Below are 113,828 nucleotides of genomic sequence, written 5' to 3'. Positions count from 1 at the left end.
ATGGGGATGCTGCATATCTGGGAAGGAGCGGACCACTTGCTGTTTATTCTGGCGCTGATGTTAATTCCGGTGACAATCAAGCGTCTGGCCTGGTGGGTGAGCCTGTTTACCCTGGCGCATTCCATTACCCTGGGACTGGCCTACTTCGGACTTTTTAGTGTATCACCCGCAATCACAGAGCCATTGGTGGCGCTGACCGTCGCCGCCATTGGTGTTGAGAGCCTGATACTGCTGCGCCAGGCCAAACCCAACTTACGTTGGCGGGCATGGGTGATCTTTTTGTTCGGACTCATCCATGGTGTCGGCCTGAGTTACCTGCTCAGCGCCACGTCAAATGGTGTGCCGTCATTGGGGCGTTTGCTGTATTTCAATCTTGGCGTAGAGCTTGGGCAACTGGCGGTGTTGTTGCTGCTAGCTGTACCTTTTATGTTATTACGCAGGGGAGGTTATGCCGCCAGAACCTCCATGGCGTTGTCTGTTGCCCTGACGGGTACCGGCTTGATATGGCTGGTGGAACGTACCTTGTTTTAGGTTAATTCCCCTTTGGCTTGGCAGCCTTCAGGCAGTCAAGCCAACTGCTTCGGTCAAAGTACACTTCGTTGCGTTGGATCAGCCCGTCCGTGTTGATCTGAACCAGGCATACGCCTTTAATTTCCAGGAGCTGGTAGCCTACCGGAATGCGTGCCAGCCATTTGTTAACAAAGCCCATTTCCATCGGAATGGCCTCCAGTTGCTGCCAGGTCCATTCCGGATTGCGCGCCAGTAATTTAACAAAGTGCGCCATGATGGCCTCCCGCCCTTTTAAGCCTTGCGGCTCAGCCGGATCCAGATAAAACGCATCGCTGGCGTAAAAGCTGATAAGCAGTTCCGGATGATTGCCGGTCCAGGCAGGTAACCAGCTGGCGGCGAAAATTCTGGCTTCATCTCTTGTCATCGTTTTTCCCTTCCCGACAGATTGCAAAGCTAACAGACACAGGGCAGGCCATATTGGCCCTGACATTAGTTATAGCCTGTGGCTGGCCTGGTACAAGGTGGCAAATGTAAATGAATGATAAAAAATAAGTAAAATATATTGTATGCAATATATCGTATGCTATTTTAAATAAGCCAGCAGAGTAGTGGGCACAAATAACTAAAAAGCAATCAGCAACAAACGAGGAAGCAAAGATGAAAGCTCCACTTCTGTGCTGGATGGCGTTAGCCCTGGGGGCAACGAGTCAGGCGCAAGCCGGGCAGGACCATCCGCAAGACCCGGGCCAAAACCCGCTTAGCAGACAATCTGTTCTGACGATAGAACATGGCGTGGATACTGGTGAACAGCATCCGCCCCGACCACCACGCACCTTATCGCCGTTGGAATTTCAGCAGCGTCTGATGCAATCCGAGCGTCTGCCGGTGCTGAAAAGCAAAAAAGCCGCCAGTCAGGCGCTGAATAAACAATCTGCCAGCCTTAATGCGGTTGCCAGCAGTTGCAGCAGTGCCAGTGAATTACAGGGTCTGACCGGCAGTGCGCTGGTGGACGCGGTAAAACAGGGGCAACTGACCAGTTGCCTGTATGGTTTGTACAATGTGTCCTGGGTTGGCAGCGGCATGTTCAGTGACGCTAATTTACTGAGTATTGTCGGAGCTATTAACGATGTGCTGGCGGGCTACGATGGCAGCACCGCCACTGGCGCTACCGAGCTGGAAAAGCTGGTGACTTTCCTGCGTGCCATGCACTGGGCCGAGACGTCTGCCGGCAGTACCCGCCAGTTCCAGGCAGCCTATAAACAACAACTTCAGCAGGCCTTCGACAGTTACTTTGGCGGCGCGCATTTTGTGCAGTTTAACGGCAGTGCATCGCGGGATTTTATGACCCGCTACGAGATGCTGATCCTGGTTAACAGTTCTGGCACCAATCGCTTACCTTATATGGCCAGATTCAGCCAGGCGTTGTTGGGTTATGCCAATACGGTGGACCGCACTGACAACTGGGGAATTGGCTATGAGGAAAGTGGTGTCACGCAACTGCTGACCCATTACTACAACGCCATGCAACAACAGCAGCAGGACTATGCCCAGGTGCTGGCGACGCATCCGGAAATTATCACCAACCTGCAGAGCTTTGTGATGCAGCAGGGCCTGTGGCTGGTCAGTCATACCCGCGAATATCAATGGTCTGACGCGGTATCTGAACTGGGACGCTTCCTGCAAATGGGCGGGCAGATAGCCGATACCGTGCGCCCCAGTATGCAAAGCATTCTGGCCACGTACAGTTATGACGGTGTGGGAGCCAATGGCTGGATTAATGCCCAGGGCATGGTCAGCTTCTACGACAGTGCTAATTGTGACCTGTATGGCAATGCCTGTGATTTTGATTTAGAAGCCGTGGTGCTGTCTGGCAATCATGTCTGTGGCAGTACCCTGAAAGTACGCTTCCAGGAGCCTATCAGCAGCGAAAACCTCGGGCAGATCTGTGCCTCCCTGGCCGGTCAGGAACAACTTTTCCATCAAACCTTTGGCACCAATCCTGCCACCCCGGTGGCCGACGATTTAAACGAAGATCTGGAGGTCGTGATCTTCCAGTCGTCGTCTGATTATCAGAATTATGCCGGTACTTTCTTTGGCATCAACACTGATAACGGCGGTATGTATCTGGAAGGTGATCCGGCTGTTAGCGGCAATCAGGCCCGTTTTATTGCCTTCCAGGCCACCTGGCTGCAACCCGACTTTGTGGTGTGGAATCTGGAGCACGAATACATTCACTATCTGGATGGGCGTTTTAACAAATGGGGCGGTTTTGGTGACCAGCCCGCCAATTCTGTGTGGTGGGGTGAAGGCGTGGCCGAATATCTGTCGCAGCCCAACACCAATCCTAACGCACTGGCCGTAGCGGCGCAGGGCACTTATGACCTGAGCCAGCTGTTTCAGACCACTTACGCTAACGGTGATACCGCCCGAGTGTATTACTGGGGGTATTTGGCTGTGCGCTACATGATGGAAAATCAGCGGGTCGAGATTGACCAGCAACTTCTGCCCAGTATGCGCGCTGCTAAGTATGCAGCAGGCAATGAAGGCTGTTTATTTGACTGGCAGTGGAAAGCCAAGCCCGAGGCGCAGGCCAACGGTTGGTACTGGCTGTACGACGACAGTGAAAATGGCTACACAGGTTCCGGCTACTGGGTGTGGACCTGTGGGCAAAGCGAAGCGGATAACGGTGGCGAACTGCCGGAATTCACCCCTTATGAGGATATCATCAGTGACTGGGGCAGCCGTTTTGATCAACCATTTGACCAGTGGCTGGTGTGCCTGGTAGCCGGTGCCGGTGAGTGTGCAGGCAATACCAACCCTGCCGATCTGGACGGCAACAACAGTATCGACAGCCGTGACGTGCAGTTATTTATGCAGCGTTTACGCAACCCCACCACCCTTGGCGCTGAATTTGATTTTAACGGTGACGGCCGGGTAGATCAGCGTGATATCCGTGCCCTTTCCGGCCAGTGTGATTTACCACGCTGCGCCATTGCATCCTGAGGAAGTAACAGATGAAAGCACTATTGATGACTATATTGCTGGCCTTTAGTTCTGCTGGCCAGGCGGCTTTGTTGACATGGCAAAGCGACCAGAACCCGGTGCAGGTCGGGGACAGCCTGAATGTACAACTACGGGTAAGCGACTTTAACGAGTTACTCGGTGGCTTTTCCGGCCAGGTCAGCTATGCGCTGGCCGGGCTGGAACTGACCGGCTGGCAGTTCGGCGACGGCTTTGACGATGGTCTTGGCTCGTTGCAGATGGACAACCACAATGCCCTGGCCGGTACCCTGACGCTGGATGACTATGCGGATCTGTTTGCCGACGCCTTAGTGATAGGGGCAAAGCAAGGCACAGATTTTGTGCTGGCCACGTTGAGCTTTCGCGCCATCAGCGCGGGTTTGCACAGCATTGGCCTGGACAGCCTGAGCCTGGTGAGTTTTGATAACCAGGATCTGCTGATGCCGCAGCTCTCTGCCCTGACCATTCAGGTGCAGGACGCTGCCCAGGTACCGGTGCCCGCCACTCTACTGTTGTTGGCGAGCGGCTTATTGCTGCTAAGAAGACGCCTGTAAGCACGGTTGGCATGGCCTTCGGGCCATGCCAGTTACGGCAGAAACGTGGGGTAGTCGGTGCGCCGATACGGCACCAATTGATATTGCGGTTGTAAAAAGGCTACCAAGTCGACCAGTTCGCTAACCGTCATCAGATCATTGTAATTACGCATCTTAGAATGCCCCTGGTCATCCGATACCGCGGATGGCATATAATTCTGGGCTATCTTGTGTGACGGGTTGATTACCGATGTCACCAGCTCTGCATAGGTTTTAATCTGGCTGACATTGCCGCCTAATCTTACCGGTGTGGGTAACTGCTTTTCAGTGCTGTCGTCCTCAAAGCCTTTTAAGCTGTGGCAGGCCAGACATTGGTACTTTCTGAACACTAATTCCCCTTTGGCTTGATTGCCTTCGGGCAGACTGAAACCTCTTGGTGAGTCAGCGCCCTGACTGCAACTTAGCAGTAGCAACGCCAGACCGGCAGGAAGTAGGAATTTCATAGAACACCCATGGAAGCTTTTAGCGGTATGTTTAGCTTAGGCAATCCGGGGTGGTGATATTTTGACCAGGATCAAGTCAGGCTCAAAGATCTTTCCAGGCTTTGTGATGATTGGCATCTTTACTTAGCACCAGCATTTCGGTGTGCGCCAGCCGGTCCTGCAGAGATTGTTTGTGTTTCACGTCAAACAGTACCAGCAGGGTACCCAGGCCGCCTAACGAACACAGCAGGCGCCACAATGCCCGGCCATAGCCCAGTGGTTGCTCGTTGGTGCTGAACAGGCGCAGCCGCCAGGCGCGCATGCCAATCGTCTGGCCGCCGTTACGCCAGAACCATAAAAAGAAGCCTAAGGTCCACAGCATGGCCCAGGTAAATATCAGCCGCGACAGCCATGGCGAATGGCCGATGGCTTCCATACTGTGCTGATAGCCCTGTTTATCCAATACACCGTTTTCCAGCAGAATAATCAGCAGTACGGTAATCAGAATACCTGCCACCATAAACACCGCCAGGGCCACCAAACTGTCGTACACTATGGCGGCCAGGCGGCGGAAAAACCCGGCGCGGGGGAAAGTGGCTTGTTCGGTCATGGCGGCTTCCGGCTGGTCAAAACAGTGCGGAGTCTACCAGCCTGTGCGCTGCCGGGGTAGTCAATCCTTACGGGGCCGGTTGGTGGCTAAACTGTTGCTGCAGCATATGGGCGCGGCCGGGGTGTTCTACCCTGAAGGTTTCAATGGCGCCGCGTTGCTGCATTGTCACAAATAAGGTTTTGCCGTCATCACCGCCAAAGGCAACATTGGTAGGGTGCTGCCCCTTCAATCGATATTCGCGCAGTAGCTCGCCGGTGGGCGACAACACCGCTACCGTGCCGGAACCATAACGGGCAATATACAAATTGCCCTGGGTGTCACTGCGCATGCCATCCAGGCCGTGGTCGTCAAACTGGTGAAACAGGGTTTTGTCTTTGGGCATCCCCTCGGCGTCCAGCTTGTAACGCCAGACTTTACGCTGCACCGATTCATTCACATACAAATACTGCTCGTCTGTACTGACTTCCACCCCGTTGGTGGTGCCCATATCTTTTTCCACCAATGTGACCTGCCCCTGTGGACTGATAACCCAAAGCTGACCGCTGCTGTCAGCCCAGTTCGGATCGCTGGCATACACAACGTCCGTGGCGCTGATAGCAATATCATTGGGCTGATGCATGGCGGGCTCGTGGGCAAATACACTAATTTGCAGGCTGTGCATATCTATCGCCAGCACGTTGTGATTAACATAGTCGGCCACCAGTAATTGCCCGTTGCTGTTAAAACGCAGGCCATTTCCCACCGAATCACCGGGCAGTTTAACCAGTAGCTCGGCCTGGCCTGCTGCGGTTACTTTGCCAATAGTGCCCTGCTCGGCATAATTCACCGCATACAGCACGCCGTTATTGTCTACCACCGGGCCTTCCACGCCTTTGGTAAATACACCATCAGTGATGTAATCAAGGCTATCAATAGCCTGTTGCTGGGCACAGAGTGAAAAGGGCATCAGGGCCAGGGCAATACGAATAAGTGAATGCATTCAGTCTGGCCCTCCTGCGGCCTGCGGTGTTTTTGTTTGGTTGCTTGGTAAAAATCCGAGCGCATGGTTATCAATTAACCATTGTGGTTTTACAGGATGTTAAATAAAAACATGCCAATCAACAACGAGATAACGCATTGATTTGTCGCTACCGCAACAACAAGGCTGGCGCAGGTACTAGCTGCGGCTTAAAAACAGTGCCTGACCGGTTAGGGTCGGGAACAGCAACAATTGCCGCCAGAACGCCTAAGTGACGGTTTATTAAACAGTTGCAAGGGCAATTATGACAAAATACTTGCATGGCCAAAGCCAGTCGCTATAATGCCTGCCACTCTGACAGCCAAGCCCTTGGCATCATTGTCGGGTGTAAGACCTCCCTTAACTGAGAGGCATAATGGTAGACGACGTGCAGGAAGCACTAGTGTCGCGATAGGCAGGAGGCCGGTAGCGACCGCAGCGAGAGTGCAAAGCACTCTTAGAAGCTGAAAACCATAATTTGTTTGAAAGACCTCCCTTGCCTGGGTGGCGACAAATTTGCCGGGAGCAAATTTGAACAGTTTTAGCTGGCCTGCACAGCAGGTGAGTCACAGGACGTGACGAATAAATTGGTAGACGCAAGAGTGCAAGGCACTCTCAATCTACCGATAACACTATAATCTGAGTAAATGTCCCCCTTGCCTGGGTGGCGAAATTGGTAGACGCAGCGGATTCAAAATCCGCCGATGGCAACATTGTGTCGGTTCGAGTCCGACCCCAGGCACCATATTCAAGTTCTACACTGTCCAATACCATCCAGTAAATCACCGAAATCCCTATTTCTATGCGGTTTATAGTTCATATTGGTCTAGGGCTGTCCATTGTCATCCGTCAGAAAGTGGTGCTACATTTGCTGCTACCTCGATATGAACACTACTCTCAGATCTGTCTCCCTACTTTCGTTGTGACGAACAGTCTATAAAACTAATCTATTTTGCGCGCTCTCCATTGAGAAGGAGAACAGCCAATTATCCGGCTAAATGCAGCGGAAAATTTACTGGGATTATTATAACCAACTAACCCGGCTACCTGAGTAATACAATATCCCTGTTCAAGATAACGCTTTGCCTCACTCATCCGGTTTTTTAAAATGTATTTGTAAGGCGTGATGCCGGTTGATGTCTCTAATGCACGGGAGAATTGCTTTGGTTTCATTCCCACGAGATCTGCTAGAGCATTGGTTTTAATATCCTGATCCATATGCGTTTTTATGTACTCAGTGACGCAACTTATCTGTCGATAACTTAACCCAATACCGTGAACATGCTTGTGCTCTACATCCGACAACGCAGCGATTCGGCCTAGCAATACAGATATCCCTTCATGAATAAACAGCGGGCAGTCACCGTGGTACTCTGCGCATGTCCACATGGCGGTAATCACAGACGCTATCACCTCGTCCTCAACTACTACCGATAGATATTGCGCCTTATCAGACTGACAGGATTTACAGAACGTTGCGGTATCAATAGCTATTCCCAACATCGACACATCGGGGGAGTCAAAACTGCCATTTTCATGCGGGGCGGTAATCAGCACACTGCCTCGTTTCCAATGCCATGAGCGATTATCGTATCTAACCAGCCCACCTGCCGACAGGCATACGCCTATTTTTAAATGCGAACCGGCATACAGCTGACCACTCATCGCTGGAAGATGTGTACGCAACAGAATGATACTGTTCTGTTCATAACCAATAACAGAGGTTGAGCCAAAATTATCGGCCAGATTTTCGACTATTTGACTTCCGGAGTACATGGCATCTCTTAATAACATGATTTTGTTATAATATATCATCCAAAATGGAGTGGTTGGGCATTTTGGAGCGGTATTTATTTCATGAGTTTCTACACTACTGCTTTCTACGTGAGCAGGAGTATTCTTCACAATGACTGAACAGTCACAACTAACGCTTTTTATGCATTGCCTAACCGTTCTGGGGATATCGACGGCCTGTTCTGTGGCCTCGGCCAATCCGCTTGAGTATACCTCAGGAAAGCTACTCACTGACCAACATAAGCAAACTGGTAAGCAGTTGTCACACGAATCAGAGACACTCGAAAAGGTCATTGTGAAGGGTTCAAAACGCAATACCGAGTTAATGAAATCTGACCTTTCAGTCACACTGATCGATTCAGCACTAATTAATGAAGCGCGATTACGAGATTTCTCGCGCATTGATGATCTCGCGCCCAATGTACAATTTAATGAGTCAGGCCAACGAGGTAGTATTTACATTACCATTCGAGGTGTTGAGTCAAACCCATTTATTGTTAATCGTGCCGCAGTATATATAGACGGGATCCCTTTCAGAGAACTCAGTAATTCGGTGCTCAATCAAGTAGACTCAATAGAAGTGCTGCGCGGACCACAAGGCACTCTCTATGGCGCAAACTCTGAGTCAGGACTCATTATTGTCAATACCAAAACGCCCTCAGATGTTTTTGAACAGAATTACCGAATCGCCGCATCAGACTACCACTCTGGACAAGGTTACGAAGCGACCGGCTTTATTTCAGGCCCATTAATCAACAAAGAACTAAGTGGTTCTGTTTCATTTAGTTCTGCTTATGAAGATGCCTTTGTTAAAAATATCGGTACTTCAACCGGAGATACGGGCAATATCAAAGAAAATTACATTCAAGGCCGACTTCACTGGACACCATCCGACTCGCTTAGCATCAATGCGACGACCTATTGGCTTGATATGGATGCTCCAGGTCTGTTTGATCAGCAATATGTACCTTTAAATATCAACCTTTATAATCAGCTTTATGCTGACAACTATAATCAGGGGCAACAGATTGATGACTGGACGGTGCTTGAGGATGCGCCTAAGTATACCAACGAAGAAGAGTTTGTAGCTGGTATCAGCGCTACTTATAAGGCTGACTATGGAGATATCGACCTGGCGGCGTCCTATCGTTCACTGGAAGAAGATGCCAAAGGCCTTGATCTGGACCTCACGGCAGCACCAATAGTCGCTGGTCGGGAGGCAGAAAGTGAAGACTACAAAAACATTGAATTGCGCTTTACTTCCCCCACTGGTAATCACTTTGATTATATCGTTGGTCTATCCTATTACTCAGAATCAGAGGAAAACACAAAATCTACGTTCTTAGGAGCTGGCACGCTCAATAGCTATTTGGCTGCGCCTATGCAATACAAAGAGGGCAAGGATAAAAGTGTTTTTGGCTCGATAAACTGGTACCTAACAGAGAAGTTTAAAATTGGCGCAGGACTACGCTACGACAACGCTAAGCGATCGGCCATTCAAACCGAAGGGGAACTCAATTTAGGGTTCGGCACTGTTACCCGTTATCAGGATGCCCATTTGTCTGAGACGTTTAGTGCCTGGCTACCCAAAGTATCAGCGCTATATCAGTACGCCAACAATTTATCCTTTCATGCTTCGTTATCCAAAGGCTATATCCCTGGCGGCTTTAACCTTACCGCAGTGCAGGATGATAAAGTTGACGACAACGTTTTTACTTATGACAGCGAAACACTGGTTAGCCGGGAATTAGGGTATAAATGGTTCTCTACCGATAAAAAATGGCGTTCGTCCGGCGCAATTTTTTATATCCAATCAGATAACTGGCAAGAAATTCAAATCGCTACAGACGCTAATGGCCGCCCTATAAGCTCAGATTACATTAGTTCTGATGCATCAATTATTAGCAAAGGGATTGAAATGGAATTAACCTGGCGCCCGGTAAAACAATTCTCAGTGAGCGGTCATATTGGTTATGTAAATGCTGAATATGATAACTTACAGTTAAGTGAATCACTCAACGTAAAGGGCCAGCCCATTCAATTTGTGCCCGAATATGATGCTGGTCTGGCGGCACGTTATCAGTGGGATGATGACTTTTATTTCAGAGTAGAAGCGAACTTTACTGGAAAAACAGCGCTCAGATCTCGAGGTGATATTTTTCAGAAAGCCACTGCCATGCTAGGACTACAACTAGGTTATGACTCAGGAGAATTTGCTATTCGCATATTTGGTGAAAACCTCACCAACGAACGTCGTGCCAGTGGATTGGCAGTGGAAAACATGGCATTTGGTACCGACGGATTATTTTATAGCCCGTTAGATGCACCTCGAGTGATTGGTCTGGAAGCCGAAGTATGGCTCTAATTCACAGAGGTAAAAGTCTGCAGGCGGCGGTTCAATTACGACATAAACACGTGTGAAAATCGCAGACAAAAACTGCCATTCGGGTGTGAGTCCGAGTGGCAATTTATATCTCCAGTAAACCTTCAGTTTAGGTGGCTTCATAACCAGCTTATGCAAAGAATTTGCAAAGTGTCTTGTTATATTTTTAAGTCTCTGAAAATAAATGATAAATATAAGCACGAACTTTTCAAAATCCGCCGATGGCAACATTGTGTCGGTTCGAGTCCGACCCCAGGCACCATATTCAAAACATTTTCCTTAGTATACCTTCCAGCCATAGTCGCTGGATTTAACTGTTTCTATTGGGCCGACCTCGAGCCAGTGCTACCGAGCGCGGTTAGAGTGTTCATTTCATCCATAAGATTCACCAGCTTTGCAGGCCAGCCTTCGGCTGTCATACTTTGTTCCAGATAAAGTGTTCCGACCCCCAGGCACCAACTGTTTGAATTATAGGGATATTATCAAGATCTCTGACCCTTGATCGAAGGAATCACCAGCGGTTCAAGGGTACTGCTGGGGATGGTAGACAATGACACTGCCGTTTGCGTTATACCTATGCCAGATGGCTTAAGCGATGCGGAGCAATCAGCCTGGTTGGAACAAGCCAAATGTTCTGATTAGAACGGCAAATGGTTCAGCCTAAGAAGCACTAAACCAAGGGCATCCCATAGCCCAGTTTTCGCAGGGCACCTCGAAAGGCTTTTTCCGTGCTGGTTAATACCAAATGTTTTTCGCCGGCGAGCATGCATAGGTGTTTCGTATGGTCATGGTTAGCCACTTTTCGTGCGGTTTCTGCGTCTATGCATTCAATCAGAATGGTGGTGCTTTTTATCTTAAGGGCACAGGCTTGTCGTTGTACTTTTCTGATTAATGCCTCGACCGATTCGGGAAGGGGTTGTTCATCGCTCTGTGACAGAAACTTTTCCAGTTCCTGTATGTCATGACCTCTTTCTGCAGCTGCAAGCATCTTTTCGGGGTTGAATCGCCACTGTGTGCCGGAGATTTTATCTGTATAAAGTTCTAACAGTTGTGATTGACCAAACTCCATTACACCGACTGATTGGATATGTAAGTTGGGCAGCACTGAGAGTCTGGCTTTTGAGGGCTGCTCTTTTGGCACATAGCCATCTGTTAAATCAAGACAGTACTCACCTAAGGCAGTTATTCTAAAATAGACAAGACCATCATAACGGCTTAGATAGAGCAGGTCGTCAGCCCCCCAAAGTTCGGCATAGTCGCAGTCGGCATGTTCCGGATGCACATAAGCCACATCAATTAGCCCCAGGGTGGCCGCGTACTCAAACAGTAAACAAGCAATGTAGCGTTTCTGAAGAATGTTCCAGTCATGAGAGCCGCCGTATCCCAGGCTGCCATAATGCGGATCGCCAATATAAAGCTCCCATGGGTCCGTGGTGATTTCGAAGAGATGATTTTCTGATTGCATAAACCTTGAGAATTCTTCCAATGCTATCCATTCGCCCACAGGGCATTTGGACAGCATCCTGGATATAACCGGGCGGCGGTCACTGGCGGCACTTATCGCACTCCGGGTCTTTCTCTTCTGGCCTTTTATGTTGTCGATTCGGCTAAATTCATCAATGAGTTTGGTTTTAAGCCATCGGTGCCAGATCAACTTAATGGTTTCAGCAGGCGGCGCCGACAATGCCTTTACTCCTGTCTTGGTGAGGGCTAACTTACCGCCTTTTGCCTCTGCCAGCTTGGCAGCCTGAATCAACAAAGGCCAGGCAAAGGCCTTAATTGGCTCGATGCTTTCGCCAAAAGAATCGGTGTCGTCCGCAGTGTAGTAATCGCCGTTTCTAAGGATGGTTGATAGGGTGTTCATGGTCGTCTTTGAAGGCAAAAGCGTCTTGTTGCTGACGGAAATCTTGTTTTGCGAGGTTAAACTCATAATGGTGAGCAGGTCTTGCAGCGCGGAAACTTCCGTATCGCGGCTGTTAATGGAGTGCCCATCAAAAGCGTCCGGCAGACAGTTCACTGTCTTCAACGTGTCTGTTAAGGGGGTTGGTACAAAGGCTTGAAGTTTATGCAGCAGATCTGACGGTATAACCAGATCGCTCCGATTATACCGATCTCCATGATACATCAGCACACGGAGTAATCCGGGCTTTGCTGAGTAACTATATCGGGCATTTGATTCTTCATCAGTGAAGTCCGGCAGTAGCCCATATTTTGCCTGGAAACGAACAGGGTTAAATGTCCCGCCATAGGAATATAGGGTCTCGCTCACAGCAAACTTTTGAGTGTTGTCGAGCCTGTCCCAAAGTTTGTAAAGGTTTCCTCCCAACAGAGACTCTTTAATCGCCTTCGCTAATTCGCTTTTCCTGGATGGTTTTTTCTCTACTGGTAGCAGCTTTAAAAGGCTTTTCAGGTCATCTACTGTCAGTAGTTCAAGATAGCCTGCTAAAGAACCAACGTTGTTACTGTCTGTTTGGCTGAGTCCGGATACGAACATAGTGTCGTGCTATTCCTCGTTGTTGGGGTTGGCATTATACTGCAGTGTCACGTAACACTTTATAACCAAGAGCCAAATATCCCTTTTCCCGTTTTTGATACATACGGCTCAGCATAGGGGCATTCACCTCGACATAGTCGTAAATCTGAACTTCATTCTTATCTTCAAAAGACCGGTGTATACGTCCTGCATATTGAGCCAACGTACCTCTCCAGGATATGGGCAGTGTGATAAACAGGGTATCTAGTCTGGGCAGATCAAAACCTTCGCCGACGTACTTACCTGTTGCGATAATGACCTGTGCCGTGGCGAGATGGTCATTAGCGGCCCTTTTTTCCTTGGTTTTCATACCGCCCGTTAATAAAACGCAGTCAACATTGTTTAGGGTTAACATTTCCAGAAGCTTGTCCGCATGGCCTCGTCTTTCATTTTAAATCGCTTTGAGTTGCTCGTTAATTGGCCTCATTCGAACTTTCGATCTTAATTCGGTAGTAAAGTGGCAGAGATCTTGTTGCCCCGCAGCATACAATGCATCATGTCAGTAAGATTCCGGGGCCGTTTCTATGGGATCAGAAGAATCAGCTATTCTCCAACGGCTGTTGGCCAGAGAAAGTGCACCCGATTTATCTCTCACAATCCTGACTGCTATCACCTGGCCTTTGTTTGGTACAGGCAGTTCAAGCTGCTTACAAATTTCAGGATGATTATTCTGGTGGCCCAGAATGATGATACCTTCCTTGCTCAAATAGGTTCTGGCACCTCCGTTAGCTCTGACACGCTTCATAGGATCATCTTTTGCCTGTGCCACAGTGGCTATTGTCTGTCGGTCGATTAATTCACCTTGTTTAAGACGGAATAATTCATTCAACCGTTGCTGTCCTGATCCTTTGGCCCATATTTGAGAAATTACCTGTTCCGACCAAAGGTGCAGTTGATTTATTTGCATTTGACCATCAGCTACCAGCCACAAAATGGTGTCTCTACCCACTTTACTTAGAGTGCCCTTCTTATCTTGGTTTCTACCAGGGTTCAATATTTCTTCGGAAATCCGCACAAGGCCAGCACTGGCTGTACCGGCTTCATCGTCAGCCCGAACGAGAAGACAGATGTGACCCATTGCTTCTTTAGGTATATTCCAGGCCCACTTGTTACCGGTGTACTTGCAATCGACTTCAATACCATCAACCCGGTAGTCCATAACTTCGCCTTTATCTAAAGCGAATTCTGCTCGAAGGAGGATTTCTACTTTAGTGCCAAGGTATGTCTTTTCAGTTTTCTCTAACTGACTATAAGTAAACCGGCCTGTTCGGGGACCATCAATGACTTCATCAATGGCTTTTCTTATAGCCTGGATTAGACGGCTCTGAAAGTGTGTCTGGCTTTTAAACCAAGCAAAAACGGACCCCAGATCTGCGTCATTATTGTTTTTTTTTGAATCCATGTTACTAACATCAATTAAAAAGTTGCTGTCAGTCTCGGGCTTTATTGTGTTGAAGTCAAAACTCGGGAGGGAAGAGAGGCAATGGTCCCAGCAGCATGGCTACTATTCAAATAAGTTCTAACTGCCTTGCAGGTGGAGCGGTCTTCACATCATGTAAAAAAGCATTGGAACTGAAACTCAATGCATTAATTATTGACGAACCAACTGCATAAGCAACCGGGGGCGGGAAGGCATTACCTATCTGTCTGTAGGAATGAGTTTTTTTACCGAAAAACTCCCATTCGTCTGGGAACCCTTGAATACGGGCAGCCATTCTTAGCGATAGATAAGGCATGCGTTCAAAGCCCTCCTTTCCAATAAAGTCTTTTGCAGGTGAGTCATACTGAACCAAATGCCCATTCACATTTAATTCTTTCCAAGCCTTTTTGGCACGGGTCGGTCCTAAGTCTGGTCCACCGTGCTTTTTGGAACCGCCAACCAGTGTAGGAGCAATTTTGTTTGCCTTTAACATCCACTCTTCTGCATGAGGCCAACCATTCTTCGCTACAAGATCGTATAATGCTTCACCGACAGTCGGAGCTGAATCTGGTTCTTCCTGTGGCCAGCTAAAATTCGGAAAATACTCTGCTTTTAAGGCAACCAATATCACTCTTGGACGTAACTGAGGAACACCAAAGTCAGAGGCATTTAATAACTTCCACTCGGAACGGTAGCCAAGTTCCTGCAGTTTCTGAACAATAGAGTCTCTATAGGCTTCAAACTTTTCGTCCAGTAATCCTCTGACGTTTTCCAGCATAACTGCTTTAGGCGACGCTTGTTCTACGATTCTGAGAGCTTCATCAAATAGGTTTCTTTCATCATCAGCGCCAAGTTGTTTGCCCGCGGCTGAAAACGGTGGGCAGGGAACCCCTCCTGCAACCAGGTCCACCCCATGAAATCTTCTGGCATCGAAGCCTCTTAAATCCTGCTCAAGCACTTGCCAGTGACTTCTATTCATGCGCAAGGTCTCACAGGCATGATGATCATTCTCTACCAGGCACAAGTGTTCAAACCCAGCCATCTCGAGTCCTAAAGCTTGCCCTCCGGCACCTGCGCAAAGTTCAATAGATGTGAACATATTTACCCTCTCCAAACATATGATCAAATATACAGCATCATATGATTTTCTTAAAGGACGAGGTGTTAAATTGTTGCGATATTTAGACCGTCATTTACCCTGGTTTTCTCGGTGGCAAACATAAAGCGTGTTCCCCTCTATGCTCAGCGGGCCATGCATCGTGCACATATGATTGACCTTAGGGGCGCGTAATCACTTTTGCAGCTTGAACTGAATATTGATTTTCCTCAGCGATTAAAAAGCGGATGCGGCGGGTCGATTGAGCTCCTTCGAACGCTACCAGTATGCCCACGCGTAGATGCGGTATTCTTGTAAGTTTTGATAGCTCATTCTTTGCCATCCAGCTCTTTGCTCACTTCGGCAAAAATGTCCAACGCTGATTTATCCGATGTTTTACCTTGGGACAATTGCTGAAAGCCTTTGCCTACCTCGTTTCTAAGGATATCCAGTTGCTGTTGTTTCGATATGTCTTTCTCAAACAACAGCCTTAGCCCATCCCTGATGACTTCGCTGGCAGAGGTATAAAGGCCTGAAGCGACTTTTTCGTTGATACGTTTTTCGAACTCGGCACCTAAAGTAATATTCATAAACACCTCCACGTACTATGGTCGTATTATGCGCATATTATGCTTGCTTTTCTAACCAAAATTGCATTGGTTCGACTTGTGCTTAAGTGTAATGATCATGATCTTTGGCTTAAACACAGCAGGCACGACCTGCAAAGTGTATTTGGTGTAATAGAATGAAAACAAATGGACTTTATCTGTTTATGCTTTTTGCCGCGGTATTTGGAGTGAATGCAATGTCGTTTTTTAATATGGATATCAATATTAACTGGGAATGGCCTGCCGGCAGAAAACTAGAGCATAGGGTGGTGTCACAAGTGCTTGAGCTGAAAACAGCCAAGAAAATGCTGCAGTCTCCTTCTATTGTCGGCAATTTACCTGAGCCTATGTCTCTGCGCGTAAAGGTTTTACAGGAAGGCCATTTCAACGAGGGAGTGACAATAACGTTAATACTGCCCAAAGCAGAACTAGAAGGAATCACCAGCGGCTCAAGGGTACTGCTGGGAATGGTAGACAATGACACTGCCGTTTGCGTTATACCTATGCCAGATGGCTTAAGCGATGCGGAGCAATCAGCCTGGTTGGAACAAGCCGAATGCTCTGATTAGAACGGCAAATAGTTCAGCGTAAAAGCACTAAACAAACGCTCCCCATAGTCCTGTTTGTATAGGCGAGTGCATAACCATTTATATCTTGCTGTGAAAACACAACCCGCCTTCCCATCGCAAAGTCAGGGGGTTAAACAAATAGATAAAGGGTAGGGAAGGTGGGATGCCAGTAGCTGCTCGTTAATCATTTTTATTGCCCCGTTTGGGTTGATGCTGAACAACCCGTCAAACAATGAATCGCCATAACAGACTAATGCCCGAACCTGGTAGTTGCCGTTCTGTGCTTGTTCGGTGACCTCAGGAGTGAAGTAATATTGCTCAATGCCGGTATCGAAGTGCAGTTCCCTGTCTTTTTCCTTGCTTAATACTTCCGGCAGCGCGCATTGTTCAGGACGGGTGACAATAAAGAAACTGCCCTGTTCACCCTGGCTGAAAAAGCTGAAGAAGCTCAGATAATCAAGCGCTTGCGAAGGACGCAAGCGTAGTGACACTTTACGGTTAACTGCAATAATGGGGGCGGCCAAGCCATTCAATATATAGACGTCGCCCTGACAGGCCAAAACGTAGCGCCAACTGTTACTGCCAGGGTGGGATTTTTTAGCTATGGCGAGCAAGGTCACTGCATCATAAAAGGCTAGCGGAAGTTGCATCGCTAAATATTCATTAGCAGCCAGACCAAGCTGTTGGAGCAGATTGGCCACCAGGCTGTCTGTTGGCGACTGCCAGTTATCTGTGCTGGTGCAAAATAGCGGTGGAGCATGGCTAAATCGTGCTGGCAGGGCGTTAAGCATGCTTATTTTAGCAAGCTGCGCTTGGATTAACTGTGTTATGGCCGCTGACTTGTTTTGCTGATTTTCTGCCAGGCAGTGCTGATACTCGTCAAACTGGATGGTAAATCTGAAGAAGCGGCCGTCAGGACTGAGTTTTACCCTGCCACTGTAGCTATGCTCACAAATCATACAACCGAACCGGCTGACGTCCGGTGCACTTTGCAGTATGTCGAAGAAGCGTTGCGACGTTTCGCGGTCAAAAATGCGGCGCATATCCCTTTCATTGTGGGTATGTCTGTGAACGTCTGAGCGTTGTTGGTGCCCGGTCTCAGTTAAATGTTGGGCCAGGCATCTATAACACAGCGAGCGGCCACACTCGCAGTCCAGCAGATTTTCCAACAAAAAGCTGTCATGGCAAGTATCACATAGCGCACGGAACATGCTTATCTCTCAATAAGAGCGCAGAACTCACTTACTTCTTTTATAAATATCATAGTCTTAACTGACAAGTAAGAAAAAATAGGTTAATAATTGTGCTCCGTGTTTTATGAGCAACAAGCTTCGTTAATAAGAGAAACAGGCCATGGCAGCTACTACCGGCACCAACCCAAGTTATGACGTGTTTATCAGTTATTCGAGTAAAGACGAACGCAGAGCCAGGGAATTAGTCAGTGAACTGGAAGCCAAGGGCTACCGTTGCTGGATCGCGGTCCGGGATTTATTTCACTCGGGGAATGATTACAGCCTGACCATTCCGCGGGTGATTGCCCAGTCCCGTTGTGTATTGTTGTTACTTACCGCTGATGCCAATCAGAGTCGTCATGTGCGTAATGAACTGGATATTGCCTTTGAAAAGCAGATCCCAATCTTCCCCATGAAACTGGATGCCACCGATGGTGCACAGCTTGAATGGTTTCTGCGCAGCTCGCAATGGTTTGACGCAGTGGATGCCAGATTAGACGAGATGGTAGATGCCATCGTTGCCAAACTGGAAAACAAAGAACTGCATGTTTCATTAAAACCTAAGCGCTTCCCTTTTAAAAAGAACATGGTGGGCATGGTTGCGGCGCTGGCCGTGCTGGCTTTTGTGCTGTTCTCAGTGTGGGAATGGTTCTATAAGGCAGGAATGCCAACCCCCATCGCCGACATTCGGGAACTGCAGGCCGACGATTTTGCTGCAACGGTCGAGGAAAGTTACAGCAATGGCCCCGTACTGCTTAGATTGCGGGCAACAGGTATGGGGCTGATGTCCAGCGCTACTGTTGCCAACAAACAATATGAATTTATTTACGAGTTTGACAGCGGGCAGCGAACCGAATCTGTTCAGATGCTGGTATTGGCGCAAACCGAAGTGGACATGGCGTATCCCATACCCAGTGAAGTTACCGTAACCGTACGTGACTTAAATGGCTCCCTCAGCAGTGAACCCATGACCTTTGCTTTACCGCAAATGCAGAAAATGCTGGGGGCAAAGCAGGCCGAAAAAATAGCCAAACGTAAACAGCAATTAGAAGGGCGTTTATCCTGCTATAAGGCACTCGCCTATGCGGCAGGTTTTCCTCTCTGTCAGTTTGGTTCGCTTGGTCAGGGTGAGTCGCTCAAGGCGCTGCAACCTATTATAGAGCGTATTAGTTTTGGCACGAACAAAGACCAATTAACCGACATCCTATATTTAAACCCGTTAAAGACCGAGGGAGAACTGTTGGCGCGGGTTAATGACAAACAGGAACTGCTGGTTCTGCTGCCCAGACAAGCAGAGGAGATTTACTACCGCTTGCATTTTAATGATGGCGAACAAGGCAATATTCATACTTTGAAACCGCAGGGCGCCGCAGTTAAGGTGGTACGCCTGACCAGCCGTGACCCTTCAGCACCAGCGCTGTTTTTATCCAGTGATTTCAATATGCTGAATTATATGCTGGTGCCATTGAGTGGTGCTGATATCAACCACATCAGCTGGAGTGTCTACGCTGGGGTGAACAATGCCATGCAACAAAGTGATGGCTTGTTTTACGCCGACAAGATCACTAAAACGATGCTGGAAGATGTTTCTGAATTAGACCTTATCTATGTGGACGAAAGTGGCAAGTCGAGTCGCTATAGTTACCAGTTGAATCTGGCTCAAACGCAGCAGACTGCGCGAATTGACGCACTGAAGAATAACCCCCAGTCGTTGATTGAATGCCAGCCGAATGAGTGTCACTTCAAGTGGATGAGCGCAGGGCAGAAGGAAATCGATGGTATAGACGATATCTTCATCGGCCTGGATGCGCGTGAGATGTTCTCTATTAGCCATGATGATCTTTCGCCATTGACTGCCCAGATGGAGTCCCGGCGCCAACCTTTGTATGCAGAAGCGCAAGCCAGTGCGGCGGCTAAACCCAGAAGCAGCTTGTCTTTTGGCACCCCGGTGAATACCGGCACTGTTTCGCTGCTGGACCGTTTAGCAAAACCCTCGGCATTCACGGTCAATCCTAACTGGAAAAAGCGAGAGGCAACGCGAACATCACCGATCGTGAAGTTTTCTTGGCCAGTAGGGCCTTTGTTTATTCAGTTGAAATGGATAGATGGATCTCTGTCTGACACTGTCGTTTATAAGGTTCCTTACCAGTAATGAAGCATCGTATGCCCTTGTTGATTGGTGTTAGCGGCCACCGCAATGCCCTGCTGCGGGATAGCAATGGCAATGCCGATGAAAGTCTGATCGTTCAGGCTATTATAACTGCACTAAAGCACTGGCGGGCACAGGTTGGGGAGCAGACCCCCATCTGGCTGCTGACCGGCATGGCGAGCGGACCGGATTTACTCGCCATTGATGCTGTCGAAGCCTTGATGGAAGGGGAGCCTGACTGGTATACCGGTAACTGCGATGTGATCCCGGTTCTGCCTATGCCCGAGGAGTACTTTAGGGCCGATTTCGCAGGTACTGAACCGGCCTGGCAAACCAAGTTTGATTATTACCTGAACAAATACCAGCACAATCTGATCGTTACCACGGCAAATATGTCTGATGAGGAACGGCTTAGTGCCTATACCGACCTTAACTATGGCGAAAGCCGCAGTCAGCTATACCTTAACCAGGGCGCATTTTTAAGCCGTTACAGCAATGTATTGCTGACGCTGTGGGATGGCCAAGATAGCGATAGCGTTGGCGGCACTGCTGATGTGGTTAAGTTTAAGTGCGGCATGCCCGGCGTTTGCACCGACAAGGTTCACCCTGGTTTGCAACCCGTTGGCTATTTTGATGGCCTGCAGGGTGGGGTGCTGCAACATATTCTGGTGGAGCGCACAGCAGAAAACTCTGCTGAGCATCTGACTGCTGGTTTTCAACGCCTCGCCCCGGATGCCCCAGAGCAGGCAACGGTTTACCTCTGTCATAGTCACCCGTCTGCGCAATCGTCACCGTTATCTTCGAGCCTGAGTGAGGAGTTTGTGGCGCTGGTGCGACAACTGAAGCAGTTTAATGCTGAACCAATGCAAGGCGATTGTAGCGACGACGCGCTGCTCGGTGAGGGGCTGGCCGGGCGCTGTGCTATTTTCTCCAAGGCCGATAAGGTGGCGCTCAAGGCGCAAAGCCGCTATAGAGCGCAGCTGTTGCTCTTTATGGTGTTTGCCTTCTTAGGTCTGCTGGCCTACGAAACCGTGTCTAACCTGCTCAATACCCTTAGCGGGCTCATTATCATAGGCGCAGTACTAGTGGTGGTAGGCGTGACGTTTTTTATTATCCTTGGGGCCAAAATGGCCAGGCTGAAATGGCGCTATCAGCTCAATCGTATGGTGGCCGAATCCCTGCGCTTACGCGGCTACCTGAATCTTGCTGATGTGCCACCGTCTTTACCGCCCATGCTGCCGCGGCGCTATCGCAGCAGTTTTCCGCTGGTTAGTCAGGCCAATGCACTGGGCGAGATGGTCTGGTGGCAAGATCGCCAGACATTCCAGAACGGCTACCAGGGCAACCTTGAACGGGTGAAAGAGCAGTGGATAGGGGGGCAAATTCGCTATCTGGACAGCAAACTGAAAACCACTCGTGAAAGCAAAATACGCTGGATTAACAAACAGCCGAAATTGGCGATGCAGACCTTCAATCGCATGTCTTACCAATTGCTTATCGCTGCGGTAATGCTGGGTGTAATGATGTGGCTGGTGCATGGCTGGCTGTTGTGGCAGTACCCGCTGGATAACTTTGCCGGCAACGTTAACCGCTGTGAGCTTAATCAACTGTCTAACGGCTTTTTGCCCTGGTTATGGTGCGAATGGGACACCGGGGTGATGTTGGCCGTGCAGTTTTTAGTGATGCTGGGTGGTGTTATTGCCCTGTGGGTGGAACTGGCCAACTACCGTTTCGCCAGCGCGGGGTTCGCGCATATGCAGGTATTTTATAAGCGGGCGCAGTTTTTATTGGCCCAAAGCCTGACTAAAGCACAAACCGATAAACTGCTGACGGAACTCGCCAACGAAGCCATGCAGGAGCATGCGGAGTGGAATTTGTCGGAGGCCGAAAGCGATTTGGCAAGACGTTAGCGGTGACTTAGGGCTGTTTATCTTTCGTTTAAAGCGGGCTCATCTTTCTGACGAGCCCATAGGCGCTCAGAAGTACTTTAACCAGCGAATATCTCTGCGCCTTTGTTTCAGACGACCAAACCAGCGCGTGGCAAAGTAAAGTGGAAAGATCAGGGCAAAAAACATCATCCACAGCTGCCACAGGTGCTCAAACCCGTATTGATTACCGTAGTTACGGCCAAATATGCGAATGCACAACAAGTAACTGATACCGATGCAGTAAAGATGGAGGATATAGAAAAACATTGGCGCACTGCCAAAGTCTACCAATGGCTGGAGGATACGCCTGTCCTGCCAACGTTCTAAACAGGCCAGAACGATCAGGCCGACCCCCAGGGTGAAGGCGATGAAAAGCAGTGAGGGTGGGTATTTTGTCAGGGCCAGAAAGCTCATTATCGTGATGCTGGCATGTTCACCCGTAAACCAGGGGGCGTCGCCATAGACATTGAGCGCGCGAATCATCGCAAAGGCGGCAAGTAACGCCAGCCCTAGTTTGATTAGCCGTGTTTGGCGATCTGATGGGATGACCTCTGGCTTAAACCAGCCGCCGAGGAGATAACCCAGCAGCATGACCGACGGCCAGGGCAGGAGAGGGTAACTGGTGCGCGCGCTCAGGGTATCGGTGATCTGCAACCAATCCCGCTGATGTAAGATAGCCCATAAGGTATGCATGCCGTGGTCCGGAGTAAGAACGATAGCATCCAGCAGGTTGTGGCCCGTGATCCCGGCTATCACCACCAACCATTGTGCGGGGCTAGGCAGATAAATCAGGCCGGCCATGATGACCATACTCAGGCCAATAACCCAGATAACCTGTAAATAAAGCTTGCTGGGTGGAACAGAACCCGTCCAGGCAATACTGATTAGGGTGATTTCCAGGAGTATAAGTAGCAGTCCGCGTTTGAAGAGGAAATGGGCCACCTGCTGTTTGTTGTGATTAAGGCCGTACAGATAAGCCGATATACCGGTTAGCAATACAAACACCGGGGCGCACAGTGAACTGAGCAGGCGCAGAATGAATTGTTCTGGCTCTGTCGTCAATGCATCGACAGGATCGCTGATGTTGAGGTGATTAAAGAAAATGTCACGGATGTGGTCAATCAACATTATCACTATCACCAGACCACGCAGGGCGTCAATGCTGGCCAATCGTCTTTTAGCCTGATGTTGAACGGCGATATTACTGGTTGTTTGCCCGAAGGGCACAGACGTCGTTGTCATGCTCAATCCTCAACCGTGGCGGCAGTGACGCCACGGTTTTAGTCTGGTTATAAATAGTAGGATACTGATACCTGGATCCGGCGAGGCTCGCCCGGTTGTACCCACATCTGTGTGTATGAATTGGTAAAGTGTTTGCGATCAAACAAGTTGTGGATCTGGGCTTTAACCTGCCAACGATCTGTTATGTCATACTCTGCAAACAGATTGGCAATGACATAAGATGGCAGATAGAAATCAGACCCACGTTGGCCCAGGCGCTCGTCAACGTATTGCAGACCGGTGCCCACCGTCAGCGGGCGCCCTGAAACTCTGTAATATTGACTCAGTTGCAAACTGGCTGCGTGGTCGGGAATATTCAGAAGGTCGTCACCCGCTTTTATCCCAACATACAGGCCGGTATCGATGGAGTCCTTTTCTACCTGTGCATCCAGATAGGTGTATGAGAACCAGACATTAATGTCGGCGGGGAGTTGACCTGCGATATCCAGCTCAACCCCTTTACTGCTGGCTTTACCAATGGCAGAGTCAAAGCCAGGATGTTCGATATCTGCAACAATGATATTAGTTTGTTCACTGTCAAAATACGCCAGCGTCACCTCAAGGTCATTGTCGAACAATGACCACTTACTGCCGATCTCGCTTGATTCGCTCTGGTTCGGCTCAAACCCTTGGCCCTGATGATCGGTGCCAAAGTTCAAACGGTAACCTTCACCGTAAGTGGAATAAACAGACCAGTTATCAGAAACCATATAGACCAGACCTAACTGTGGGCTGAAGTGTTGTTCTGATTGTTTGGCGGATTGCTGACTCAGCCTGTCGTCTGTGGTTTGTCGCAGCCAATCAAATCGACCGCCAACACGCAGTTGCAGCTTATCTGTCAGCGTTATCTGATCCTGCAGATATATCCCCGTTGCCCATTGATTCTGCTGGCGCACAGTGACTGGAGAGGGCGTTGGCGGAGTAAACTGACCGTAAACCGGGTTGTGGATGTTCAGAGCATATAACTGCTCGTCGCTTGGCATGGTAGATAAACTGGGTGCTCGGGCCACCCGATAATCGCGGTCGAATTCGAATCTGTCGTAATCAATACCCAACATGATGTTGTGAACTACAGAGCCTGTGCTGAGTTCACCGCTCAATTCCACCCGCCCTACATATTGATCGGTATCGTAGGCCCGCTGACGATGCTGACGGGTTAGTGTCTTACCGTCGTAGTAAAGTTTTTGACGACTGGGAGAAACGTCGGCGTCACTGGACAAACTGTCAAGCTCAGTCTGCCTGAAGGCAAGTCCGGAGCTTAACCGCCAGTTATCATTGAACGCATATTGCCATTGAATCTGATGCCCATGAACCTCAGTGGTGGTTGGCCCGTCGCCGGGTTCACCAAGGAAACGTTCAATCGGCATAAAATCAAAGTTGCCCTGTAATGCGATAATTCCGCGATCAAAGGGAATTTCCTGTTTGGCGTATTCCAGTTCGTAGCTCCATGTGGAGCGGTCACTGTGATCATAGCGAAATGCAGCTAAAACGCCGTGCTTCTCTATTTCCAGCGTATCCCGGAAACTGTCTTCTTCCTGATAAAAGCCGACAAGGCGTCCAGCAATCTGCTCCGACAAAGCGCCATTTACATCGCCTTCAACGCGTCTTTGCTGACGACTGCCGAGCGTCAGGGTCAGTTCACTGGCAGACTCATAAGACGGCTTTTTGGTGATCAGGTTAATGGAGCCGCCTGGCTCACCGCGGCCGAACAGCGCAGCCTTTGGGCCTTTGAGAACTTCTACCCGCTCTATACCTGAAACATCTCTTGGACCTGAAAAGCCGCGCCCCGCATTGAAGCCGTTTACCAGATAACCACTGGGGACATCTTCATCGCCAAAAAAGCCACGGATCGCAAAACTATCCCAAAGTCCACCCAGACTGTTTTGTCTGGTAACAGACGAAGACAGATCCAGTACCTGAGTTAATCCCTGGGCACCAGTGCTGTCGATAAGTTGTGAATTGATTTCAAAAATCGCTTCGGGAGACTTCAGATAGTCAAAGTCGCCCCGGTAGGCTTCCCTTTGCCCCCGGACTTCCAGGGTTTCAACAGCTGACAGGGAGTCTGCTTGTGCGGTAAATGTTGAGAAAATGGCCAACGAAAGCACACTTAAACGGCAAGCGTGAATGGTTTTCGGCATGTTTAGTCCTTTGGGTGTGTGATGTTATAACATATTTGCGGCGCACTATACTACCAACGCTTGGTCCTGTTAAGGGGAATCAGGCAAACAGGGTAATCAAAATTTTAAACGCAGAAGGATGCGCTTGAATTCGATAAGACTAAGTCATAACTTTTTGATTTTACGATCTGTTGTCGCAGAAATTCACAACGGCTGGTTTTAGGGGCCGCTCAGCATGAACTGTGGCCTTAATGCGCAGTCCCTGTTACCCCGGCAATCTGCCGCAGCCACACGGATTCAGCCATGACCTGCTCGGTACTGGTAACGTGGTCGAGCCAGGTCTTGCCAATCAGGTGATCGTATTCGTGCAGGAAAATGCGCGCCAGAAAGCCCGTAAATTCGATTTGGCATGGATTGCCGTTGATGTCCTGGTAACTTAACTCCACTTGGTCCGGACGCTGGATAAAACCGCGCAGTGCTGGTACCGACAAGCAGCCTTCCCATTCCCACACCCAGTTTTCTGACTGACTGATTATGCGTGGGTTAATTAACAGCAGCGGTTCCATTTGTGGCGCATTGGGGTAGCGGGGGCTGGGCCGGGAGGCGACGAACATAATGGCGCGACCATCAAATACCTGCGGGGCGGCGATACCTACACCATTAGCATCCAGCATGGTTTTCAGCAGGCCTTCGGTAAAGTTTTTCAATTCAATAGTGCCAAAAGCATCTGCAGGCACTTCATGGGCCTGCTGCTTTAGTACCGATTCGCCAATCTGGGCAATATGCATGTTGTATTCCTGGTGACACTGCAATGGTTTAATGCCTAAGCTTTTTTACCTGGACACGTTGCCATTAAAACGTTGCAATAACAAGGCTGTCACTAGGCCTGCAGCACGGCGTTGTGATTAGAAGGGACTTAATTTTAACAAAAACTATACTTGAAAGATCAACAGTCCCCAAGTTGCCAGTTGCCTAATAAACTGTTTAAAAGACGTTATTTGCTATCTTATGATCAGTACAGAAACGAAAAAGCCCTCAATAAAGGTTAAGACACTTAGCGACCTTGCCCGGTTAGCTGACTATTCATTGCTGGATACGCTGAGCCCGGATCCGGATGCAACTGAATCGGGTCAGGACCATCAGCCAAGACAGGTTGTTTGTGGTCATTATGTTCCGGTAACGCCGACGCCTATCGAAAATCCTAAGTATGTTGCACATAGCAAAGGGCTTTTTCGGGAGCTGGGGTTTGACCAGGGGTTGGCGCAGACCGAGGGCTTTAGGCAACTGTTTTCGGGCGACATTTCACAGGTTCCTGCCCCCATGCGCAAAGTAGGCTGGGCTACCGGTTATGCGTTGTCAATTTACGGTACTGAATATACCCAGCAATGCCCGTTCCAGACCGGCAATGGCTATGGCGATGGCCGCGCCATTTCGGTACTTGAAGCGGTTATCAATGGCAGGCGCTGGGAGATGCAATTAAAAGGCGCGGGGCGCACACCATATTGTCGGGGCGCAGACGGGCGTGCCGTGCTGCGCTCCAGTGTCAGAGAGTTTCTGGCGCAAGAACATATGCATGCCCTAGGTGTACCTACATCACGTTCACTCAGTCTGTTTGCTTCGCAGTCCGAAATTGTCCGGCGTCCCTGGTATCTGGAAGGCTCTGATGCAATAGATCCAGAGGTGATAGTGCCTAACTTTGTAGCTATTGCAACGCGGGTGGCACCGTCTTTTTTGCGGGTAGGCCAGTTAGAGCTGTTTGCGCGCAGAGCACGCAACAACCAGCATGCCAATGCTTTGCAAGAACTGCAGGCCATTGTTCAGCATTTAATTAAACGTGAGTACAGCGATGAGGTTGATAGCCGCCAGCCGAATGCGCAGCAGATCCTGCAGTTGGCGACGGCCTTTCGTGATCGTTTAACATCTTTGGTCGCAGACTGGATCCGGGTCGGGTACTGCCAGGGCAACTTCAATAGTGATAATTGCGCTGCCGGTGGCTTTACCCTGGACTATGGGCCTTTTGGCTTCTGCGAGCTGTTTGAACCTGGGTATCAACCCTGGACTGGCGGTGGACGGCACTTCTCCTTTCTTAATCAGCCCCTGGCTGCACAGAAGAATTTCGACATGTTCTGCCGGGCATTGGCACCTTTACTTTCCCTGCAACCAGCAAAGCTGCAAGCACTGGACGAGATTGGCAGCGGATTTGCCAAGGTTATGGCAGAGAAAATGGAAAAAATGTGGGCGTCCAAGCTGGGGCTGAACGTCTTTGATGCAGAGTTGGTGATATCGCTGTTGCAGCTAATGGTACAAACTTCTGTTGATTACACGATTTTATTTCGTGAGCTGTCGAACATTCCAACAGACCTTTCTGGCCTGAGTAAAAGCTTCTACACACCGCTAAGCAATGATTTACGCAGGCAATGGCTGCGGTGGCTGCAAAACTGGCGTAAACAGCTTGAAAGAAGCGGTTCTGCTGAAGCCATATCGGCAAAGATGAAACAAGTTAATCCCAAGTATAGCTGGCGTGAGTGGCTGGTTGTTCCCGCATACCAACAAGCGGAAAAAGGCGACTTTAGGCTGATTGAGGAACTACAGGAAGTTTTAACCAACCCGTACGACGGGCAATCCTCTGAAATCGATGAAAAATATTATCGCCTGCGGCCTATGGCGTTATTCAATGCAGGTGGTATATCCCATTACAGTTGCTCGTCCTGATAGCAAGTTACTGGCAGTTTGGGCTAAGTCCGCCTTAAGCCTTGCAGCCCTTTTTGCACAATTTTACCGCCCGGGTTGCAGGTTTTGATCTTTAATTTTGTTATGTTATAACATATTTTTATGATCGCGACCAAAGGTCATCAATGACTTCAAGAACCTAAGCGGGGGAAAACGTCGTGAAGCAAACCGCCTCTGACAATGTTAGGAGAAAATATGTCATCGCCGCTTATGCCAGCCAGTTTTACTCAGTGGCAGCACTGCATTGTCAACGAGTGCGGTATTGTGCTTGACAAAGCTTTTATAGAAGCGCGTATTCAAGCGATGGAAAACCGCAGTATGGAGCACACAAAGCAGTTTGTTCGTTTATATGGAGAAGCGCATTATGCCCGCGTTTTGCAATGGTTTTATCAGGCCAGGGAGGAACTGAAATGAACACAATCACCAGTAAGGAAGAGCTGCTGGCAGCCCCTGATGAAGACTATATGAACGAAGCTCAGTTAGCGTATTTTCATGCTCTGTTAGTCGAGCTGAAAAACAAAACCATGCAGCACATAGAAGAGATGAAGATATCGCTTAGTCAGCCACCGGAAATAAACGATGATGTCGATCGCGCCCAGTACGAGGAAGAGTCAAGACTGTCTCTGCGGATTCTGGACAGAGAGCGAAAGTTATTGCCCAAAATTGATAAATCACTTAGGCGCATAAGCGATAAAACCTATGGCTATTGCCTGGAAAGCGGCGAGCCCATCGGCATCCAGCGCCTTTTAATCAGGCCGGTTTCTGAATACTGCGCAGATGTAAAACAAATTAATGAGGGTCGGGAACAGCACTATTTTTCTGGCCGGAAATAACGTGCGCTAGTGTGCTTTCCAGCCCTTGAACCTTGATAGAAATCACTCAAACTCTGACTACCACTATATAAAACGTCACATCCGGAGATGCAAATGCCAAGCGCCAAATTATGGCAACCCTGTGTTGCTGTTCTGTTCTTTATAAGTTGCGTTGCCAATGCAACCAGTATCACCTTTTCTGATACTGCACGCAGTAGCACCTTTGCTCGCGTGCTGTTTCAACATAGCGACCAATCTGACGATCTGTCTGGCCAGTTGGATAAAAACACCCTGGTGCAGCTGCAAACAGCCATCGGGATTAAAGAGTTTAAGGGCGAGCACAATACCGAGGTGCAACTGCTGGCATCGCAGGGTGGCGAAACGCAGCAATTAGTTGTGGTAGGTCTGGGCCCCGTGGACAAACTGGATCGCGCCCAAGCGGTCATGGTAGGTGGAAAGATTGCACAGATGTTTACTAACAAGGATGTGCAAAAAGTTGACATTGTTGTTAAGGGGGTCAGCGCCAGGCTTGATAACAGTCTGCTCGCCGCCAATATTGCCCACGGTATATCGCTGGGATCTTATCGTTTTAATCGCTATCGCAAAGACGCAACGCCTCCTAACAATGACTTTCACATCATAGTGGATTCCGAGCAGGAGGCTCGCAGGCACTACAAGCAGCTTCGCGCCCTGGAAAAGGGAGTTTTTCTGGCACGCGACCTAGTGAATACCAACGCAGCACAGCTCACGCCTGCTACCTTTGTCGAAGCCGCACAACAGGCTCTAAAAGGCTTGGACGTCGACCTGGAGATATTCAGCAGTGAAAAAATCAGAGAGATGAATATGGGGCTGCTTTATGCGGTTGGTCAGGGCAGTGTCCCTGGTGCTCGTATGGTAGTGGCGCATTATAAAGGCAGCAACGACAAGCCCATTGCTTTGGTAGGCAAAGGTGTCACCTTCGATACCGGCGGATACAACATCAAAACTCATGAAAGTATCGCCAGAATGAAGGGCGATATGGCAGGCGCGGCTGCGGTACTCGGAGCCATCAGAACCCTGGCCGAGCAAAAGGCGAAAGTCAACGTCATTGCAGTGATGCCTTTGGCAGAGAACATAGTGTCAGAAACTGCATTGCTGCCCGGCGACATAATTACCTCGATGTCAGGTAAGTCAGTGGAAATCATCAATACCGACGCTGAAGGGCGATTGATTCTGGCCGACGCAATGTGGCATGTGCAGGAGAAATATAAGCCTGAGATTGTGCTGGATATAGCCACCTTAACCGGCTCAAAAATACGGGCGGTAGGTGACAGGTTCGCAGCGCTATTCAGTGATGATGAAGAGCTGATCAGACAATTAACTGCCTCAGGTGAGGCCGTCAACGAACCTCTTTGGCGCTTACCTTTGGCTTACGGCGACATGCTGGAAAGCACCTTGGCAGACACTGCAAATATTGGTTCCGGTGGCCCTGGCGCATCTACTGCAGCCATGTTTCTGAAGCAATTTGTGCAAGCAGAAACACGTTGGGCGCATATCGATATGGCGGGTAACGAAAGCGTCAAAAAAACCAGTAACGAAGTGCCCGCTGGTGGCGTTGGGTTTGGTGTTCGGCTGCTTGTTGAGTGGCTGTCTACCCGCTAGGGGCTAAGCTGCAAAAAGGCGATGGTTTGCCATTGATGTCGAATACCAGTGAGTTTGTAACGGAACACAGTGAGCTGGTTTTGTTTTAAGCATGGCCTTTGCGTAAACAGGATTAACCTTAAATAGCCTTACGCAGAATTTTAAAGTATCAATGCTGTTTTTAACTTTGTGCTGGCGGGGAGGCCTGCCAGCGGGTTAGCACAGTGTTTCTGACAAGCTCTGGCGTAAAACCAGCCCACTTTTCACCCACCTTGCATTTATAAAGCAGGTTCAGACTCAATCCTGTTGAGTGCCCCTGAGTTCATCAATAATCTTCGCACCCACCCAGTAAATATCCACGTTGTCATTTTTTTCATCTCTGCCGCGATTAAACAGAATATATTTTCCATCCGGGGTCACGCTGGCGTAGGCGTCCCACCGCTCTGAGTTAATCTGCTCGCCCATATTAATAGCCCGGCCCCAGGTGCCATCTTGTTGTCGGAAGCTGATATACAAATCGGAATCACCATAGCCGCCTTCGCGCTCGCTGTCCCAGATCAGATAGCTTTCATCGGGGGCGATAAAAGGGTGGGCGGTCCACTTACCGCTATTGATTTGTGGCCCCATTGGGATGGGCTCCTGCCGTTGTCCGTTTTTGATGGTTGAGATGCGGATCACATCATTATTTTTATAGTCGTCGAATACGTAAGTACCGCTGGCAGAGGACGACAGGCGCATAATGCCCCAATCCTCACGTTCGAACATGGCACCTAAGCTTTTGCGCTCTGACCAACCGTTATCAATACGCTCCTTATAGCCTTTTGCCATATGCATAACCTGGCCATCCGGGGAAAATGATATTTCGCCGTTACGGGGAAATTCTATGAATTTGTGCCATATGTTTTGTTGTTGGCGAAAACCAATCACAGTCGAGCGCGTACGTTCGCCCCCTCGGGTGGTGAAGTAGAACTCTTGCATACCAGGCGCGAATACGCCTTCCAGCTCCCAGCCTTCTCTCGAGATAATACCTGGCGCAAAAGGTTCGGCCACCATACCGGGCGGCTTCTGGCCCATATAAGGGCCTGTAAGGGCCGGAAACTCGTCCTGACCGTAAGCCGGACAAATCAGCGCCAGACTGGAAAATAGCAACAGAAAAACACTTAGCCGGAACATATCATTCTCCTTGCTGTTGTAGTTTGGCCAGCCAGTTTATGGCCATCACGGCAGTCATCGGCGAGGCGGTCTGATGGCTCCCTTCCGGGATCTTGTGGGTTAAGGACAAGCTTGCATCCTTCTTGTTATGCAGAAACTGGATAAGGCTGTCCACATGCGGACTGAGCTTTTGTTCTTCGCTGCCATAAGTCACAAAGACATTGGCGTTAAAAGGTTTTGCATTGTTGGGCAGGGCTTCAATTTGTGCCATTCGCCAAACCGAAGGGCTGCCAAGCATATAATTCTTAAAGGTATCAGGTTGCGACAGCAGTATGTAAGCGCCGAATAAGCCGCCCATTGAGTAGCCAAAGTAACTGCGATTGGCAGGCTCAGTGCGGTAGTGGCTCTCCACATAGGGGATCACGTCGTGGCGAATAAAATCCAGATATTTGGCTGCCTGACCGAACTGGTATTTAGCTTGGTTTTCCGGGTTGCTGGATGGGGCAAAGGAGTAATCCCGGAAGCGGCTGACATACGCCCCTTCCGCTTCGATTAACTTTGCATCTATGTCTTTTTGCCAGGAAAGGCCAACTAAAATACTGTCTTCCATCTGAAAAAAGGTTGAGGCCGACAGCAGCTCCACGTGCCATAAGGCATCGGTGAAGTAGATTACCGGATAGGCCTTGTCAGGATTTTGTGCATAGTTGTCGGGCAGTTTTATCAGCAGCTCGTACTGACGCTCTGTGGCGCTGGCTTTAATCGGGATCACCTGAATCTGCGGCAATACCAGAGGCTTGGCGTAGGTGGTTGCACCAACCAGAATCAGTAGTAAACAGGAAAGTATCCGTAAGTAGCTAGTTTTCATATTTTTTGCCTGTGAAAGTGGAGTAGGCAGGCTAATCCGAAGCGTTAAAAAACGCCTGAAAGGCTGATGAAATCTTGCTGACGTCTTGCTGATGCGCCTTGGCGATACCTAAATTGCAAGGCTGTGATAGGATGGTGCATCTTTTTGTTTCCCTTCATGTTTCAGGTGTTATTGGTGATGGCTAAACAATACTGGGTGGGTGAATTCCTGGTGGATTTGTCCAGAAACCAAATAAGCCAGCAAGACAGGGTGCAAACGTTACCCCCTAAAGCGCTGCAGGTACTGACGTATCTGGCGCAGCATAGTGGCCGTGTCGTCAGCCATGATGAATTGTTAGATAAGGTCTGGGCTAATGCAGTAGTCACGCCCAATACGCTGCAGCGCAGCATTGCGCAATTAAGAAAGGCGTTCGGGGAAAGCAGTAAAGCCTCAGCACTGATTAAAACGCATGCCAAGCAAGGCTATAGTCTGGAAGGCGAAGTACGTTGGTCTGAAGAGATAAGCATTGCCGAAGAAAATCGCGATGCTGTTAGTCCAGCGCCGCAACTGAATGACAGCGCTCAGCAGGAAAGTGTACAAACGCGAGACAAGCGCGAATTCGCTCAGCCTTGTAACCCGTCCGATATTGGGATTTCATCCCCTAAGCTAGCTAACAGCAACATGGCCTATTGGTTGCTGGCGGCCACGGCCATATTGGTGCTGGCAATTGGGCTGATACCTTTTGTATCGGACAGCCCAGAATTAAAGCTCGGCGACCTGCGCTATCTGACCGCCACTGACGATAAAGAATATGGTGCAACCTATACCCCGGATGGCCAATATATTATTTTTCATCGCTACTACGAAAAGGTGTGCAGTAACAATCTGTGGGCGAAGCATGCTCAGACCATGCAAGAGATCCAACTGACCGCCAAAGAAGGCACCTACGCTGGGCACAGCTTGTCTGCCGACGGTAAACGCCTGATATTTATTGAAGAGCAGGACTGCACGGCGCCACTGCGTCAACCTACCTGCTACAAACTGATGAGCCTGGATTTTCAGGCCGCACTAACAGAGCCTCAGCAGCCCAGCGAACTGCTAAATTGCCAACACTCAGAAATTCGCGATCCCCTGTGGATGGACGCTCAGCATATTGTGCTGTTGCAGCGCGACGACCGACTCTGGCGCCTGGTGCGTTACTCATTGGCCGACCATAGCAGTGATATCCTGTATGAGGTTAAAGATGGCCTGATCCTGACGTTTACCTGGTCTGCAGAACGCCAGCGGTTGGCCGTGACATTGGTAAAAGCAGATGGTGTTCAGTATATCGAGATGCTGCATGCCGATGGCAGGGTTATCTCCAGCCACCCTATTCAGTTTCCACCCGATGCACCGCGCCATTTAAAAGTGGCCCCTGAATTTATACCCGGCCAGGCTGAAATGCTGCTGGCCTATCGGGGACAACTCTATATGCTGTCCGAGCAAGGCCAGGTCACCAAGCTGAATTTAGCCCTGGAGGCCAGCGTTGGCAGCCCGGCCTTTCATCCTGATGGCCAGCGCTTGTTGCTGATTAGCGGTCGCTACGACAGTGATGTGGCCAGACTTTCTGTTGCCGACAATGTTAATGCACAACAGCAAGCCATTGCGCCTGCAGTATTTGAGCGCTCTATCAACCATGAAGACAACGCCAAATTCCAGCCTGGCGGCGAGCAGATTGCTTTTGTGTCAAAACGCACCGGCACTGAGCAGGTCTGGTTGTCGGGCGACGAAGGCTCCAGACTGGTCAGTGACTTCCCCAAAGGCACCTTTATCAGCAGCCTGTTTTGGGATAACGACGGCCAGGGTCTGCTGGTACTGGCGGATATGGATATCTACAAGCTGTCGCTGAATAATCAGCATAGTCGTCAGGGATTTCCTTATCCCATATTTGATCTGTTTGCCTGGAACAGCGATTCGCAGCAACTGTTAGCCAGAATTCTGGTAAATGGCATGGTGCAGTTGGTGACGATTGATTTAGGCAGTATGGATTATCAGACTGTCACTAATAAAAAGGTGATATGGGCAGCCAAAGACCCACAAGAGCCGCTGATTTATATGGATCATCTCAAACAGTTCTGGTTGCAAGGCGGTATTGAAGACAAGCTGATTGACAGTTTGCTGGGCCAGGGTTCAGAGAAAGGCTTTGTGCTGCAAGATGGCCAGCTGTATGGCATCAACAAGGCCAATCAGCTGTGGCGCTACCACATTCAAGCGGATACATTCAGCGTAGTGGCACCCATCACCCCGGATATTGATTATCTGACCGATATTCAAGGACAAGAACTGCTGGCCACCCTGCTGGTGGCTGAACGTAAGGAAGTGATAGAGCTGACCTTTGCAAACTAGTTCGCAAATAGAATTTTAATAGAAAAACAATTTAATCATTATAGGACCCGGCAGCCGTCGGCCATCTAGATTGCATTCCTCTACACATAAATAAAAAGTGAGGAACTGCATGTCGAATTGGTATCTGTCGGCACTGTGCGTGCTGAGTATATGTTCAGGTCCGGTGGCTTGGGCCGAGGAATTTATCACGCCACCCATGGTATCAATTCCGGCGGGTGAATTTATGATGGGTACAATTGGGGGCGACCCGGCCAGTCAACCTATTCACGAGGTCTCTGTTGAGGCCTTTCAACTGGCAAAATACCCGGTGACTGTCGCCGAGTTTCGCTACTTTGCTAAAGACACCAACTTCTCACCCGATGCCACCTGTAACGACTTTATTGATAAAGAAGGGTTAAGGGGGCCAACCCACATTGGTACAGGACGATGGGACAAACATCGCTATAGCCACAGCGATTATCAGCCCGTTACCTGCATTTCTCTGACAACCGCCAAAGCCTATGCCAAGTGGTTAAGCCAGAAAACCGGTACATCCTATCGATTACCCAGCGAGCAAGAATGGGAGTATGCCGCCAGGGCTGGTAGCACAAGCCGCTTCTTCTGGGGAGATGACCCGACCGGTGCACAAGCATGTGAGTATGGCAACGTCGCGGACTTTACCGGTGAATCGGTTAATAATCAGTTGTATGGGTTAAGCAATGTCGGCTTTGTGGGCTTGTCTCCTTGTGAAGATGGGGAGGCCTACAACGCCATTGTCGGACAATACAAGGCCAACCGCTTTGGTTTGCATGATATGACAGGGAATGTGCTGCAGATGGTCAACTCCTGCTACAGCGACAAAGGTTACCAACTGGACACATCAGCACCCCAAGAGAAAAATCAGTGTGAATTCTATGGTCTGCGCGGCAGTAACTGGCATTACCCCGCCCGCCCCCATACCTTCAGAGGTCGGGCCAAGCGGGAAGGGTGGAATGTGTCCGCAGATATTGGATTCAGGCTCGCTGCAGATAAGGCCCCGGCGACTTCGGACGACAGCCATTTTACCGAAGCTTTAAAGCAGGCCCAGCAGCAACGGCTTGCGGAAAAAGACAATTTGCTAATGACACCACGCTCAGGTCACATTGTGCAGTTGGGTGAAACCAGGTATCAGTTGCGCTGGCAACCCGTGACGGACAAAAGGGTAACTCGCTACGATATCTATCAGTCGGTTTACCCTCAAGCGCATCTGATGGGCGGCTTTTATCAGCATCAGTATACCAAGTTAACTCAGGTGGACAGCTCGCAGTCAAGCCTGGAACTTGATGCGGTAGCCAATGGAACCAGCTTCCTGTTGGTGGCCGCCAATGATGGGCAATCCAGTTTACCCAGCGCGCCACTGCTGGTTCCGCACCCTCCGGTTATTACTGAGATTCCGGGCAAACTAGAGATGCAAAATGTAGCCAGTCTGAACGGCGTGGCGCTTTACAGAGCCGCCCCCACTGAGACGCGCCCCGAGCGATACTATGTTTTCAAAACCAACCCTGTAACAGTGCAGGAAAGGGTGAGCATAACCTTCCTGGTTAAGGTGGAAGAATCAGGAGAATATCAACTTAGCTATCAAGGTCGCACCTTCCAGGAGGGTACTTTCTTTACCTTATGGAATGGCGCTACCTTGCTGGCAGAGATTAGGCATGAGCGCCAAGCAGAAAACACAACGAATCAACATTCTGTGTATCTTGAAAAAGGTCAGCACAGCTTGCAACTACAGGTAATGCGCGAGGGATTTGACCGCTGGATGCTGGCCGGTCTGGAATTCACCCTACAACAACCAATAGCAACAGGGGATGAGTAGATAGCATTAGCAACTCGGCATTAATTAGGCTGCAATTCGCTGCTAGATAAGCGTATTGCAGCATCCAATGCCCTGCTATTCTGGTCGCGCCAACGGCGGGTAGCATGCGCGGTCAGGTAGCTTTTCAACCCCTCAGCGTCGACCATGGTATCGCCGCTTTGTGCATGCTGTAAAAGCAACAAGGCGCTATCCAAGGCATCGGTTTTACTTTGCGCTAACTGCGCGATTTGAAAGCTTTGCAGGGCTTCCTTGAGCCCTTCCGCCCTTTTCTGTTGCGCCAGCAACACTGATGCCCTTGTCAGATACAGAAATGAGTCTCTTTGCCAGGGGGCAATCAGGGCCAGTGCCTCATCCCAGCGCTGCTGCTGAATATAGCTTTGCCTGAGCTGTTTGGCGGCAATATAAAAATCCTTCTGATATTGTGGCGTAAACGGTCTGCTCAAAATCTGCTGATAAAAAGCGTTCGCGGCCTCTCCTGGACCGGCCATCCAGGCTTGTGTACTGAGTAGTGACACCAGATGTTCATCGCCCAGCTGATTTAGGCTGATCAGCTGAGTGGCTAGGCCCATCTGGGTATGAGCGAGTTCCGTCAGCCCGGCTTTTGATGCCATAAAAGCCTGGATGCGGTGTGCATTCAGCTCCAACAATGGTTCCCGCGCCGCTCTGGCGCTGGAAACGGCTTGATTCAGCACTTGCATGCCCTGACGCAGGTCGTTGTCCACCAGCAGACTCCAGGATAAGGTCATCAGCATTTGTGCTTTTAGGGGGGCGACCTCAACAGCTTCCTGAATAGTTAAAGCGGCTTCGATACTTGCTCTTGCCACAGGGAATTGCTTGTTCTCCATGGCAATTTGAGCTTTGAGCCATAGATACAAGGCTTTCTCTAGGTTGTTGTTCGGCGCCAGTAGCTGTCTTTCCACCAGCGTAGCGGCCTTGTCGTATTCTTCCAGCGCCATATATAACCTGGCCTGTTCTGCACCAAGGTCATTTTGACGCATCTGCAAGACTGCAAGAGCCTGCTGCGGATGAGACAAACTAAAATAGTTGCCGTCGCGCAATGCCTGGATAGCTGCACTGAGCTTGTGCTGCGCTTCTTCGGCAGTCTTGACCAGAATATAATCCTGCCAACTTCGCTGCGGCCCCTGAACAATGAAACTGACCACCAGACCGCTTTTCACCGGAAAGTTTTTGGTAGCAACAAGTAACTCTTCTGCGTTGGCTGCCTGAGCATAAGTGCGATGTGGCGAGTCAAACAGCGCCTGTGCCGACAGGCCGGCTTGAAGACTTTGTACCCTAAATTCCTGCGCGGCTGGCGCAAGGACAAATATTTGCTCGGGTTGCAGCGCCGCTGGGGGTGACAAAGTATAGAGTCTGTACCAAAGTACCGAGACGATAAGCAGTATCGCGATACCCAATCCATAAACAGCCGGTCTGGATAAACCTCCAAACGGCTTGGGCACTTGCGCTATATCTTTATTCTTATCCTGGCCGGTAACTTCAGTAGGTTGATGGCGGTTATCTATAATAGGGGATTGCCACTGATACCCTTTTTTAGGAAAGGTTTTAATGGCGGTCTCACCAAATATACTGCGCAGTAAACTGATGTTTTGGAAAATCACCTGCTCAGTGACAACCCTGTTCGTCCAAACCCTATCTAAAATAGTGTCTTTGCTCAGGATCTTATCCCGATTCTCCAACAACAATGCCAGTAACAAACAGGCCTTTTCGTTAAGTGAAACAATCTGGCCATGTTGTTTTAAGACTAACTGATCTGGATCGAATTCAAATTCGCCAAATTGATAGGTGCCCACCAAGCTCGCTCTTTTGGTTTAGTTACGGGATGGTAACCTACTTTGCCCTAAGGTGCCGTGCATAGGGACAATTTATGCCAAGGTTAACCTTGGTTGGTGTAATCTACCCCCAGCAAAAACCTATACCCGATAGCAGTGGCTGGCAGGGTCTGTTTTTACACATAAAAAAACGCCGCGAGAGGCGACGTTTCTTCATGCAGAACCCAGGAACATTTATTCCATGTAGCCGTCAGGCAGCGCTTCGAAAGGCGATACGCCGGTCTCAATGGCCGCCTGAGCAACAGCTTTGGCCACCCGTTTACACAGACGCGGGTCCATCGGCTTGGGAATAATGTACTGCCGGCCAAAGTTAAGCTCTGTGACATCGGCGGCTTTCAGTACTGATTCGGGCACAGGTTCACGGGCAATACTGCGAATCGCTTCAACGGCGGCCACTTTCATTTCGTCGTTAATGGTGGAGGCTCGTACATCCAGGGCACCGCGGAAAATAAAAGGGAAGCACAGTACGTTGTTAACTTGGTTAGGATAGTCGGAACGACCGGTAGCCATAATCAGGTCATCACGGGCACCATGGGCCAGCTCGGGTTTAATTTCAGGGTCCGGGTTGGAGCAGGCAAACACCACCGGATTGGGGGCCATCAGTTTCAGAGCTTCAGGCGGCAGCACGTCGGGGCCGGAGACGCCCACAAACACATCGGCGTCCTGCATCACATCTTCCAGCGTGCGTTTGTCGGTGTTATTGGCAAACAACTGCTTATGTGGGGTCAGATCATCTCGACGGGTGTGAATTACGCCTTTTCTGTCCAACATGTAAATACGTTCACGCTGGGCACCACATTTGATCAGCAGTTCCATACAAGCGACGGCGGCGGCACCGGCGCCCATACAGACGATAGTCACATCGTGAATATTTTTACCCTGGATCTCCAGTGCGTTGAGCATACCCGCCGCGGTCACAATAGCCGTACCGTGCTGGTCGTCATGGAATACCGGTACCCGGCAGCGCTTGATCAGTTCCTGTTCAATCTCGAAGCACTCGGGCGCTTTAATATCTTCCAGGTTAATACCACCAAAGGTATCTGCGATATTGGCCACGGTATTAATAAATTCTTCGGTGGTGCGGTGTTTTACTTCAATATCAATGGCATCCAGGCCCGCAAAGCGCTTGAACAGCAGGGCTTTGCCTTCCATGACGGGCTTGGATGCCAGCGGTCCTAAATTACCCAGGCCGAGAATGGCAGTGCCGTTGGAAATAACCGCCACCAGATTACCTTTGGCGGTGTATTTATAAGCATTATCCGGGTCAGCGGCGATTTCCTTGACCGGCTCGGCCACACCCGGGCTGTAAGCCAGGGCCAGATCGCCGACGCTTTCGGCAGGTTTGCTCAGCTCAATGCTGATTTTTCCGGGGACGGGTTTGGCGTGATAATCCAGTGCTCTTTGACGAAAGTCAGACATAGTAGCCTCTGAGTGATATTGTATGGGTACGAGTAAGGAATGTTATTGTTATCTATCCCTGAACGCTGGCAGGAATGGGTGCGCAATCTATCACAACACCTGGGTACAACATATCAGATCAGACCGCGATTCGGCATAGCCAATTCTGTCTAGGCCATGCTTATCTTTCATATACGTGGTCACCTTGGCAAAATTTGCTTTGCGAGCAACAAAAAAGGCGCCTGATTGGCGCCTTTTCTTGCAGTCTGCGGGCTTACTTTTTGCCCAGCATGCCGAAACGTTTGTTGAAACGATCTACACGGCCACCGGTGTCAACGTTACGCTGCTTACCAGTGTAGAAAGGGTGACATTCTGAACATACGTCCAGGAAGATGTCTTTTTTCAGAGTAGAACGGATCGCCATCTTGTTTCCACAAGAGCAGTTTGCAGTGATTTCCTGATACTCAGGATGGATACCTTGTTTCATGGGATTACCTCATCAACAGGCCGTATCGCCACCCGATCCAAGTAACAATGTCTTGACCGGAACCATACGCTATTTACAAAAAATGGCAGCTTGCCGCCAGGAGGCGCGCATATTAATGTATCCCACCTGAGGGTTCAAGTATTTGTTGAAATTATAGCCAGCCTTCTCAACTGCAAAGAATAAGATGTTAATTGCCGAAATAGCCCTACCCGTGCCAATGCGCGGCCACTTTGATTACCTGTTGCCAGACAGTATGGTGCCTCAGGCCGGCACCCGGGTGCTGGTGCCCTTTGGGCGGCGCAAACTGGTGGGGCTGGTGATGGCCTGTAAAGCAGACAGCGATATGCCAGCGGATAAACTGCGCAGGGTTGAAGTCTTGCTGGATGACAAACCTGTGATGGAGCCGTTGTTTATGCAATGGCTAACCTGGGCCAGTCAGTATTATCAGCACCCATTGGGGGATATCTTATTCACCGCGCTACCGGTAAATCTGCGCAAAGGTCTGGGTGCAGAGGTTGAACTTAAGGCCTGGCAGTTGACCGAAACGGGGCATGATGTTGACCCCAGCGAACTAAAACGGGCCGCCAAACAGCAGGCTCTGCTGGCCGCTTTGCAAAGCGGGCCGGTGGCACAGGAACAGCTTAGCAACAGCTACTCCGCCGCAATATTTCGTGCCCTGGCTGACAAAGGACTAATTGAAGCCACAACCTTAATCCCTGATGCTGATAAGCAGTGGCCTGCGCGTATTGAACTGGCAGAAAAGCCCAGGCCGAATCTGGAACAGTCCTTGGCCATCAGCGCCATTGCGCATAAAGCCGGCAGCTTCAACTGTTTTTTACTTGAGGGGGTAACCGGCTCGGGTAAAACCGAAGTTTACTTGCAGGCCATTGAACCTTTGCTGAAGCAGGGTAAGCAGGTACTGATTCTGGTGCCGGAAATCGGCCTGACCCCACAAACCGTCAAGCGTTTTCAACTGCGCTTCGGTGTGGATGTGGGGGTGCTGCATTCGGGGCTGACCGACAATGAGCGTATGCAGGTATGGCGCCAGGCCAAAGCCGGAGAACTGGGCATTATCATCGGCACCCGTTCCGCCATTTTTACCCCACTGGCTAGTCCAGGCATGATTATTGTGGATGAAGAGCATGACGGTTCATACAAACAGCAGGACGGCTGGCGATATCATGCCCGGGATATGGCGGTGGTGCGGGCCAGGCTCGAGAATATTCCGCTGCTGCTGGGCAGTGCCACGCCGTCGCTGGAGAGCCTTAACAATGCCCTGGCTGGCAAGTACCAGCATTTACTGTTGCGACAACGGGCCGGGGAGGCCAAACCCGTGCAACATCAGCTACTGGATCTTAAGGGGCAACAGCTTGAGTTTGGGCTGGCCAGAGGTATGCGCCAGCGTATCCAGGCCCATTTGCAGCAAGGCAATCAGGTTATGCTGTTTATCAACCGGCGCGGTTATGCACCGGCCCTGATTTGCCATCAATGCGGCTTTGTGGAGGAGTGCCATAGCTGTGATCGTAGTTATACCCTGCACCGCAGCCTGAATAAGCTGCAATGCCATCATTGTTCAGATGCCAAGCCGATTCCCCATGCTTGTGCCCAGTGTGGTGCGTCACCCATGCAGCCGGTGGGCATGGGTACCGAGCAACTGGAGCAAGGGATTGCCAGTTTATTCCCCGGCTATCAGGCCGCTCGTATCGACAGCGATTCGGCGCGCGGCAAGCAGAAACTGCATCAGTTGTTAGAGGACATTAACCAGGGTAAACATCAGCTGCTGATTGGTACACAAATCCTGGCGAAGGGTCACCACTTTCCCAATGTATCGCTGGTGGTGATTCTGGATGTGGACGGTTCTCTATTCAGTGCCGATTACCGCGCGCCGGAAAAACTGGCCCAGTTGATTACCCAGGTAGCCGGACGTGCCGGGCGGGCTCATATTCAGGGCGAGTTATGGTTGCAAACTCATCATCCTGCTCATCCGTTATTGCAGGATCTGCTGAATAACGGTTATCAGCACTTTGCCAGACTGGCCTTAAAAGAGCGCCGGTTTGCTGCATTGCCACCCTACAGTTATCAGGCGCTGTTCCGTGCTGAGGCTAACCAGGCCGCCCAGGCCCATGAATTTCTGTTACAAGTACGGCAGCTAATGGGCATTGGCCCTGACCTGGCGGCCATCGGGCCCATTCCGGCGCTGATGGAAAAACGTCAGGGGCGTTACCGCATGCAGCTATTGTTGCAATCGCAGCAACGCACGGGGATTCAACAACAACTGAATCGCCTGATGGGACAGATCGAAAAACTACCGCTGGCCAATAAAGTGCGCTGGTCGCTGGATATGGATCCGCAGGACTTCACCTGATTTGCTTGTGCCGGGACAACAGGTAGAATCGTCGCCTCGGGGTAGCAGTTTTTCTTCTTCTTTTTCAAAACAGCAGTAAGTTACCCCGCTGCATTTTTTAGGGTTAAAGCTGATTTATGGCACATAAAGACTACGTTTCCCGCGGCAGAGCGAACAAAGCGCCGCCTCCCAAGCCACCCTTACCCTGGCTGCGTATTGTGATTACGCTGGCCTTATTTGCAGGTTTTGCTTATTTTTTGTGGAATATTAATGGCAGTGCCAAGAAGACCGAAAACAGCCAGCCCGCCCCGGTTAAGGTAAAAGAACAAGCCGATGCTTTGCCTAAGCCGCCCGAGGAAAAGTGGGAGTTTATTGAAGTACTGCCAAATCAGACAGTGGAAGTGGATGTGCCGGAACAAGAAGACGATGGGATTCGCTGGTTGATGCAGTGTGGCTCCTTCCGCCAGTCGCAGCAAGCCGAGGAAATGCGCGCTAAAATTGCTTTTGCAGGCTTGGAATCTCAGGTTCGCCCCAGTGATGGCGCCAATGGTCGCTGGTACCGGGTAATTCTGGGCCCTTTTGAGCGCAAACGTGAAGCGGAAAAGAATAGACACGCTATCCGTCGTACCGGCATTACCACTTGCCAGATTTGGCAGTGGAATCTGGATTAAGTCCTAGTCAACCAAGGAACTGCAGATGACACAACAGATTCGCATCAGTCAAACCGGTGGCCCGCAAGTGATGGATATGGTCAACCAGGATCCTGGTCAACCTGGGCCTGGCGAAGTCCGCCTGCGCCAACACGCTATCGGCCTGAATTATATTGATGTGTATTTTCGTACCGGTCTGTATCCACAGCCACTGCCTGGTGGTCTAGGCCTGGAAGGCGCAGGTATAGTGGAGTCGGTCGGAGCAGGCGTGGATATTGTTCAGCCTGGTGACCGCGTCGCCTACGCAGGTGGTCCCACAGGGGCCTATGCCCAAGTGCGGGTTATGCCAGCGACAAACCTGGTAAAATTACCCGATGACATCAGTTTTGAGACAGCCGCCGCCATAATGCTTAAAGGCCTGACAGTGCAATACTTGCTGCGACGCACTTATCAAGTGCAAGCAGGCCAAACCATACTTTTTCATGCTGCCGCTGGCGGGGTAGGACTGCTGGCCTGCCAATGGGCCAAAGCCCTGGGCGTGCGCATGATTGGAACAGTCGGTGACGCACAAAAAGCTGAACTGGCCAAAGCCAACGGCTGTGCCGAAGTGATTAATTATAATCAGGAGTCCTTCGTTGAGCGTGTCAGAGAACTGACCCATGGCGAAGGTGTACCTGTGGTATACGATAGTGTGGGTAAAAGCACATTTCAGGATTCCCTGGATTGTTTGTCCCCGCTTGGCATGATGGTGTCGTTCGGCAATGCCTCCGGCGCAGTACCAGAGTTTGCACTTAGTGAGCTGACGCGCAGAGGTTCCTTATTCATTACCCGGCCACGGTTGTTTGACTATGTTGCCAAGCGACAGGATCTGGAAACTATGTGTCAGGAGCTGTTTGCTATGGTGCAACAACATAAGCTACGTCCCCTGATTGGCCAGCGTTACGCTTTATCTGATGTGGCCCAGGCACATAAAGATCTGGAAGCGCGAAAACTGACCGGCTCGGCGATACTGCTGCCCTAAACGCCGGTCATTGCATTTAAACCCTGAACTGACTCACCAGTCTGCTCAAGCCCTGACTCAAGTTCGTCAGTGCCTGAGCGGCCTGGTCACAATCTTCAATACCTCTGGCAGTTTGCTGAACCAAGCTATTGATATTATGTACGTTTTTATCAACTTCCAAGGCGACTGCACTTTGTTCTTCAGCGGCGGTGGCGATTTGTGAGTTCATTTCAGATATCAAGCCTATCGCATGGTTTATCTGATCCAGCGCATCCTTCACCTCATCCGACAGGCTCACAGTATTATTGGCCTGTTCCAGGCTTTGCTGTACCGAGCTGGTCATTTTATTGGTATCTTGCTGAAGATTATTGATGATCACCGCAATTTCACGGGTGGAATCCTGTGTCTGCTGGGCCAGGGTACGCACCTCATCGGCGACTACCGAAAATCCGCGTCCTTGTTCACCTGCTCGCGCTGCTTCAATAGCCGCATTCAATGCCAATAGATTGGTCTGGTCGGCAATATTGTTGATGATCCCCAAGGCTTTACTGATATCCACCACTGCCGCAGACAGGGTTTTCGCCACTTCAGCACTTTGCTGCACATTCTGGCTTAGCTGCTGGATGCTGCCCCGCGAACGCTCTACCACCAGGTTACCCTGGTTGGTCAGTTGCTCAGCCTGCATGGCAGAATGATTGGCCTGTTCGGCATTACCGGCCACTTGCGATACCGCCGCACTCATTTCGGTGATGGCTGTGGCTACCTGATCGGTCTCCATTAACTGTTGTTGGCTCTCGGCCCGGATCTCTTCCGTGGCTCCCGTTAATTGCCGGGCAGAGTCAGCCAGTGAGGTAGCTGAATCCGCTACTTCTTTGACCAACTCTCTGATTTTCAGTACAAACTGATTGAAATAGTCAGACAGCCTGGAAAGCTCATCCTGTCCCTCAACAGTAAGCTTGACCGTCAAATCACCTTTACCTTGGGCAATATCTTTCATGGCCCCAACAACATTATGCAAAGGCCTCAGCACACTGCGGGATACCAGATAAATCAACCCGGCCAGTATCACCACTATGGCCAAGGCAATTTTCAACATACTGAAAGCTGCAGCCCAGAACGTATCAGCAACATCATCAATATAAATACCGGTGCCGACGATCCAGCCCCAGGGCTGATAGAGTTTTACAAAGGTGATTTTAGGGACGGGCTCTGACTGGCCCGGCTTGGGCCAGTTGTACTGCACTGTGTGCACGCCATCATCTCGTACGCCAACCACCATATCATGGAACAGGCGGTTACCTTCTTTGTCCTGGAAAGCGTCGACGCTGGTGCCATCTAAATCCGGGCGGAAAGGATGCATCAACATGGTTGCTTCACCATCGATAACAAAATAGTAGTCGTCATCCTTGTAACGCATCGTCTTCAGGGCCCGTAAAGCCAAACGCTGCGCTTCCTCCATACTGATTTCACCGCTTTGCGCCCTGGAACGGTAATTGTCCAGCAGACCTTCTATAGATTCGGCCAGAAACCGGGTGGTAAGACGCTTCTCTTCAAGAATGGTGCTGTTAAGTCCGCTTAATATCAGCAAACACAAAGCCAACTGTCCTGCAATGGCAACAACCAAGATACTCCATAGACGCTGGCGAATGCTCAAACGATTCAACATGCAGTAACCCTCGTATGGCGGGTGCCGACAGCACAAAGACTATCGACATGTGCTTTTCGTTATTAGAAACAAGAGAATAGCTGCTTTTTTTCAAGTATGCGCAGCACTACTACTAAAGGCTGATCATTTTTTATGCTCGTCAGATAAAGCCAACACCCTATCCGGAAAATCACTTATCAACCCGTCAACCTGAAGAGCTTTAAATTGCACCATCTTTTCAACATCATTCACTGTCCAAACTTGAATTTTCACCCCTCGCTGGTGCAAAGCCGCCACTAAGGATGGCGATAAGACCTTCACCCCTGACCAATATTCTGGAACTTGAACAGCCTGACCTCTAACCGGGAACAGATGTGACAGGCCAATTTTCTCCAGTAGCACAAACCAGGTTATTTCATTTTTGGTCATGGCGGTGGCCACCGAAGGGCAACCACGCCGGAATGCGCGCAGTGCATCGGAGTGAAAAGAAGTCACCAACACTTTGTGTTGCATGTCGTATTGGTTGATCAAATTACAAAGCAACTGGCTCACTTGTCGATCATTGGGTTTGATCTCCAACATGTAGCGCGCCTTGGGTAGGGTTTTGAAAATGTCTCTTAAGGCGGGAATCCGCACTTGCTTACCACGATAGGAGAAGTCTTGTTCCGGCAGATGCTGAAAGCCTGCATCCAATTCTTGCAACTGCGCCAAGGCCATATCACGAATGCGCCCCTGACCATTAGTCGTTGAATCCACCGTCTCATCATGGCGGGCGAGCAATTGCTTATCCCAACTGGCATGAATATCCATCTCAATCACATCTGCGCCCAATTGCCAGGCGTGTTTTGCAGCTTCCAAGGTGTTCTTGGACCTTAGTCCCTGGCCTGCGCCATGGGCAATAACTTCAAAGCCATCAGCCTGATAATAGGGATGCGGGGCCATGTGATTGACCATAGGTGTCAGAGATAAGCCCGCCCACACCAGCAAAATACCGAGAAACCATTGCAGCAAGTTGAACATCAGAATCAATTGATGAAGAAATGAACGTTCATACCCGCATATACCACCGCGCTTGTCGCCACCAAAGTCGCAGAAGGCAGGGTTAGCGACAACAAATGCATCATCAGAGAAGGGCCCCCGGCATGCAGCAAGGTGCTGCTTAATCCAGATGCCGAAGCCAGCACAAGCCCTGCAGGCCAGCTTGCCAACCAGGCACCATGCAGATGTCGGCCCAACAGATAGCGCAGTGCAAACAACTCAGAGAACCAATCAGCCCTTGTAACCAGAGCGTGGGAAGGTGCCCAAGCAGCAAACCGCCTAGTAACAAACCTATTGCCACGCCGGGTAATAAAACTCGTAGTGTTGCGCCGTCCCATTGGCGCCAATAGCTTTTTAAACTGAACATATCGGCCAGCAGCAACAGCGGCAACATCAACCCCAAAGCCTGCTGAGGCGACAAAACCAACAGTAGAAGGGGCACAGAGAATATCCCCAGTGCCCCGGCGAATCCGGATTTGGAAATCCCGGTCAACACCACAACCAGTGCAATCAGACCTAGACTAAAGGGATCCAAATCCATCAGCATAGTCAGCTCGCCTGCTCCGGCAAATCAAACCACAGCGCCTGCAAGTCTGTATCGGCTTGTAAAACCAATGCGTCGCTTCGCACCAGGCCAACACCATCGCCACCTTGCAAGCGTTGCTGGCCGCTGTGCGCTTGGCCACTGAGCATGTGCAAATAGCCGCTACGGCTACCCACATACAGCTCGATGCTCTCCCCTGCCGGCAGCGCAAGGCGCGACAAAGTGGCATCCTGGCGGATAGACAAGCTGCCATCTCTGCCATCTGGCGTCACCAGTGCCGTGAGTTTGCCATGCTGCTTGATGGTCGCCTGTTGGTAGCCAGGTTTGACGCCCCGTACATTGGGTTGGATCCAGATTTGCAGGAAATGCACTGTGTCGGTGCGCGAGGCATTATATTCTGAGTGCAGAATACCGCTGCCAGCACTCATTAACTGCACGTCTCCGGCAGGAATATTAAACTCATTGCCGGTACTGTCCTTATGCTGCAGAGCCCCTTCCAGCACATAGGATATAATCTCCATATCCCGGTGGCCGTGCGTATCAAAGCCAGCTCCACCCCGCACTCTGTCATCGTTGATCACCCGCAGTGCAGAGATGCCCATATGCTGAGCATCATGGTAATGGCCAAATGAAAAAGTATGGCGGCTGTCCAGCCAACCGAAGTTGGCGCGCCCGCGGCTGTCGGCAAGTCTGATGTAATCCATGATTATTCCTCGGATTGAAGTTTACATGGCCTTACTATAGAAACGAATTTAGAGAACTTAAATTAGATAAAACTCGAAGTTATATTCGCTTAATTAGAATCTTGCAATTGCTCAGCCGTCAACATGGATTCTGACTGATAACGCAGCTCGCCAATAAAGGTGCGGGCCGCCGGTCCCAGGCGGTCGCCATCGGCAAAGCACAGGTACAGCTGAGCGGTGCGCTTTGCGCCCTGCGCCAGAGGTAATGGCTTCAGCAGGCCGGATTGCAGCTCCGCTTCAATGGCCGGCAGCGGTAACCAGGCATAACCAAAACCTTTACTGATCATATCGATAGAGGTGCGCATATGGCTTACTGTCCAACGTTGGTCGGCACCAAGCCAGCCTTCGTCCTTGCCACTGGTGCTGGCAGAATCCCTGACCACAATCTGTCGGTGTGACTTAAGATCCTCAAAACTTAAGTCCTGTTCCTGCTGGTGTAAGGCATGCAGTGGGTTGGCGACGGCAAGAAATTCGATCTGACAAAACTCTTCGTTAAAGCCGTTGGCCAGGGTGACCGGGGATATGGCAATATCGACTCTGGCATCTTCCAGCAGTTCCCGGGCACCGCTAAGCACGGTCTCCATCAATTCTATGCGCAGCAGGGGAAATTGTGCTGACACAGTATCGAGCACTCTATACAGCAATGCCTGAGGGAAGACTTCGTCCACCGCAATTTTCAACTGCGTTTCTGTTCCTGCGCCTAAACCGGCCGCCACGGCTTCCAGCTTGGCTGCCTCTTCCAACAGGTAATTTGCCCTGCGCAGCATTAACTCGCCGGCCTGGGTCAGCCGGACTTTACGCCCCTGCACCTTAAGCAATTTAACACCCAGCGAGTCTTCCAGTTTCTGCACGGCATGATGGATAGTGGACTGGCTTTTATGAATCGCATCACCGGCCTGACTGAAACCACCGTGTTCCACCACCGCACGAAACATGCGCCACTGTCCCAGGGTTGTTTTTAGCATCTCGTCTGCCTCACCTTGTTTGGGATAGCCAGAGTGCCGATCATCTTCAGCACAGCAGAATCGGCTATTGTATTCGATTTAGTCAAATCAGGATGGCATATATGATGCCGTTTGTCCCAGAAAATAGAGCGATTGGTGAGCTAACGACAATGCTTAATGCCAGCCCAGACCTGCCGCCACAGCACACAAGAGCACCAGTAAGTAGGGCGGTATCCGGGTAAACTGCAAAAGCGCGAAGCTGAGTAACGCCAGCAATAAATCCTGCATAGATAAAATAGCACTGCTGAGTACCGGCTGGATAAACGCGGCCAGTAACACCCCCACCACTGCTGCATTGACCCCACTAAGCGCCTGGCGAACCCCATGGCGCTTTCGCAGTTCAGACCAAAAAGGCAACACCCCCAATACCAGAATAAACGCAGGTAGAAAAATAGCGCTAAGCGCAATTAAGGCTCCTAACCAGGGGGAATGACCGGGAACGGCAAAGGCCCCCAGAAAGGCTGAGAAGGTGAACAACGGCCCAGGTACGGCCTGGGCGGCACCATAACCGGCCAGAAAAGTATCCTGCGCGACCATATCAGGTACCAGCTCCGCTTCAAGCAGGGGTAACACCACATGACCGCCACCAAAGACTAAAGCGCCACTGCGGTAAAAGCTGTCAAATAACCACAATGCAGGTTGGTGAAACAGATTGGCCAGGACAGGTAACAACAGCAGGAGCAGAAAGAACGTTAGTAGCAACAAGCCCGCCAGGGGTTTACTGATAACCGCTTGCAGCGGGGTGCTGTCGTTTTTGAGAGGTGGAAGAGTGAGTATAAATTTACCTGCCAGTGCCCCCAGTCCAATCGCCAGCAATTGCCAACCCGCCCCTGGTAGCCAAAGCAAGATCAGGCATACAACGAATGCCAGCGTTTTTCGTGGTATATCCGGGCAAAGCGTTTTTCCCATGCCCAGTATGGCTTGGGCCACCACCGCGACAGCCAGCACTTTAAGGCCATGTAGCCAGTTTGAACCCAAGCTGTTGCTGAGATCGTGCAGATACAAGGCAAAGCAAAACAACGCCAGTGCCGAGGGCAGGGTAAATCCCAGCCAGGCGGCCAATGCCCCGGCAACCCCACCACGTTGCAAACCAATGGCAATACCCACCTGACTGCTGGCCGGGCCGGGCAGAAACTGGCATAACGCCAGCAACTCGGCATAAGCCTGCTCGGAAAGCCATTGGCGCTTGTACACAAATTCCTGACGAAAATAGCCCAGGTGAGCAATGGGGCCACCGAAAGACGTCAGTCCCAGACGTAAAAACACAGCAAAGATCGCCCAAAAGTGGTGTTGAACCGGATGAGATGCTGCAGGCATAACCAGGGTTTTGATATTCAGACCTGGCGCCTACTATAGCCAGCTGTGTTTCCACCATCAATGCCACTGAAGCTATTCATTGTGCCCGTATGCCGATAAGGTTAATCTGAAAAAAACCATAAGGATTGCCAATATGGAAACCAACCTGGGCCTGGCCCTGAAACTGCTTGAAGATACCCTGGCACCCTTTCAACAGCGTCTGCAACTGGTTGAAAAACCTGTGGTCATGCCACAAAAAGGCCAGGTACTGGTGAAAATGCTGGCAAGCCCTGTTAACCCTTCCGATCTGGTGTATCTGCGTGGTCAATATGGCTTACCTCCACAGGATGGTACCTACGCAGGTTTTGAAGGCTGTGGTGAGGTGATAGCCGCCAATGCCGGACTATATGGGCGTTGGCTGGTGGGCAAACGGGTCGCCTTGTCGGCTCAACCTGGTCAGGACGGCCTCTGGGCACGATATGCCTGTACCCTGGCCAGTTATTGTTTGCCGCTGCGCAAAGACATTGATAATGCCCAGGGCGCTACATTAATTGTCAATCCGCTGACATCCATATGTTTACTGGACAGAGCCAGAAAGCTGGGGGCCAAAGCTATAGTGATTAATGCTGCGGCCAGTCAGGTTGGCAAAGGCTTGATTCGTTATGCACAGAAACTGGGCATCAAGACCCTGGCAACGGTGCGTAGTCAAGCCAATGTGGAGACACTCAAAGCGCTTGGGGCTGACTGGGTACTGCTGACCAGCGCCGAGGATTTTTCTGAACAGTTAAAACAGGCAGTGCAGGCCAGTGGGGCGTCGGTATTAATGGATGCGGTGGCTGACGATGACACCGCCAGAGTGCTCAGGCAGATGCCCGCCGGCAGCACCGCCATTGTGTATGGCCGCCTGCAGGAAAGTCAGGATCCTCTGGGCGGAAAATTCAGCGTGGCGGATGTCATCTTCCGCGGCATCAGCATTGAAGGCTTCTGGCTGGCCCGCACCCTCAAACATGCCCCCATTTGGAAAGTGCTGAATCTGAACCGCAAGGTACAGCAGCTGTTTGCCGACGGCACTTTCCACACTGACATTTATGCCGAATGCGGGTTTGACGATTTTATAGCGGCCCTGGAGCATTACGCTGAGCACAAAAGTGACGGTAAAGTGCTTCTATGCCCTTAGGGGCTGTTTATCTTATCGTACTCGAAAGGTAAACAGCCCATGGGCAGGCTAAGGCATGCGCCGCCACACTTCCTGCTCAACCAGTTTGCCGTCCTGCCAACGTTTTTTCTGCCACAGGTCGCCGTCTAACACATAGTCAAAGCGAAACTGGCCGTCGGCCGGGACGGGGTAAGAAGTATGCACCGGGCGCTCAGCATACGTGCTGTCGGTAGCCTCAAAATCGCCGGCACCGGCCGCCCAGAATTTGCCATCGGCCATGGTGATAAAGCTGAAGTGATTATCCGATACCACCTTAATGGCGCTGAGTTTCAGTCCTTCGTAATCAATGGTTTGCCCTTGCTCATCCACATAAAATCCGGACACCAACTGCCAGCTGCCTTTTAGGGAATGGGCCAGTACACTGTTGGCAAACAGCGCAAACACTAACACCAGGTATTTCATATTCAGTTTTCTCCTTTTTCTGCCAGTAGTACTTGTACTTCCACTTCAATTAAAAGCTCTTCACTATACAGGCGCTCCACCTGAACCCAGGTAGCGCTTGGGTAACTGCCATGGGTAAAGAAGGTTTTGCGCAAATCCTGCGCCTTTTTCAACGCTTCCATGTCCAGGGTGTAAATGGTCTCCCTGATGATGGCCCTGGTATCAGTGCCATAGTCGGCCAGAATTTCGCCAATAGTCTGATAACAACTTTGCAGTTGTGCTGCCACATCGCCACCGGCGCCAACAATGCCAGACAAATAGAGTTGATCACCGACTCTGCTGACCATGCTGAAGCCGATTTCCTGCTCAAAAGGCGCATAGTGTTTACGCTCAATAACCTGTGAATTGGGGGCACTCTGACATTCACCCACACCTAGCGTTATACAAAACAAACTGGCTACTAACCATTTCAACATTTTATCCTCCGGGCAAAAGGAGGACTAAAACACAAGATGTTCTAATTTAACAAATTATTCAATCTTATTTTGTTGTGAATTAACATGTTGAATTTCTGAATATCCCGATTTCTCACGTTGTTTAGGTGTCAGCAGGAGAAATATATCGCTGGCAGCCTGGCTGGCCGGTACATCAGGGTAAAAACTAAGACGCTGCAGAACCAAAGGATAGTTCCCTGCTTTATAGGGCTGTTCTGGTAACCACTGACCATACAGGTACCGAATCGCTGCTTCCAGTAGCTGGTCCCCACCTTGTATGCTCAGCCTGGCATAGGTGCCGGCCGGTAGGGCGCTGGTGCAAATATCTTGCCCTGTTATGGGCTCGTTATTCTTATACTCGCATGCCAGGCCGAAGCGATAGTTATCGGGGGGCGTCTCGGTGGGATCATCGTATAGCAGATTAAAGGTAGCACTTTTAGACGGCGGCAGATGATTTGCCTTACGCCAGTCAATAAAACGCTGGATGCTCTGCCCAAGCCGCTGCGCAGGCCCCTGATGAATCAACAATGCGATAGGAGTAAGTGGGCGTTGCACCAGTTCAACCTGGTAATCGGAAGTGGACATGATTCTTGTCTCCTGAACAGATGGGTGATGCCACCATTGCCAATCAGGATGGCGGCGAAACGCAGAAGGACTCTGACCACTGGCCTGACGGAAGGCACGTGAGAATCCCTCCAGGCTCTGGTAGCCATTATCCAGGGCGATGTCAGTAATGCTGAGCTGCTGGCGAAATGCCAACTGCCAGGTTGCACGCTGCAGACGCAATTGGCGGATGTAGGCATTTAAGCCAATACCCATCTGAGCGGAGAATAGCCGACTGAAATGAAAAGGGGACTGATGCGCCAGTTGGCACAACTCTTCCAGGCGCAGATCCTGAGCCAGATGACGCTCGATATATTCACAAACAGCTTGCAGATTTGGCATAGGTGTCACTCGTTGACTTTGCCCAAAGCTTACCCGGCGTGTTTATCTGCTGCTTGACCCATCTTGCGCAATTTAGGTTAAGCTACCGGCAAATCCGGTCGTGCACCCCACTCGGTCCAGGAGCCGTCGTAAAGACTCAGCGCGCGATGTCCGCAAGCATAAGCCGCCAGCAACAGTACACAGGCCGTTACCCCTGAGCCACAACTGCACACCAGTTGTTTTTCATCGGTTAGCCCCACAGCAGCAAACTGCGCCTGCAGCTGACTAACCGGCAATAGGCAACCTTGCTGTTGTAAGCTGGTAAAGGGCAAATTAGCAGAACCGGGAATATGACCTGCGCGCAATCCCGCGCGCGGTTCCGGCTGGGTGCCGGTAAAGCGTCCGACAGAGCGCGCATCCAGTACCAGATAGTCGGGCTGTTCTGCTGCCGCTAAAACCTGTTCAGCGCTGAGCAACGCATTGCTCTGCAAATTCGCCATATAGTGTTTGGCTGATGCTGGAACGGCATATTGAGTGGCCAGTGCACCGCCTTCGGCCTGCCATTTTGGCAATCCACCATCCAATACGTAAACCTTCTCATGGCCCATACATTTGAACATCCACCAGGCGCGTGGTGCTGAATAAAGTCCCTGATTGTCATACACCACAATCAGGCTATCGTTGCCAATCCCCAGGTTGCCGACCAAATCGGCAAACAGCTCAGCTTCAGGCATGGTATGAGGTAACGGTGAGTCTGGCTGGCAAATCTGCTTATCTATATCAAAGCGTATGGCGCCAGCAATGCTGCGAATCTCATTGCTGGCCGGTTGGCCAGGCATTGGCATACTGGCATCCAGCAGCACCAGATTGGCATCTGTCTTGTGTGTAGCCAGCCATGCTGTGCTGACGGTGACTTGATGATTGTGCATATGCTGACTACTCAGGCTCGCCGCGCTTGTCTACCGGGGTGACCAATATCTCAATCTGTAAAGGTTGGCCCTGAGTCAGAACTTTACACAGGTTGCTGGGGCTGTGCTGACACTCGCCCATATGGGTACGACGCTGGCCATCCAGTACGAATAGAGTGAGATAATAACCTTGCTCAGGGGCCAGTTTAATATTCTGGCCCAGCACGAAATTCTGCCTGGTCACAAATTCCTGCACATGGGAGAAATCTTCAATAATCAGGCTATCCACCAAATCAGCGGCCTTATCGGCCAGTCTGGGATCATACTTAAACAGATTGAGTTCCAGTCGTCTGCCATCAAAGGAACCCACGGCTTTAGGAATGACAAATTCACCAACGACCTGAGCTGCCACCGGATGTACCACCATCGACACTTCTTTGCAGCGCTCCAGGGTTTCACCCTTTGCGTCCATCAGCATGGCTTCACTGCCCGGGCCGCTGCCCTTAGTCCACCAGGTGAGCTGCTGGCCCTGATACTTTGCCCCGCTGGCGCTTTGGCTTAGTTGCAAGGGGTGGATCTTTTGCTGATAACGGATACTGGCTTTTTGCGCTGTGGCATAGGCGGCGTCGACCATATTGCCGCTCTCGCACTGGTAGGACACTGATGGCAGAAAATCCTGCTCGGCGGCTGGTGGCTCTGGGTTTTGCGCCGGACTGCAGGCAAACAGCAGCGACGAGGGCAATAACCAAAACAGTGAATTTCTCATAACCGATTCCTTATGCCGTTTAAGCTCAATCTATCACAGCCAGCTCAACCCCGAATAGGGTTGTTTATGCAGGCTTTGCAGACGACTGGCCAGACTACCTTCGTGGGCTTCCAGTTTGTGGCCATCAGGATCGAGAAAATACACCGAGGCGCCTTCGCTGTGATTGTCTTTCCAGATGGGAGTGTTATTTTGCTGCAGTCGTTCCCGGAATGCCGCGAAATCCTCTGCTGCCAGGGTAAAAGCCAGGTGACTGTAGTCTTGTGCCGGTGCGGGTGTATCCACCGACAGGCACAACCACAGTTCCCCCAGGCTCAGATAAGCGCCTTTGTCCCAGCGTACATGACCGCTAAAGCCGAGCACCTTAAGGTAAAAATGCAATGACCGATCAAGGTCGGCCACTGCTACAGTGATATGGTTTAGTCCTTTAAGCATTGGCTGTCTGATAATCTGAGTTGTTGTCACAAACTATCGATAATTACCTATCTTTACAAGGGGTTAAAGAGCTTGTTGTCCGTATTGGCGGACTTGTCGCAGCCACTGTTGTCGCTGCTGCTCTGTGGCGCTAATCATCGGGCCGTACAAATTGGGCCTGGCAGATTTGATGCCGCAAAACGCCAGGGTGGTGATTTGCAGTTGCTTGCTGGCGGGCGCACCTTGTATCCAGCGAAAATACCAGGCTGGGGTGTCTAATGTCAGTATGATGCGCGCCGTTTTGCCGCTCAGCAATTTTTGCTGCATTTTCATGCCCTTTTCGTATTTAAAAGCAAAGCCGGGCAATAATGTACGGTCAAATAAGCCCTTGAACTTGGCTGGCAGGGCCCCCCACCAAACAGGGGTAAAAATCACTATATGTTCCGCCCAGGCCAACTGGCGCTGAAACTCCTGAAGGCAAGGTTCAAGGGGCTGGGCCTTTGCATAGCCGTGGCAAAGGTCAGGGTTGAAGTCCATCTGTGACAGATAACTTAGTTGCACTTCGTGCAGTGAGCCAGCCCCTTGTTGATAAGCCGTCGCCAGTTGTTCGCTAAAACTGCCTGTGCGTGGACTGCCACTGATAACCAGAATACGTTTTTTCATAGTTGCTCCTTCCTGCAAACGGAAGGGGCAGTCTAGGCTCTACCCTTTAGGGCAGAGTCAAGGCACAGTGGCCAATTTCCTGGCAGCACGCGTCCAGTCGCTTAATACGAGCTTGGGTTTGTTTGATCTCGGTTTCCAGCTCTTGCCGTACTTCCTGCAGGAAGCGGTGAACTTGTGGCCAATCCAGGCCCTTGTCATTTACACGCATCACCGGCTGCAGACGCGCCAGACTGATGCCAAGCAGCCTGGCTTCGCGGATCAGGTGCAGAGCGTCAATATGACTTTGCTCATAGACCCGGTACTTACCCAGGCGCTTTGGTGGTGTAATCAATCCTTTGGCTTCGTACAGTCGTATCGCCTTAATAGTCAGCCCGGTCAGGCTGGCGACTTTTCCTATATACATAAATGCCCCTATGGTGCGACCAGCTAAGCCGCTATTTGTCAGGTGGTGTGAAGGCTGAAAACCGCTGCATTATAAAAACTGCTCAAAGCCGGGTTGCATCTTGCTCGGTACAAAAGGATAAATGTCATAGCTGGCGACACCTTCGCGCTGAAAAGGGTCCTGTGCCAGTATCCTTTCCAGTGTTGCCTGATCTTCTCCGCGGGCCAGTATCACGCCACCGGTACGCGGTACCCTGCGACCTGAGGCAATAAAGCTGCCAGCGGCGTATTGGCGATCGAGAAATTCAATGTGCTCTGCCAGCAGGGCTTCAATCTGTTCCAATGGTTGAATATAAGTGAGCAAGACAACAAACATACCTGTTCCTTCTTATTTCTACTGTGTGATTGTTGGGAAAAATCAGAGCGTTTTAAATCGCTCGGCCAGAAATTCAACAAATCGCTTAACCCGCGGCGGTCTCGGCCCGGTGCCCGGATAGACGGCACTGAGTGGGGCGGAATCGCCCAGCCAATCAGGCAGCAACTGTAGCAGATTCCCTGCTTGCAGGTCCTGATACACATCCAGATGACTTTTATAGGCTATTCCGCGCCCCAGCAAGGCCCATTCACGCACAAATGAACCATCGTTACATACCCTGTCACCTTTTACCTCTACCACCACCGCATCACTGCCCTGATGAAAGGCCCAGCGGCGGTAAGCTCGCTCCTGGCTCTGAAAAATAAGGCAATTGTGATTAAGTAGATCCTGCGGATGTTGCAGTGGCGGATGCGAATCAACATAGCTCCGGCTGGCCACCAGAACTCGGCGGTTATCCAGTAAACGTCTGGCCACCAGGGCTGAGTCGGGTAACTCACCATAGCGCAGGGCCAAGTCCAGCGGCTCCGACACCAGATCGCGCACCACATCACCGGCCAGCAGGGTAAAGTAAACCTGCGGATGAGCTGACTGAAATTCATCCATCAGTGGTATTAACCATTGCCGGGCTAAATCTACCGATGCGGTCAGGCGAATCTCTCCGCCAATTTCAGCACAATCATGGTGGACCACATACTGTGCGTCTTCCAGCAAACTCAGACCCTGGGCAATTTTATCGTGAAACAATTGCCCTTCAGGGGTCAGGCGTAAATTACGGGTATTGCGTTCCACCAATTTTACCCGGAGCTGTGTTTCCAGGCGCTTAAGGCTGACACTGGCCACAGCCGGTGTGCGCCCAAGTAATCTTGCTGCAGCACTGAGTGAGCCTTGACGGGCTGCTTCAACAAACATTTGCAGATCATCCAGTCGATTCATTTTCAATATTTCTTTGAGAGTGTTTTATTGAATACCGCAATTATCATTTGGTCCGGCCGCATCCACAATAGCCAGATTGTTTTTGTGAGTGAGATTGCTATGTACAAGTGTCAGATTGCTTCAGCAGGTTTTGACTTATGAATCAGGCCAACCCCCCCCGATTGCCAGCTGCTTTGCTGGCCCTGACTGTCGGTGCCTTTGGTATTGGGGTGACCGAATTTGTAATTATGGGATTGCTGCTGGAGGTCAGCCAGGATCTGCAGGTCAGCGTACCGGACGCCGGCATGTTGATCTCTGGCTACGCTCTGGGTGTGGTAGTTGGTGCACCATTAATGACCAGCTTAACGGCAGCCTGGCCACACAAGCGGACACTGCTGGCGTTAATGTTGGTATTTACCCTGGGTAACATTGGCTGTGCTATGGCGCCGGATTACAGCACCCTAATGCTGGCAAGGGTGGTAACGGCTTTTGCTCATGGCACCTTTTTTGGAGTGGGGGCCATTGTTGCCACTTCTGTGGTCGCTCCTGAACGCAGAGCCTCGGCCATTGCTATTATGTTCACCGGCCTGACCGTCGCCAATATTCTCGGCGTGCCCTTTGGCACCTGGCTTGGCCAAATGGTGAGCTGGCGGGCCACCTTCTGGACCGTCAGTATCATTGGGGTGCTGGCATTGTTGGTGCTGTGGCGTTTTGTCCCGTCCAAGCAGGCCAAGACAGAGCGGGTTAACTGGCAGCAAGACCTGAAGGTATTGCGCCGGGCCCCGGTGTTATTGGGCTTGCTGACTACGGTGCTGGGCTTTGGTGGTGTGTTCGCCGTGCTGACTTATATCGCCCCGTTGCTGACCCAGTTAAGCGGCTTTAGCGAAAGTGCGGTATCGCCGATTTTGCTGTTGTTTGGTCTGGGTATGATTGTCGGTAATCTGCTCGGTGGCCGGGCTGCCGATAAGCGCCTGATGCCAGCTGTGCTGGGTAGCATGTTGCTGTTGGCGCTGGTGATGGCACTGATGAGTCTGGTGTTGCAAAGCCCGATGTGGATGTTGCTGTTTGTGCTGCTGTTGGGGGTAGCGTCCTTTGCCACTGCTGCACCATTGCAAATGTGGGTACTGAACAAAGCCCAGGGCGGCAGCCAAAGTCTGATTTCCAGTTTCAACATCGCAGCCTTTAACCTTGGTAATGCACTAGGAGCCTGGTTGGGCGGCTGGGTTATTGAGTCTGGCCCAGGATTAGCGGCAATTACCTGGGTAGCTGCACTGGTGCCGCTGGCGGCTGTCGCTACTGCGCTGCTAAGTCGCTATCTGGAAGCACCCATTCCCCGTTCAACTTCTATGCAGACCAATCCTTGTGTCTGTAAATAAATCAGGAGCTTTAAGGAATAAGTATGAAAGCAAGAGGCTACGTTTCTCATCGTGCAGTTTGCGCATTGATGGCATTGTTAATGGTGTGTGTTCCTTTAGTGAGTCACGCTGCACAGCGAGCAAAAAGTAATTGGGTCACCAGTTGGGCTGCAAGCCCTCAGCCAAGGTGGGACGGTGACTTTGCGTTGCCGGTAAGAGTACCCAATCAGCTCTGGAATCAAACTGTGCGCCAAGTGTTGCGCCTAAGTCTCGGTGGTCAGCGACTTAGGTTACGCATATCGAATCGATATGGCACCAAGCCGCTGCACATTGGCGCCGTATCTGCGGCACTAGTAGCAAATGGCGGAGCCATACAGCCAGATACAGCCAGGCAGGCACTGTTTGATGGGCAGGCCTATCTCACTGTACCCGTTGGCGCTGCAGTCATTAGTGATCCTATTGAGTTAAGTGTGGATGACTGTGCAGACGTTGCTGTTAGCCTGTATTTTCCTGAGCCCACGGCTCCTCAAACCTTTCATTGGGATGGTTTGCAAACGGCCTATATTGGTTCTGGTAATCAGGTGAACAACATTGATATGCAGGTTAGCGACACGTCAGAAACCCGTATGTTTGTCAGTAGCGTCATCGTGCAGCGTAGCGAACCTGCTAAAGCAGTCGTTGCCTTTGGGGACTCGATTACCGATGGCAATGCATCAAGTATTAACCGGAATCATCGCTGGCCGGATTTTTTAGCCAAACGCCTGGTAAAAGCCAATATCGCTGTTGTCAACGCCGGTATCTCTGGTGCCCGTATACTCGACACTGGTATGGGAGAAAATGCGTTGGCCAGATTTGAGCAGGATGTTATTGCCCACCCTGGCGTAGACAGCGTAATAGTGATGATGGGAATTAACGATATAGGTTGGCCTGGCTCGGCCTTAGCTCCACACAAAGAGCCGACAAGCGCGGAGCCGCTAATTACCGCATACCGGCAGTTGATCACATTGGCGCACTTGCATGACTTACGTATCATCGGCGCAACCCTGACCCCATTTGAAGGGGCTTTGCATGACTCCCCAATGCGGGGCTATTTTTCCGATGACAAAGAACAAGTTCGTCAGCAAGTAAACCATTGGATCCGTCACTCTGGTGAGTTTGATGGAGTATTAGACTTTGACGCCCTGACCAGGGATCCAAAGCACCCAGCTCGTTTCCTGCCACATTTTGATTCAGGAGACCATCTGCATCCGGGAGATAGTGGTTATCAGGCGATGGCTGAGGCGGTCAATTTACAGCTCTTTTACTAGGGGCTGGATTTGAACGAAATCTATACCTGAAAGATTAATAGCCCCTAGGATATCCGGTGGCTTTGGAAACACACCACCGGCTTGTATTGAATAAAGGCATCCCAGTAACCAGGCAGATAATCTGCCTGGGCGGCGGGGGACACCTGTACTTCCAGCCACTGCAATTCTGTTAGCCCGGCTTGTTTAAAGGCCTGTTCATGGGTCTGACGACTCAGATGATAATTGGTAATGGCCACCATCTGATCACCGGGTAAAAAGAAACGGTAACTAAATGGCATGCCTTCTTCGGTTGGGGCTGGGTCACGGGTAAAACCATAAGGGCGCATGCTGAGCAGCTCGCCACTGTAGTCCGGGTTACTGTTGATACCAATAAAACGTCCGCCTGGTTTCAGATGGTCGGCCACCACCTGACACATCAGGCTAAGATCATCAGCAGACTCAGCGTAGTTGAGCAAATAACTGGCAAATACCAGATCGAATTGCTTAGCCAGGGCCAGTTCACGCACATCGCAGCGAATATAATCGATACCCAGCGGGCGTTTGCTTTCCTGCTCGTTTGCCAGTGCTACCATGGCGGCGGAAATATCCACCCCCATAACCTGTGCTGCGCCCCGATAACGCAACATTCGGGTATGAAAACCTTCACCACAGGCCAGATCCAGTACCCGCATGCCACTCAGGTCGCCTACCAGTTCTGATAACATAAACATTTCAATATGTTGTCGCCAGGGGTGCAGCTTGGCTCGGCGGTATTCAGCGGCGATGCCGTTATAGTCTGTGGTCATGGCGGGCGTAACTTCCTTGTCAGTGACTTATCCTGAGTATGTTGGCCCCTTGCTGAAAGCGCAAATTGGTGTAGAAGGCTTTCGATTGAACCTGGCGACTATGATTCCTTTAGTTCAATGACATTGCCATCGGGGTCGGTAAAGTACAATGACAAACCATCGCCTTTGGCACCGAAGTTAACTTCAGCGGGGCCAAGCGGCTGAATGTCAAAGTCCCGAAGATGTTTAATCAGGGCTGCTTCGTCAAATGGGTGAATACGCAAGCATAGGTGGTCCATATTGCGTCCTTCTGTTTGCGCTGCTGCGCCGCCCCAGCGTCCCAGCTTGCCATCCAGGCTGATTAAATCGATCATGGAAGTTCCGGCGCGCAGATGCACCAGACCTAAATGTTCCTGGCGCTTGACCATGTCACAGCCCAGCACCTTTTGGTAGAAATCGATGCTGGTGGATAAGTCTCTGACCCTCAACACCAGATGGTCTATAGCTTCGATGTTAAACATTTTTCTCCCGACTGTTTGTTCAGACCCTGGCCAGTCCGCGTTGCCGCATCAGGCCTTCAATTTCAGCCAGGCTGGCAGGATCGTCAATAGTGGAAGGTACAGTGTAGTCCTGGCCATCGGCAATTTGCCGCAACAATTTGCGCAGTATTTTACCCGAGCGGGTTTTGGGCAGGCGCTGCACAATAAGCGCCCGCTGGAAACAGGCAATAGGGCCGATTTCACTGCGTACCATAACCACTAGTTCGTCCTGTAATTGTTGCTCATCTATTTGCACACCGTCTTTGAGTAGCACCAACCCGACCGGCACCTGGCCTTTAAGATCGTCCTGAATACCGATAACACTGCATTCCGCTACAGCAGGGTGGGCGGCCAGAATTTCTTCCATTTCACCGGTGGACAGCCGGTGTCCGGCCACGTTAATCACATCATCGGTGCGGCCCATAATAAAGACATAACCGTCATTGTCCTTGTAGCCCCCGTCGCCTGAACAGTAGTAACCCGGATAATCACGCAGATAGCCGGCACAGAAACGTTCATGGTTGCCCCAAATACTGGGCAGACAGCCTGGAGGCAAAGGTAACTTAATGGCGATAGCACCTTGCTGACCAGGTGGCAGTGCTTGTCCTGCACCATCCAGAATCTGCACATCAAAGCCGGGGACCGGCAGCGTGGCAGAGCCGGGTTTGGGCGGCATGTTTTCAATACCAACCGGGTTAGCACAAATAGCCCAGCCGGTTTCGGTTTGCCACCAATGATCAACCACAGGTTTACCCGTATGTTGCACCACCCAGTCATAGGTCGGGGGATCCAGCCGTTCACCAGCCATAAAGATTGTCTGTAAGCGGCCAAGATTGTAGCGCGCCAGCGTGCGCGCTTCGGGATCTTCTTTTTTGATGGCACGAAATGCGGTGGGCGCTGCAAACAGTGCTTTGACCCCGTATTCTTGCACTACCCGCCAGAATGCCCCGGCATCCGGCGTTTTAACCGGCTTGCCTTCGTACAGCACTGTAGTGCAACCAGCCAGTAATGGGCCGTACACAATGTAGGAATGGCCCACCACCCAACCGACATCCGAGGCGGCCCAGAACACCTCCCCCGGGCGCATATTGTAGATAGCCTGCATAGAGTACTTCAGCGCTACGGCGTGGCCGCCATTGTCTCTGATAACCCCTTTCGGCTTACCGGTGGTACCTGAGGTGTACAGAATATATAAAGGGTCGCTGCCCTGCACCGGCACGCAGTCAGCGGCTTTGGCATCTGACATTGCCTCATGCCAGTCCAGGTCGCGCCCGGGTATAAGCTTTGCAGGTGCTTGTTCGCGGGCCATTACAATACAGTGCAGCGGCTTATGGGTGGCCCTTTCTATGGCGGCATCCAGCATAGGTTTGTATTCGATGATTTTATTGACTTCGATTCCACAGGATGCCGACACCACAATCTTGGGCTGTGCATCGTCGATACGTAATGCCAACTCATGGGGAGCGAAGCCACCAAACACCACTGAATGAATGGCGCCCAACCGGGCAACCGCCAGCATGGCGACAAGTGCCTCTGGCACCATGGGCATATAGATCACGACCCGATCGCCTTTTTCCACCCCCCTGGCTTTCAGCACCCCGGCAAACAAGGTAACCTGTTCGAGTAAATCCGCATAGCTGAGCTTGAGTTTTTGCCCGCTGACCGGAGAATCGTAGATCACCGCAAGCTGTTCCCCCCGGCCCTGCTGCACATGCCAGTCCAATGCCATATAAGCGGTGTTCATACTGCCGTCGGCAAACCACCTGTGCATACCGTTTTCATCCTTACTGAGTATCTGCCGGGGCGCTTGATACCAGGGCAGGTTGGCGGCTTGGTCACGCCAGAAAGCCTGCGGATCGTCTAAGGCTCGTTGGTATTCACTTTGATAGGACATGGTCTGATTACTCTGGTTGCAGGGTTGGCCCCGTTTTAAGGCTAGGGCTGAATAATTATTATGCAACTGTAGACAAAGTGGCGGTATTTTGGCATCAGACTTAGGGATAATAGTGTAGATTGTCGACAAAAGGCGCATATCTTTGCGCCTTTGTCATTCGATTATGGCTTAATCCTGATCCGGAATGTCGGCTTCTACCAGCAAGGCCAGCAGCGCCAGCGACTCCTGCCAGCCCGCATAGCAAAATTCCGTTGGGATCGCCTCGGGCAGCCCTTCCTGTAAGATGTTGAGCTCGGTACCACACAGCACTTCTCGCAACTGAACGGTAACCTGCATCTGGCCGGGCATGTTTGGGTCGTCAAACTGATCGGTATAGCGGATCAGCTCACCAGGCTTAAGTTCCAGATAGCGGCCACCAAAGGCGTGGCTTTTGCCGGTGGCAAAGTTACAAAAAGACATTTTATAGCCACCGCCGACCTTGGCATCCATTTCATGTACCTTGCCGGTAAAGCCGTGCGGCGGTAACCACTTGACCATGGCATCGGGGTCAATAAAGGCGCGGTAAACTTTATCTGGTGCGGCGCGAAGCACGCGATGAAGACGTATGGTATTGCCTGACATGGGGTTCTCCTGTTTCGATTAAGAATAGCGTGACAACTTTCTTGTTATAGTCGAAGCCAACCGCACAGGTTCGACAGCTCAGGCAATATTTTTAGCCGTTTTATGCTATTGCCTGGTCGTTATTGCCCTATAAACAATCGTCAGGTATCAGCCCAGCCAAAGTTGCAGGGACAGCCCTCCCAGCCACAACAACTGGGCGCCATAGCTTAAACGTTGGTGTAATCCTGGCTGGGTTTTGGCTTTATAGGCCTTAGCCAGTGTGACACTGAACAGCACAGTGGCAACCACGCAAAGCAGTGAAAACCATTTAAACGCCCCTGGCAGATATTGGTTGGCCGGTAACAAAAAACTTAACAGCGGGGCAACTAATAAGCTCAGTAACATCAGCAGGCCCGCATAGGAGTGAATATTGCAGTGCAAACTTGGCGATAGCGTGTAGGGGTCGGCATCCATCGGGAACCAGCCCGCCACCCAGGTGGCCAGGCCATGCAGCACAATCATTACGCCCATCCATTGCAGTGCGGCAGCACCATCCGGTAACAGCAGGATATAAAGTCCAAACAGGACAAACATAAATCCTAGCGGATAGTTGTTGATCCGCGGCGACAGCTTTTGTGTCGGGCTTCCGGCTGCCCCCAGTTCACTGCAGAACTGGCGGCGATGGCTGTAACCGGGGTAAAAATTGGCTGCCAGCGCAACACCAAAACACATCCAAAGGCAGGCCAGCAGACCACTAAGCGCCAATATTTCCATGCTGATACTTCTCCTTGATGGTGATACTTGAACTTATAACAGTAAGGGCAGCAACAGGTTTCGGCTGATTCTGTGGTGAGTGGCATTGGCATATTTGTCTGAATAGCTGTTGAGTGTCAGTACTATCAGCAGGTCGCGTTCAGGAACATACTGCACCAGCGCGGTATAGCCAAAGTCTGTGCTGCCGCCCATCTGCCAGATGGACATACCGTTGGCCCCGCTGATGGCCCAGTTACCCAAGGTCCATTTCTTATTGGCAGGCAAAAATACCTGATGCCGCAGTGCCGCAGGTAATTGCTCACTGTCTTGCAATGCCCTGAACCAACGCTGTAAATCTTTGCTGGTGGACAGCATGCCACCGGCACCTTTCAGGGCCCAGGTCAAAGGTTTATCGTAGGTGCGCTCACCACTGTGCTGTCCGCCATAGCCCTTGGCAATAGGTTGGCTGTTCAGGCGTGGGTCGGTATAAAAGCCGGTACTGCGCAGCGCCAGGGGGCTGAGCAAACGTTGCTGCACAAATTGTTCAAACGTCTGACCGCTGACGCGTTCCACTATGGCCGCCAGCAAGGTATAGGCAGCGTTGGAGTAAGCAATATCACTGCCCGGCGGGCTAATTAGCGGCATAGCTAAAATACGCTGCTCGGCCTGTTCGCGGCTTATGGCCTCAAAGTCAGAATTGTTGTGAAAATTATCCAGCCCACTTTGGTGGGTCAGCAGTTGCAATATACTGATATCTTGCTTGTCTGTTGGGGCATCTGCATAGAAATGCCCGACAGAGTCTGATAACTGCAACTGGCCCTCTGCCTGTAAAAGTAAAACGGCAGCGGCAGTGAAGGTTTTGGCAATTGAGCCAATATCACTGAGGGTCTGATCGTTATTTAATTGCTGGCCTTTTTTATCCGCCTCACCGTAACTGCAATCCAGCACTTGCTGTTGCTGACGGCTAATCAGTACGGTGCCGCTGAAGGTACCTTGCTGATACTCCTCTGCCAGTGCCTGATCGAGGCGTTTGGCCATGTCGTTGGGCAATGCGCAAAAAGGATGAGGTGTTCGTTGAGTAACGGGATCAGATGGTGAGGTGCTGCAGCCACCTGCCAGCAGCAACATTAGTATGCTGGTGATGCCGACCAGGCTTTTCATGCTCTCTCCTTGGTATTTCGGGGCCAGCGAGTTATTGGCTGGGCCTCGGCGCTAAATCAGACAATCTGAGTCAAGATTAGACCTTAACTTGTTATCTGGCGTCAATTGTACTGGTCTTGTGCTGACGTTGTTTAAACATAAAAATCAAACTGTTGCATTAAGCCTAACTGGTTGTTGTGGTGAATAAAGGCCCCGCTGCGTCTGAGCCTGGCCTGACTCTCGCCATTCGGGGCTATCACTGCCTGTGTGTCGGCACCTTGCAATAGCAAGCCATTGACTTGCATCTGGGCAAGGGAAAAGATCCTGCCAGTGCCCGGCTGCCACCAGTAAAGTTGCTGGAACTGGCTGTCGCGACTGTCCAGCCAGCCGTCATGGTTTTGGTCCATGGCATGCATATCCGCCCAGGCATCGCCGCTTTGCAAGCCAAGCAACTCAGGCGCGCCATCCATTTTTGCGTTTTGATTGCGATCCAGAATCAGATAACCACTGTTGCCAACAGGTGTAGGGAGGCGATCAGCATTACCATCCTAGTCCAGATCAAAACCAGTGTGGCCGCTAAATTCCACCGCCCGCCAGTCGAAATTCAGCACCAGTGGGTCCTGCAACTGTGCCTGGGTCATCATTAAGGTTTGCTCGTGCACATTTAATTGCTGCCAGTAAAGCTCAGCATTAAGTGAAAGGGTTTCACCAGCGGCGGTATTTATTGTCATGGCCAGACCCAGTTGATAGGCCTGGTAATCATGGGTGCGTTCAACTATCAGTAACTGACGCTGTACCTTGTCTGCCTTGTCTGCCTTGTCTGGCATGGTATCAGCCTGACTTGAGCCTTGTGCTGGCTGCATATTGGCGCTGTACCAGTCCAACTTCTTACCACTGAGTAATTCAATCAGACGTTTTTTGATGCTCTGACGGTAGTCTGCGTCTATTTCCTGTCCGTCATTGCTGCGCTCTGCGGCAGCAGGCTGCGTAATGCCAGTGCCTGTTGCTGGCAACAGACTGGGCATCTCTGCTACAGAGGCTCCTGCGCTTGGATTAGGATTAAATAGTACCTGACGCTCCTGCCGATAATCCCGCTGCTGCGCCAGTGTCAATTCCGCCTGATAATATGTGACTTGCATACTACCCCCTTACTATTTTATCGACGGCAAGGGGGCGGTTTTTATACCACCTATGTGTCTGATTATTGCCTACCCATTATTGATAAAATCCACAAGGGCCTTAGCAAAAGCTTCAGGCTGCTCCACCGGCGTCATATGCACGGCTTCGAAGGTCATCAGTCTGGCATTGGATATTGTGCTGGCCATCAGTTCACTATGACTGGCAAGCGTCACTGGATCGTGCCGACCAGCAATAATCAGAGTGGGAAGTTCTATCAGGCTGACGGTGCGACGCATGTCCGTGTCGCGCACGGCTGCCAGGTTGGCGGCAATACCCTGCGTAGAGAGCGTCAATAGGTCATGGTAGAACTCCTCAACTCTGGTGGCTTGGGTCTGCCTGGTGCCACTGGAAAACCAGTTATTGATAAAGCCTGTGGCGGTCTCCTGTATGGTTTTCGCAGCTAATACTCCGCGGATTTTGCTGTCCCATTGTGGCGCAGGTCCCAGGTAGGAAGAGGTGTTTGCCAGTATCAGGCTGGCCAGTCGATGCGGAGCGTGAATACCTAACCACTGGCCAACAAAGCCACCTAAGGACAAGCCGCAAAAGTGCACGTCATTCAGTTGCAGATGGTCCATCAGTTCCAGTGCATCCCGGCCCAGCCGGTCCAATCCATAGCCACCAGCCGGTACACCGGAAGCCCCGTGACCACGGGCGTCATAGCGTAGAATGCGAAAGTGCGAACGCAGTAAAGGTATGAGCTCTTTCCACATCTGCATCGTGGTAGCGATAGAGTTGGAAAGCATCAGGACGGGTTTGTTGGTCGGGCCTTCAATTTGAAAGGCAATCTCACAGTCATCACCGGTCAAGAAAGCGCGTAATTGGTTCATGGATTGTTTCCTGCAATGTTAATGGATGACTTAGCAGAGAGACTCTTCAGCCAAGTCAGGCAGGAATTCTGATTGCATTCATTTTCTATTGATATTACAAAGTTTTTAATATCACTGTAGGAAAAATTGACATGTCGGCCTTTACCCTTCACGACCTTCAATGTTTCAATGCGGTCATCCTGGCCGGTGGATTTCAGGCCGCCGCCAGCCGCTTAAACCGCTCGCATCCTGCGGTTTTTGCCGCGGTAGGTAAACTGGAAAAGCAGTTAGGATTTTCGCTGCTGGACAGAAATGGCTACAAGGTTAAGCCAACTCAGGCGGGCCTCGACTTTAATCAGCGGGCACAGCTATTGTTGCAGGAAGCAGAAAGACTAAGTCTGCATGCCAGCCAGTTGGCGATGGGGACCGAAACCGAGCTGCGCATTGTCCTGGGGGACTTTTGCCCACGCCCTGTGTTGCTGGCCTGGCTAAGTGACTTTTTTGCCGGGCAGGCAGCCACCAGGCTGAGCTTATATTTTGAAGCTGTATCAGGGCCTGAGGAGCGTTTGCATGACGAGCAGGCCGATTTGATTTTTCATCAGGTGAATACCAATGACCCGCGCCTGGAATGGTTATCCTTAGGAAGAATTCAGTTTGTTCCGGTGGCCGCCCCAGGTTTTTTGCCCTTTGCCGTGACAGCGGATATTCGCCCGCAACAGATGCAACACCTGACACAATGTGTAATACGGGATACTGCTAACCACTCACCGCCAAATGACCACTTTTTAGTACCCGGCGCACCCCGCTGCTCGGTCGCCGATCACCTGATGAAAAAGGAGGTCATTCTGCATGGTTTGGCATGGGGCCATTTACCCCGCTATCTGGTTGAAGATGAAATTCGGCAGGGAAAATTGCACCTGCTCAGCGGTGATTTTTTAAAGGGCAGTCATGAACAACTGGTTGTCGCCCGCAGATCTGACCGGCCCGTTGGTCCGGTAGCCAGTGCATTGTGGGAGTGTCTGAAAATGCAGCGTTCTGTGCTGGTTTCGGCGTTAAGCCTGTGACTAAGGGGGATATGGTGCCGGGCCTGTGTGTTGATCCTTTACGGCGTGGTTGTCTTATCTATTAACAATTTAACTAGAGGCCTGGCTTTCAACTATTGGTTTGAAAAGATAGTCTCGACCCATAAGTAAACAACAAGGAGTAGCGATGAGTACATTAAAACTGCTCGACCAACTGCTGAAATCCGGCAGTGGCCAAAGTGTCAATGAGCTTAAAGGTAAGCTGGGCAATACTGGTGGTTTAGGCGGGTTGTCGCAAATGTTGTCCGGCAAAGGCGGTGCGGCATTGGGTGGTGGTGCACTGGGATTACTGCTGGGCAGTAAAAAAGGCCGCAAGCTGGGCGGTAAGGTACTGACCTATGGTGGTTTGGCTGCGCTGGGCGTGGTGGCTTATAAGGCCTATGGTAACTGGCAGAAAAACCAACAAGGGGCACAAACGGAGCCACAAACCATAGACCGTTTACCCGCGCCTCAGGCTGAGCAGCACGGGCGCGCCATTCTGGCAGCGGTGATTGCTGCTGCTAAGGCGGACGGACATATTGATGACCGTGAACGAGAGCTGATAGACCAGGAGGTGGCCAAGTTTACCCGTGATCAGGCTTTTATTCAGTGGGTGGATGCTGAGATAAAGTCACCGCTGGATCCAGAGCGTATCGCAGTATTGGCCACCAGCGAAGAAATGGCTGCCGAGATGTATCTGGCCAGTGTGTTGGTGGTAGACGAAGAAAGTTATATGGAACGCAGCTATCTGGACGAACTGGCCCGGCAACTGCGTTTATCGCCCGGTTTGGTGGCCGAGATAAAACACCAAGCCCGCGAAGCTGAACAGCTGTGTCAGTGACAGGGGCTAAAACGGCTCAACCCGATTAAATCAGCTCAACTGCCAGCAATTCTGCCAGCCTGGCGCGTTCCTCAGCCAGCTCAGGGTAGGGGCGCAGGTTGGCAATTAGCGCTCTTAGCAAGGCAACACTGGGATTCTCCAGGCTAGATTGCTGCTCAATTAAATCCAGGGTTTGGCTGACCAGTGTCTGCTCGTCACTGTCCAATTTAATGCATAAGCTACGTAGCTGTTTGAGGATGCGCTGGATCTGACTCTGCCGGTCTCCCGGCATAGGATTAATCACATAGATCTGTTCGGTCAGTACCGGCTCAGACTGCGATTGCTGTACGCCGTTCAAGGTCCAGCATGCTGAACGGCTGATAAAGGCAGCACAATGGACGTGGGAAAAGGTCATATTGTCCATGGTAATCAGCAGGGAAAATTCCTGAATCTGGCCATTAATCAGGGTTAACAGATCGTAACGCCAGGGACTGGCATCGTCGCCCAGGGCACGCTGCAGGATAGCCAGTTGCACCTGACAAAATTCTGCCCGACAGGTTTGAATCAATTGCAGCAGGTCATCATCCATGACCAGAGAGTCATCCGACATCCACATCTGTTGAAAGGCACGCTCCTCCTCGACCTGATGTAGCTGGCTCATCACATGCGCCTCCAGCAACGCCGGGCCGTGCAGGCGCTGATCGGCGAGTAACGCTTCTGCCGCTTGCTGGCTACGTTCAAACGACTGCACAAACAGGGCTTTAACAATGTCCAGCTTACTCTTGAAATACGAATAAACCGAGCCTTTGGCGATACCAGCCAGCTCCGCTATCTGGGCTATCGTGGTGTTTTTAATGCCCTGTTCGACAAACAACTTGTCGGCAGTTTGCAGTATCAGAGTGCGTTTATCTGTCATGGTGTTTCCTCCAGCGGGCACAATAACACAGTCATTTTGACCATCAAGTCATTTGACTTTGACCAATTAGTCAATTAAGGTTTTGACCAATTGGTCAATTGTGGGGGACATTATGTCATCTAAAACAACCCCGGGGGCATTTCGGTTTGTCCGTGCCTATTTGCCAGAACGCCGGGCTTTTATTGGCTTACTGGCGCTGACACTGCTGGCTACTGTGCTGGAATTGAGTGTGCCGTTAGTGGCACGGGATCTGATTGACCAGCTGACCGTTGGTAGTCATGACCTGGTGGTCACATCGTTCCTTGCGCTTCTGGTCATTCTGGCGGCGCTGGCAGAGTATCTGGCTTCGGTACAGGCCAGCCGCATGGGGTTGGATACGGTAAAAGGACTGCGTTTTCGTTTGATTGGTCACCTGGTCAGAGTGCAAACCATCAGTCTGCACCAACATCATAGCAGCGAGCTGGCCGCCAGGGTGATGGCCGATAGCGAAGAGCTGAATCAGGTATTCAGTACCGATTTGGCAGCACTGGTTGGCGGTGTTTTGTCATTTGTGGCGGTGCTTGGCGTGCTGCTGTGGTTGGACTGGCGGCTGACGTTAGTGATCCTGGGCTGTTTATTGGGTGGAGCGATACTGATCACACCCATCGCCTTGTCCATGAGCGGCCTGAACAAGCTGATTCTGCAATCGTATGCCGACCTGACTCGACAGTGCAGCGAGTGGTTCAGGCACCATGAGCTGGTAAAGGTGTATGGGGCTGACCATCAGGTGGATGCCCAGGCTCGTCAATCAATACAACAATACCGCAATCTGGCTTTGCGTGAGGCCAGGGGACTTTCGCTGATAGGCCCAATCAGCAATCTGGCGTTGATGGCCAGCCTGATTATCCTGATTGCCACATCCACTTACTGGATTGCCGATGGCAGTATGACCATGGGCACCTTTACGGCGTTTTTGCTGTATTTGTTTGGCCTGGCTTTTCCACTGATTAGCATGGGCATGTTCTTCGCCAATTATCAAAAGGCCTGCGGTGCGGCCGCGCGCTTGCAAACATTGCTGGACTTACCCCTTGAGTCCCCCCTTAAAACGGCAGCAGAACACAACATCAGCGCCTTGCAGGTACAAGGTGCGGATTTAAGCCTGGACGGGCACCGGATTTTGCGGCAACTGCAGTTGCCCAGAATGCATAAAGGCCTGGTGATTATCAGTGGCCCCAGCGGCAGCGGCAAGACCAGTCTGTTCAGGGTGCTACTCGGATTATATGCGCTGGATAAGGGCGAAGTCAGGGTCAATGATATCCCTTTGCAGGCCGAGCAACTGGCGAGCTTGCGCGGTCGTATGGCCTGGGTGGAGCAAGAGCCTGCGCTGTTTCAGGCGACGGTCAGGGAAAACCTCTGTCTGGGTCAGCAGGGCATTGCCAGTGAATTAGTCTATCTGGCGCTGATTGAAGCCGGCCTTGAGCCCTGGCTGACCCGCATCGGTGGCAATCTGGAACTGCCGTTAACAGAACAAAACCATCAACTGTCCGGCGGTGAGAAGCAGCGTTTTGCCTTGGCCAGAGCGCTGGTCAGGCCCTTTGATGTGCTGCTGTTAGACGAACCCACCTCGGCGCTGGATAAAGCCAATGCCCAGCAACTGATGAACAAGCTGCGGGAGATTGCCAAACACAAGCTAGTGCTGATGATTAGCCATGACAAGTCCCTGTTTTATCTGGCCGACCAGGTGCTAGAGATGGAAAACGGTCAGTTGGCCGAAAACGCTGCTGTGGTCAGGGCTGCGGCAGTTTAAGCAAGTCAATGATATTGCCAGGGCTGGCATTACCATGAAGCCTGTATGCAATGTGTTGCTGACTTATACCTCAGGCTGGCTTTTGATACTTTCGGTGCCATTCAGCTTCGGGTAGGATCGCGCCAGGCTCGGAGTTGGTTGGTAAGCTTAAATGCGGTTAAGTACAGTGTTGGCCCTGTGGCTGGTTTGTGTGTCGGTATGGGCCGATGAACCGGTTAAGTTGTCTGAGTCCGGGTTATGTCACCAACCCGGCAGCCGATTTTACAGCCGCACCCTGCATTTTAGCGCATTTGCCACCCTGGAAGCCTGTCTGGCCAATGGTGGCAGGTTGCCAGAGTCTGCCAGCCAGGCCGCCACGCCTCCCTCTGCTGATAACTATGATCGCAACGACTGGCCGCATTGGGTCGACAGTGACGGCGACTGTCAAAACACCCGTGCCGAGGTGCTGATTGCTCAATCACGCCTGCAAGTCAGCTTCGACGACGGTGAAACCTGCCGGGTATTGCTGGGTACCTGGCTTGACCCCTTCTCGGGGCAAATCCTGTCATCGGCCAGCGAATTGGATGTTGATCATATCGTACCGCTGAAATGGGCCAGCGCCCGTGGCGGCGGTGCCTGGCACAGAGAGCGTAAACGTGAATTTGCTAACGATATGGACAACCTGCTGGTAGTCAGTAATAGCCTTAACCGGGCAAAAGGCGCGCAGGGACCGGATCAATGGTTGCCGCCTAATCAAGCTTACCAATGTGAGTACATTCGCCGGTTTGACGAGGTGGTACAAAAGTACTTGCTGGTGTATCAAACCAGTGAACAAGTCTTTATGCAGGCACAACTTGCCAGTTGTGCAAGGAATACGCCCGCTAGAGCTGTTGCCCCGTAAGGCGGATTTTTTTATCTGTTGAGTTCCGCTTTCGTCATACCAGGCGGGTAAAATGCTGCTAACTTAGTCGCTTCATCAGCAAAGGAGATAATCATGCAAGCTGAGCACTTTTCCACCTTCAAGCAGTTGCATTATGCCGATTCGCCGTTGGTATTGGTTAATATTTGGGATGCCGGCGGTGCCGTTTTGCTGCAAGCAGCTGGCGCCAACGCACTTGCCACCGGTAGTGCGATATAGAGCGTGTTGACCTTTTGAGTATAGATTTTGTTCAAATCCAGCCCGTTTTGGTCACGACGCCGGGCTGCAGGCCTAGTGGGCCTAAGTCAAAGCCCGGCAACACCGAGCAAGAGGGGCTGGGTTGAACCCTTCGGGCAGCGCTTGTGGGCCCTTTCTACGGCGTTATTACTCTCTCATGTAGACTAACTACACCACGTTCGCGCTGCCTTGTATAAAAGGGCCCACAAACTGCTGCAAAATCATACTCAAAAGGTCAACACGCTCTAACCAGGTCGCTGGGCTATGCAGACGGTAATCAGCTACCGAATAACGAGCTGCTTGACGCAGTTGGGCGTATTCTGAGGGTAAGCCAGGTGCCACTGTCGATAGATATTGAAGAGGGTTACAGCGAGTCAGCCGAACAGGTTGCCGAGCTGGTTGCCGGTTTGCAAGCCTTGGGCGTAGCCGGTATCAACCTCGAAGACGGCACCAAAACCCCCACTTTGTTGGCTGAGAAAATACAAGCCATTCGCCATAAAGTCGGCCAGAGCATCTATATTAACGCGCGCACCGATGTGTATTTGCGGGGGCTGGCTGAAGGGCAAACTGCGCTGGAGATGGCTACCGAACGGCTGTGTTTATACCGTGAAGCCGGGGCCGATGGCGGTTTTATTCCAGGCTTGCAGGATGCACAAACGGCCCGATATTTGGCAGACAGTCTGTCCATGCCCCTTAACCTTATGGTCGCCTCTTCTGAGCCTATCAAGGAATTGTCCAAGGCGGGGATCCGGCGTTTTAGTATGGGCCCTGTGCCTTTTGTGAAGGCTTATCAGCAACTGGTGAATTTGCAGAATGCAGACTATCCGGCGCTGAATTTCGCTGCCATTAACGCGCTGTTTTAAGCTTTCTACGCTTTGCCGCAAGCCAGCGCGGACATTCAGAGCAAGCAATGCGATAATTCCATGCAAATCAATGCACAGGCGGCCTGCGCCGCCTGAATCAGCGGGCGTTATCAGTGCAAAGTAAACAACGGGTGATTATTGTCGGGGCAGGCCCCGCCGGGCTGATGGCAGCTGAGTGTATTAGCCAGGCCGGTTTGCAAGTGCAAGTGTTTGATGCCAAACCCAGTGTCTGTCGCAAGTTTTTGCTGGCCGGTACCAGCGGTATGAATATTACCCATTCCGAACCCTACGGCGATTTTATTCAGCGTTATTATGACAAAGCCAACTGGCTGGATAGCGCTCTGCGCAACTTCGATGCCAATGCACTGCGTGACTGGTGTCGGGGCCTTGGGGTGGAGACCTTTGTCGGCAGCTCGGGCCGGGTATTTACCGAACAAATGAAAGCGGCGCCCCTGGTACGCAACTGGTTAAAGCGCTTGCGTGGGGTCGGAGTAGAGTTTTATATGCGCCATCGCCTGACCGCACTGGACGGCACCCGGCTTGGTTTTGCCCATGAAGGTCAGCAGATTGAGGTAAATGCCGATGCGGTTTTATTGGCGCTGGGTGGCGCCAGTTGGCCTAAGTTAGGTTCAGATGGTAGTTGGCAAACGATACTGGCCGACAACAACATCCAGCAGTCACCGCTGCGGGCCGCCAATTGCGGTATGTTGTGCCATTGGAGTGAATACCTTAAGGAGCATCACGCTGGCAGTCCGCTGAAAAACGTGCTGTTTAGCTTTCGGGCGGGTGGCCAGCGGGTGGAGAAGCGCGGGGAGTGTGTGATCAGTCAAACCGGTATGGAAGGCAGCCTGATCTATGCCTTTTCCAAATACCTACGTGACGAAATAGAAAGTGCCGGTCAGGCTCAACTGCACATCGACTTGCTGCCCGACCAGAGTCTGACTCAGCTTAGCCACAAGCTTGCCAATAAACGCAGTAAAGAGTCCTTCGCCAGATATCTGAAGCGCTGCACCGGATTAACCGGTGTCAAATCCGCGCTGTTATACGAATGCCAATCCAACCCACAGCAGCTTGCCCCCGCGCAACTGGCGGCCTGTATCAAAGCCCTGCCGGTAGGTTTTTTTGCCACCAAACCGGTTGAGGAAGCGATTTCCAGCGCTGGTGGGGTTTGCCAGCAAAGCCTCAGTGCCGACCTGATGTTGCATCAGCTGCCGGGGGTATTTTGTGCCGGGGAAATGCTTGATTGGGAGGCGCCCACCGGCGGGTATTTGCTGACGGCCTGTTTTGCTACCGGTCGACTGGCAGCAGCCGGGATCTGCGATTATCTGCACCAGCCTCGGTTTTAGCTGTAAGCCCAGATGCGGCCAAACAAGTTAAATGGATTTACTTGAGACCAACACCTTGCAGGTGCGATTAGCTGCCTGTTTATTCACCTTCGGCTCTGCTGTTATTGCTGTTAACAAAATGATAACAGGGAGCCAACTATGTCAATGCATACCAAGGGGGACGGGCCGGGCCTGACCCGCCGCCAATTCCTGAAAACTAGTGCTTACGGCGGCGCAATGTTGCTGACCCTTAATTTGCCGGGCAAAGCGCAGGCCAACCAAAGCCCAGGTGCGGCCAGCCAATGGTGCGTGTATGTCAGCATTCGCCCTGATAATTCAGTGCTGATGGCATCGCCGGTGATGGATATGGGCCAGCATATGAAAACCGCCGGTCCCATGCTGTTGGCCGAAGAAATGGACCTGGACTGGTCGTTAATCGAATTTGCCGACAGTTGCCCGGCTTACTTTAAACTGAATGCCGACGGGCAAGCAGAATATGCCTATTCGGATATGAGTACCGGCGGCAGTCATGCGCTGCGGCGCAACTGGGATTATATGCGCCAGGCCGGTGCTACTGTCAGGCGTATGCTGGTGGAAGAAGCTGCGGCGCGCTGGCAGGTCAGCGCTGATGACCTGCGCACCGCCAACAGCTATGTATATCACCCGGATGGCCAGCGACAGTTCAGTTATGGTGAACTGGCTGAACAGGCCGCTGCCCGCCAGGTCAAGCCGCAAGCGGTGCAACTCAAACATAACGATGCCTTTGGTATTATCGGCACGGCCAGAACCACAGTGGATATTCGCCAGATTGTTACCGGCAAGCCCTTGTTTGGGATGGATGCCGAATACCCAGGCATGCTGCATGCGGTGATTGCCCGCAGTCCGTTTATTGACGGCCAGTTGCTGAGTCAGGAGGCACAGGCGGCAAAGCAGGTTGCTGGCGTGCGGCAACTGGTGAATGTGCCGCGTCGAACCGAAGCCAGCTATAACGGTACCACCAAGCAATTGATGGCACCGGGCGTGGCGGTGATTGCTGACAGCTTATGGGCGGCAATGCAAGGCAAACAAGCATTACGGGCCAGATGGCAGGCTGGTGCCGAGGGTAAATCACAGGATTCTGAGGCGCAACTGGCCGAGTTTCACCGGCTGGTCAGTGATGCCGACTATGCCGGACAATCCGGGATCAGTCATAAGGTCAGACTGGCGGAAGGGGATGCCAAAACCGCTCTTGAAGGTGCTGCCACGGTATTGGATGCCACCTATGAAGTACCGCTATTTGCACATTTATGTATGGAGCCATTTAACTGTATTGCCGATGTGCGCAGCGACAGCGCCACTATCGTGGCGGGGCATCAGTTTCCCGATAAGGTGGTAAATGATGTGGCCAAAGCAACCGGTCTGCCTCCCCTTAATATTGAGGTGATTAGCCACCGTATGGGCGGCGGTTTCGGGCGGCGCTGGGAGGTGGATTATGTGCTCGAAGCGGTGTATCTGTCGCAGCAGGTGGGTAAGCCCGTTAAAGTCACCTGGCAGCGCGAAGATGAACTTGAACAGGACTGCTTCGCCCCGGCCATGGTAATGCGGGTGCGCGCCGGTATGGACAAAAGCAATAAAGTTATCGCTTGGCACCATCGCCAGGCCCAAACCCGCGGCGGGGCCAGAGACCGCTGTTTTCCTTTCAAGCTGGTGCCCAATTATCTGTCTGAGCACCTTGATTATCCTTCGCAAATTGCCACCGGTGCCTGGCGCTCGCCCGGGCATCTGCAATGGGCCTTTGCCGCCGAGTCGATGCTGGACGAACTGGCCCATCAGGCTAAGCAGGACCCGCTGGCATTTCGGCTAAAGCTGATGCAACCGCATAAGGCTTACCCACACGAAGGTTTCGGTGGTGAGCTTATTGATTCGGGGCGCATGGCCAAGTGCTATGAAAAGGCGGCAGAGATGGCTGACTGGCAACGCCCGCGGCAAAAAGGAATCGGCCTGGGGATCGCGGGGCACTTCACTTTTGGCAGTTATGCGGCTTTTGTACTGGAAGTGGCCATCGGTGCTGAAAACCGTCTGCATATCCGTCAGGCCTGGGGCGCCATTGACTGCGGTCTGGCGGTTAATCCCAACCATATTGAAAATCAGATGCAGGGCGGTTTTATCGATGGTTTAAATGCCGCACTGTTTAATAAGGCAGACGTGCAGGGTGGCGAGATGGTGACAAAAAATTTCCACCAAATCCACTTTATGCGCTTATCTGAGGCCCCGCCAGATGTGCAGGTCAGCATTATTCACAGCCAGGCCATGCCAACCGGGGTTGGGGAGCCACCCATTGGTCCGGCCGCCGCCGCGCTGGCCAATGCCATTTTTGCCGCTTCGGGTCAGCGGATCCGCCGTTTGCCCATCGCTGATGCCATTCGTATTTAAGGACCAGATCATGACCATACAATTTACCCTTAATCAGCAGACCGTTGAGGTTGCCGAACGTGACAAGGACATGCCGCTACTCTGGTATCTGCGCGAACAACAGGGCCTGAAAGGCACCAAGTTTGGTTGCGGTATTGGCCAGTGCGGAGCTTGTACCGTGCATTATAACGGCATGGCCATGCGCTCCTGCTCTATCACCCTGGGACAGGCTCAGGGCGCAGATATCCTCACCATTGAGGGCCTGGCACCATCTGAAGATAAGTTACACCCGGTGCAGGAAGCCTGGATGGAGATTGATGTACCCCAATGCGGCTACTGTCAGGCCGGTCAGATTATGGCCGCCGCCGCTATGTTTAAGCAGCATCCCAATCCCAGCGAAGCGCAAATAGAACAGGCCATGACCAATATCTGCCGCTGCGGCACTTACGTACGGATTCGCAAAGCCATCGCCCTGGCCGCGGATAAATTGGCCAAAGAGGTGAGTTAGCGACTACACCACCTGGCCGGCTACCCAGCCGCTGCTCCAGGCCCACTGGAAGTTATAGCCGCCCAGCCAGCCGGTGACGTCCATGACTTCGCCAATAAAATACAGGCCGGGAACGTTGTTGGCCTGCATGGTTTTGGATGACAACTGATGGGTGTCTACGCCGCCGAGGGTCACTTCGGCGGTGCGATAGCCTTCGGTGCCATTGGGTTTCAGCGCCCAGTCGGTAAAAGCGCTGGCCACTTGTTCAAGCTGTTTACCCTGGTATTGTTTCAGGGGCTTATTGGTCAGGGCAAAATACTCAAAGGCAATTTGTACAAAGCGTTTGGGGTAAAGCTTACTCAGCGCGGTACTCAACTGTGCATCCGGATGGCTGGTCTGTTCGGCCTGCAGCCAGTCAAGCAGGTTATGTTGTGGTGACAGATTGAAATGGACCGTCTGACCGGGCAGCCAGAAGCTGGATATTTGCAGCACCGCCGGGCCGGATAGGCCGCGATGGGTAAACAAAATATTTTCCCTGAAGCTGGTATCGTCCACCGCTGCGCTGGCATCCAGGGCAATACCGCTAAGTTCTGCCAGTACCTGTTTGTCCTGTTCATGCAAAGTAAAAGGCACCAGACCGGCGCGGGTCGGCAGTACTGTTAAGCCGAATTGTTCCGCCACTTTATAACCGAAGGGGCTGGCACCCAGCTTGGGAATAGACAGGCCGCCGGTGGCTACCACCAGCGATTCGCAGCCGAACAGGCCCTGACTGGTTTGCAATGTGAAGCCGTCAGCGGTTTTTTCTATGTGCTGAATCTCGACCGGATGGCGCAGTTGTACCTTGGCTTTATCACATTCACGCAGCAGCAAATTCAGAATGTCTTTGGCCGAATCGTCGCAGAACAACTGGCCCAGGGTTTTCTCGTGGTAGGCAATACCATAGTCGGCGACTAAGGCGATAAAGTCCCACTGGGTATAACGGCTCAGGGCGGACTTACAAAAATGCGGATTGGCAGACAGATAATTTTCTGCACTGGCGTACATATTGGTGAAGTTACAGCGTCCACCACCTGACATCAGGATTTTACCACCGATGCGTTTGGCGTGGTCCAGCACCAGCACCGAGCGGCCACGTTGACCTGCTTGTGCGGCACAAAACAGCCCGGCGGCACCGGCACCAATTACGATAACATCCAGCTTCAGCAAGCCAATCCTCCCGCTAATTCAGCCCGGCCACAGGGCAGACAAAGATCGCGCGAGTATAGCGAATCTGCCTATCGCATGCGCGTGAAATATTTTTACTAGGTCAACACGCTCTAATTTTCTGGCAAATTTTGTAACTGTCGCTAATCTCTTTCTTGCATATCATCACTTACGGGAAACAAACTATGCAAAAGAGAATCGTTGCTACAGCAGTATTGGCACTGGGCATTGCCATGCCAGGTTGGGCGGATTTAAACGCCGACTTGCAGAACATCTGTACCATTGTCAAAAACAACGACAAATCCGAACTGCGTAAAAAAATGAAAAAAGTCAGGGACGATTACAATCTTAAGCTGGGGGATTACTACGACGGTATCAGTTGTGAAAATCAGAGCCTGATCCGCTATGCCATGATGAACAATTCCGATGATGCCGGCGAATATATGGTCAAATCCATGTCCAGGGGAGATTTAAGCAAGCCGGAAAAAGACGGCCAGACCATTGAACAATGGGCTGAAGCCAATGGCCATTTAAAAACCGCCACAGGGGTTGCCCTGGTGGACAGGCTGAACGCCAACTAAGATCTAGTTCGAGGCGCCAATGGCGCCTCTTTTGCTGGTTACAGCAGGTCCAGCATGGTCTGGGCGTCACTGACCTCAAACATGCCAGCCACTTCCAGGTTGAGCTTCTCCATCACGCCATCATTGACCAGCATGGAATAGCGCATTGAGCGCACCCCACCAAAGGCACCGGTGTCTTTGTCCATACCCAGGGCGATGGTAAAACTGGCATCGCCGTCACCCAGCATAAGCAGCGCTTCGGCATTCTGGCTGTTACCCCAGGCTTCCATCACAAAGGCGTCATTGACAGACACGCAGATAATGCTGTCCACTCCTTTGGCTTTAAGCTTATCGGCCAGGGTGATATAGCCGGGCAGGTGAGCGTTGGAACAGGTTGGCGTAAAGGCGCCCGGGACGGCAAACAGCACAACTTTTTTGCCCTTAAACAGCTCCTGGGTACTGAGCTGTTTGGTTTCGCCGTTTTTACGCAGGCTGAGTACTGCCTGGGGCAGGGATTGACCCACTTGAATCATAATTGGTCCTTGGTTGATCAGTTACATCACTGAGTATTTATCAACTTGCCGCTAAGATCATCTAATAAGAATGCAACTAGCTATAAGACTTTCTTATAACCCTTTTACTTACCGTAATCCGGCATTTTGCGTTGGTGGCTGGCATCCTCAAACAGCGGCGAACTGATCATTAAATCTGCGGTGGCTTCATTACAGGCCACCGGCAAATTCCACACGCTGCACAGCCTGAGCAAGGCTTTAACATCCGGATCGTGGGGCGCCGGGTTAAGCGGGTCCCAAAAGAAAAACAGCGCATCCAGGGTGCCTTCGGCAATTAATGCACCGATTTGCTGGTCACCGCCTAATGGACCACTTTTAAACCTGTGTACCGGCAACCCCAGTGCATCAGACAACAGCCCCCCGGTGGTGCCGGTGGCGACCAGGTTATGCCTGGCCAGAATATCGCGGTGCTTGTGTGCCCATTCGATAAGGTCAGGCTTTTTATGATCATGGGCGACCAGCGCCAGGGTTTTCTGCATAGCTTGTTCCTGCCAAAAGTGGATTATTATCAGGCCGTTTTCTGATTATTAAGCCATTGAAACTGAGACAGTTCCAGTGCCTGTTCCAGTGAATCCAGCAACACATCGGCCATGGTGAATTTCTGCGGGTCTTTGTGGCCTGCTTCCGGCACCGCCACGGTATACAACCCCGCAGCTTTAGCGGCCTGCGCGCCACGGGCCGAATCTTCAAAGGCCATGCATTGCGAAGCATTCAGGGCCAGCTTGTTTAGGGTGGTCAGATACACGGCCGGGTTGGGCTTGCCTGCCACTTCGTGCTCTGCGGAATGATACAGGCTGATATAGTCGCGTAGTTGCAATTTATCCAATACCGCCTCTATCAGGCGGCTCACTGAACCTGACGCCACTGCCAGGGTTAATCCCAGCGCCTTACAACGTGCCAATAAAGTATAAACACCGGGCAGTGCCTGGCCTTTACGCTGCACTAACTCGATTACCCTGTCTTCCAGGCGCCGCGCCACATCACTGACATCCTGCCTGTCGAGCTTGAATTCGTTATACCAATATTGCACGACTTCTTCGGTACTCAGGCCGGTAGTCTGAAAGCACATGGACTCGGTCAGGCGTATTCCCACCGTGGCAAACACTTCCTGTTCGGCCTGACGCCACAAGGGCTCAGAATCGATTAGCAGGCCGTCCATATCAAAAATTACTGCTTGTAACTGCAAAACGTCTCTCCGTTATTTCAAACAGACTTGGCCAATCAGATGGCGCAATAAATTAATGGTCGGATTCACATAATCCAGGGCAATAAATTCATCCGGTTGATGGGCCTGGTCAATGCTGCCTGGCCCCAATACCAGGGTGTCGCAGCCCAGTGAACTGATAAAGGGCGCTTCGGTGCAGTAGTTGGCGCTGCTGGCTTTAAAGCCGGTAAATTGTTCGGCCAGGTCAAGCAGCGAGGTTTCGTGACGGCTGGCAAAAGACGGCACCGTGTCATACATTAGTGCCCGGCTGATTCTGCCTGGGTAAGCGGTCATAATCGGTGCCAGGGCCTGATCAATGCGGCTGATAGCTTCTGCATCACTCAGGCCGGGCACCGCGCGCAAATCAAAATTCAGGCGGCAGTGGCCACAAATCCGGTTTTCGCCGTCACCACCATGAATATGCCCCAGGTTCATGGTGGTTTTGGCCACGCTGAAGGCCGGATCCACATACTGCGCGGCCAGTTGGTCGCGCAGTTTCATCAGTTCACCCACGGCCTGATACATGATCTCTATGGCATTAACCCCTTTATCCGGATCGCTGGAATGACCTGCCTTGCCCGTGATGTCCAGGGTATGGGCCATATGGCCCTTGTGCTTGCAGATAGGTTTAAGGCCGGTGGGTTCACCGATAATGGCCATATCCGGCTTGATCAGTTGCTGCTGGGCGAAAAAACGTGCACCGGCCATGGAGGTTTCTTCATCGGCGGTGGCCAGAATGTACAGGGGCTTGGTTAATTTATTTAGCGGTATCTCGCGCAGGGCCTCCAGAATAAAGGCAAAAAAGCCTTTCATATCACAGGTGCCCAGGCCATAGAGTTTGTTGTCTTTTTCGGTCAGTTTAAAGGGATCAAACTGCCAGCGGCCTTCATCATAAGGCACAGTATCTGAGTGCCCGGCCAGCAGTAAACCGCCTTCGCCACTGCCAATTCTGGCCAGCAGATTGAATTTATGCCTGGCGTCCGGTACTGGTTGAATACTTATGTGGAAGCCGAAATCCTCCAGCCAGGCCCCCAGCATCTGCAACAAAGGCAAATTGCTTTGGTCGATTTTTTCATCGAATGCACTGATGGTCGGATGTGCGATGATTTGTTTGTAAGCGTCCAGAAATGGCGGCATTTTCATAATAAATTCACAAAATAAATATGCACAATTGTTGAATAAATATGTGTTTGGTGGCAAAGTATCTCACAATTCATACTTTAGTGCATCCAGAACCCTAAATGCAGCAGAATTTGCAGCCTTCTTTCTTAATTCTCGCCCGGCGACGACATTAGCCTTTGTCCCGCTTTCGCGGGCTTGTCATTTGGTTTTGCTACACTTGTTGTCTTTAACACACTGAAAATTCTGATCATGATTAAAACTTGTATTGTTGGAGCCAGTGGTTACACCGGAGCCGAGCTGGCCGCCTTAGTGGCGAAACATCCGGGATTTGAACTTGCTGCATTGTTTGTTTCCCAGGGCAGTCAGGATGCGGGTAAAAATCTGAGTGCGCTCTACGGGCGTTTTAGCGGCTTGCTGGACATGCCGCTGCAGCCCTTGTCTGAAGACAAGCTGAGCGAGCTGGCGCAGAATTATGATCTGGTGTTTCTGGCCACACCCCATGAAGCCAGTCACGAATGGGCGGCCACCCTGAGTGCAGGAAAAGCAGTGGTTATGGACTTGTCCGGTGCATTTCGCCTGAAAGACAAAGATATCTTTGCCCGTTTTTACGGTTTTGCCCATGAACAACCGCAATTGTTGCAGGAAGCGGTATATGGTCTGGCGGACTGGCATGCAGACAAGATTGCCAAGGCCAGGCTGGTGGCCGTTCCGGGTTGTTATCCCACCGCGTCGCTGACGGCGTTAAAGCCTTTGCAGGTAGCCGGGCTGCTGGATGAACAACAATGGCCGGTGATTAATGCGGTATCCGGCGTCAGTGGCGCAGGGCGCAAGGCCGCCTTAAACAGCAGTTTTTGTGAGGTCAGCCTGCAAGCTTATGGTGTGCTTGGGCACCGCCATCAACCTGAAATTTCCGCCGAACTGGGGCGTCAGGTGATCTTTACCCCGCACCTGGGTAATGTTAAGCGCGGCATTCTGGCCACCGTCACGGTCAAAGTAAAAGCCGGTGTCACTGCCAGTCAGGTTGACGAAGCCTATCAATCTGCCTATCAGGGCAATCCTATGGTGCGGATACGCAACGCCTGGCCAAAAATCGATGAAGTGGTCGGCACCTGTTATTGCGATCTGCACTGGAAACTGGATGAAGCGTCAGGCCATTTAGTGGTGACCAGTGCCATCGACAACCTGCTCAAAGGTGCCGCAGCGCAGGCGCTGCAATGCGCCAATATCCGTTTTGGCTTCGCGCCAGAAGCCGGTCTGGCGGAGAAAGTCCTATGAAGCCATTAATTGTTAAAGTCGGCGGTGCCTTTATTGGGGATGCTAGAGCGGCCAAGGCGTTACTGGATGTGCTGGCGCAGTTACAAAAAAGTCGTCCGGTACTGCTGGTGCATGGCGGCGGGCCGATTGTTGAAGAGTGGATGCAGGCACTGAATCTGAAAACCGTCAAAATTGACGGTTTGCGGGTCACTACTCCTGAGCAGATGCCCTATATCGTCGGCGCACTGGCGGGCACCGCCAATAAGCAACTGGTGGCCCAGGCCATTGCCTGTGGACTGAATCCGGTGGGCCTGGCTCTGACCGACGGTGCCATGGTCAATTGCCACCCCATGGATGCCAAATATGGCGCGGTGGGGTCGGTGACGCCGGGCAATGCCATGTTACTGAAGTTGTTGCTGAGTCAGGACTTCCTGCCGGTAATCAGCTCTATTGGCGCCGATCAGAGCGGGCAACTGTTAAACGTTAACGCCGACCAGGCCGCCACTGTGATGGCGCAATTGCTACATGCTGAATTGCTGCTGTTGTCTGATGTGGCCGGGGTGCTGGATGCCGATAAACAATTGCTGAGTGAACTTAGCGCCGCACAAATCCGTGAGCTGATTGATGCTGGCGTTATCCGCGACGGTATGACGGTCAAAGTGGAAGCGGCACTGGCCGCCGCCAAGGACATTGGTCTGCCGGTAACCATCGCCAGTTGGAAACAACCTGAATCTTTGTTGCGGCTGGCCGACAATCAGTCGGCCGGCACGCGTATTTATCCTGACTGAACACCCAATCCGGGGAAACTGGGGACGTACCTATGAAAAAGGATCTGCTGACTTTTGCTGATTGGAGCAAAGCAGAACTACTGAGCCTGCTGAAGCTGGCTCAACAGACTAAGCAAAGTCCAGCCGACTATCGCAAGGCACTGGATGGCAAAGCGGTTGCGGCACTGTTTGAAAAACCTTCGTTGCGAACCCGGGTCAGTTTTGACATAGGTATTAATAAACTGGGTGGCCATATGGTGTACCTGGACAGTCAGGCCGGTAAATTGGCCGGGCGTGAGGATGCCCGCGATATGGGGGCCAATTTGGCCTGCTGGGCCGACGCGATCGTGGCACGGGTATACAGCCATAACACCTTGGTGCAAATGGCAGAAGCGGCCAAGGTGCCGGTCATCAATGCGCTATGTGACTTGTATCACCCCTGCCAGGCGCTGGCAGATTTTCTGACCGTGCAAGAGGTGCTGGGGGATGTCAGTCAGTGTCGCCTGGCCTATATTGGTGATGGCAATAATGTCAGTAATTCATTGTTGCTGATGGGGGCCATACTGGGAGCGGATATCCGCGTGATTACGCCAAAGGGCCACGAGGTAAAAGGGCAAATTCTCGACCAGGCGCATAGTCTGGCGCAGCAAAGCGGCGCTAAGATTGTTGCCAGCACTGATTTGGATGCGGCCAAAGGTTGTCAGTTCCTGTATACCGACACCTGGTTGTCCATGGGCGACACCACGCCGCTGGCTGAGATTAAAGATAAGTTCCAGCCGTTCCAGTTAAATCGGCAACTGATGGACAGGTGCGGGGCGGATTACGCTATGCATTGCCAGCCTGCCCATCGGGAGTTGGAAATTACCAGTGAACTTATTGATGGTGAGTGTTCACTTTTGCTTCAGCAAGCAGAAAACAGAATGCACGCCCAGAATGCGATTTTAATCAGCCTGCTGACTGCACATTAATTTGCTGCAGTGAATGCGTATATTCGGTATCTGAAAAGATATTGAATAGGGCAGGAAAATCATCATCGCACTTTTTATTTTCCGTCCCAGAATAAGGGCATCAATCCGGGTCTGGGCGGTGGCTAAAATTAAAGGAAAAACAGAATGTCAAAGTCTCAAGTGAACAAAGTGGTATTGGCCTATTCTGGCGGTCTGGACACTTCCGCCATCATTCCTTGGCTGAAAGAAAACTATGACTGTGAGGTGGTGGCCTTTGCTGCCGATGTAGGGCAGGGGGATGAAGAGCTGGAAGGCCTGGAGCAAAAGGCCCTGCGCAGTGGTGCCAGCGAATGCCATATTGTTGATTTGAAAGAAGGCTTTGTTGCCGACTATATCTACCCCACTGTGATGACCGGTGCGGTTTACGAAGGTCAGTATTTACTTGGCACCTCCATGGCCCGTCCCATCATCGCCAAGGCTCAGGTGGAAGTGGCGCTGAAGGTCGGTGCCGATGCGCTGTGCCATGGTTGTACCGGCAAGGGCAATGATCAGGTGCGCTTTGAAGGCGCGTTCGCCGCACTGGCGCCGCAATTGAAAGTGATTGCACCCTGGCGCGAATGGGATATGCATTCCCGTGAAGATCTGCTTGCTTATCTGGCTGAGCGCAATGTGCCAACCAGCGCATCCGCGACCAAAATTTACAGCCGCGATGCCAATGCCTGGCACATTAGCCACGAAGGTGGTGAGCTGGAAAACCCCTGGTGTGAACCAACCAAGCAGGTCTGGACCATGACAGTGGATCCGGAAGATGCACCTAACCAGGCCGAGCGTGTGCAACTTAGCTTCGATCAGGGCCGTCTGGTTGCTGTCAACAATGACAAGCTCAGCCCTTATCAGGCGCTTACTAAACTAAACCAGTTGGGTGCTGCTCATGGTGTAGGTCGTCTGGATATCGTCGAAAACCGTCTGGTGGGTATGAAGTCCCGAGGCTGCTATGAAACGCCGGGAGGCACGATTCTGATGGCCGCCTATAAGGCGCTGGAACATCTGGTGCTGGACAAGAGCGCGCTGAAATTCCGTGAACAGCTGGGCCTGGAATTTTCTCACCTGGTGTATGACGGTCGCTGGTTTACACCGCTTAAGGATTCTATTCTGGCCGGCGCGCAGGCTTTTGCCGCGCAGATTACCGGTGATGTGGTGGTGAAGCTCTACAAGGGGCAGGCCACTGTCGTGCAGCGTCGTTCACCTAACTCTTTATATTCCGAAGATTTTGCCACCTTTGGTGCGGATGATGTGTATGACCAGAGTCACGCCGAAGGCTTTATTCGTTTGTACAGCCTGGCCAGCCGGATTAAGGCGCTGAAAGACAAGGGCCAAGCCTGATGGCTTTGTGGGGCGGACGCTTCCAGGGCGGAAGCAGTGATATGTTCCGGCAGGTGAATGATTCCCTGCCCTTCGATCAACAGCTGGCCAGCCAGGATATTCGTGGCTCTATCGTCTGGTCGCGGGCTATCGCCAAAGCCGGGGTGTTAACCACGAGCGAGCAGCAGCAATTGGAGCAGGCTTTAAACGGCCTGCTGGCTAAAGCCGAGGCCGGTGAACTGGATTTTGCCGCCAGCAGCGAGGAAGACATTCACAGTTTTGTTGAAGCCGCGCTAACTGAAGAGCTGGGTGACATTGGCCGTAAATTGCATACCGGCCGCAGCCGTAATGATCAGGTTGCGACAGATTTTCGTTTATGGGTGCGTGAACACTGCCAACAGTTGCAGCAGGATCTGCTGCAACTAAAAGCCGCGCTGGTCAAATCGGCCGAACGCCATAAACAGGTGATTTTGCCCGGCTACACCCATTTACAGCGCGCGCAGCCGGTGCGCTATCCGCACTGGTGTTTGGCCTATGTGGAAATGTTTAAGCGCGATATCAGCCGCATGGCAGATTTGCTGACGCGTATGAACCAATGCCCGCTGGGCAGTGGGGCGCTGGCGGGTACAGTGTATGCCATCGACCGCCAGGATATTGCCGAGCAACTGGGTTTTGACAGCCCCTGCCACAATAGCCTGGATGCGGTGTCAGATCGTGACTATGTGCTGGAACTACTATTCTGCGCCAGTACCAGCATGATGCACCTGTCGCGAATGGCTGAGGATATGATCTTCTTCAATTCCGGCGAAGCGGGCTTTTTGCGCCTGGGTGACAATGTCACTTCTGGTTCTTCATTAATGCCACAAAAGAAAAACCCGGATGCGCTGGAACTGATACGCGGCAAATGTGGCCGGGTATTTGGTAGTTTGCAGGCGTTGCTGGTCACCATGAAAGGCCTGCCACTGGCCTACAATAAGGATATGCAGGAAGATAAAGAGGGGGCATTTGACGCGGTAAATCAATGGCATATCTGCCTGATGATTGCCTGCGAAGTGGTAGACAGCGTTGAGCTGAACACCGAGCGTTGTGCTCAGGCGGCCCGGGAAGGCTATGCTAATGCAACAGAACTGGCGGATTATCTGGTGGGCAAGGGGGTTCCGTTTCGTACTGCGCATGATATTTCTGGTCAGGTGGTGCTGGCCGCCCTGGCCCAGGGTAAAGCCATTGAAGAACTGAGCCTGGCAGAATTGCAGCAGCATTCGAAGCTTATTGGTGACGATGTATACCCCGTGCTGCAACTGGACTATCTGGTGGATAAGCGCAATATTCTTGGTGGAACCGGTAAAGGGCCTGTGTTTGCAGCCTTGGACAGGGAACTGGCCGAGCTTGCCAAGGCGCGCGATTAAGGGAGACTATCTGGTGGTGCTAGCTGAATCCGACAATGTAAAACTGTTCCGTCAATCGGCGCCTTACATCAATTCGCACCGGGGTAAAACCTTTGTGCTGATGTTTGGCGGCGAAGCGGTGGAAAACCCCAATTTTGCCAATATCATCAACGATATTGCCCTGCTGAACAGCCTGGGCGTGAGGTTGGTGCTGGTGCACGGGGCCAGGCCGCAGATTGATCAGCGCGAAGCCCTGCGCAACCGTCCGCTGCGCTTTCACAACGATGTGCGCATCACCGACAAGGAAACCATTGAGTCGGTCAAAGATGCGGCCGGTTCGGTGCGTTCCCAGGTGGAAGCCTTACTGACCATGGGGCTGGCCAATTCGCCCATGCACGGTGCGCAGATCCGGGTATGTTCAGGCAATCTGGTGGTGGCCATGCCCATGGGCGTGCGTGAAGGGGTGGACTACGAGCTGACCGGACTGGTTCGTCGCATTGATGTCAGCGGTATTAACGACCACCTAAACGACGGTTCTATAGTGCTGCTTGGTCCCATGGGCTATTCACCCACGGGTGAGGTGTTCAATCTGTCTCATGAAGATGTTGCCACTCAGGCCGCCATTCATATGAAGGCAGAAAAGCTGATCGTGTTCACCGAAGAAGATGGCCTGCTGGATGAAAACGGCACCCTGATCCGCAACCTGGATCGTAACCGTTTGCAAAAACAGATGGACAGGCCACACGAGATTCGCACAACCAATATTCTGGCGGCCATTGCTGCCAGTCTGGATGCTGGCGTCAGTCGTTGTCATTGTGTCAGTTATCAGCGTGACGGTGCCCTGCTGCAGGAGCTGTTCACCCGTGATGGCGTGGGCACCCTGGTATCTCATTATTACTACGAGCAATTGCGCCAGGCCACCATTGATGATGTGGGCGGTATTCTGAAGCTGATCAATCCGCTGGAAGAAAAAGGGGTGCTGGTGAAGCGTTCCAGAGAGTTACTGGAAAGCGAAATAGACAGGTTCACTATCATTGAGCGCGACGGCATGATTATCGCTTGCGCGGCCCTTTATCCTTACGCCGATGAAGGGGTAGGTGAACTGGCTTGCGTGGTAACTCACCCGGACTATCGCGGTTCCAACCGCGGCGAACGTATGATGAACGCCATTATCGAAAAAGCCAAGGACTTGGGGCTGAGCCGGATTTTCGTGCTGACCACCGTCACCGGCCACTGGTTCCGGGAGCAGGGCTTTTTGCCTTCCTCGGTGGATGAACTGCCAGAAGGTAAAAAACGCTTATATAATTACCAGCGAAACTCCAAGGTATTGATGCTGGGGATTTAATCTGCCCGTAAGTTGTCGGGCCACCGATTATTGTGGGGGCTGGACTATGACCAATACAGCTTCGCCTGTGAATGATGAGGCGTGGAAGAGTGGCGAACTTGCCAGCGCGCCACAGGTTAAAACAATGCTGGAAGCCAGGGCCAGAACCGGGCAGACCATGCGGGGATTTCAACTGACCAGGGCTGACCTTGAAGGCCTGGATTTGGTTAACGCCGGGGCAAAAACCGGTTTTCGACTAATCCAGGCTGATCTTTATCGCGCCAATCTGCGCAATGCACACTGTTTTATGCTGGATTTGTCCGGCTCCTCGCTGATGAAAGCCGACTTACAGCATGCCAATCTGCACTATGCAGATTTACGCGATTGCAATTTATTAGGTGCCAGACTATCCCACGCCCGCATCGAACAGGTGAATTGGGGGACGGAAATTATTCAGGAACGCCAGGCCCGTCAGGCTAAGAGCAAAGACATTGCGCGGGACTACTATCAGCAAGCCGAAGAAACCTATCGCAATCTGCGCAAGGTCTGCGAGGAACAGGGCCTGTTTGAAAATGCCGGGCGTTTCTTTCAGCGTGAAATGGTGGTGCGGCGGATGCTTATGCCGAGATACTCTGCCAAACGTCTGGTTTCCAAACTAGTGGACCTGTTTTGTGGTTATGGAGAACAGCCAATACGGGTTATGTTGTTCTCGCTGTTGGTGATTTTTACCTTCAGCCTGTTGTTTGTGCTGCTGGGAATACATAATGGTGAGCATCTGATGGCATTCGCCTGGCAGCAGGACTGGCGCACCAACTTAAACGCCTATTTCACCAGCTTATATCTGAGTGTGGTGACATTCACGACACTGGGCTATGGTGATGTCACGCCATTTGGCATCACCCGTACCCTGGCCGCCATTGAAGCCTTTATCGGCAGTTTTACGCTGGCTTTGTTTGTTGTGGTGTTTGTTAAGAAGATGACCCGCTAGGCTAATTGCCATACCCAGAAGGTCAACAGTCCTTAGAAGATATCTTCACTCTCCTGCACTGGCGTATCCTGTTCAAAGGGATCGATAAATTCCTCATCATCCACATATTGAGTGGGTTCGGTGCCCTTAATGAAGTACTCGAATCTGGACGTATGATCGGTGCGCTGGGTGAGTTTTCCGCTGGTGCGGTCTATGCGCACAGTGACTATGCCCTCTGGTACCGGTGGGTAATTCTCTGGCACACCTTCCAGTGCTTCGCGCATAAAACGGATCCAGGCAGGTTGCGCCACTCTGGCGCCGTCTTCGCCACCTACCATGGCATTGCCCATCCAGTTAAACTTCTGCGGATTCAGGTTGATAAGATACTGGTTGCGGCTGGTACGGCCAAGTGAGCGACTCATATCGTCAAAACCGACCCAGGCAGTAGCAACCAGATTGCCTCCCATACCACTGAACCAGGTGTCCTTGGAATCGTTCGTGGTACCGGTTTTTCCTGCCAGATCATCCCGTGACATCAAATTGTTGGCTCGCCAGCCAGTACCCTGCCAGTATGTCTTCTTAGACCAATTGCCCCCACCACTGATGGCGGTGCTCATCATTTCGCGGGTTAGAAAGGCGTTCTGGCGGGAAATTACCGCAGGGGCATAATTAGGTTGCGGGGGCGGTTCAAGCTGCTCTGTTTGCTCAGCAGCAGTGACAGACGCGTCCTGCACCGGTGCGCTTGGCAGAATAGCGGGTGGTGCAACGGCTGGGTCAGCCTGCCAGAGTGTTTCCCCAAATTCATCGTCAATCCGCTCAATAACATGGGGGGTGACCAAAAAGCCACCATTGGCAAATACCGAGAAGCCGGTCACCACTTCCATTGGCGTCAGGGATGCACTGCCCAGGGATAAAGACTCATCGCGGGGCAGATCATTGGGATTAAAACCAAATTTGGCCATATGCTGAATGACATTATCTATGCCTACGCCACGCAACAAACGTACCGATACAACGTTCTTAGATTTGCCCAGGGCGACCCGCATACGAATGGGGCCGTCATACACTTCTGGCGAGTTTTTCGGCCGCCAAACCACACCAGACTTTCTGTCCCATTGGTTAATGGGCGCATCATTCATAATGCTGGCCAGAGTAAAACCATTATCCAGGGCTGCCGAGTACACAAAGGGCTTAATATTGGAGCCCACCTGGCGCTTGGCCTGCGTAGCCCGGTTGAACTGGCTCTGGTAAAAACTATAGCCGCCAACAATAGCTCTGACCGCGCCGGTGATTGGGTCCAATGCCACAAAAGCACCGCTGGCATCGGGGAATTGCGACAATTGCCAGATAGCCGTTTCCTGATTAAACCGTATCCATACCAATGCGCCCGGCTTAACAATGTCGGCAGCGGTTTTGGGCTCTTCGCCCTGACTGGTGTCACTGACAAAAGGTCTGGCCCAGGCTAAGCCATCCCAACTGATGTCCAGGTATTGGCCCTGCTGGTTAAATACCCGGATCTGTTGTTCTTCTGTTGCCGTGACAATGGCCGGTTGCAGCGGCTTAAAGCTTGGCTGAGTGGCTAAAAATTCCAGCATCTGCGCCTCTGTCCAGGCAGGATTCTGGCCCTGTTCCTGATCTTGGGTAACATGTTGCCAAAGCTGTTGTTGCGGACCACGGTAGCCATGTCGTTCGTCGTAATCGTGCAGGTTGCGAATGGTGGCCTGCTGAGCTAATCGCTGAAGGTTGGATGGTACAGTGGCATACACCTGGTAGCCGCCAGTTTCTGCTTCTTCCTTACCGTAGCGCGCCACCATCTCGCTATAAATCATGTCGGCCAGGTACGGTGCATCCAACTCAATTTCAGCGCCATGCTTCTTGGCCTGGATATCTTCATTGGCAGCCTGCTCAAATTCTGCGCGGTTGATATAGCCTTCGTCCAACATCCGCGCCAATACCACACGGCGACGCTCTCTTGAGCGGCTGGGGTTACTGATGGGGTTTAACACCGACGGTGCCTGGAACAGTCCGGCAATAGTGGCTAGCTGGGCCAGGCTTAAGTCGCGAATATCTTTACCGAAGTAAACCTGAGCGGCGGCACCGACCCCAAAGGAGCGATGGCCCAGCTCAATTTTATTTAAATACAGCTCGAGGATCTCATCCTTGCTCAGCAGTTGTTCGATATGCCAGGAAATAAAGGCTTCTTTTATCTTGCGCATCCAGGCTTTGTCGCGGGTCAGGAAGAAGTTTCTGGCCAACTGCATGGTGATAGTACTGGCACCCTGGCCCTTTTCACCCGTCAGCACCAGATTGACAAAAGCACGCATTACGCCAATGGGGTCGACGCCGGGATGTTCATAAAAACGCGAATCTTCGGTAGCCAGAATGGCCTGCTTCAGACCTTCAGGTATGTCTTTTAATTCCAAAGGTATGCGACGTTTGACCCCGTACTGTGAGATCAACTGACCATCCTGTGAATATATTTTCATCGGCGTTTGTAGCCTGACATCCTTCAGAATGGCAACACTCGGCAGCTCGGGCTTGATGTAAAAGTATAGCGCTGTCAAAGAGATAGCTCCCAACACCGCCGAGCAACAGATAAATAAAATAAATGGTTTGAGGTACTTCACAAATTTATGCTTTCAGAGCATTTCCAAAGAAATGGCTTATATTTTATACATAGTCGCCGTTTTTCTCATCATGCGCCTTGAAGGCCTTTGCATGGTAAGTGTTTCCGCGCTTTTCCATGTATCCGAACTTTGGTTGTAGTGTCAGTTATGGTGTCAGTTTGGATTTTCTGCGGAACTTCATTTCTTTGAAATTCCGTGATCCTCTCTGATCCTCTGGTGATCATCTTAAACGGTCAGTTTCGACACTTCCAGCCCTTTATATTTCGGGCTTCTCTTGATTTTTTGATTTCCAAGGCCGCGATCCAAAAACCGACAATTAACACAAAAAGCCGGCAGGCGTGGTGGAGTGAATTTTAGTGGGGGGTAGAGGCAGCCCCCGGCTTGCCCCCAAATTCCCGCCCGCACTATAATTGCCTGTATGTATTTACAGTTGTTTGGTGCAGGTATGCCGTCGGTTAGAGTCAATTGGAATCAGAGCACGTCAGTGCTTAACCCCAACCCGCTTAACAAGAAGTGTTTGCGTGGTAATGCGGTAGACGTTCGCTATGCAGATGGGCGCGAGTTGGTGTTAGGCTTGCGGGTGTTTATTGAAGAGTCAGCAGCATTGATGATGGGGCTTGCGATAGTGGATATCACTAACGTTGTGATGTGGTATCCGGACAGCGATATAGGCTTTGGTGACTATGTGCCTATACGCGGGTGCGTGATGGGTGCGGTGTCGCTGTATGGTGGTGTGCACTTGGTGCTTAGGGATGGTAGCCCTGTTGAGACTGGGCCAAAGCCTATTCAACAATTGGGCTCAATGTGTCCTGTAGTCCCCCTGCATCGTTCTTCTGGCCAGTGAAGTCACCCTTTTGGTCAGGCGGTGGCCCGCCATGTGTGTGGTTTTCCAGTGTGGTGGCTATGGCTTTTACTACCCCTATCAGGTCTAGCAGCACCTGGGCCACGTTCACGCTTTCACTACCCAGCCATACTTTAGGGGCTTGAATGTGGGCCAGGCTTGTGGCCAGTGCTTGCAGTTCTGCCCCTATGTGCATTTCGGTATTGCCTTCGCTGTAGGTCTTCAGCACGGTTTTACTGGCTAACTTTAGTTCCTGCAGTGCTAGCAATAATGCCTGCTCACCAGCCAGCAGTCGTAAGGCTCCCATGGCTTCAACGGCTTTGGTGCCGCCAATAGTCTCGGTGCTATTGGTATCAACGTTAACCTGGTGGTGATGGTAGTTCTGCACGCTGTGCACAGTGTCCACCTGGTGCACGGTGCTTTGATCGTGTATGCGTTTGTCTGTGTGGCGCTGCCAGTTGCCGGCTGTGTCTGCTGACTGGTAAACACCAGGCGAATGCTGCCACAACATATCGCCGTTGTTTACTGCCGGGCTGGTTTGGCCGGTGCTGAGTACTGTCCGGATAAAGGGTTTTGCCGGGTTGCCATAGGCAAACGCTACCTCAACAATCGCGCCTGGTTGTGGAAAGCCCCAATGGCCCTGATCAAGCCCCGCCATGGCCACCGGCAAAGGAACTGCTTTGAATAGTGGCAGGGTGTCATCCACTAAACCGGCGGCGGTCAGAATGCGAATATCTACCGCAAAGCGGGGGCGGAATTCGTCAACAATGCCCGGCACTGCTGGCGCATCTGCCACTGCCACTACGCGGGCCAGCTTGGGCAGGTGATACCCGGCAAACAACTCTGGGAATAAGCGCCGAATGGCCTTTTTTACCACGTCGAACATTACCACCTCACCGTTGTGTAGCTGCCAGCGTGGGAAACCTCAGTGATGCGCTTGCCATTAACCTGCACGCCTGGGCGCAAGCCCGGCAGTAGTTGCATTACCATATGTTGGCTTTCAATTCGCTGCACCTCGTTGGGTAGCACTTGCAGGTTTTTGCCTTGCCAATACGAATCAGCAAATCCACCGACATAGCACTTGCCGTCCCCCTGCTGTTGCCATATGTAATCAGGTATGGAAAAGGCCACACCAATGGCCTGTAGTGCCTGAAGACCCGAACCAACATGGTAAAAGTAAGGTAGTTTGGTTTTAGTGTAAGGGGCGTCAGGTATCACAAAGGTAATACCGGCAATTGCGGTTATTTCTGCCAGCACCTGGGCAAGATCAACATGCCTAAGCGCCAGTGGCATGTGGGTTTCAAGTACGTAGGTAAACTCTCTCGCTATCACCAACCACTTGCCTTTTACCAGCTCGGTGCATGTGGTTACCAAGCCGGTAAAATCTCTGGTTAATTTTTGCTGCTGCCCGAATCCCTGGGAATATTCAACGAATCCGGTAACATTCTGTTCTGATTGAATAACAAAGCGTGCTTTACCAGGCGCGTTCAGGCCCGTTGTCAGGCTATCTTCAACCAGATCTACCAGTTGCCCGTCAATCACAAGTCTTTTGTTGATTTTCATGTGCCCGCCAACATGTTTTCGAACCTTTGCAGGATTTTTTCACTGTCAGTCAGTTCTGGCTGGGTTTCTGCGCTTTCCACCGCCGTGCCCTGGGCACTTTGTTGCTGTTCTGGCAGTTCTTTGGCGTTTTGCTGCTCTTGCTGTTTTTCGGCTACGCTGCGGTGTTCTTTTAGCAGAAAGGTGCAAAACCACACCCGGGTGGTGTCGTCTTCGCGCACGGCCAGTTCCTGGCTGAATGTTACCTGGCGAATACCCATGGCTTCGGCGGTGGTGTTAACAATGGTGTAAATGTGGCGGGCGCCGTTTTCGTCCAGTTTGCTGGCCAGAGAGTGGATTAGCTTCAGGTTTTCCGGCTGGCGCTGGTCCAGTTTCAGGCGCACACGCATCACCTGGGCTTTGTTGCCGGTTTCGGCGTCTTCGGTGCTGCTGCCCTGGCCGCTGAGATCGTCTGAATCAATGGTATAGGTAACCTGCAGGGTAATTTCGTTACCCGGTATGCGCTGCCCATCCAGTACCAGCTTTAACGCCATTACACCCCCAGTAATTCATTGATTGGCGCCAGGTCGGCGGCCGTGCCAAACCAGGCCATGATCATGGCCAGGCTTTTTTCTGGGCCTGGGCCACCTGCAGCACGCAGTTGGGTGCCTAAGTCGCCCCCGGTCAGGCTTAGGGCTAAGGCGTCGGCGCTGTCAATTTGTACATTGCCCAGTGCGGCGTCTACTTCGGCATTGTGGGCCTGCTTGGCAGCATGCCAGGCGGCCAGTTCTGCGGGTATGTCGTCTATAGACTGGGCGGCTTCGGTTTTGGCCAGTTGCCTGCCTTTAGCGCGGTAGCATTCGGCTACTTTGCCAATATGCAATAGGGTATGGGTTTGGCGTATTTGCACTGGTACCGTGCTGGCATCTTTACCAATCCACTTTTCTTGTTCCAACACGGCCAGCAGGGCGGCGCGCTGCTGGGGTGTTAATAGCCACAGGATATTGGTTGCGTCCAGCAGTACCTGCAGCTTGTTGGCAAAGTCGGCTTGCTGGCTGCTTGCTACGGCCAGCAGGGTAGCTGCAGGTGCGTTTAGTTCTGCCAATTTTGTGGCCATGGCGTTCACGGCATTGGGGAACGCCAAATGAGTTGGCATGCCCGGCCCTTCGCCTACGCCGTACTGGTATGGGTGCACCAGCACACTTTGCACGCCGTTATCGAGTGCGTGCAGGTCTGCCAGTGCTGCAGCGCTGGTAATGCTGGCTGGCTTGGTCAGGCTCAGGGCTTGCCAGGTCATCAGGCAGCGTCACTTGCCGTAATGGGGGCGCTGGGAATGCGGGCAGTGCCTGCGTTGGTGTAGGTTTCGCTGTTGTTAAACGCAAATGCACCTTTAAACGCCGTGTCTTGCCACACGCTGTAATGGCTAACTTGCGCACCTGCAGGCACGGTTATTAGCAGTTCTTCGTCCAGGTCGCGCACACCGTTGGCGGCTGCACCGTATACGCAGGCGCTACTGGCCCCGGCTATGGCGTTGGTTGTACCTGCCGCGCCCGGGTCGCCGCTGTGCAGTTTTAACAGGTTTACAGCAACGCCGTTGGCGGCTTCGTTCTTGGCTGCTATTGAATATGGCATTATGCACCTCTTGACGTTGGGTTAACTTTTTCTTTGCCCATAAACACGGGCGGCAGGCGGTTGCCTGCGGCGTCGTACACCACAAACTGGTGGCGCACCGGGCCTTGCATGGTCATTTCGGCGTCGTCCAGGTGGGTCACAAACTCGTCGCCCACTACGGTTATGCCGTCGCCTAGTTGTTTGGTGATCAGCACATTACCGGCCATGTCGGTCATAACAAATTCGGCATGGCTGAACTGGTATGCCGGTACTAAAACCTTGTCCTCGCCGTCTGGCTCATACACGGCGGTGGGAAAAATGTTGTCGCTGTATTGGTAGTAATTGCCCAGTCTCATTGCAGCACCCCGTCAAATCTTGGTTTATGCAGCAGGCCGTCAAAGCGGGCTGTATAGCGGCCTTGCTGGTCTGGGTTAATCAGCGTGGCGTTTAAGCCAAGTTGCAGTGGCAGTGCGCCCAAAAACGTGATTTGTTTGCTTTGCTGCGCCTGGCTGTTTAAGGCCAGGGGCATGTTGCCAGCCAGGTTGGCTTGTTTCTGCAAGCTGGCGGCGGCACCTAAGGCCAGGCTGGCTGTGCCGGTAAATACGTGCTCTTCGTCTTCGCCTGGTTCCGAACCAACGGTAAGTTGAATAGCCTGAGAATCTAACAAATGCCCATTTTTGTACCGCTCAATGACCGCGCTATCTGATTGGTCGTTTGCTATTGGCACGTAAACAAACGAACCATCTTCGTACATGAATAGACTGCCGTTTTCAGGCCATTGGGTAACCAGTGCCCTAAACTGGGCGTCAGCATCTGTTGGCAGGCTCACTGCACTGTATAGCGCAGAGGGGCCGTGCTCGCCGTCGCCTGGGATTTGACTACCGGGTATGCCCAGGCCTGGCACTCCGCAGACGATAGCACCGGGGATTAGCGGAACATCACACCGGATCACTGGGCTGTCTCCCTGAATACGCACTCGCTGCCGTCGCTCATCAGCGCCACTACTCGATATTGCACAGCGGCCTGCAGATTTGCTGATGCTATAGAGGCAGGAATGCCCTGGGCGTTGGTAGTGTGCCCGTTTGTACGCAGCACAAGCTGGCCAGAGGTGACATCCTGAACATCAACTGTTATGCCTGTTTCGTTCGCCCTTGGCGTGCCGTTATTAAGGACCAGGGCGCGGGTAAAAGCTAAACTGGCGGTTGCAACAGCGGCCTGCGTGGTGAACTGGGTTGGGGCTGACCACGCACCGTCGCCCACATCGTTATAGGCGCGCACCTCAACTGTGTACTGTGTGTCCGGGGTTAGGCCAGTAATACCCGCCGGGTCATCCACGCCCACATCAATGGCCGCGCCGCCGTTAATGCGTATATCAAACCCGGTGGCATCGGCCTCTGCATAGCTATAGTCAACCGATACCGTATGGGTGCCAGGTGTAACAGAATCAATAACAGGCGTACCAGTTGGTGGTGGGGCTGCGGCGGCGACCGTAAAACTGATCGCGTTAGTGTCTGCGGTGTTTTCGGCACTGTCTGTTGAAGTGATGACGATGCCGGAATAGGGTCCAGCGGCAGTGGGCGTGCCCGATATCACGCTACCCGCCAGGCTCAGGCCTGACGGTAAACTACCAGCGGTGAGGGCGTAGCTAAACGGTGTTTGGTTGCCCGCGAAATAGGTAGCCAGATCTAAACTGTAGGGCGTGCCAATTTGAGCGGGCTGGGCAGGGATTGTAGCGGTTAATGATACTGGAATAGGCGTCGGCTCACCGTCCCAAGCAATTGTGCCGCTTAATGTTCCTCGCTCTGTTTCTTCGCCGCCAATGTCCTCAACAAACGTCCCGCTGCCCTCTTCGCACGGATACCAGCGGTTAACGGCACCGGCAAATACGCTGCCCATTGATGCACCATTGGCAATAGCTTGGATTTGAGCGTCTGATAGCATCGTACTGGCAATACCAAAACTTTCTACCGAGTCGCCATCTAACTGGCCGCCGACGATTTCACGGTTTGCGCCTATGTACCAGGGGCCGCCAGATATATTGTCAAGGCCGCTACTTCCGCCCTGTTTAACAACGCTATTACCTGGCTGACAAAATCCAATCGTAGGGATGCCACTGGTTGAGCAGCCAATAAAATAAACCATGTCTTCACTTGGGGCTGGAACGCCTGGCGTTTGCAATTCCCAAGTGCGCTGGGTGCCGTTGTCACTTTTTATAATGCCCTTCAGAAGCCCTACAGCCGTAATTTGCAGTTCCATGTACTTGGCCAGGAACGCCCCTTCATCAACGGCAAATAGGGTCTTTTGTGCCCCAGTTGGGGTAACCTGCCCGCGCAGTACCACTGTCCAGCCTGTGCTGACTTGTAAGTCCAGCTCTGCGCTGTCGGCAATAGTAATCAGGCTGTTAGCGCCCATTAATAATCGTGACATTAGCTACTCCAACTCGGGCGGAACGTGTATACGGTGTTGATGTCGTTAATCAGGTAAAAGATGCCCAGACGCGACAGCCATCCAAAGCGGCCGTACGTGCCGTTTTCGTCACGCACCGTTGGCACTACACTATTACCTGCCGCTACCGGCAGTTGCGCTATCTGCCAAGGATCGGTGCGTGGGTCGCCTGTTGGCGTGAGTGTGTTGATCAACGTGGTGTCAGTGCTGTTATCCCACATGCACAAGCGGCCTTGCACCCACTCTGGGTTTTGTTGGCCATTAACCGGTATACCTATCCATGAGCCGTTAACCTGCGGCTCAGTTAATGCGTTGGTCACCGGGTCAAATACCATCAGCTTGTTAGCCGCGTAGGGGCTGATCCAGGCGATAACATCATGGCCTGGGATGTACGTTAGCGAGTTGTAGGCAGCGCCGGTATTGAGTGGCCCCGCCGTTGTAAACGTCAGGTCAGCCAGATTAGTTCGGCCAATGCGGCCAGTGCCTGAGCCGCGACTCCATATAGCATTGCGGGTTGGGTCGTAGCAGCAACCCTGGCCAATTGATGTACCAATTCCAGTAGCAGCCGGGCCAAACTGGATCATGTTTCCGGCGTGGTTAAACTGTATGAAGTTGTTAGTGCCATGCTGTCCACTGTGGGCGGTTTTACCCTGCACACCTAACGCCGGGCCAACACCTGGTATATACACCGGTGCATTGTAGCTATGGGGTGGCCGGGGCCTGCCATCACTATACAAACCGGTGGCCTCCTGGCCATCGTTGGTAATAACCGTGCCGTCCCACCCACTTGGGGGATTTAAACGCAGCCAGCCAGGAGTGTTTGTGAGCAAATCCAGCTCATGATTGTCGTTGCCCGCCCAGTCTGCATGCCCCCCACTGAGCGGATCAATAATCTTGTAGTCGCTGTGGCATAGGCCGTTCCACGTGCCAACTTTTTTGCCAAAGTGGCCCCACGCCGCATACTCTGGAGGATCTGGATAGTTTGGGTTTAAAGATGGGTCTAGTGCCGGGTCAAGCGCGGCCAATGTGGTCACCAGTGGCACAGTGCCCCAGTGGTCAGGCTGGGGGAGCCAGTCGGGCACAAATGTGGGGGCAAATCGGCCTGCATAAATCGGCTTTCCCTGGGCAGAGGCGTAGGCTAACACTTCGGCCCCCTTTTAATACTAATACGGTGCTGAATCAGCGTGCCGTCGTCTAACCGTTCAAAGTCGGCGTAGTGGTAGTTTTTTTCGCGCAGGTGCTGCTTTAATGTTGTGCTAGTGCGTCGCTTTAACTGGCCGCAGCCTTGCCATATCCAGGCGATGCGCCACCACCACCCTTTGGGGCTGACAATACAGCCAAATAGCGGCTTGCCGTTGTCGTCGCACACCATTACGGCGCGGCTAAACCAGGGTATGCGGCGTTCTACTATTTTCATTGGCTCACCATGTAGCAGTGTTCTGGGGTTACCCGGCTAATGCGGCTGTTGTTAAACAGGCCGCTGCACTGGGCTACCAGTTCAGAGCAGAACCATTTATCTGGCTGGTTCCACAGGCCCCAGCGCACGCCAAACACGCCGCCCCAGTCGTAACCAGCGCCCAGGTATTGCAGTGCCGTTCTGGCATCGCCTGGCATAAAGCGCATTTCGTGGCTGGGGTACTGGCGCTGCACTTCGGCCAGGCTCTGGCGAATTACGCCGTGTTTGGCGGTGGCGTGAATCACGTCTTGCCCAATCACCACCCCGCAATGGCTCCAGCGCGACCAGGTAAAGGCGCGGATCAGAAAGCTCAGCGGGTGGTGGTTGCGGCAATAGATGACTTGCATTGCTATACCTCGTAAAACACTTCGTTTGGTTGCTGTGGCAGCAATAAACCTGCTGCTGATATCGTGCTTTCAGGCACCACAGCTTTTACCCTGGCTTCTGCGTCTTGCAACATAGCTATGGTTTTATGCCAGGTCACATCCACCACTTTGTATTCGTCCAGAATGGAGAAATACAAGTCCACCGTGGCATCGGCCTGGCGGGCGGCTTTAATATCTTCGGCAAAGGGAATCAACCGCTCTTTAAACCACGCCTTGTGCAACTTGGTGTTTGGGGCCGGTTGTGGTTTTGGTGTTGGCTCGGGGGCGGGTTGCGCTTGTGTCTTGGAGGCCAGTTGCCAGCCGTTACCCATCCACCGTGGCGTCAGTTCACCGGTTGCTTGCATGGGGGCAATAGTGACTACTCTGGCGGGTACAGATTCGCCTTTAGTCAGTGTAACTTCGCGCAAGAAGTAACCGTTTATGTCTATTAGGTAGCCTTGCATCGTTATACCCTCACCATTGCCAGTGACTCGCCGCGCGGCCCAACAGGGCTGCTTACTTCTGGTATGTAGAACTTTGCGGGGTCCTTAGCTATCGGGGCTAGCAAGGCATAATCACCGTTTTCGAATTGCAGTGTTACACTTGGTGAACCATCAATAGAACCATGTATTTCCTGAATCTTTCTACCTGCAAACGAATCGTTAAACGAGCCGTTGTCACGTAGTTCATTGTCCTGCCAGAACGCCACTAACACTCGGTTATTTTCAATCAGCAGGTCATGCAGATCGTTCGCTTCTGTCTTGCATATCACGCCAGCACTCTGACCGTGATACCGCACAGTTATGCCGCCATCTGTTGTATACAGTTTTTTGCTAACAATGTGCGTACCCAGTCTGCCGCTTGGCCCGCCATTTGTGGCCACTTCGTCTGCAATCACATTGCCTGCGGCATCCCAGGTAATAACCCCGTTTTCGTGAACAAACACAATGTTTCCATAAGCCGGGTCTGCCGGGCTTATGTCATCCAATACATAAAGCTGAATGGGGTAGTTGTGGTTGCTTGCACCAAAGTTTTTAGGGTCATTCAGTACAGTAAACGAGCTGAACTCCCCCGCAGTCCGAACAGCCTTCAATAAGCCCAGATAGCCATCCACTACGTACATGACCTGGCTGTCTGCACTAAATGCCGCTGCCAATACGGTGCTGCCGCTATACAATGCCCCAGGCACAGCCGCTAAGGCGGTATGCACCCCTTGTACAAACGTTGCGCCATTGTCATAACTAATCAAATTAGCAACGTGCGTTTGGCCATTAATGTTGTTAAACCACCAAGCGAATATGGTTAGTCCATCTGCTGCCAGGGCAAACTTCCAGTGGCTGTTTATGTCGAATGTGGCTGGCGCACTATGCTGAGTCCAGTTATCGCCCCCGTTAACGCTTATTTGTAACCTGGCGGTTGTACTTGTTTTGCTTACTTGCGCTAAAAACTGCCCGCCTCGCCCCACGTATATCCCTTGCTTGGTTGAAAGTGGGCTTATAAATGGCATTTCTCTTGCTATGGCAACGGGCATTAAGCCGTTAGGTAAGCCTGTGGCATCTGGGTAATCTGCCAGCAGGTATTCTCGGCCTGTTCGCAGCATGAATTGGTCTTTTAGCACAGAAGGCACAATTACACCCAGTTCGCTGCCCCCCAGTAGTGCGGTGTCTCTTATCGTGCTCATAGGGTTGGTACTCCGTTTACAAAGTCAATGCGCCAGGTCAGCTCACGGCGGGTCAGTTGCACCTGGCTGTAGTTGCCCCGACGAGTGCGGATAATGCCAGTGGCGACTTGCAGGTAACCAGGCGAGGCAATACCCATTCCGCTTTGTGCGTCGCACACCACGTAAATGCTTTTGGTTAACCCCTGCGGAATCGTCAGGGTAAGCGGCTGCATTAAGCGGTAACGGTGGCCTTCTTTAGCGACGGTATTGGTGTTTATCTCGGTCCAGTCCAGGCGTTCAAACACATAGGCCGACACGTCAAACTGCCAGCTTTCGGCGGGTATGGTGACGTTGGTTACGTCAGCCGCACCAACAAATTTCAGGGCAAAGTTGCGGGTTAAGTTGTTGCCCCCGCCAAAAGGCGTACCCAGTTTTTGCTGCGGGTAGGTGTAGCGAATCATCACCAGGGTGTCGGTGTCGTCGTACAGGCCCACCCAGTTAAATTCAAAGTCACCCACGGTGCTGTCCAGCACAGCGCTGTATACTACGGTGTCACCGTCAATTGCTCCGGCTCTGGTTACTGGCATAGTGTGCACCAGGTCGGCGCTGGGTTCTGTTTCGCTGTAATTTTCTGGCAGGGTTTCAGGGTCCAGCCCGGCCACGTTGGCAAATTTGAATGTGCTTATATTCAAATTTTCGTCTGCGCTGATTTTTGCGCCTATCAGGGCATGGCCCGCCGCTGTGAGTTTGCCGCTATGGCTCATAGGTTACCTCGCTAAATTCCTGGCTACCGGCAAATTCCCACACCGCCAAATGTTGCACAGTGCTGGCGTTGGTGCTGAATTCATAACGCCTGGTGGTGCGGCCGTACTGGCGGATCAGTTCGTGCAGTAGCTCGCCGTTTTCGCTTAGCTGCTGTTCGGTGGCGTGAATGGTTATTACGTCCCAATCCTGCGGATACACCCGCTCATACATGGCCAGAATATCCACGCCCAGGCGCTGGAATATGGCCAGCATGCCTGCATAGCTGCCCGCGTCTTTGGCGTTGTGATAGGCGTACTTCACGCGCTTTCTGTACAGGGCAAGGTCTTCGTTTTTCAGGCGGGTGATATCGCGTTCCCACGCCATTAGCTCTAAAACGGGCTCGTCGCAGGTCATGGCGTCTTGCTGGCCAGCCTGCCAGCCGGCGTGGGTGCGAATGGTGGCCCAAAAGGCGTCGGCGGCTTTTTTTAGCGCGTCTACGGCGTCGCCCGACAACCAAAATGGCAAGTTTATGCTACTCATTGCACCACCACCGTCAGGCTATTTATGCGGGGCACACTCACACCGCTTTGAATGTCGGCATTAGCAAACACCAGGCGTTCAATGCGTGGGAACTGGCGGTGCAGCTCCTGGGTTAAGCGGCTAAAGGCAAACACCTGGCCCGGCTGGGTAGTAGTGGGGCTGTACGCCTGGTTTTCACGAAATGCAGCGCGCACAAAGGTATTCACCTCTGCTTGCAGGGCAGTGCGCTGTGCTGCCGTGGTGCCGGTTACTGCCCAAATTTGCAAACTGATATCGTGCAGAGTTTCAGGCATGGCAAAGGCTTGTACGTCATCGCCGTGGCCATGGTTACCCTCTGGCATTAAAAATGTGTTTATGTCGCTAATAAACTGGGCACTTGGGTTACCTACTGGCAGCAATACGTAAATGTTGGCTGTGCCTGGGCCGCGGGGGGCGTTGTGCTGAAAATACAAATCTGCAGGGCGCAGTCCAAACTGCTCGCTTAGCATGCCACGGTAAACGGCGTCGGTGTGGTAGTCGCCCACCAGGTTAAACTGGTTGCGAATGCGCAGCCTGAAATCGTCGGCGGTTTCGTCGTCGCGGCCTGGGCTGGTTAGCCAGTCCTGGCCGTTGGTGATCGTAATGCCATCAACCGGGTTGGGCTGAATATTGTAATAGCCTGCTGGCAAGTTGTAGGCGGCGCCTGGTAGCTCGGCTTCGGCTTGCACGTAGGCGGTGGTTGCCCCTACGGCCAGGGTTACGTCTTCGGTGGTGATTACGCGGTAATTCTTGCCACCAATCAGGGCGGTTTGCACCACATGGCCAGCGTTAATGGTTACCTGTTGGTCACTGGTTTGGCGGCTCACGGTTAACAGCCCCACAGCGTTGGTTCTGCCAAGCTGGGTAAGCAGCACGTCTTCGCCTTTTATGGTCAGCGCCTGGCCGGTGGCGGTTTTTACAAACTGGCTGGGCAAGGTTACGTCGGCCAGCGCATCCATAACCGATTTGGCCGGCTTAACAATCATGGCATCAAGCAAACGGCGAAAAGGGCTGTATTCGCTTTCGTTGGTAATGGGGTTGCCCTGGGCATCCAGTTCCTGTTGCCACTGCGTTTGCAACGCCTGCTCGGTAGTGGGCAGGCCTGCATCGGCCAATATCTGGCGAAAATCTACATCATCAGCCATAAAATGCCCTTAGTGCGGTTTGCCCGTAGTCCACGGTGATGGCCTGCACAAACAACTGGCCTAACTTGGTTTCGGTTACGCGGGCGGTGCCGGGTACAATGCGGCGGTCTTCCTCAACCGCTATTTCGATTAGTTTCATAAAGTGGGCGCGCTTATCACTGCTGCGCTCGCCAATCATCTGCACGACATGGCCGGTTTCGCGGATCATGTGTTTTATGTCCTGGGCAATGCTGCGGCGGCCGTCGACTAACTGCGGTTCGCGCACGCCGTCCAGGGTTAGGTCGTCGTCGGTGATCAGAATATCAATATCGTTCATCTGGCCCCCTATAATCCGGCAACCAAGAAGCGTTCACGCAACTGGTCTGGGTCGTCCAGCCGGTCTGTGCGAATCGTTACGTGGTCTATGTGCATGCCTTGGTTGTTGGTTTCGCTGCGGAACTGCTGCATCACGCCGCCTTTGGGTACGTCCAGGCGCTGGCCTGCAACCTGCCCGGTAGATTCGGGTCGTAGCGGCAAGGTAACCAGATTATCTGGCTGGTACCGTGCTGGCGTTGTTGCCAGCGCTGCAGCAAGTTGGCGTTGTACTGGTAGTTGCACCACGTTGTTGTAACTGTTAACTGCTTTGGGTTGCTCTAAGCTGCCGCCCAGTTTTATATCCAGGCCCAGGGCGCTGGCAATGGTGTTAAATACGCCGTTGTCGGCCACATGTTTTAGCCAGCCTGCCAGGGTTTCCAGGCCGGTATTTACCATGCCTACTAAATCGGTTAGCCATTCAAAGCGGCCGCCAATGGCAAACAGGCCACTGGTGTTTATGTCCATGTTCAGCGTGTTAAACCAGTCGCTGGTCCAGGCGGCAAGATGTTTCAGGCCTTCCCAGGCCAGGCGCAGTGGCAGCAGCATGGCGTCTATGGCCACGCGGGCCAGTTGAAAGGCTACGGATTTGTCTAAAAAGTCGGTGACGGCAGTGCTTACCTGGTCCCAGTGTTTGTACAGCGCATAGGCGGCCACGCCCAGCGCGACTACACCCAGCACAATCCAGGTGATCGGGCTGGCCAGCAGAGCGGCGTTAAAGCCCCATACTGCGCTGCGCATGACTACCAGGGCTTTGGTTAAAAACCCGGCTTTGGCTGCGCCAGCGGTAACTGCCATGTGGTAGCCAATTAAAGCAACCCTGGCGGCTTTGTATCCTTTAGTTACCCCGGCTAACAGTGGCGTAAACAGGCCAAAGCGGCCAAACAGCAGCATATGCGCAGCACTCAAACCTACCGCAGCAAAGCGGTAAATTCCCACAGCCACGGTCATGGCGGCAATGGTGCCCATCAGGCCGATGACGGCTAAACCAGCTTTGCCTATCAACCTGGTCAGGTTGGGGAACATTTCGGTCCAGCGCAGCAGGGTTTGCCCGCCGCGCACAAAGCTTTCTACGGCGGGTTGGATCACGGGTAATAAGGCCTGGCTAAAGGCGGTGTGTACGCTTTTGGTGGTGCCGACTAATTGTTGCCAGGGGTCTGTCATTTTTTTTGCCATTTGAATGGCAACATCCATTCCATTTACGTCGGCAATTTTCTGTGTTTCGGCATTGAGTTTCTCGACCCTACTAAGTTGTAGGTCGATGAACTTGGCGGCTGTATCAGAACCGAATGCCGCCTTGATGACATCAAATCTTTTAACAGCTCCTAGATGTCCAAACTTTTTCAGTATGTTAGAAAGCGCTTGGTCTAGTGGTAATGCCTTTCCCGCTGTGTTGGTTAACGCTACACCTAACGCTTTTTCCGCTTTACCCATACCTGTCAGGTAACCAGTGAAAAGAGTTCCTGACTCTCCTCCTTGAGTGGTACTTTGCAGATTACCTAGAATCGCTAGCTGTTCGGCATAGGAAAAACCCATGTTAGTGGCAGTTTTACCAAGATTCTCGAATGCCTGTGCCATCTTGGAACCTGTGGTTTTATACATCTGAACAGCCAAAGCTGTTTGTCCTGCAGTTTGCTCAACCCATTTAGACCTGCCCATTTTGTTGGCGGTATCGCCAAATACTCCATAAAGGGTCCCTAAGTAGTCTGCGATGACCTTAACATCTGCTTTGGTTCCTTTGGCCAGCACACTCGTAACATATGAAAAGTCGCTTAGTTCGTATCCAGTTAACCCAGCTATAGCAGACTGAATGTCATAAGCAGCTTTAACAATTCCACTCGAAGCCATGCCAAACTGGGCCTGAGTAGCCAATGCCATGCGATTAAGTTTTTGCAGGGCTTTGGGTTCAACGTCGAGGCTGGCCACTTCGTTCAGGGCGCGCTGCTGGTCAATGGCGGGGGCCATGGCCTGGTTTAGCATAAACACGGCGCTGGTGATACCGGCGGCACCGTAGGCCACGTTGCGAAAGCCTTTTTCGGCGTTGCGGGTTAAGCGTTCAATGCGGGTGTTGATAGCGCCAACAGGCCCGGCGGTTTTATCCGTCAGGCCTACTACAAACATCAGCTTTTCAACCTTTTCCGCAAAGTTCACTGCATGGCTCCGGTGTAGGGCGTCCTTGCCCTGGTTTTCGTCCGTGTCGCTGCTTTTGGGTTTATCCCTTCATGGCCTTGGCTATGCCGTTGGCAACGCTAATTGCCATGTTTTGCCAGTACTGGTTTTCCAGGTACAGGGCGGTGCCAAGGTCGTCATCGTCGTTACTGTGTGGCAGCCATTTGGCGCGCAGGGCCAGCAACTGGCTGTAACCGCACTCGCTTAAGCGCTCGGCTTGCTGGTGCGCTCCTTTACTACGGCACCAATGTCTGGCTTGTAGTCAGACGCCAGCACGTTGGCCAGTTCAATTTCACTGCCTGGGTTTTCGTCAATGATTTTCAGCAGGTCGTCTTTGCTTTCGCTGTTAACACAGCGCACCAGAAAGTTATGGCTGGGCGCCACCTTGTTTTCTGTGCTGATTTCGTTGGTGTACTTATTGAATTTGTCGCGGTCTACGGTGAAATTCAGCTCAAGACCTGCGGCCAGAATCACTAATGCTTGTACGTTCTTGCTCATGTTGTTTCCCAGTTCGTTGGTTGTGTTACATACCGGCCTGGCGTTCTATCAGGCGGTCTAATTTGCCGCTGATCACTGCCAGGTCGCCTTTTAACTCGATACGCAGGGCTTCGCTGCGCTGCTTGGTTTCGTTTACCTCTTTAACCAGATAGCTGATAGCCAGGGCGTTTTGCTCTATGCGTTTGTCTACCGTGGCCACCCAGGTAAATACCGGAATGGCGATGATCACGGTGCTGAGCAGATGGCCCACACTGATGGTTTTATCCAGGTGCCAGCCCCGGCGTTCCTGGCCCCATTTCTGTGGCACTTCGGCTTTCATTTCTGGTTCTGCCATTTAGCTTTTCCGCCATAACTTCAGGCCGATTGCGGCCAATACCACGGCTTCCATCATAAATTCCATATCCACCCCGGCGGCGGTCATGGCTTTGATGGATTCAATGCCTGCCTGCACTAAACGCAGATCGCCAGTAAAGGCGGTCCATACTGTGCCCACTACAATCAGCAGCAAGGGGGACGTGATCAGAATGGTGATGTATTCATCCTTCCAGGTGTTGTCTTGTTGGCCAACGTTGAGCGATTCCCACTCAGCGTCGGTCAGGGTGACTTCCTGCGCGCCTTTTTCCTTTTGCGCGGCCAGTTTGGCTTTGGCGGTTTCGGCTAGCTTTTTGCGTTCCTGCTTGCTGCGAAAAATATCCACCACACCATTGATTACGCCCGTGACAGGTGCCGCTAACGCGGTTAACCAACTCATGATCCGGCCTCCAGTTTCTGCTGTGTGAGCAGGGTGTAGGTAAAGCTGTTACCGTGCAGCTCGGCACCACGGCGGCACAGGGCGATTAACATGGCGTAGTCGTCGGGGTTTTGGATGACCTGACAACCGGCGCTGAATTTGTCTACTTGGCTGGCTAAGCCCTGTTCACTGGCGCGGTGCAGGTTAATGCCGAAATAGCCGGTTTCTTCCACGCAGTCGGCTAAGTTCAGTTCCTTGTTGCCGTCGTTGTCGCGGAATACGGTAATTTCACTGCGCTGCACCAGGGCCGGGTATTTGCCCTGGTGACGGCCAAGCTGCCACAGGCCTTTGTATTGGCCTGGTTTAACTATGGCGGTGCCGTTTACGTTCAGCGGGTTTTCGCGGTAATAGGTGCCAGGGTCGGTGGTGCAGGCAAACTGCAGCAGCACGTCCTGGCCGTTTTGCTTGTAGAGCACGCACAGCAGATCGTTAAAGGTGTTGGCCTTGGTGTCGTTGCTGCGAATGCCAATCAGGTTAAGGTTGTAGTCGCCACGGCTGAACAGCTTATGGCCTGCTGCTGCCATGGCTTTTTTTAGTTGTTCGGCCGTGGTGCGCATTAAACAATATCCTCAATCTCGGCGGGGGCCAGATACGGCACGCCGTTAATGTTGACAAAGTTTTTGTCGGTAACCACGTAGGGCAGCTTGTGCTTTTTCTTTTCTTTGCCGTTGGGGTCGATGTTGAGCAGGTCGCTGATTTTCAGCAGGCAACCGAAGGCTTCAACGTTCATTTTTGTTTCGCTGCCTGCGGCGGTAAAGTTGACGTCGAACGGCGGTAAGCCTTTCCATGAGCCCGCGTTTTTGGCGGCTTCGTTAACGATCAGGAAATTGGTGGTGTCCAGTTCAATTTCGCCTTCGGCGCTTACATCGCCATCAACGTATCCGTTGGGCACGCCGCCGGTTTTTACCGTGGTTCGTTCGTCGGTAATGTTGAGGGTGGCTGATTCAACGTGCACCAGCAGGTCGCCAATCATCACGTCAAAATCTTTGCCTGATATGTGCTTCATTGTGCGCCTCCGTTGGTCAGGTCAAGCCCGATATTGACGGTGATCTGCTTCGGGCAGTTGTAAGGGGTGAGCTTTAGCCACACCTGCACATGGGTGCGGCTTGGCCAGTTGATTTGTATGGCATCGTCGCCCGGCTGTTTAATGTCGCCGGGCCAGTGCTCGCCGTTAAACACGGTGGCGCTGGCCATTTCGCGCAGTGGGCGGGCGAAAAAGCGTTTGTTGGCGGCAATGCTAATGGGGGTGCTGTTTAACTGGCGGTTACCCACGCGGGCAATGGCGAGCAGGCGCACGGCACGGGCGGCTTTGTCTACTACCCGCAGGTGTTCGATTACCTGGTAGTCGCCACCTGGGATGTCCAGCAGGTTGACGTCGCCCCAGTACATGCCTGGGTATTCGGTATAGGTTTGCGGCACACTAAAACGCAGGGCGTCTAGCGCTTTTAAATGGGCGTTGGTCAGTGGCCTGTCGTCGCTGTCTAGCGGGGTTGCACCTAACCCTACCAGCGCCCCGCTTGCTACGCGCATGGGCGTGTCAGCAATGCTGGTGCTGTCGTTGGCTAATCGCCCGGCTATTACGCCTAAATCGTTGCCGTGTAGCTGCGGCACTACGGCTACGCGGTTGCCTGCTACATCGGCAATCAGCGGGGCCATGTTGGCCTGGTACTGGGCCCAGGTTTCGGTGCCTGCATCAATGCCGGGGGCGGCAATTAGCACAAATACGCGGCGGGCGTGGGTGTTGAGCAGTTCCACGGCCTTGGTGTGGGCGGCTTCTATGTCGGCTTTGGCGGCCACTTGCACGCAGACAATAATGCCCTCGGGGCTGATGCCGGCTTCCATGGCCAGATCAACGGCGGCCTGCCAGTCGGTGCCGGTAATGGCCACGGCGGTAGCGCCCCAGTTTTCACTGGCGTTTAAGCGGGCGGCAATCAGGTTGGTTTTTAGTACGCTGTCGGCGGCGCCAAACAGGTCGTCTAAGTCGCTTTGCTGATCGAGGCTGTTTACTTCGTCTACCCCGGCAGCGGCCTGGCCGATAAATAAAAAATGGCGCTCTACACCGGGCAAACTGCCTTGTACCTGGTTAAGCGTGTTTACGATGACTTGCCCTTGTGCCATGGGTGTTACCTCGTTGGTTTAAGCTAGTTGCCCGGTCAACTGCTGCAACAGCAGGTTGATCAGTTGGTCTGTTTCTTGTCTGGTTGCACCTAACCAGGTGCGTTTTTGTCTTGGCACCTGCCACTGGGTTTTGCTGCTGGCCTGGGCGGGTGCGGTTTTCTTCAGCAGGCCAATGAGTGCGCCAACCTGCTTTGGATTCAAGTTGGTGATAATCCAGCGCAGGCTGGGTAGCTTGCCAATGCTGCGGCCATTGCGCCATTTGCCATTCACCATGCGGCGCTTGTTAATGCGAAAACCTAAATCAATGAGCTTTTTGGCTTGCGCTTTAGTGGGTGTGTCCTGGGCGCTTTGCTGCTGCTCTGTGCGTTGTTTTTTGTCATGGTTGGCGCTATTGGCCGGGCTGTACTTGTCGGCTATGCCGTGGTGGTGGGCATAGGCAATCAGGGCATGCCTGGGCTTTTTAAAATACAGCATGGCGCGTTCTGCATTGGCGGTGGCGTTTAGCTCGCGTTGTACTTTGCGCAGCATTTTGCCTTTACCCTTGGTGCGCGGTGCCCAGCTTTGGCCGCCCAAGTCTTTTTGAGCTCGGCGGCGCTGGTTACTGTTACGGGCTACGGTGCGCGACACTTTGCGCAAAAACTGGCGACGCTGATTAGGCGACATGCGCAGCCACTGCAGGGTGCGCTTAATCTGTTCGGTGCCTTTTACAGCCATGTCCCAGCCGATTATCTGTTTACTCATGGCACACCTCGCCGTCGACTTCTGCGCTTTCGGCTACGTCGATAGTGGGCGGTTGCAGGCTGTAGCGCTGGCCGTCGAACAGGTAGGGGCCGTTGTCGTCGCGCTGCAGGTGCAGGGCTTCGCAAAATGGCACTTCGATTAGTACGTCTACCTGATGGGCGTCGACCTGTTCAATATCAAACCTGGGGGGCGGCAGGGCTTCGCTGTCGTCGGTTTGGCCGTTCTCGTACACCCAGCTTGCTACATGGGCCAAAATGGTATTGGCGTCGCCGCCGTACGATTCAAATTCAAAATTGGCTTCGTAACTGATGTAT

The 113,828-nt window shown here is 52.0% G+C and carries 113 protein-coding genes, 1 tRNA gene and 2 pseudogenes (2 of these 116 running past the window's edge); 38 read left to right on the top strand and 78 right to left on the bottom strand.

The genetic code is table 11. The features are described 5' to 3' along the window. Positions 1-531 carry the final stretch of a HupE/UreJ family protein gene (locus CSR04_RS01130; protein WP_102794389.1) on the top strand. The gene continues 627 nt to the left of window position 1, outside the view, so only the last 531 of its 1,158 coding nucleotides appear in the window; the start codon falls outside the window, past its left edge; it ends in the stop codon at positions 529-531. Position 532: 1 nt separating this feature from the next. Here CSR04_RS01130 and CSR04_RS01125 read toward each other — a convergent pair whose 3' ends face one another. Beyond that, positions 533-934 (bottom strand): nuclear transport factor 2 family protein, encoded by a 402-nt coding sequence (locus tag CSR04_RS01125; RefSeq protein ID WP_102794388.1) that lies wholly within the window; start codon positions 932-934, stop codon positions 533-535. Between the two features lie 233 nt (positions 935-1,167). Here CSR04_RS01125 and CSR04_RS01120 point away from each other — a divergent pair, with 233 nt between their 5' ends. Together CSR04_RS01120 and CSR04_RS01115 are read left to right on the top strand one after the other, a co-directional pair. Next, positions 1,168-3,513, top strand: coding sequence for a collagenase (locus CSR04_RS01120; protein WP_102794387.1), 2,346 nt, complete (start codon positions 1,168-1,170; stop codon positions 3,511-3,513). 11 nt (positions 3,514-3,524) lie between these two features. After that, positions 3,525-4,085: a PEP-CTERM sorting domain-containing protein gene (locus CSR04_RS01115; protein ID WP_102794386.1), complete on the top strand. Its 561-nt coding sequence runs from the start codon at positions 3,525-3,527 to the stop codon at positions 4,083-4,085. A gap of 32 nt (positions 4,086-4,117) precedes the next feature. Here CSR04_RS01115 and CSR04_RS01110 read toward each other — a convergent pair whose 3' ends face one another. From CSR04_RS01110 to CSR04_RS01100, 3 genes are all read right to left on the bottom strand, one after another. After that, positions 4,118-4,567, bottom strand: coding sequence for a c-type cytochrome (locus tag CSR04_RS01110; protein ID WP_102794385.1), 450 nt, complete (start codon positions 4,565-4,567; stop codon positions 4,118-4,120). An 82-nt stretch (positions 4,568-4,649) separates the two neighbouring features. After that, positions 4,650-5,156 carry an RDD family protein gene (locus tag CSR04_RS01105; protein ID WP_102794384.1) on the bottom strand — a complete coding sequence of 169 codons (507 nt, stop codon included), beginning with the start codon at positions 5,154-5,156 and terminating at the stop codon, positions 4,650-4,652. A gap of 67 nt (positions 5,157-5,223) precedes the next feature. Next, positions 5,224-6,135: an SMP-30/gluconolactonase/LRE family protein gene (locus tag CSR04_RS01100; RefSeq protein ID WP_102794383.1), complete on the bottom strand. Its 912-nt coding sequence runs from the start codon at positions 6,133-6,135 to the stop codon at positions 5,224-5,226. A gap of 676 nt (positions 6,136-6,811) precedes the next feature. Here CSR04_RS01100 and CSR04_RS01095 point away from each other — a divergent pair. Then, a tRNA-Leu gene (locus CSR04_RS01095) sits at positions 6,812-6,898 on the top strand. Between the two features lie 197 nt (positions 6,899-7,095). On the opposite strand, the gene CSR04_RS01090 is transcribed toward CSR04_RS01095, so the two are convergent. Then, a complete protein-coding gene (locus tag CSR04_RS01090) occupies positions 7,096-7,929 on the bottom strand; it encodes a helix-turn-helix domain-containing protein (RefSeq protein ID WP_172449198.1) in 834 nt (277 codons plus the stop codon). Positions 7,930-8,059: 130 nt separating this feature from the next. On the opposite strand from CSR04_RS01090, the gene CSR04_RS01085 reads away from it, so the two are divergent. Then, a complete protein-coding gene (locus CSR04_RS01085; RefSeq protein WP_102794382.1) occupies positions 8,060-10,312 on the top strand; it encodes a TonB-dependent receptor in 2,253 nt (750 codons plus the stop codon). A gap of 688 nt (positions 10,313-11,000) precedes the next feature. Here CSR04_RS01085 and CSR04_RS01080 read toward each other — a convergent pair. The 5 genes and pseudogenes from CSR04_RS01080 to CSR04_RS01060 all read right to left on the bottom strand — a co-directional run bounded on the left by CSR04_RS01080 (position 11,001) and on the right by CSR04_RS01060 (position 15,969). Then, the gene (locus tag CSR04_RS01080; protein WP_102794381.1) at positions 11,001-12,824 is read right to left on the bottom strand and encodes a helicase-associated domain-containing protein; all 1,824 of its coding nucleotides are present in this window, start codon (positions 12,822-12,824) and stop codon (positions 11,001-11,003) included. 34 nt (positions 12,825-12,858) lie between these two features. Next, positions 12,859-13,227, bottom strand: a pseudogene (locus CSR04_RS01075) (DEAD/DEAH box helicase); the annotation flags it as partial. A gap of 135 nt (positions 13,228-13,362) precedes the next feature. Beyond that, the gene (locus tag CSR04_RS01070; protein WP_102794379.1) at positions 13,363-14,265 is read right to left on the bottom strand and encodes a NaeI family type II restriction endonuclease; all 903 of its coding nucleotides are present in this window, start codon (positions 14,263-14,265) and stop codon (positions 13,363-13,365) included. 106 nt (positions 14,266-14,371) lie between these two features. Then, complete coding sequence (locus CSR04_RS01065) at positions 14,372-15,382, bottom strand: DNA cytosine methyltransferase (protein ID WP_102794378.1); 1,011 nt, start codon at positions 15,380-15,382, stop codon at positions 14,372-14,374. Positions 15,383-15,708: 326 nt separating this feature from the next. Then, complete coding sequence (locus CSR04_RS01060) at positions 15,709-15,969, bottom strand: type II toxin-antitoxin system ParD family antitoxin (protein ID WP_102794377.1); 261 nt, start codon at positions 15,967-15,969, stop codon at positions 15,709-15,711. Between the two features lie 155 nt (positions 15,970-16,124). Here CSR04_RS01060 and CSR04_RS01055 point away from each other — a divergent pair, with 155 nt between their 5' ends. After that, positions 16,125-16,556, top strand: a complete 432-nt coding sequence (locus tag CSR04_RS01055) for a hypothetical protein (protein ID WP_102794376.1) — start codon at positions 16,125-16,127, stop codon at positions 16,554-16,556. A 122-nt stretch (positions 16,557-16,678) separates the two neighbouring features. Here CSR04_RS01055 and CSR04_RS01050 read toward each other — a convergent pair whose 3' ends face one another. Then, on the bottom strand, positions 16,679-17,599 hold the full coding sequence (locus CSR04_RS01050) for a hypothetical protein (RefSeq protein ID WP_102794375.1): 921 nt from the start codon (positions 17,597-17,599) through the stop codon (positions 16,679-16,681). A 310-nt stretch (positions 17,600-17,909) separates the two neighbouring features. Between CSR04_RS01050 and CSR04_RS01045 the strand changes: the two genes are divergently transcribed. Further along, positions 17,910-19,940 (top strand): toll/interleukin-1 receptor domain-containing protein, encoded by a 2,031-nt coding sequence (locus CSR04_RS01045; RefSeq protein ID WP_102794374.1) that lies wholly within the window; start codon positions 17,910-17,912, stop codon positions 19,938-19,940. Further along, positions 19,940-21,847, top strand: coding sequence for a hypothetical protein (locus CSR04_RS01040; protein WP_102794373.1), 1,908 nt, complete (start codon positions 19,940-19,942; stop codon positions 21,845-21,847). The genes CSR04_RS01045 and CSR04_RS01040 overlap by 1 nt, the downstream gene beginning before the upstream one ends. A 66-nt stretch (positions 21,848-21,913) precedes the next feature. Here the strand turns inward: CSR04_RS01040 and CSR04_RS01035 are convergent, their stop codons facing one another. From CSR04_RS01035 to def, 3 genes are all read right to left on the bottom strand, one after another. Next, a complete protein-coding gene (locus CSR04_RS01035; protein ID WP_102794372.1) occupies positions 21,914-23,107 on the bottom strand; it encodes an acetyltransferase domain-containing protein in 1,194 nt (397 codons plus the stop codon). Between the two features lie 47 nt (positions 23,108-23,154). After that, a complete protein-coding gene (locus CSR04_RS01030; protein WP_102794371.1) occupies positions 23,155-25,284 on the bottom strand; it encodes a TonB-dependent siderophore receptor in 2,130 nt (709 codons plus the stop codon). 227 nt (positions 25,285-25,511) lie between these two features. Then, positions 25,512-26,051: a peptide deformylase gene (gene def, locus CSR04_RS01025; RefSeq protein WP_102794370.1), complete on the bottom strand. Its 540-nt coding sequence runs from the start codon at positions 26,049-26,051 to the stop codon at positions 25,512-25,514. 220 nt (positions 26,052-26,271) lie between these two features. On the opposite strand from def, the gene CSR04_RS01020 reads away from it, so the two are divergent. From CSR04_RS01020 to CSR04_RS01005, 4 genes are all read left to right on the top strand, one after another. Then, positions 26,272-27,975 (top strand): protein adenylyltransferase SelO, encoded by a 1,704-nt coding sequence (locus CSR04_RS01020; RefSeq protein ID WP_102794369.1) that lies wholly within the window; start codon positions 26,272-26,274, stop codon positions 27,973-27,975. 213 nt (positions 27,976-28,188) lie between these two features. Beyond that, the gene (locus CSR04_RS01015; RefSeq protein WP_102794368.1) at positions 28,189-28,407 is read left to right on the top strand and encodes a hypothetical protein; all 219 of its coding nucleotides are present in this window, start codon (positions 28,189-28,191) and stop codon (positions 28,405-28,407) included. Continuing rightward, positions 28,404-28,826, top strand: coding sequence for a TraR/DksA C4-type zinc finger protein (locus CSR04_RS01010; protein WP_102794367.1), 423 nt, complete (start codon positions 28,404-28,406; stop codon positions 28,824-28,826). The genes CSR04_RS01015 and CSR04_RS01010 overlap by 4 nt, the downstream gene beginning before the upstream one ends. 93 nt (positions 28,827-28,919) lie before the next feature. Then, on the top strand, positions 28,920-30,446 hold the full coding sequence (locus CSR04_RS01005; protein ID WP_172449197.1) for a leucyl aminopeptidase family protein: 1,527 nt from the start codon (positions 28,920-28,922) through the stop codon (positions 30,444-30,446). 276 nt (positions 30,447-30,722) lie between these two features. Here the strand turns inward: CSR04_RS01005 and CSR04_RS01000 are convergent, their stop codons facing one another. Both CSR04_RS01000 and CSR04_RS00995 read right to left on the bottom strand, forming a co-directional pair. Next, complete coding sequence (locus tag CSR04_RS01000) at positions 30,723-31,598, bottom strand: TolB-like translocation protein (RefSeq protein WP_102794365.1); 876 nt, start codon at positions 31,596-31,598, stop codon at positions 30,723-30,725. Between the two features lies 1 nt (position 31,599). Next, positions 31,600-32,442 carry an alpha/beta hydrolase gene (locus CSR04_RS00995; RefSeq protein ID WP_102794364.1) on the bottom strand — a complete coding sequence of 281 codons (843 nt, stop codon included), beginning with the start codon at positions 32,440-32,442 and terminating at the stop codon, positions 31,600-31,602. A 177-nt stretch (positions 32,443-32,619) separates the two neighbouring features. Here CSR04_RS00995 and CSR04_RS00990 point away from each other — a divergent pair, with 177 nt between their 5' ends. Both CSR04_RS00990 and CSR04_RS00985 read left to right on the top strand, forming a co-directional pair. Then, positions 32,620-34,806, top strand: a complete 2,187-nt coding sequence (locus tag CSR04_RS00990; RefSeq protein ID WP_172449196.1) for a winged helix-turn-helix domain-containing protein — start codon at positions 32,620-32,622, stop codon at positions 34,804-34,806. Between the two features lie 109 nt (positions 34,807-34,915). Next, positions 34,916-36,637, top strand: coding sequence for a formylglycine-generating enzyme family protein (locus CSR04_RS00985; protein ID WP_102794362.1), 1,722 nt, complete (start codon positions 34,916-34,918; stop codon positions 36,635-36,637). A gap of 20 nt (positions 36,638-36,657) precedes the next feature. Here the strand turns inward: CSR04_RS00985 and CSR04_RS00980 are convergent, their stop codons facing one another. From CSR04_RS00980 to rpmE, 3 genes are all read right to left on the bottom strand, one after another. Then, positions 36,658-38,448, bottom strand: coding sequence for a transcriptional regulator (locus CSR04_RS00980; RefSeq protein WP_245921276.1), 1,791 nt, complete (start codon positions 38,446-38,448; stop codon positions 36,658-36,660). Positions 38,449-38,661: 213 nt separating this feature from the next. Next, on the bottom strand, positions 38,662-39,906 hold the full coding sequence (locus CSR04_RS00975; RefSeq protein ID WP_102794361.1) for a malic enzyme-like NAD(P)-binding protein: 1,245 nt from the start codon (positions 39,904-39,906) through the stop codon (positions 38,662-38,664). Between the two features lie 253 nt (positions 39,907-40,159). Then, positions 40,160-40,372, bottom strand: a complete 213-nt coding sequence (gene rpmE / locus CSR04_RS00970; protein WP_102794360.1) for a 50S ribosomal protein L31 — start codon at positions 40,370-40,372, stop codon at positions 40,160-40,162. A 184-nt stretch (positions 40,373-40,556) separates the two neighbouring features. Between rpmE and priA the strand changes: the two genes are divergently transcribed. The 3 genes from priA (at position 40,557) to CSR04_RS00955 (ending at position 44,387) form a co-directional block, all read left to right on the top strand. Then, the gene (gene priA / locus CSR04_RS00965; protein WP_102794359.1) at positions 40,557-42,737 is read left to right on the top strand and encodes a primosomal protein N'; all 2,181 of its coding nucleotides are present in this window, start codon (positions 40,557-40,559) and stop codon (positions 42,735-42,737) included. Positions 42,738-42,853: 116 nt separating this feature from the next. Continuing rightward, complete coding sequence (locus CSR04_RS00960; RefSeq protein ID WP_102794358.1) at positions 42,854-43,387, top strand: SPOR domain-containing protein; 534 nt, start codon at positions 42,854-42,856, stop codon at positions 43,385-43,387. 25 nt (positions 43,388-43,412) lie between these two features. Then, the gene (locus CSR04_RS00955) at positions 43,413-44,387 is read left to right on the top strand and encodes a quinone oxidoreductase family protein (protein WP_102794357.1); all 975 of its coding nucleotides are present in this window, start codon (positions 43,413-43,415) and stop codon (positions 44,385-44,387) included. A 16-nt stretch (positions 44,388-44,403) separates the two neighbouring features. Here the strand turns inward: CSR04_RS00955 and CSR04_RS00950 are convergent, their stop codons facing one another. The 6 genes from CSR04_RS00950 to chrA all read right to left on the bottom strand — a co-directional run bounded on the left by CSR04_RS00950 (position 44,404) and on the right by chrA (position 50,657). After that, the gene (locus CSR04_RS00950; RefSeq protein WP_102794356.1) at positions 44,404-46,032 is read right to left on the bottom strand and encodes a methyl-accepting chemotaxis protein; all 1,629 of its coding nucleotides are present in this window, start codon (positions 46,030-46,032) and stop codon (positions 44,404-44,406) included. A 123-nt stretch (positions 46,033-46,155) separates the two neighbouring features. After that, on the bottom strand, positions 46,156-47,031 hold the full coding sequence (locus CSR04_RS00945) for a glycerophosphodiester phosphodiesterase family protein (RefSeq protein ID WP_102794355.1): 876 nt from the start codon (positions 47,029-47,031) through the stop codon (positions 46,156-46,158). Positions 47,032-47,170: 139 nt separating this feature from the next. Next, positions 47,171-47,596 (bottom strand): TSUP family transporter, encoded by a 426-nt coding sequence (locus CSR04_RS00940; RefSeq protein WP_102794354.1) that lies wholly within the window; start codon positions 47,594-47,596, stop codon positions 47,171-47,173. 2 nt (positions 47,597-47,598) lie between these two features. Beyond that, complete coding sequence (locus CSR04_RS00935) at positions 47,599-48,297, bottom strand: pirin family protein (protein WP_102794353.1); 699 nt, start codon at positions 48,295-48,297, stop codon at positions 47,599-47,601. Between the two features lie 89 nt (positions 48,298-48,386). Continuing rightward, entirely contained in the window at positions 48,387-49,301 is a 915-nt protein-coding gene (locus tag CSR04_RS00930; RefSeq protein ID WP_102794352.1) for a LysR family transcriptional regulator, read from the bottom strand. Between the two features lie 153 nt (positions 49,302-49,454). Continuing rightward, a complete protein-coding gene (chrA, locus tag CSR04_RS00925; RefSeq protein ID WP_102794351.1) occupies positions 49,455-50,657 on the bottom strand; it encodes a chromate efflux transporter in 1,203 nt (400 codons plus the stop codon). 133 nt (positions 50,658-50,790) lie between these two features. Here chrA and CSR04_RS00920 point away from each other — a divergent pair, with 133 nt between their 5' ends. Beyond that, complete coding sequence (locus tag CSR04_RS00920; RefSeq protein ID WP_102794350.1) at positions 50,791-51,813, top strand: zinc-binding dehydrogenase; 1,023 nt, start codon at positions 50,791-50,793, stop codon at positions 51,811-51,813. 48 nt (positions 51,814-51,861) lie between these two features. Here CSR04_RS00920 and CSR04_RS00915 read toward each other — a convergent pair whose 3' ends face one another. The 10 genes from CSR04_RS00915 to CSR04_RS00870 all read right to left on the bottom strand — a co-directional run bounded on the left by CSR04_RS00915 (position 51,862) and on the right by CSR04_RS00870 (position 58,089). After that, on the bottom strand, positions 51,862-52,254 hold the full coding sequence (locus tag CSR04_RS00915) for a hypothetical protein (RefSeq protein WP_102794349.1): 393 nt from the start codon (positions 52,252-52,254) through the stop codon (positions 51,862-51,864). A 2-nt stretch (positions 52,255-52,256) separates the two neighbouring features. Continuing rightward, a complete protein-coding gene (locus CSR04_RS00910) occupies positions 52,257-52,709 on the bottom strand; it encodes a RidA family protein (RefSeq protein ID WP_102794348.1) in 453 nt (150 codons plus the stop codon). Between the two features lie 54 nt (positions 52,710-52,763). Further along, positions 52,764-53,672: an AraC family transcriptional regulator gene (locus tag CSR04_RS00905; RefSeq protein WP_102794347.1), complete on the bottom strand. Its 909-nt coding sequence runs from the start codon at positions 53,670-53,672 to the stop codon at positions 52,764-52,766. Positions 53,673-53,749: 77 nt separating this feature from the next. Further along, a complete protein-coding gene (locus tag CSR04_RS00900) occupies positions 53,750-54,580 on the bottom strand; it encodes a sulfurtransferase (RefSeq protein WP_102794346.1) in 831 nt (276 codons plus the stop codon). A gap of 7 nt (positions 54,581-54,587) precedes the next feature. After that, the gene (locus CSR04_RS00895) at positions 54,588-55,325 is read right to left on the bottom strand and encodes an MliC family protein (protein ID WP_102794345.1); all 738 of its coding nucleotides are present in this window, start codon (positions 55,323-55,325) and stop codon (positions 54,588-54,590) included. 33 nt (positions 55,326-55,358) lie between these two features. Further along, positions 55,359-55,757 carry a fosfomycin resistance glutathione transferase gene (fos, locus tag CSR04_RS00890; protein ID WP_102794344.1) on the bottom strand — a complete coding sequence of 133 codons (399 nt, stop codon included), beginning with the start codon at positions 55,755-55,757 and terminating at the stop codon, positions 55,359-55,361. Between the two features lie 63 nt (positions 55,758-55,820). Then, positions 55,821-56,399 (bottom strand): NAD(P)H-dependent oxidoreductase, encoded by a 579-nt coding sequence (locus tag CSR04_RS00885; RefSeq protein ID WP_102794343.1) that lies wholly within the window; start codon positions 56,397-56,399, stop codon positions 55,821-55,823. Between the two features lie 46 nt (positions 56,400-56,445). Beyond that, positions 56,446-56,802: a MerR family transcriptional regulator gene (locus CSR04_RS00880; RefSeq protein ID WP_102794342.1), complete on the bottom strand. Its 357-nt coding sequence runs from the start codon at positions 56,800-56,802 to the stop codon at positions 56,446-56,448. 69 nt (positions 56,803-56,871) lie between these two features. Further along, positions 56,872-57,156: a YciI family protein gene (locus CSR04_RS00875; RefSeq protein ID WP_102794341.1), complete on the bottom strand. Its 285-nt coding sequence runs from the start codon at positions 57,154-57,156 to the stop codon at positions 56,872-56,874. A 42-nt stretch (positions 57,157-57,198) separates the two neighbouring features. After that, complete coding sequence (locus CSR04_RS00870; protein ID WP_102794340.1) at positions 57,199-58,089, bottom strand: LysR family transcriptional regulator; 891 nt, start codon at positions 58,087-58,089, stop codon at positions 57,199-57,201. 137 nt (positions 58,090-58,226) lie between these two features. Here CSR04_RS00870 and CSR04_RS00865 point away from each other — a divergent pair, with 137 nt between their 5' ends. Further along, a complete protein-coding gene (locus tag CSR04_RS00865) occupies positions 58,227-59,444 on the top strand; it encodes an MFS transporter (RefSeq protein ID WP_216362484.1) in 1,218 nt (405 codons plus the stop codon). Between the two features lie 224 nt (positions 59,445-59,668). Beyond that, positions 59,669-60,730, top strand: coding sequence for an SGNH/GDSL hydrolase family protein (locus CSR04_RS00860; RefSeq protein ID WP_245921269.1), 1,062 nt, complete (start codon positions 59,669-59,671; stop codon positions 60,728-60,730). A gap of 44 nt (positions 60,731-60,774) precedes the next feature. On the opposite strand, the gene CSR04_RS00855 is transcribed toward CSR04_RS00860, so the two are convergent. The 9 genes from CSR04_RS00855 to CSR04_RS00815 all read right to left on the bottom strand — a co-directional run bounded on the left by CSR04_RS00855 (position 60,775) and on the right by CSR04_RS00815 (position 68,426). Beyond that, positions 60,775-61,515 (bottom strand): class I SAM-dependent methyltransferase, encoded by a 741-nt coding sequence (locus tag CSR04_RS00855; protein ID WP_102794338.1) that lies wholly within the window; start codon positions 61,513-61,515, stop codon positions 60,775-60,777. Positions 61,516-61,613: 98 nt separating this feature from the next. After that, entirely contained in the window at positions 61,614-62,015 is a 402-nt protein-coding gene (locus tag CSR04_RS00850; protein WP_102794337.1) for a VOC family protein, read from the bottom strand. A gap of 19 nt (positions 62,016-62,034) precedes the next feature. Continuing rightward, complete coding sequence (locus tag CSR04_RS00845; protein ID WP_102794843.1) at positions 62,035-63,927, bottom strand: propionyl-CoA synthetase; 1,893 nt, start codon at positions 63,925-63,927, stop codon at positions 62,035-62,037. 168 nt (positions 63,928-64,095) lie between these two features. Beyond that, positions 64,096-64,548: an SRPBCC family protein gene (locus CSR04_RS00840; RefSeq protein WP_102794336.1), complete on the bottom strand. Its 453-nt coding sequence runs from the start codon at positions 64,546-64,548 to the stop codon at positions 64,096-64,098. Positions 64,549-64,695: 147 nt separating this feature from the next. Then, positions 64,696-65,301 carry a DUF998 domain-containing protein gene (locus CSR04_RS00835; RefSeq protein ID WP_172449195.1) on the bottom strand — a complete coding sequence of 202 codons (606 nt, stop codon included), beginning with the start codon at positions 65,299-65,301 and terminating at the stop codon, positions 64,696-64,698. Between the two features lie 33 nt (positions 65,302-65,334). Continuing rightward, entirely contained in the window at positions 65,335-66,441 is a 1,107-nt protein-coding gene (locus tag CSR04_RS00830; protein ID WP_102794334.1) for a serine hydrolase domain-containing protein, read from the bottom strand. Positions 66,442-66,572: 131 nt separating this feature from the next. Then, a complete protein-coding gene (locus CSR04_RS00825) occupies positions 66,573-66,890 on the bottom strand; it encodes a hypothetical protein (RefSeq protein WP_102794333.1) in 318 nt (105 codons plus the stop codon). 78 nt (positions 66,891-66,968) lie between these two features. Further along, positions 66,969-67,559: a hypothetical protein gene (locus CSR04_RS00820; RefSeq protein WP_102794332.1), complete on the bottom strand. Its 591-nt coding sequence runs from the start codon at positions 67,557-67,559 to the stop codon at positions 66,969-66,971. Positions 67,560-67,628: 69 nt separating this feature from the next. Beyond that, positions 67,629-68,426 carry an alpha/beta fold hydrolase gene (locus tag CSR04_RS00815; RefSeq protein ID WP_102794331.1) on the bottom strand — a complete coding sequence of 266 codons (798 nt, stop codon included), beginning with the start codon at positions 68,424-68,426 and terminating at the stop codon, positions 67,629-67,631. Positions 68,427-68,557: 131 nt separating this feature from the next. Between CSR04_RS00815 and CSR04_RS00810 the strand changes: the two genes are divergently transcribed. Both CSR04_RS00810 and CSR04_RS00805 read left to right on the top strand, forming a co-directional pair. Next, entirely contained in the window at positions 68,558-69,469 is a 912-nt protein-coding gene (locus CSR04_RS00810; RefSeq protein ID WP_102794330.1) for a LysR family transcriptional regulator, read from the top strand. Positions 69,470-69,614: 145 nt separating this feature from the next. Next, on the top strand, positions 69,615-70,307 hold the full coding sequence (locus CSR04_RS00805) for a tellurite resistance TerB family protein (protein WP_102794329.1): 693 nt from the start codon (positions 69,615-69,617) through the stop codon (positions 70,305-70,307). Between the two features lie 25 nt (positions 70,308-70,332). Here CSR04_RS00805 and CSR04_RS00800 read toward each other — a convergent pair whose 3' ends face one another. Beyond that, positions 70,333-71,202: a TetR/AcrR family transcriptional regulator gene (locus CSR04_RS00800; protein ID WP_102794328.1), complete on the bottom strand. Its 870-nt coding sequence runs from the start codon at positions 71,200-71,202 to the stop codon at positions 70,333-70,335. A 112-nt stretch (positions 71,203-71,314) separates the two neighbouring features. Here CSR04_RS00800 and CSR04_RS00795 point away from each other — a divergent pair, with 112 nt between their 5' ends. The 7 genes and pseudogenes from CSR04_RS00795 (at position 71,315) to CSR04_RS00765 (ending at position 79,210) form a co-directional block, all read left to right on the top strand. After that, positions 71,315-72,988: an ABC transporter ATP-binding protein gene (locus tag CSR04_RS00795; protein ID WP_102794327.1), complete on the top strand. Its 1,674-nt coding sequence runs from the start codon at positions 71,315-71,317 to the stop codon at positions 72,986-72,988. Positions 72,989-73,139: 151 nt separating this feature from the next. Next, a complete protein-coding gene (locus CSR04_RS00790) occupies positions 73,140-73,868 on the top strand; it encodes an HNH endonuclease family protein (protein ID WP_102794326.1) in 729 nt (242 codons plus the stop codon). A gap of 93 nt (positions 73,869-73,961) precedes the next feature. Further along, positions 73,962-74,105, top strand: a complete 144-nt coding sequence (locus CSR04_RS00785) for an isocitrate lyase/phosphoenolpyruvate mutase family protein (protein WP_146027078.1) — start codon at positions 73,962-73,964, stop codon at positions 74,103-74,105. Between the two features lie 269 nt (positions 74,106-74,374). Beyond that, a pseudogene (locus tag CSR04_RS00780) lies at positions 74,375-74,986 on the top strand (isocitrate lyase/PEP mutase family protein); the annotation flags it as partial. Positions 74,987-75,099: 113 nt separating this feature from the next. Further along, positions 75,100-76,332 carry a TIGR03862 family flavoprotein gene (locus CSR04_RS00775; RefSeq protein WP_245921266.1) on the top strand — a complete coding sequence of 411 codons (1,233 nt, stop codon included), beginning with the start codon at positions 75,100-75,102 and terminating at the stop codon, positions 76,330-76,332. A gap of 138 nt (positions 76,333-76,470) precedes the next feature. Then, complete coding sequence (locus CSR04_RS00770; protein WP_102794324.1) at positions 76,471-78,723, top strand: xanthine dehydrogenase family protein molybdopterin-binding subunit; 2,253 nt, start codon at positions 76,471-76,473, stop codon at positions 78,721-78,723. 10 nt (positions 78,724-78,733) lie between these two features. Next, positions 78,734-79,210, top strand: coding sequence for a (2Fe-2S)-binding protein (locus CSR04_RS00765; RefSeq protein WP_102794323.1), 477 nt, complete (start codon positions 78,734-78,736; stop codon positions 79,208-79,210). A 3-nt stretch (positions 79,211-79,213) separates the two neighbouring features. On the opposite strand, the gene CSR04_RS00760 is transcribed toward CSR04_RS00765, so the two are convergent. Continuing rightward, positions 79,214-80,395, bottom strand: coding sequence for a BaiN/RdsA family NAD(P)/FAD-dependent oxidoreductase (locus CSR04_RS00760; protein WP_102794322.1), 1,182 nt, complete (start codon positions 80,393-80,395; stop codon positions 79,214-79,216). Between the two features lie 182 nt (positions 80,396-80,577). Here CSR04_RS00760 and CSR04_RS00755 point away from each other — a divergent pair, with 182 nt between their 5' ends. Then, positions 80,578-80,973, top strand: a complete 396-nt coding sequence (locus tag CSR04_RS00755; RefSeq protein WP_102794321.1) for a DUF3718 domain-containing protein — start codon at positions 80,578-80,580, stop codon at positions 80,971-80,973. Positions 80,974-81,011: 38 nt separating this feature from the next. On the opposite strand, the gene CSR04_RS00750 is transcribed toward CSR04_RS00755, so the two are convergent. The 4 genes from CSR04_RS00750 to argE all read right to left on the bottom strand — a co-directional run bounded on the left by CSR04_RS00750 (position 81,012) and on the right by argE (position 83,871). After that, a complete protein-coding gene (locus CSR04_RS00750) occupies positions 81,012-81,485 on the bottom strand; it encodes a peroxiredoxin (protein WP_102794320.1) in 474 nt (157 codons plus the stop codon). A 104-nt stretch (positions 81,486-81,589) separates the two neighbouring features. Then, positions 81,590-82,003, bottom strand: coding sequence for a methylglyoxal synthase (locus tag CSR04_RS00745; RefSeq protein WP_102794319.1), 414 nt, complete (start codon positions 82,001-82,003; stop codon positions 81,590-81,592). Positions 82,004-82,032: 29 nt separating this feature from the next. Further along, positions 82,033-82,710: a hexitol phosphatase HxpB gene (hxpB, locus tag CSR04_RS00740; protein WP_102794318.1), complete on the bottom strand. Its 678-nt coding sequence runs from the start codon at positions 82,708-82,710 to the stop codon at positions 82,033-82,035. A gap of 12 nt (positions 82,711-82,722) precedes the next feature. Then, complete coding sequence (gene argE / locus CSR04_RS00735; protein WP_102794841.1) at positions 82,723-83,871, bottom strand: acetylornithine deacetylase; 1,149 nt, start codon at positions 83,869-83,871, stop codon at positions 82,723-82,725. Positions 83,872-84,099: 228 nt separating this feature from the next. Between argE and argC the strand changes: the two genes are divergently transcribed. The 7 genes from argC to CSR04_RS00700 all read left to right on the top strand — a co-directional run bounded on the left by argC (position 84,100) and on the right by CSR04_RS00700 (position 91,877). Next, positions 84,100-85,125 (top strand): N-acetyl-gamma-glutamyl-phosphate reductase, encoded by a 1,026-nt coding sequence (gene argC, locus CSR04_RS00730; protein WP_102794840.1) that lies wholly within the window; start codon positions 84,100-84,102, stop codon positions 85,123-85,125. After that, positions 85,122-85,892, top strand: a complete 771-nt coding sequence (gene argB / locus CSR04_RS00725) for an acetylglutamate kinase (protein ID WP_102794317.1) — start codon at positions 85,122-85,124, stop codon at positions 85,890-85,892. The genes argC and argB overlap by 4 nt, the downstream gene beginning before the upstream one ends. Positions 85,893-85,924: 32 nt before the next feature. Then, the gene (locus CSR04_RS00720; RefSeq protein WP_102794316.1) at positions 85,925-86,839 is read left to right on the top strand and encodes an ornithine carbamoyltransferase; all 915 of its coding nucleotides are present in this window, start codon (positions 85,925-85,927) and stop codon (positions 86,837-86,839) included. A 144-nt stretch (positions 86,840-86,983) separates the two neighbouring features. After that, the gene (locus CSR04_RS00715; RefSeq protein WP_102794315.1) at positions 86,984-88,201 is read left to right on the top strand and encodes an argininosuccinate synthase; all 1,218 of its coding nucleotides are present in this window, start codon (positions 86,984-86,986) and stop codon (positions 88,199-88,201) included. Continuing rightward, entirely contained in the window at positions 88,201-89,586 is a 1,386-nt protein-coding gene (gene argH, locus CSR04_RS00710; RefSeq protein WP_102794314.1) for an argininosuccinate lyase, read from the top strand. Before CSR04_RS00715 ends, argH begins: the two co-directional genes overlap by 1 nt. A gap of 13 nt (positions 89,587-89,599) precedes the next feature. After that, positions 89,600-90,910 (top strand): amino-acid N-acetyltransferase, encoded by a 1,311-nt coding sequence (argA, locus tag CSR04_RS00705; protein ID WP_102794839.1) that lies wholly within the window; start codon positions 89,600-89,602, stop codon positions 90,908-90,910. Between the two features lie 46 nt (positions 90,911-90,956). Continuing rightward, positions 90,957-91,877, top strand: coding sequence for a pentapeptide repeat-containing protein (locus tag CSR04_RS00700; RefSeq protein ID WP_102794313.1), 921 nt, complete (start codon positions 90,957-90,959; stop codon positions 91,875-91,877). 32 nt (positions 91,878-91,909) lie between these two features. Here CSR04_RS00700 and CSR04_RS00695 read toward each other — a convergent pair whose 3' ends face one another. Then, complete coding sequence (locus tag CSR04_RS00695; RefSeq protein WP_102794312.1) at positions 91,910-94,483, bottom strand: penicillin-binding protein 1A; 2,574 nt, start codon at positions 94,481-94,483, stop codon at positions 91,910-91,912. A gap of 445 nt (positions 94,484-94,928) precedes the next feature. Between CSR04_RS00695 and CSR04_RS24670 the strand changes: the two genes are divergently transcribed. Beyond that, positions 94,929-95,327: a hypothetical protein gene (locus tag CSR04_RS24670; protein ID WP_146027077.1), complete on the top strand. Its 399-nt coding sequence runs from the start codon at positions 94,929-94,931 to the stop codon at positions 95,325-95,327. On the opposite strand, the gene CSR04_RS00690 is transcribed toward CSR04_RS24670, so the two are convergent. The 27 genes from CSR04_RS00690 to CSR04_RS00565 all read right to left on the bottom strand — a co-directional run. Beyond that, the gene (locus tag CSR04_RS00690; protein ID WP_102794311.1) at positions 95,266-96,210 is read right to left on the bottom strand and encodes a hypothetical protein; all 945 of its coding nucleotides are present in this window, start codon (positions 96,208-96,210) and stop codon (positions 95,266-95,268) included. The genes CSR04_RS24670 and CSR04_RS00690 overlap by 62 nt on opposite strands. Then, positions 96,210-96,887 carry a hypothetical protein gene (locus CSR04_RS00685; protein ID WP_102794310.1) on the bottom strand — a complete coding sequence of 226 codons (678 nt, stop codon included), beginning with the start codon at positions 96,885-96,887 and terminating at the stop codon, positions 96,210-96,212. Before CSR04_RS00685 ends, CSR04_RS00690 begins: the two co-directional genes overlap by 1 nt. Continuing rightward, the gene (locus CSR04_RS00680) at positions 96,884-97,417 is read right to left on the bottom strand and encodes a baseplate complex protein (protein ID WP_102794309.1); all 534 of its coding nucleotides are present in this window, start codon (positions 97,415-97,417) and stop codon (positions 96,884-96,886) included. The genes CSR04_RS00685 and CSR04_RS00680 overlap by 4 nt, the downstream gene beginning before the upstream one ends. Continuing rightward, entirely contained in the window at positions 97,417-98,160 is a 744-nt protein-coding gene (locus tag CSR04_RS00675; protein WP_102794308.1) for a hypothetical protein, read from the bottom strand. The genes CSR04_RS00680 and CSR04_RS00675 overlap by 1 nt, the downstream gene beginning before the upstream one ends. After that, positions 98,160-98,495, bottom strand: a complete 336-nt coding sequence (locus CSR04_RS00670; protein WP_102794307.1) for a hypothetical protein — start codon at positions 98,493-98,495, stop codon at positions 98,160-98,162. The genes CSR04_RS00675 and CSR04_RS00670 overlap by 1 nt, the downstream gene beginning before the upstream one ends. Beyond that, positions 98,495-98,830, bottom strand: coding sequence for a hypothetical protein (locus CSR04_RS00665; RefSeq protein WP_102794306.1), 336 nt, complete (start codon positions 98,828-98,830; stop codon positions 98,495-98,497). The genes CSR04_RS00670 and CSR04_RS00665 overlap by 1 nt, the downstream gene beginning before the upstream one ends. Next, positions 98,827-99,426: a hypothetical protein gene (locus tag CSR04_RS00660; RefSeq protein ID WP_146027076.1), complete on the bottom strand. Its 600-nt coding sequence runs from the start codon at positions 99,424-99,426 to the stop codon at positions 98,827-98,829. Before CSR04_RS00660 ends, CSR04_RS00665 begins: the two co-directional genes overlap by 4 nt. Then, positions 99,423-100,901 carry a fibronectin type III domain-containing protein gene (locus CSR04_RS00655; RefSeq protein WP_102794304.1) on the bottom strand — a complete coding sequence of 493 codons (1,479 nt, stop codon included), beginning with the start codon at positions 100,899-100,901 and terminating at the stop codon, positions 99,423-99,425. Before CSR04_RS00655 ends, CSR04_RS00660 begins: the two co-directional genes overlap by 4 nt. Then, positions 100,901-102,064, bottom strand: coding sequence for a hypothetical protein (locus CSR04_RS00650; protein ID WP_102794303.1), 1,164 nt, complete (start codon positions 102,062-102,064; stop codon positions 100,901-100,903). The genes CSR04_RS00655 and CSR04_RS00650 overlap by 1 nt, the downstream gene beginning before the upstream one ends. After that, entirely contained in the window at positions 102,058-102,336 is a 279-nt protein-coding gene (locus tag CSR04_RS00645) for a hypothetical protein (RefSeq protein ID WP_102794302.1), read from the bottom strand. The genes CSR04_RS00650 and CSR04_RS00645 overlap by 7 nt, the downstream gene beginning before the upstream one ends. Next, positions 102,333-102,722, bottom strand: coding sequence for a C40 family peptidase (locus CSR04_RS00640; RefSeq protein WP_102794301.1), 390 nt, complete (start codon positions 102,720-102,722; stop codon positions 102,333-102,335). Before CSR04_RS00640 ends, CSR04_RS00645 begins: the two co-directional genes overlap by 4 nt. A 2-nt stretch (positions 102,723-102,724) precedes the next feature. Further along, positions 102,725-103,204 (bottom strand): hypothetical protein, encoded by a 480-nt coding sequence (locus CSR04_RS00635; RefSeq protein WP_102794300.1) that lies wholly within the window; start codon positions 103,202-103,204, stop codon positions 102,725-102,727. 2 nt (positions 103,205-103,206) lie between these two features. After that, positions 103,207-104,421: a hypothetical protein gene (locus tag CSR04_RS00630; protein WP_102794299.1), complete on the bottom strand. Its 1,215-nt coding sequence runs from the start codon at positions 104,419-104,421 to the stop codon at positions 103,207-103,209. Continuing rightward, positions 104,418-105,164, bottom strand: a complete 747-nt coding sequence (locus CSR04_RS00625) for a phage tail-collar fiber domain-containing protein (RefSeq protein WP_102794298.1) — start codon at positions 105,162-105,164, stop codon at positions 104,418-104,420. The genes CSR04_RS00630 and CSR04_RS00625 overlap by 4 nt, the downstream gene beginning before the upstream one ends. Further along, on the bottom strand, positions 105,154-105,684 hold the full coding sequence (locus CSR04_RS00620; protein ID WP_102794297.1) for a phage tail protein: 531 nt from the start codon (positions 105,682-105,684) through the stop codon (positions 105,154-105,156). Before CSR04_RS00620 ends, CSR04_RS00625 begins: the two co-directional genes overlap by 11 nt. Further along, on the bottom strand, positions 105,681-106,847 hold the full coding sequence (locus CSR04_RS00615; RefSeq protein ID WP_102794296.1) for a baseplate J/gp47 family protein: 1,167 nt from the start codon (positions 106,845-106,847) through the stop codon (positions 105,681-105,683). The genes CSR04_RS00620 and CSR04_RS00615 overlap by 4 nt, the downstream gene beginning before the upstream one ends. Beyond that, a complete protein-coding gene (locus CSR04_RS00610) occupies positions 106,840-107,163 on the bottom strand; it encodes a DUF2590 family protein (RefSeq protein WP_102794295.1) in 324 nt (107 codons plus the stop codon). Before CSR04_RS00610 ends, CSR04_RS00615 begins: the two co-directional genes overlap by 8 nt. Positions 107,164-107,171: 8 nt before the next feature. Then, positions 107,172-109,349 carry a phage tail tape measure protein gene (locus tag CSR04_RS00605; RefSeq protein ID WP_102794294.1) on the bottom strand — a complete coding sequence of 726 codons (2,178 nt, stop codon included), beginning with the start codon at positions 109,347-109,349 and terminating at the stop codon, positions 107,172-107,174. Between the two features lie 61 nt (positions 109,350-109,410). Then, complete coding sequence (locus CSR04_RS24835) at positions 109,411-109,551, bottom strand: DUF6890 family protein (protein ID WP_172449194.1); 141 nt, start codon at positions 109,549-109,551, stop codon at positions 109,411-109,413. Positions 109,552-109,571: 20 nt separating this feature from the next. Then, complete coding sequence (locus CSR04_RS00600) at positions 109,572-109,865, bottom strand: putative phage tail assembly chaperone (protein WP_102794293.1); 294 nt, start codon at positions 109,863-109,865, stop codon at positions 109,572-109,574. A gap of 25 nt (positions 109,866-109,890) precedes the next feature. Further along, positions 109,891-110,199: a hypothetical protein gene (locus tag CSR04_RS00595; protein ID WP_245921263.1), complete on the bottom strand. Its 309-nt coding sequence runs from the start codon at positions 110,197-110,199 to the stop codon at positions 109,891-109,893. Continuing rightward, complete coding sequence (locus tag CSR04_RS00590; RefSeq protein WP_102794292.1) at positions 110,200-110,616, bottom strand: hypothetical protein; 417 nt, start codon at positions 110,614-110,616, stop codon at positions 110,200-110,202. Further along, positions 110,613-111,212: a hypothetical protein gene (locus CSR04_RS00585; protein ID WP_102794291.1), complete on the bottom strand. Its 600-nt coding sequence runs from the start codon at positions 111,210-111,212 to the stop codon at positions 110,613-110,615. The genes CSR04_RS00590 and CSR04_RS00585 overlap by 4 nt, the downstream gene beginning before the upstream one ends. Continuing rightward, a complete protein-coding gene (locus CSR04_RS00580; RefSeq protein WP_102794290.1) occupies positions 111,212-111,661 on the bottom strand; it encodes a phage protein in 450 nt (149 codons plus the stop codon). The genes CSR04_RS00585 and CSR04_RS00580 overlap by 1 nt, the downstream gene beginning before the upstream one ends. Continuing rightward, the gene (locus CSR04_RS00575; RefSeq protein WP_102794289.1) at positions 111,658-112,773 is read right to left on the bottom strand and encodes a DUF2586 domain-containing protein; all 1,116 of its coding nucleotides are present in this window, start codon (positions 112,771-112,773) and stop codon (positions 111,658-111,660) included. Before CSR04_RS00575 ends, CSR04_RS00580 begins: the two co-directional genes overlap by 4 nt. Positions 112,774-112,791: 18 nt before the next feature. Beyond that, entirely contained in the window at positions 112,792-113,514 is a 723-nt protein-coding gene (locus CSR04_RS00570; protein ID WP_102794288.1) for a phage virion morphogenesis family protein, read from the bottom strand. Beyond that, a protein-coding gene (locus tag CSR04_RS00565) for a phage tail protein (protein WP_102794287.1) crosses the window boundary here: on the bottom strand, positions 113,507-113,828 show its 3' portion. 137 nt of this gene lie beyond the right edge of the window; only the last 322 of its 459 coding nucleotides appear in the window; the start codon falls outside the window, past its right edge; it ends in the stop codon at positions 113,507-113,509. The genes CSR04_RS00570 and CSR04_RS00565 overlap by 8 nt, the downstream gene beginning before the upstream one ends.

The sequence above is a fragment of the Bowmanella denitrificans genome, from assembly GCF_002887595.1.
In the GTDB taxonomy this organism is placed as follows: domain Bacteria; phylum Pseudomonadota; class Gammaproteobacteria; order Enterobacterales; family Alteromonadaceae; genus Bowmanella; species Bowmanella denitrificans.
This window is presented reverse-complemented; position numbering and strand designations above follow the sequence as displayed.

Coding starts and splice junctions, on each gene's coding strand:
- CSR04_RS01030 (WP_102794371.1), bottom strand. CDS start 25,284: ATGCCGAAAACCATTCACGCTTGCCGTTTAAGTGTGCTTTCGTTGGCC.
- CSR04_RS00590 (WP_102794292.1), bottom strand. CDS start 110,616: ATGAGTTGGTTAACCGCGTTAGCGGCACCTGTCACGGGCGTAATCAAT.
- CSR04_RS00915 (WP_102794349.1), bottom strand. CDS start 52,254: ATGAAATACCTGGTGTTAGTGTTTGCGCTGTTTGCCAACAGTGTACTG.
- CSR04_RS00930 (WP_102794352.1), bottom strand. CDS start 49,301: ATGCTAAAAACAACCCTGGGACAGTGGCGCATGTTTCGTGCGGTGGTG.
- CSR04_RS00820 (WP_102794332.1), bottom strand. CDS start 67,559: ATGCAAGTCACATATTATCAGGCGGAATTGACACTGGCGCAGCAGCGG.
- CSR04_RS00830 (WP_102794334.1), bottom strand. CDS start 66,441: ATGAAAAGCCTGGTCGGCATCACCAGCATACTAATGTTGCTGCTGGCA.
- CSR04_RS00805 (WP_102794329.1), top strand. CDS start 69,615: ATGAGTACATTAAAACTGCTCGACCAACTGCTGAAATCCGGCAGTGGC.
- CSR04_RS00675 (WP_102794308.1), bottom strand. CDS start 98,160: ATGACCTGGCAAGCCCTGAGCCTGACCAAGCCAGCCAGCATTACCAGC.
- CSR04_RS00885 (WP_102794343.1), bottom strand. CDS start 56,399: ATGAAAAAACGTATTCTGGTTATCAGTGGCAGTCCACGCACAGGCAGT.
- CSR04_RS01045 (WP_102794374.1), top strand. CDS start 17,910: ATGGCAGCTACTACCGGCACCAACCCAAGTTATGACGTGTTTATCAGT.
- CSR04_RS00625 (WP_102794298.1), bottom strand. CDS start 105,164: ATGAGCCATAGCGGCAAACTCACAGCGGCGGGCCATGCCCTGATAGGC.
- CSR04_RS00655 (WP_102794304.1), bottom strand. CDS start 100,901: ATGTCACGATTATTAATGGGCGCTAACAGCCTGATTACTATTGCCGAC.
- CSR04_RS01015 (WP_102794368.1), top strand. CDS start 28,189: ATGTCATCGCCGCTTATGCCAGCCAGTTTTACTCAGTGGCAGCACTGC.
- fos (WP_102794344.1), bottom strand. CDS start 55,757: ATGCTTAAAGGACTAAACCATATCACTGTAGCAGTGGCCGACCTTGAT.
- CSR04_RS01010 (WP_102794367.1), top strand. CDS start 28,404: ATGAACACAATCACCAGTAAGGAAGAGCTGCTGGCAGCCCCTGATGAA.
- CSR04_RS01050 (WP_102794375.1), bottom strand. CDS start 17,599: ATGCGCCGCATTTTTGACCGCGAAACGTCGCAACGCTTCTTCGACATA.
- CSR04_RS01115 (WP_102794386.1), top strand. CDS start 3,525: ATGAAAGCACTATTGATGACTATATTGCTGGCCTTTAGTTCTGCTGGC.
- CSR04_RS01040 (WP_102794373.1), top strand. CDS start 19,940: ATGAAGCATCGTATGCCCTTGTTGATTGGTGTTAGCGGCCACCGCAAT.
- CSR04_RS00580 (WP_102794290.1), bottom strand. CDS start 111,661: ATGAAGCACATATCAGGCAAAGATTTTGACGTGATGATTGGCGACCTG.
- priA (WP_102794359.1), top strand. CDS start 40,557: ATGTTAATTGCCGAAATAGCCCTACCCGTGCCAATGCGCGGCCACTTT.
- CSR04_RS00575 (WP_102794289.1), bottom strand. CDS start 112,773: ATGGCACAAGGGCAAGTCATCGTAAACACGCTTAACCAGGTACAAGGC.
- CSR04_RS00910 (WP_102794348.1), bottom strand. CDS start 52,709: ATGTTGAAATGGTTAGTAGCCAGTTTGTTTTGTATAACGCTAGGTGTG.
- CSR04_RS00635 (WP_102794300.1), bottom strand. CDS start 103,204: ATGCAAGGCTACCTAATAGACATAAACGGTTACTTCTTGCGCGAAGTT.
- CSR04_RS00720 (WP_102794316.1), top strand. CDS start 85,925: ATGAAAAAGGATCTGCTGACTTTTGCTGATTGGAGCAAAGCAGAACTA.
- CSR04_RS01035 (WP_102794372.1), bottom strand. CDS start 23,107: ATGACAACGACGTCTGTGCCCTTCGGGCAAACAACCAGTAATATCGCC.
- argH (WP_102794314.1), top strand. CDS start 88,201: ATGGCTTTGTGGGGCGGACGCTTCCAGGGCGGAAGCAGTGATATGTTC.
- CSR04_RS00645 (WP_102794302.1), bottom strand. CDS start 102,336: ATGAAAATAGTAGAACGCCGCATACCCTGGTTTAGCCGCGCCGTAATG.
- CSR04_RS00680 (WP_102794309.1), bottom strand. CDS start 97,417: ATGGCGTTAAAGCTGGTACTGGATGGGCAGCGCATACCGGGTAACGAA.
- CSR04_RS00960 (WP_102794358.1), top strand. CDS start 42,854: ATGGCACATAAAGACTACGTTTCCCGCGGCAGAGCGAACAAAGCGCCG.
- CSR04_RS00630 (WP_102794299.1), bottom strand. CDS start 104,421: ATGAGCACGATAAGAGACACCGCACTACTGGGGGGCAGCGAACTGGGT.
- CSR04_RS00935 (WP_102794353.1), bottom strand. CDS start 48,297: ATGGATTACATCAGACTTGCCGACAGCCGCGGGCGCGCCAACTTCGGT.
- CSR04_RS00690 (WP_102794311.1), bottom strand. CDS start 96,210: ATGTTCGACGTGGTAAAAAAGGCCATTCGGCGCTTATTCCCAGAGTTG.
- CSR04_RS01000 (WP_102794365.1), bottom strand. CDS start 31,598: ATGTTCCGGCTAAGTGTTTTTCTGTTGCTATTTTCCAGTCTGGCGCTG.
- CSR04_RS01090 (WP_172449198.1), bottom strand. CDS start 7,929: ATGTACTCCGGAAGTCAAATAGTCGAAAATCTGGCCGATAATTTTGGC.
- CSR04_RS01105 (WP_102794384.1), bottom strand. CDS start 5,156: ATGACCGAACAAGCCACTTTCCCCCGCGCCGGGTTTTTCCGCCGCCTG.
- CSR04_RS00700 (WP_102794313.1), top strand. CDS start 90,957: ATGACCAATACAGCTTCGCCTGTGAATGATGAGGCGTGGAAGAGTGGC.
- CSR04_RS00790 (WP_102794326.1), top strand. CDS start 73,140: ATGCGGTTAAGTACAGTGTTGGCCCTGTGGCTGGTTTGTGTGTCGGTA.
- rpmE (WP_102794360.1), bottom strand. CDS start 40,372: ATGAAACAAGGTATCCATCCTGAGTATCAGGAAATCACTGCAAACTGC.
- CSR04_RS00985 (WP_102794362.1), top strand. CDS start 34,916: ATGTCGAATTGGTATCTGTCGGCACTGTGCGTGCTGAGTATATGTTCA.
- CSR04_RS24670 (WP_146027077.1), top strand. CDS start 94,929: ATGCCGTCGGTTAGAGTCAATTGGAATCAGAGCACGTCAGTGCTTAAC.
- CSR04_RS00940 (WP_102794354.1), bottom strand. CDS start 47,596: ATGCTGATGGATTTGGATCCCTTTAGTCTAGGTCTGATTGCACTGGTT.
- CSR04_RS00815 (WP_102794331.1), bottom strand. CDS start 68,426: ATGAACCAATTACGCGCTTTCTTGACCGGTGATGACTGTGAGATTGCC.
- CSR04_RS00665 (WP_102794306.1), bottom strand. CDS start 98,830: ATGAGACTGGGCAATTACTACCAATACAGCGACAACATTTTTCCCACC.
- CSR04_RS00840 (WP_102794336.1), bottom strand. CDS start 64,548: ATGTCAGGCAATACCATACGTCTTCATCGCGTGCTTCGCGCCGCACCA.
- CSR04_RS01055 (WP_102794376.1), top strand. CDS start 16,125: ATGAAAACAAATGGACTTTATCTGTTTATGCTTTTTGCCGCGGTATTT.
- CSR04_RS00810 (WP_102794330.1), top strand. CDS start 68,558: ATGTCGGCCTTTACCCTTCACGACCTTCAATGTTTCAATGCGGTCATC.
- CSR04_RS00895 (WP_102794345.1), bottom strand. CDS start 55,325: ATGAGAAATTCACTGTTTTGGTTATTGCCCTCGTCGCTGCTGTTTGCC.
- CSR04_RS00600 (WP_102794293.1), bottom strand. CDS start 109,865: ATGAGCAAGAACGTACAAGCATTAGTGATTCTGGCCGCAGGTCTTGAG.
- chrA (WP_102794351.1), bottom strand. CDS start 50,657: ATGCCTGCAGCATCTCATCCGGTTCAACACCACTTTTGGGCGATCTTT.
- CSR04_RS00570 (WP_102794288.1), bottom strand. CDS start 113,514: ATGAGTAAACAGATAATCGGCTGGGACATGGCTGTAAAAGGCACCGAA.
- CSR04_RS00770 (WP_102794324.1), top strand. CDS start 76,471: ATGTCAATGCATACCAAGGGGGACGGGCCGGGCCTGACCCGCCGCCAA.
- CSR04_RS00685 (WP_102794310.1), bottom strand. CDS start 96,887: ATGAAAATCAACAAAAGACTTGTGATTGACGGGCAACTGGTAGATCTG.
- CSR04_RS00585 (WP_102794291.1), bottom strand. CDS start 111,212: ATGCGCACCACGGCCGAACAACTAAAAAAAGCCATGGCAGCAGCAGGC.
- CSR04_RS01020 (WP_102794369.1), top strand. CDS start 26,272: ATGATCAGTACAGAAACGAAAAAGCCCTCAATAAAGGTTAAGACACTT.
- CSR04_RS00745 (WP_102794319.1), bottom strand. CDS start 82,003: ATGCAGAAAACCCTGGCGCTGGTCGCCCATGATCATAAAAAGCCTGAC.
- CSR04_RS00610 (WP_102794295.1), bottom strand. CDS start 107,163: ATGAACGATATTGATATTCTGATCACCGACGACGACCTAACCCTGGAC.
- CSR04_RS00900 (WP_102794346.1), bottom strand. CDS start 54,580: ATGCACAATCATCAAGTCACCGTCAGCACAGCATGGCTGGCTACACAC.
- CSR04_RS01060 (WP_102794377.1), bottom strand. CDS start 15,969: ATGAATATTACTTTAGGTGCCGAGTTCGAAAAACGTATCAACGAAAAA.
- CSR04_RS00880 (WP_102794342.1), bottom strand. CDS start 56,802: ATGTATATAGGAAAAGTCGCCAGCCTGACCGGGCTGACTATTAAGGCG.
- CSR04_RS01070 (WP_102794379.1), bottom strand. CDS start 14,265: ATGGATTCAAAAAAAAACAATAATGACGCAGATCTGGGGTCCGTTTTT.
- CSR04_RS01005 (WP_172449197.1), top strand. CDS start 28,920: ATGCCAAGCGCCAAATTATGGCAACCCTGTGTTGCTGTTCTGTTCTTT.
- CSR04_RS00750 (WP_102794320.1), bottom strand. CDS start 81,485: ATGATTCAAGTGGGTCAATCCCTGCCCCAGGCAGTACTCAGCCTGCGT.
- CSR04_RS00975 (WP_102794361.1), bottom strand. CDS start 39,906: ATGTCTGACTTTCGTCAAAGAGCACTGGATTATCACGCCAAACCCGTC.
- CSR04_RS00875 (WP_102794341.1), bottom strand. CDS start 57,156: ATGTTTGTTGTCTTGCTCACTTATATTCAACCATTGGAACAGATTGAA.
- CSR04_RS00905 (WP_102794347.1), bottom strand. CDS start 53,672: ATGCCAAATCTGCAAGCTGTTTGTGAATATATCGAGCGTCATCTGGCT.
- CSR04_RS00800 (WP_102794328.1), bottom strand. CDS start 71,202: ATGACAGATAAACGCACTCTGATACTGCAAACTGCCGACAAGTTGTTT.
- CSR04_RS01080 (WP_102794381.1), bottom strand. CDS start 12,824: ATGTTCGTATCCGGACTCAGCCAAACAGACAGTAACAACGTTGGTTCT.
- CSR04_RS00785 (WP_146027078.1), top strand. CDS start 73,962: ATGCAAGCTGAGCACTTTTCCACCTTCAAGCAGTTGCATTATGCCGAT.
- CSR04_RS00715 (WP_102794315.1), top strand. CDS start 86,984: ATGTCAAAGTCTCAAGTGAACAAAGTGGTATTGGCCTATTCTGGCGGT.
- CSR04_RS00795 (WP_102794327.1), top strand. CDS start 71,315: ATGTCATCTAAAACAACCCCGGGGGCATTTCGGTTTGTCCGTGCCTAT.
- CSR04_RS00595 (WP_245921263.1), bottom strand. CDS start 110,199: ATGGCAGAACCAGAAATGAAAGCCGAAGTGCCACAGAAATGGGGCCAG.
- CSR04_RS00990 (WP_172449196.1), top strand. CDS start 32,620: ATGGCTAAACAATACTGGGTGGGTGAATTCCTGGTGGATTTGTCCAGA.
- CSR04_RS00620 (WP_102794297.1), bottom strand. CDS start 105,684: ATGAGTAGCATAAACTTGCCATTTTGGTTGTCGGGCGACGCCGTAGAC.
- CSR04_RS00950 (WP_102794356.1), bottom strand. CDS start 46,032: ATGTTGAATCGTTTGAGCATTCGCCAGCGTCTATGGAGTATCTTGGTT.
- CSR04_RS00850 (WP_102794337.1), bottom strand. CDS start 62,015: ATGTTTAACATCGAAGCTATAGACCATCTGGTGTTGAGGGTCAGAGAC.
- CSR04_RS00920 (WP_102794350.1), top strand. CDS start 50,791: ATGGAAACCAACCTGGGCCTGGCCCTGAAACTGCTTGAAGATACCCTG.
- def (WP_102794370.1), bottom strand. CDS start 26,051: ATGCATATTGCCCAGATTGGCGAATCGGTACTAAAGCAGCAGGCCCAT.
- argB (WP_102794317.1), top strand. CDS start 85,122: ATGAAGCCATTAATTGTTAAAGTCGGCGGTGCCTTTATTGGGGATGCT.
- CSR04_RS00865 (WP_216362484.1), top strand. CDS start 58,227: ATGAATCAGGCCAACCCCCCCCGATTGCCAGCTGCTTTGCTGGCCCTG.
- CSR04_RS00870 (WP_102794340.1), bottom strand. CDS start 58,089: ATGAATCGACTGGATGATCTGCAAATGTTTGTTGAAGCAGCCCGTCAA.
- CSR04_RS00765 (WP_102794323.1), top strand. CDS start 78,734: ATGACCATACAATTTACCCTTAATCAGCAGACCGTTGAGGTTGCCGAA.
- CSR04_RS00835 (WP_172449195.1), bottom strand. CDS start 65,301: ATGGAAATATTGGCGCTTAGTGGTCTGCTGGCCTGCCTTTGGATGTGT.
- CSR04_RS01065 (WP_102794378.1), bottom strand. CDS start 15,382: ATGTTCACATCTATTGAACTTTGCGCAGGTGCCGGAGGGCAAGCTTTA.
- CSR04_RS01085 (WP_102794382.1), top strand. CDS start 8,060: ATGACTGAACAGTCACAACTAACGCTTTTTATGCATTGCCTAACCGTT.
- CSR04_RS00615 (WP_102794296.1), bottom strand. CDS start 106,847: ATGGCTGATGATGTAGATTTTCGCCAGATATTGGCCGATGCAGGCCTG.
- argC (WP_102794840.1), top strand. CDS start 84,100: ATGATTAAAACTTGTATTGTTGGAGCCAGTGGTTACACCGGAGCCGAG.
- CSR04_RS00755 (WP_102794321.1), top strand. CDS start 80,578: ATGCAAAAGAGAATCGTTGCTACAGCAGTATTGGCACTGGGCATTGCC.
- CSR04_RS01120 (WP_102794387.1), top strand. CDS start 1,168: ATGAAAGCTCCACTTCTGTGCTGGATGGCGTTAGCCCTGGGGGCAACG.
- argE (WP_102794841.1), bottom strand. CDS start 83,871: ATGAAAATGCCGCCATTTCTGGACGCTTACAAACAAATCATCGCACAT.
- CSR04_RS00845 (WP_102794843.1), bottom strand. CDS start 63,927: ATGTCCTATCAAAGTGAATACCAACGAGCCTTAGACGATCCGCAGGCT.
- CSR04_RS01110 (WP_102794385.1), bottom strand. CDS start 4,567: ATGAAATTCCTACTTCCTGCCGGTCTGGCGTTGCTACTGCTAAGTTGC.
- CSR04_RS00955 (WP_102794357.1), top strand. CDS start 43,413: ATGACACAACAGATTCGCATCAGTCAAACCGGTGGCCCGCAAGTGATG.
- CSR04_RS00945 (WP_102794355.1), bottom strand. CDS start 47,031: ATGTTCAACTTGCTGCAATGGTTTCTCGGTATTTTGCTGGTGTGGGCG.
- CSR04_RS01125 (WP_102794388.1), bottom strand. CDS start 934: ATGACAAGAGATGAAGCCAGAATTTTCGCCGCCAGCTGGTTACCTGCC.
- CSR04_RS01100 (WP_102794383.1), bottom strand. CDS start 6,135: ATGCATTCACTTATTCGTATTGCCCTGGCCCTGATGCCCTTTTCACTC.
- CSR04_RS00995 (WP_102794364.1), bottom strand. CDS start 32,442: ATGAAAACTAGCTACTTACGGATACTTTCCTGTTTACTACTGATTCTG.
- CSR04_RS00855 (WP_102794338.1), bottom strand. CDS start 61,515: ATGACCACAGACTATAACGGCATCGCCGCTGAATACCGCCGAGCCAAG.
- CSR04_RS00640 (WP_102794301.1), bottom strand. CDS start 102,722: ATGCAAGTCATCTATTGCCGCAACCACCACCCGCTGAGCTTTCTGATC.
- CSR04_RS00670 (WP_102794307.1), bottom strand. CDS start 98,495: ATGCCATATTCAATAGCAGCCAAGAACGAAGCCGCCAACGGCGTTGCT.
- CSR04_RS00825 (WP_102794333.1), bottom strand. CDS start 66,890: ATGGATGGCGCGCCTGAGTTGCTTGGCTTGCAAAGCGGCGATGCCTGG.